Source organism: Methylorubrum extorquens (genome assembly GCF_024169925.1).
GTDB classification, from domain to species: Bacteria; Pseudomonadota; Alphaproteobacteria; order Rhizobiales; family Beijerinckiaceae; genus Methylobacterium; species Methylobacterium extorquens_A.
Genome location: NZ_JALJXF010000001.1, coordinates 27,501 through 137,960, shown reverse-complemented (window position 1 = coordinate 137,960; position 110,460 = coordinate 27,501). Strand labels below are relative to the sequence as shown.

112 protein-coding genes, 1 tRNA gene and 2 pseudogenes (2 of these 115 running past the window's edge) are annotated in these 110,460 nt (G+C 67.8%); 47 read left to right on the top strand and 68 right to left on the bottom strand.

Annotation, left to right across the window (positions count from 1 at the left end; genetic code table 11):
• Positions 1-265 carry the 3' end of a 23S rRNA (adenine(2030)-N(6))-methyltransferase RlmJ gene (locus J2W78_RS00705; RefSeq protein ID WP_253367137.1) on the top strand. The gene continues 542 nt to the left of window position 1, outside the view, so the window shows 265 of its 807 coding nt (coding positions 543-807); its start codon lies off the left edge, out of view; its stop codon occupies positions 263-265.
• A 16-nt stretch (positions 266-281) separates the two neighbouring features.
• On the opposite strand, the gene J2W78_RS00700 is transcribed toward J2W78_RS00705, so the two are convergent.
• From J2W78_RS00700 to J2W78_RS00690, 3 genes are all read right to left on the bottom strand, one after another.
• Positions 282-551: a DUF6894 family protein gene (locus J2W78_RS00700; RefSeq protein WP_253367136.1), complete on the bottom strand. Its 270-nt coding sequence runs from the start codon at positions 549-551 to the stop codon at positions 282-284.
• A gap of 14 nt (positions 552-565) precedes the next feature.
• Positions 566-796 carry a hypothetical protein gene (locus tag J2W78_RS00695; RefSeq protein WP_253367134.1) on the bottom strand — a complete coding sequence of 77 codons (231 nt, stop codon included), beginning with the start codon at positions 794-796 and terminating at the stop codon, positions 566-568.
• A gap of 105 nt (positions 797-901) precedes the next feature.
• Positions 902-2,335 carry an FAD-linked oxidase C-terminal domain-containing protein gene (locus J2W78_RS00690; RefSeq protein WP_253367132.1) on the bottom strand — a complete coding sequence of 478 codons (1,434 nt, stop codon included), beginning with the start codon at positions 2,333-2,335 and terminating at the stop codon, positions 902-904.
• 313 nt (positions 2,336-2,648) lie between these two features.
• Here J2W78_RS00690 and J2W78_RS00685 point away from each other — a divergent pair, with 313 nt between their 5' ends.
• Positions 2,649-3,011, top strand: a complete 363-nt coding sequence (locus J2W78_RS00685; protein ID WP_253367130.1) for a c-type cytochrome — start codon at positions 2,649-2,651, stop codon at positions 3,009-3,011.
• A gap of 98 nt (positions 3,012-3,109) precedes the next feature.
• Here the strand turns inward: J2W78_RS00685 and J2W78_RS00680 are convergent, their stop codons facing one another.
• The 4 genes from J2W78_RS00680 to J2W78_RS00665 form a co-directional block, all read right to left on the bottom strand.
• Complete coding sequence (locus J2W78_RS00680) at positions 3,110-3,595, bottom strand: MarR family winged helix-turn-helix transcriptional regulator (protein WP_253367128.1); 486 nt, start codon at positions 3,593-3,595, stop codon at positions 3,110-3,112.
• 457 nt (positions 3,596-4,052) lie between these two features.
• A complete protein-coding gene (locus J2W78_RS00675; RefSeq protein WP_253367126.1) occupies positions 4,053-4,658 on the bottom strand; it encodes a DUF1254 domain-containing protein in 606 nt (201 codons plus the stop codon).
• Positions 4,655-5,374, bottom strand: a complete 720-nt coding sequence (locus J2W78_RS00670; RefSeq protein ID WP_253367124.1) for a DUF1214 domain-containing protein — start codon at positions 5,372-5,374, stop codon at positions 4,655-4,657. Before J2W78_RS00670 ends, J2W78_RS00675 begins: the two co-directional genes overlap by 4 nt.
• A gap of 10 nt (positions 5,375-5,384) precedes the next feature.
• Positions 5,385-7,682, bottom strand: coding sequence for a transglycosylase domain-containing protein (locus tag J2W78_RS00665; protein ID WP_253367122.1), 2,298 nt, complete (start codon positions 7,680-7,682; stop codon positions 5,385-5,387).
• Between the two features lie 312 nt (positions 7,683-7,994).
• Between J2W78_RS00665 and J2W78_RS00660 the strand changes: the two genes are divergently transcribed.
• Positions 7,995-8,459 carry a YcgN family cysteine cluster protein gene (locus J2W78_RS00660; RefSeq protein WP_253367119.1) on the top strand — a complete coding sequence of 155 codons (465 nt, stop codon included), beginning with the start codon at positions 7,995-7,997 and terminating at the stop codon, positions 8,457-8,459.
• Between the two features lie 9 nt (positions 8,460-8,468).
• Here the strand turns inward: J2W78_RS00660 and J2W78_RS00655 are convergent, their stop codons facing one another.
• On the bottom strand, positions 8,469-9,098 hold the full coding sequence (locus tag J2W78_RS00655; RefSeq protein ID WP_253367117.1) for a GNAT family N-acetyltransferase: 630 nt from the start codon (positions 9,096-9,098) through the stop codon (positions 8,469-8,471).
• 275 nt (positions 9,099-9,373) lie between these two features.
• Between J2W78_RS00655 and J2W78_RS00650 the strand changes: the two genes are divergently transcribed.
• From J2W78_RS00650 to zapE, 4 genes are all read left to right on the top strand, one after another.
• Positions 9,374-9,925 carry a TadE/TadG family type IV pilus assembly protein gene (locus tag J2W78_RS00650; RefSeq protein ID WP_253367116.1) on the top strand — a complete coding sequence of 184 codons (552 nt, stop codon included), beginning with the start codon at positions 9,374-9,376 and terminating at the stop codon, positions 9,923-9,925.
• On the top strand, positions 9,925-10,758 hold the full coding sequence (locus tag J2W78_RS00645) for a TadE/TadG family type IV pilus assembly protein (protein WP_253367115.1): 834 nt from the start codon (positions 9,925-9,927) through the stop codon (positions 10,756-10,758). The genes J2W78_RS00650 and J2W78_RS00645 overlap by 1 nt, the downstream gene beginning before the upstream one ends.
• Positions 10,743-12,176, top strand: coding sequence for a pilus assembly protein TadG-related protein (locus J2W78_RS00640; RefSeq protein WP_253367114.1), 1,434 nt, complete (start codon positions 10,743-10,745; stop codon positions 12,174-12,176). The genes J2W78_RS00645 and J2W78_RS00640 overlap by 16 nt, the downstream gene beginning before the upstream one ends.
• Before the next feature lie 307 nt (positions 12,177-12,483).
• Positions 12,484-13,698 carry a cell division protein ZapE gene (gene zapE / locus J2W78_RS00635; protein WP_253367113.1) on the top strand — a complete coding sequence of 405 codons (1,215 nt, stop codon included), beginning with the start codon at positions 12,484-12,486 and terminating at the stop codon, positions 13,696-13,698.
• A gap of 5 nt (positions 13,699-13,703) precedes the next feature.
• Here the strand turns inward: zapE and J2W78_RS00630 are convergent, their stop codons facing one another.
• The 4 genes from J2W78_RS00630 to J2W78_RS00615 form a co-directional block, all read right to left on the bottom strand.
• Positions 13,704-14,282, bottom strand: coding sequence for a DNA-3-methyladenine glycosylase (locus tag J2W78_RS00630; RefSeq protein WP_253367112.1), 579 nt, complete (start codon positions 14,280-14,282; stop codon positions 13,704-13,706).
• Between the two features lie 19 nt (positions 14,283-14,301).
• Positions 14,302-15,018, bottom strand: coding sequence for a ribonuclease HI (gene rnhA / locus J2W78_RS00625; RefSeq protein ID WP_253367111.1), 717 nt, complete (start codon positions 15,016-15,018; stop codon positions 14,302-14,304).
• Between the two features lie 61 nt (positions 15,019-15,079).
• On the bottom strand, positions 15,080-15,865 hold the full coding sequence (locus tag J2W78_RS00620) for a hypothetical protein (RefSeq protein ID WP_253367109.1): 786 nt from the start codon (positions 15,863-15,865) through the stop codon (positions 15,080-15,082).
• Positions 15,862-16,113, bottom strand: a complete 252-nt coding sequence (locus J2W78_RS00615; RefSeq protein WP_253367107.1) for a hypothetical protein — start codon at positions 16,111-16,113, stop codon at positions 15,862-15,864. Before J2W78_RS00615 ends, J2W78_RS00620 begins: the two co-directional genes overlap by 4 nt.
• A gap of 463 nt (positions 16,114-16,576) precedes the next feature.
• Here J2W78_RS00615 and J2W78_RS00610 point away from each other — a divergent pair, with 463 nt between their 5' ends.
• On the top strand, positions 16,577-16,885 hold the full coding sequence (locus J2W78_RS00610; protein ID WP_253367106.1) for a hypothetical protein: 309 nt from the start codon (positions 16,577-16,579) through the stop codon (positions 16,883-16,885).
• A gap of 204 nt (positions 16,886-17,089) precedes the next feature.
• Positions 17,090-18,052 (top strand): glutathione synthase, encoded by a 963-nt coding sequence (gene gshB / locus J2W78_RS00605; protein ID WP_253367104.1) that lies wholly within the window; start codon positions 17,090-17,092, stop codon positions 18,050-18,052.
• Positions 18,053-18,110: 58 nt separating this feature from the next.
• Here the strand turns inward: gshB and J2W78_RS00600 are convergent, their stop codons facing one another.
• From J2W78_RS00600 to J2W78_RS00580, 5 genes are all read right to left on the bottom strand, one after another.
• The gene (locus J2W78_RS00600) at positions 18,111-18,266 is read right to left on the bottom strand and encodes a hypothetical protein (RefSeq protein WP_253367102.1); all 156 of its coding nucleotides are present in this window, start codon (positions 18,264-18,266) and stop codon (positions 18,111-18,113) included.
• 658 nt (positions 18,267-18,924) lie between these two features.
• Positions 18,925-20,502 (bottom strand): Na+/H+ antiporter, encoded by a 1,578-nt coding sequence (locus tag J2W78_RS00595; protein ID WP_253367100.1) that lies wholly within the window; start codon positions 20,500-20,502, stop codon positions 18,925-18,927.
• A gap of 91 nt (positions 20,503-20,593) precedes the next feature.
• Complete coding sequence (locus J2W78_RS00590; protein WP_253367098.1) at positions 20,594-21,352, bottom strand: N-acetylmuramoyl-L-alanine amidase; 759 nt, start codon at positions 21,350-21,352, stop codon at positions 20,594-20,596.
• On the bottom strand, positions 21,349-22,074 hold the full coding sequence (locus J2W78_RS00585; protein WP_253367096.1) for a TerB family tellurite resistance protein: 726 nt from the start codon (positions 22,072-22,074) through the stop codon (positions 21,349-21,351). The genes J2W78_RS00590 and J2W78_RS00585 overlap by 4 nt, the downstream gene beginning before the upstream one ends.
• Positions 22,075-22,275: 201 nt before the next feature.
• Entirely contained in the window at positions 22,276-22,545 is a 270-nt protein-coding gene (locus tag J2W78_RS00580) for a hypothetical protein (protein ID WP_253367094.1), read from the bottom strand.
• A 231-nt stretch (positions 22,546-22,776) separates the two neighbouring features.
• On the opposite strand from J2W78_RS00580, the gene J2W78_RS00575 reads away from it, so the two are divergent.
• The 4 genes from J2W78_RS00575 to dusA all read left to right on the top strand — a co-directional run bounded on the left by J2W78_RS00575 (position 22,777) and on the right by dusA (position 25,520).
• Positions 22,777-23,376, top strand: coding sequence for an urease accessory protein UreE (locus tag J2W78_RS00575; RefSeq protein ID WP_253367092.1), 600 nt, complete (start codon positions 22,777-22,779; stop codon positions 23,374-23,376).
• A 126-nt stretch (positions 23,377-23,502) separates the two neighbouring features.
• Positions 23,503-23,655 carry a hypothetical protein gene (locus tag J2W78_RS00570; protein ID WP_253367090.1) on the top strand — a complete coding sequence of 51 codons (153 nt, stop codon included), beginning with the start codon at positions 23,503-23,505 and terminating at the stop codon, positions 23,653-23,655.
• Between the two features lie 328 nt (positions 23,656-23,983).
• Positions 23,984-24,184 carry a hypothetical protein gene (locus J2W78_RS00565; protein ID WP_253367088.1) on the top strand — a complete coding sequence of 67 codons (201 nt, stop codon included), beginning with the start codon at positions 23,984-23,986 and terminating at the stop codon, positions 24,182-24,184.
• A 313-nt stretch (positions 24,185-24,497) separates the two neighbouring features.
• Entirely contained in the window at positions 24,498-25,520 is a 1,023-nt protein-coding gene (dusA, locus tag J2W78_RS00560) for a tRNA dihydrouridine(20/20a) synthase DusA (RefSeq protein ID WP_367399380.1), read from the top strand.
• Between the two features lie 39 nt (positions 25,521-25,559).
• Here the strand turns inward: dusA and J2W78_RS00555 are convergent, their stop codons facing one another.
• The 3 genes from J2W78_RS00555 to J2W78_RS00545 all read right to left on the bottom strand — a co-directional run bounded on the left by J2W78_RS00555 (position 25,560) and on the right by J2W78_RS00545 (position 28,911).
• The gene (locus tag J2W78_RS00555; protein ID WP_253367086.1) at positions 25,560-27,794 is read right to left on the bottom strand and encodes a putative bifunctional diguanylate cyclase/phosphodiesterase; all 2,235 of its coding nucleotides are present in this window, start codon (positions 27,792-27,794) and stop codon (positions 25,560-25,562) included.
• A 135-nt stretch (positions 27,795-27,929) separates the two neighbouring features.
• Positions 27,930-28,382: a response regulator gene (locus J2W78_RS00550; protein ID WP_253367085.1), complete on the bottom strand. Its 453-nt coding sequence runs from the start codon at positions 28,380-28,382 to the stop codon at positions 27,930-27,932.
• A 61-nt stretch (positions 28,383-28,443) separates the two neighbouring features.
• Positions 28,444-28,911 carry a BLUF domain-containing protein gene (locus tag J2W78_RS00545; RefSeq protein WP_253367084.1) on the bottom strand — a complete coding sequence of 156 codons (468 nt, stop codon included), beginning with the start codon at positions 28,909-28,911 and terminating at the stop codon, positions 28,444-28,446.
• 233 nt (positions 28,912-29,144) lie between these two features.
• Here J2W78_RS00545 and J2W78_RS00540 point away from each other — a divergent pair, with 233 nt between their 5' ends.
• From J2W78_RS00540 to J2W78_RS00530, 3 genes are all read left to right on the top strand, one after another.
• Positions 29,145-30,527, top strand: coding sequence for a flagellar hook protein FlgE (locus tag J2W78_RS00540; protein WP_253367083.1), 1,383 nt, complete (start codon positions 29,145-29,147; stop codon positions 30,525-30,527).
• A 26-nt stretch (positions 30,528-30,553) separates the two neighbouring features.
• Entirely contained in the window at positions 30,554-32,452 is a 1,899-nt protein-coding gene (flgK, locus tag J2W78_RS00535) for a flagellar hook-associated protein FlgK (protein WP_253367082.1), read from the top strand.
• A gap of 116 nt (positions 32,453-32,568) precedes the next feature.
• Positions 32,569-34,362, top strand: a complete 1,794-nt coding sequence (locus tag J2W78_RS00530) for a hypothetical protein (RefSeq protein ID WP_253367081.1) — start codon at positions 32,569-32,571, stop codon at positions 34,360-34,362.
• Positions 34,363-34,579: 217 nt separating this feature from the next.
• Here J2W78_RS00530 and J2W78_RS00525 read toward each other — a convergent pair whose 3' ends face one another.
• The 6 genes from J2W78_RS00525 to J2W78_RS00500 all read right to left on the bottom strand — a co-directional run bounded on the left by J2W78_RS00525 (position 34,580) and on the right by J2W78_RS00500 (position 42,829).
• Positions 34,580-35,860, bottom strand: coding sequence for a DUF4167 domain-containing protein (locus J2W78_RS00525; protein WP_253367080.1), 1,281 nt, complete (start codon positions 35,858-35,860; stop codon positions 34,580-34,582).
• Positions 35,861-36,408: 548 nt separating this feature from the next.
• Positions 36,409-37,293 (bottom strand): peptide chain release factor N(5)-glutamine methyltransferase, encoded by an 885-nt coding sequence (gene prmC, locus J2W78_RS00520; protein ID WP_253373934.1) that lies wholly within the window; start codon positions 37,291-37,293, stop codon positions 36,409-36,411.
• Between the two features lie 14 nt (positions 37,294-37,307).
• Positions 37,308-38,393 carry a peptide chain release factor 1 gene (prfA, locus tag J2W78_RS00515; protein WP_253367079.1) on the bottom strand — a complete coding sequence of 362 codons (1,086 nt, stop codon included), beginning with the start codon at positions 38,391-38,393 and terminating at the stop codon, positions 37,308-37,310.
• A 194-nt stretch (positions 38,394-38,587) separates the two neighbouring features.
• Complete coding sequence (locus J2W78_RS00510; RefSeq protein WP_253367077.1) at positions 38,588-39,247, bottom strand: DUF2268 domain-containing putative Zn-dependent protease; 660 nt, start codon at positions 39,245-39,247, stop codon at positions 38,588-38,590.
• Positions 39,248-39,260: 13 nt separating this feature from the next.
• Positions 39,261-41,522, bottom strand: a complete 2,262-nt coding sequence (gene ptsP, locus J2W78_RS00505) for a phosphoenolpyruvate--protein phosphotransferase (protein ID WP_253367075.1) — start codon at positions 41,520-41,522, stop codon at positions 39,261-39,263.
• A 71-nt stretch (positions 41,523-41,593) separates the two neighbouring features.
• A complete protein-coding gene (locus J2W78_RS00500; RefSeq protein ID WP_253367073.1) occupies positions 41,594-42,829 on the bottom strand; it encodes an aspartate kinase in 1,236 nt (411 codons plus the stop codon).
• 167 nt (positions 42,830-42,996) lie between these two features.
• Here J2W78_RS00500 and ubiG point away from each other — a divergent pair, with 167 nt between their 5' ends.
• The 5 genes from ubiG to J2W78_RS00475 all read left to right on the top strand — a co-directional run bounded on the left by ubiG (position 42,997) and on the right by J2W78_RS00475 (position 48,574).
• Entirely contained in the window at positions 42,997-43,743 is a 747-nt protein-coding gene (ubiG, locus tag J2W78_RS00495; RefSeq protein WP_253367071.1) for a bifunctional 2-polyprenyl-6-hydroxyphenol methylase/3-demethylubiquinol 3-O-methyltransferase UbiG, read from the top strand.
• Positions 43,744-43,800: 57 nt separating this feature from the next.
• Complete coding sequence (locus J2W78_RS00490; protein WP_253367069.1) at positions 43,801-44,373, top strand: YbhB/YbcL family Raf kinase inhibitor-like protein; 573 nt, start codon at positions 43,801-43,803, stop codon at positions 44,371-44,373.
• Positions 44,374-44,513: 140 nt separating this feature from the next.
• Positions 44,514-45,494 carry an NADPH:quinone oxidoreductase family protein gene (locus J2W78_RS00485; RefSeq protein ID WP_253367067.1) on the top strand — a complete coding sequence of 327 codons (981 nt, stop codon included), beginning with the start codon at positions 44,514-44,516 and terminating at the stop codon, positions 45,492-45,494.
• Positions 45,495-45,830: 336 nt separating this feature from the next.
• On the top strand, positions 45,831-46,844 hold the full coding sequence (locus J2W78_RS00480; RefSeq protein WP_437178526.1) for a cytochrome-c peroxidase: 1,014 nt from the start codon (positions 45,831-45,833) through the stop codon (positions 46,842-46,844).
• Positions 46,845-46,921: 77 nt separating this feature from the next.
• Complete coding sequence (locus tag J2W78_RS00475) at positions 46,922-48,574, top strand: methyl-accepting chemotaxis protein (RefSeq protein WP_253367065.1); 1,653 nt, start codon at positions 46,922-46,924, stop codon at positions 48,572-48,574.
• A 132-nt stretch (positions 48,575-48,706) separates the two neighbouring features.
• On the opposite strand, the gene ruvC is transcribed toward J2W78_RS00475, so the two are convergent.
• Together ruvC and J2W78_RS00465 are read right to left on the bottom strand one after the other, a co-directional pair.
• Complete coding sequence (gene ruvC / locus J2W78_RS00470; RefSeq protein ID WP_253367063.1) at positions 48,707-49,276, bottom strand: crossover junction endodeoxyribonuclease RuvC; 570 nt, start codon at positions 49,274-49,276, stop codon at positions 48,707-48,709.
• 91 nt (positions 49,277-49,367) lie between these two features.
• Positions 49,368-50,009 (bottom strand): YceI family protein, encoded by a 642-nt coding sequence (locus tag J2W78_RS00465; protein ID WP_253367061.1) that lies wholly within the window; start codon positions 50,007-50,009, stop codon positions 49,368-49,370.
• Positions 50,010-50,095: 86 nt separating this feature from the next.
• Between J2W78_RS00465 and ruvA the strand changes: the two genes are divergently transcribed.
• The gene (ruvA, locus tag J2W78_RS00460; RefSeq protein WP_060768689.1) at positions 50,096-50,722 is read left to right on the top strand and encodes a Holliday junction branch migration protein RuvA; all 627 of its coding nucleotides are present in this window, start codon (positions 50,096-50,098) and stop codon (positions 50,720-50,722) included.
• Positions 50,723-50,840: 118 nt separating this feature from the next.
• Here ruvA and J2W78_RS00455 read toward each other — a convergent pair whose 3' ends face one another.
• The gene (locus tag J2W78_RS00455; RefSeq protein WP_003599943.1) at positions 50,841-51,137 is read right to left on the bottom strand and encodes a DUF3572 domain-containing protein; all 297 of its coding nucleotides are present in this window, start codon (positions 51,135-51,137) and stop codon (positions 50,841-50,843) included.
• A gap of 77 nt (positions 51,138-51,214) precedes the next feature.
• Between J2W78_RS00455 and J2W78_RS00450 the strand changes: the two genes are divergently transcribed.
• Both J2W78_RS00450 and J2W78_RS00445 read left to right on the top strand, forming a co-directional pair.
• Positions 51,215-51,595 (top strand): response regulator, encoded by a 381-nt coding sequence (locus J2W78_RS00450; RefSeq protein WP_003599942.1) that lies wholly within the window; start codon positions 51,215-51,217, stop codon positions 51,593-51,595.
• A 55-nt stretch (positions 51,596-51,650) separates the two neighbouring features.
• Complete coding sequence (locus tag J2W78_RS00445) at positions 51,651-53,024, top strand: PleD family two-component system response regulator (RefSeq protein WP_253367059.1); 1,374 nt, start codon at positions 51,651-51,653, stop codon at positions 53,022-53,024.
• A gap of 13 nt (positions 53,025-53,037) precedes the next feature.
• On the opposite strand, the gene J2W78_RS00440 is transcribed toward J2W78_RS00445, so the two are convergent.
• Positions 53,038-53,511 carry an Rrf2 family transcriptional regulator gene (locus tag J2W78_RS00440; protein WP_253367055.1) on the bottom strand — a complete coding sequence of 158 codons (474 nt, stop codon included), beginning with the start codon at positions 53,509-53,511 and terminating at the stop codon, positions 53,038-53,040.
• A 94-nt stretch (positions 53,512-53,605) separates the two neighbouring features.
• Here J2W78_RS00440 and hmpA point away from each other — a divergent pair, with 94 nt between their 5' ends.
• Positions 53,606-54,850 carry an NO-inducible flavohemoprotein gene (gene hmpA / locus J2W78_RS00435; RefSeq protein ID WP_253367054.1) on the top strand — a complete coding sequence of 415 codons (1,245 nt, stop codon included), beginning with the start codon at positions 53,606-53,608 and terminating at the stop codon, positions 54,848-54,850.
• Positions 54,851-54,877: 27 nt separating this feature from the next.
• On the opposite strand, the gene J2W78_RS00430 is transcribed toward hmpA, so the two are convergent.
• The 6 genes from J2W78_RS00430 to J2W78_RS00405 form a co-directional block, all read right to left on the bottom strand.
• A complete protein-coding gene (locus J2W78_RS00430) occupies positions 54,878-55,042 on the bottom strand; it encodes a hypothetical protein (RefSeq protein ID WP_253367053.1) in 165 nt (54 codons plus the stop codon).
• A gap of 142 nt (positions 55,043-55,184) precedes the next feature.
• Positions 55,185-55,511 (bottom strand): hypothetical protein, encoded by a 327-nt coding sequence (locus J2W78_RS00425; protein WP_253367052.1) that lies wholly within the window; start codon positions 55,509-55,511, stop codon positions 55,185-55,187.
• Positions 55,501-55,893, bottom strand: a complete 393-nt coding sequence (locus J2W78_RS00420) for a hypothetical protein (protein WP_253367051.1) — start codon at positions 55,891-55,893, stop codon at positions 55,501-55,503. Before J2W78_RS00420 ends, J2W78_RS00425 begins: the two co-directional genes overlap by 11 nt.
• A gap of 91 nt (positions 55,894-55,984) precedes the next feature.
• Positions 55,985-56,965, bottom strand: coding sequence for a cysteine synthase A (gene cysK / locus J2W78_RS00415; RefSeq protein WP_253367050.1), 981 nt, complete (start codon positions 56,963-56,965; stop codon positions 55,985-55,987).
• Positions 56,966-57,321: 356 nt separating this feature from the next.
• A complete protein-coding gene (locus J2W78_RS00410) occupies positions 57,322-57,498 on the bottom strand; it encodes a hypothetical protein (RefSeq protein ID WP_253367048.1) in 177 nt (58 codons plus the stop codon).
• A 178-nt stretch (positions 57,499-57,676) separates the two neighbouring features.
• Positions 57,677-58,180 carry an META domain-containing protein gene (locus tag J2W78_RS00405; protein ID WP_253367047.1) on the bottom strand — a complete coding sequence of 168 codons (504 nt, stop codon included), beginning with the start codon at positions 58,178-58,180 and terminating at the stop codon, positions 57,677-57,679.
• A gap of 444 nt (positions 58,181-58,624) precedes the next feature.
• Here J2W78_RS00405 and J2W78_RS00400 point away from each other — a divergent pair, with 444 nt between their 5' ends.
• On the top strand, positions 58,625-58,903 hold the full coding sequence (locus tag J2W78_RS00400) for a helix-turn-helix domain-containing protein (protein ID WP_253373932.1): 279 nt from the start codon (positions 58,625-58,627) through the stop codon (positions 58,901-58,903).
• 9 nt (positions 58,904-58,912) lie between these two features.
• Here J2W78_RS00400 and J2W78_RS00395 read toward each other — a convergent pair whose 3' ends face one another.
• Positions 58,913-60,166 carry an NAD(P)/FAD-dependent oxidoreductase gene (locus J2W78_RS00395; protein WP_253367045.1) on the bottom strand — a complete coding sequence of 418 codons (1,254 nt, stop codon included), beginning with the start codon at positions 60,164-60,166 and terminating at the stop codon, positions 58,913-58,915.
• Positions 60,163-61,149 carry a LysR family transcriptional regulator gene (locus J2W78_RS00390; protein WP_253367043.1) on the bottom strand — a complete coding sequence of 329 codons (987 nt, stop codon included), beginning with the start codon at positions 61,147-61,149 and terminating at the stop codon, positions 60,163-60,165. The genes J2W78_RS00395 and J2W78_RS00390 overlap by 4 nt, the downstream gene beginning before the upstream one ends.
• A gap of 206 nt (positions 61,150-61,355) precedes the next feature.
• Here J2W78_RS00390 and J2W78_RS00385 point away from each other — a divergent pair, with 206 nt between their 5' ends.
• Entirely contained in the window at positions 61,356-62,402 is a 1,047-nt protein-coding gene (locus J2W78_RS00385; protein ID WP_253367041.1) for a class 1 fructose-bisphosphatase, read from the top strand.
• A gap of 31 nt (positions 62,403-62,433) precedes the next feature.
• Positions 62,434-63,294 (top strand): phosphoribulokinase, encoded by an 861-nt coding sequence (locus J2W78_RS00380; protein WP_253367039.1) that lies wholly within the window; start codon positions 62,434-62,436, stop codon positions 63,292-63,294.
• Positions 63,295-63,410: 116 nt separating this feature from the next.
• Here the strand turns inward: J2W78_RS00380 and J2W78_RS00375 are convergent, their stop codons facing one another.
• The 14 genes from J2W78_RS00375 to moaB all read right to left on the bottom strand — a co-directional run bounded on the left by J2W78_RS00375 (position 63,411) and on the right by moaB (position 78,597).
• Positions 63,411-64,316, bottom strand: coding sequence for a lipase/acyltransferase domain-containing protein (locus J2W78_RS00375; RefSeq protein WP_253367038.1), 906 nt, complete (start codon positions 64,314-64,316; stop codon positions 63,411-63,413).
• A gap of 177 nt (positions 64,317-64,493) precedes the next feature.
• Complete coding sequence (locus J2W78_RS00370) at positions 64,494-65,240, bottom strand: YebC/PmpR family DNA-binding transcriptional regulator (RefSeq protein WP_253367032.1); 747 nt, start codon at positions 65,238-65,240, stop codon at positions 64,494-64,496.
• A gap of 529 nt (positions 65,241-65,769) precedes the next feature.
• Positions 65,770-66,681, bottom strand: coding sequence for a phosphotransferase enzyme family protein (locus J2W78_RS00365; RefSeq protein ID WP_253367030.1), 912 nt, complete (start codon positions 66,679-66,681; stop codon positions 65,770-65,772).
• 48 nt (positions 66,682-66,729) lie between these two features.
• The gene (locus J2W78_RS00360) at positions 66,730-67,542 is read right to left on the bottom strand and encodes an MBL fold metallo-hydrolase (RefSeq protein WP_253367028.1); all 813 of its coding nucleotides are present in this window, start codon (positions 67,540-67,542) and stop codon (positions 66,730-66,732) included.
• 317 nt (positions 67,543-67,859) lie between these two features.
• Positions 67,860-69,014, bottom strand: a complete 1,155-nt coding sequence (locus tag J2W78_RS00355) for a GNAT family N-acetyltransferase (RefSeq protein ID WP_253367026.1) — start codon at positions 69,012-69,014, stop codon at positions 67,860-67,862.
• The gene (locus J2W78_RS00350) at positions 69,014-70,390 is read right to left on the bottom strand and encodes a lipopolysaccharide biosynthesis protein (protein WP_253367025.1); all 1,377 of its coding nucleotides are present in this window, start codon (positions 70,388-70,390) and stop codon (positions 69,014-69,016) included. The genes J2W78_RS00355 and J2W78_RS00350 overlap by 1 nt, the downstream gene beginning before the upstream one ends.
• Positions 70,391-70,506: 116 nt before the next feature.
• Positions 70,507-71,496 carry an SGNH/GDSL hydrolase family protein gene (locus J2W78_RS00345; RefSeq protein WP_253367015.1) on the bottom strand — a complete coding sequence of 330 codons (990 nt, stop codon included), beginning with the start codon at positions 71,494-71,496 and terminating at the stop codon, positions 70,507-70,509.
• Positions 71,415-72,554: an OpgC family protein gene (locus J2W78_RS00340; RefSeq protein WP_253367013.1), complete on the bottom strand. Its 1,140-nt coding sequence runs from the start codon at positions 72,552-72,554 to the stop codon at positions 71,415-71,417. The genes J2W78_RS00345 and J2W78_RS00340 overlap by 82 nt, the downstream gene beginning before the upstream one ends.
• Before the next feature lie 189 nt (positions 72,555-72,743).
• Positions 72,744-73,505, bottom strand: coding sequence for an HAD-IA family hydrolase (locus tag J2W78_RS00335; RefSeq protein ID WP_253367011.1), 762 nt, complete (start codon positions 73,503-73,505; stop codon positions 72,744-72,746).
• Positions 73,499-74,182: a ribulose-phosphate 3-epimerase gene (gene rpe / locus J2W78_RS00330; protein ID WP_253367009.1), complete on the bottom strand. Its 684-nt coding sequence runs from the start codon at positions 74,180-74,182 to the stop codon at positions 73,499-73,501. The genes J2W78_RS00335 and rpe overlap by 7 nt, the downstream gene beginning before the upstream one ends.
• Before the next feature lie 191 nt (positions 74,183-74,373).
• Positions 74,374-74,988 (bottom strand): GNAT family N-acetyltransferase, encoded by a 615-nt coding sequence (locus tag J2W78_RS00325; protein WP_253367006.1) that lies wholly within the window; start codon positions 74,986-74,988, stop codon positions 74,374-74,376.
• Complete coding sequence (locus J2W78_RS00320) at positions 74,988-77,333, bottom strand: Orn/Lys/Arg decarboxylase N-terminal domain-containing protein (RefSeq protein WP_253367004.1); 2,346 nt, start codon at positions 77,331-77,333, stop codon at positions 74,988-74,990. The genes J2W78_RS00325 and J2W78_RS00320 overlap by 1 nt, the downstream gene beginning before the upstream one ends.
• Positions 77,334-77,417: 84 nt before the next feature.
• Complete coding sequence (locus J2W78_RS00315; protein ID WP_253367002.1) at positions 77,418-77,780, bottom strand: TonB family protein; 363 nt, start codon at positions 77,778-77,780, stop codon at positions 77,418-77,420.
• A 259-nt stretch (positions 77,781-78,039) separates the two neighbouring features.
• Complete coding sequence (gene moaB, locus J2W78_RS00310) at positions 78,040-78,597, bottom strand: molybdenum cofactor biosynthesis protein B (protein ID WP_253367001.1); 558 nt, start codon at positions 78,595-78,597, stop codon at positions 78,040-78,042.
• Positions 78,598-78,759: 162 nt separating this feature from the next.
• Here moaB and purB point away from each other — a divergent pair, with 162 nt between their 5' ends.
• The 5 genes from purB (at position 78,760) to J2W78_RS00285 (ending at position 84,366) form a co-directional block, all read left to right on the top strand.
• Positions 78,760-80,067: an adenylosuccinate lyase gene (gene purB / locus J2W78_RS00305; protein ID WP_253366998.1), complete on the top strand. Its 1,308-nt coding sequence runs from the start codon at positions 78,760-78,762 to the stop codon at positions 80,065-80,067.
• A 57-nt stretch (positions 80,068-80,124) separates the two neighbouring features.
• A complete protein-coding gene (locus tag J2W78_RS00300) occupies positions 80,125-80,982 on the top strand; it encodes a D-amino-acid transaminase (RefSeq protein WP_253366996.1) in 858 nt (285 codons plus the stop codon).
• Between the two features lie 71 nt (positions 80,983-81,053).
• The gene (locus tag J2W78_RS00295) at positions 81,054-81,371 is read left to right on the top strand and encodes a hypothetical protein (RefSeq protein ID WP_253366989.1); all 318 of its coding nucleotides are present in this window, start codon (positions 81,054-81,056) and stop codon (positions 81,369-81,371) included.
• Positions 81,372-81,556: 185 nt separating this feature from the next.
• Positions 81,557-82,849: an adenylosuccinate synthase gene (locus J2W78_RS00290; protein ID WP_253373931.1), complete on the top strand. Its 1,293-nt coding sequence runs from the start codon at positions 81,557-81,559 to the stop codon at positions 82,847-82,849.
• Between the two features lie 41 nt (positions 82,850-82,890).
• Positions 82,891-84,366, top strand: a complete 1,476-nt coding sequence (locus tag J2W78_RS00285) for a histidine kinase (RefSeq protein ID WP_253366988.1) — start codon at positions 82,891-82,893, stop codon at positions 84,364-84,366.
• Positions 84,367-84,531: 165 nt separating this feature from the next.
• On the opposite strand, the gene rpoH is transcribed toward J2W78_RS00285, so the two are convergent.
• From rpoH to J2W78_RS00265, 4 genes are all read right to left on the bottom strand, one after another.
• The gene (rpoH, locus tag J2W78_RS00280) at positions 84,532-85,425 is read right to left on the bottom strand and encodes an RNA polymerase sigma factor RpoH (protein WP_253366986.1); all 894 of its coding nucleotides are present in this window, start codon (positions 85,423-85,425) and stop codon (positions 84,532-84,534) included.
• A gap of 277 nt (positions 85,426-85,702) precedes the next feature.
• Positions 85,703-87,712, bottom strand: a complete 2,010-nt coding sequence (locus J2W78_RS00275; RefSeq protein ID WP_253366985.1) for a putative bifunctional diguanylate cyclase/phosphodiesterase — start codon at positions 87,710-87,712, stop codon at positions 85,703-85,705.
• Between the two features lie 736 nt (positions 87,713-88,448).
• A complete protein-coding gene (locus tag J2W78_RS00270) occupies positions 88,449-88,898 on the bottom strand; it encodes a GNAT family N-acetyltransferase (RefSeq protein ID WP_301288490.1) in 450 nt (149 codons plus the stop codon).
• Between the two features lie 203 nt (positions 88,899-89,101).
• Positions 89,102-90,133, bottom strand: a complete 1,032-nt coding sequence (locus J2W78_RS00265; protein WP_437178527.1) for an RluA family pseudouridine synthase — start codon at positions 90,131-90,133, stop codon at positions 89,102-89,104.
• Positions 90,134-90,198: 65 nt separating this feature from the next.
• Between J2W78_RS00265 and J2W78_RS00260 the strand changes: the two genes are divergently transcribed.
• The 5 genes from J2W78_RS00260 to J2W78_RS00240 all read left to right on the top strand — a co-directional run bounded on the left by J2W78_RS00260 (position 90,199) and on the right by J2W78_RS00240 (position 94,372).
• Positions 90,199-90,274, top strand: a tRNA-Glu gene (locus J2W78_RS00260).
• Positions 90,275-90,355: 81 nt separating this feature from the next.
• Positions 90,356-90,769 (top strand): hypothetical protein, encoded by a 414-nt coding sequence (locus J2W78_RS00255; RefSeq protein ID WP_253366982.1) that lies wholly within the window; start codon positions 90,356-90,358, stop codon positions 90,767-90,769.
• 146 nt (positions 90,770-90,915) lie between these two features.
• Positions 90,916-91,083 carry a helix-turn-helix domain-containing protein gene (locus tag J2W78_RS00250; protein ID WP_253366980.1) on the top strand — a complete coding sequence of 56 codons (168 nt, stop codon included), beginning with the start codon at positions 90,916-90,918 and terminating at the stop codon, positions 91,081-91,083.
• Positions 91,084-91,185: 102 nt separating this feature from the next.
• Positions 91,186-93,615 (top strand): AAA family ATPase, encoded by a 2,430-nt coding sequence (locus tag J2W78_RS00245; protein ID WP_253366978.1) that lies wholly within the window; start codon positions 91,186-91,188, stop codon positions 93,613-93,615.
• A 334-nt stretch (positions 93,616-93,949) separates the two neighbouring features.
• The gene (locus J2W78_RS00240) at positions 93,950-94,372 is read left to right on the top strand and encodes a hypothetical protein (protein WP_253366976.1); all 423 of its coding nucleotides are present in this window, start codon (positions 93,950-93,952) and stop codon (positions 94,370-94,372) included.
• An 11-nt stretch (positions 94,373-94,383) separates the two neighbouring features.
• On the opposite strand, the gene J2W78_RS00235 is transcribed toward J2W78_RS00240, so the two are convergent.
• The 3 genes from J2W78_RS00235 to J2W78_RS00225 all read right to left on the bottom strand — a co-directional run bounded on the left by J2W78_RS00235 (position 94,384) and on the right by J2W78_RS00225 (position 95,965).
• Complete coding sequence (locus tag J2W78_RS00235) at positions 94,384-95,076, bottom strand: recombinase family protein (RefSeq protein ID WP_253366974.1); 693 nt, start codon at positions 95,074-95,076, stop codon at positions 94,384-94,386.
• 62 nt (positions 95,077-95,138) lie between these two features.
• Entirely contained in the window at positions 95,139-95,456 is a 318-nt protein-coding gene (locus tag J2W78_RS00230; protein ID WP_253366972.1) for a helix-turn-helix domain-containing protein, read from the bottom strand.
• A 260-nt stretch (positions 95,457-95,716) separates the two neighbouring features.
• Positions 95,717-95,965 (bottom strand): hypothetical protein, encoded by a 249-nt coding sequence (locus J2W78_RS00225; protein ID WP_253366970.1) that lies wholly within the window; start codon positions 95,963-95,965, stop codon positions 95,717-95,719.
• Positions 95,966-96,542: 577 nt separating this feature from the next.
• Here J2W78_RS00225 and J2W78_RS00220 point away from each other — a divergent pair.
• From J2W78_RS00220 to J2W78_RS00205, 4 genes are all read left to right on the top strand, one after another.
• Positions 96,543-97,535, top strand: a complete 993-nt coding sequence (locus J2W78_RS00220) for a hypothetical protein (RefSeq protein WP_253366968.1) — start codon at positions 96,543-96,545, stop codon at positions 97,533-97,535.
• Positions 97,536-97,544: 9 nt separating this feature from the next.
• Positions 97,545-99,014 (top strand): hypothetical protein, encoded by a 1,470-nt coding sequence (locus J2W78_RS00215; RefSeq protein ID WP_253366967.1) that lies wholly within the window; start codon positions 97,545-97,547, stop codon positions 99,012-99,014.
• Positions 99,015-99,063: 49 nt separating this feature from the next.
• Positions 99,064-99,396, top strand: a complete 333-nt coding sequence (locus J2W78_RS00210; protein ID WP_253366965.1) for a hypothetical protein — start codon at positions 99,064-99,066, stop codon at positions 99,394-99,396.
• 204 nt (positions 99,397-99,600) lie between these two features.
• The gene (locus J2W78_RS00205; RefSeq protein WP_253366963.1) at positions 99,601-101,502 is read left to right on the top strand and encodes a hypothetical protein; all 1,902 of its coding nucleotides are present in this window, start codon (positions 99,601-99,603) and stop codon (positions 101,500-101,502) included.
• Between the two features lie 568 nt (positions 101,503-102,070).
• Here the strand turns inward: J2W78_RS00205 and J2W78_RS00200 are convergent.
• The 4 genes and pseudogenes from J2W78_RS00200 to J2W78_RS24885 form a co-directional block, all read right to left on the bottom strand.
• Positions 102,071-103,048 carry a hypothetical protein gene (locus tag J2W78_RS00200; protein ID WP_253366962.1) on the bottom strand — a complete coding sequence of 326 codons (978 nt, stop codon included), beginning with the start codon at positions 103,046-103,048 and terminating at the stop codon, positions 102,071-102,073.
• Positions 103,049-103,122: 74 nt separating this feature from the next.
• Positions 103,123-103,494, bottom strand: a pseudogene (locus tag J2W78_RS00195) (thermonuclease family protein); the annotation flags it as partial.
• A 27-nt stretch (positions 103,495-103,521) separates the two neighbouring features.
• The gene (locus J2W78_RS00190; protein ID WP_253366960.1) at positions 103,522-104,595 is read right to left on the bottom strand and encodes a hypothetical protein; all 1,074 of its coding nucleotides are present in this window, start codon (positions 104,593-104,595) and stop codon (positions 103,522-103,524) included.
• A 176-nt stretch (positions 104,596-104,771) separates the two neighbouring features.
• The gene (locus J2W78_RS24885; RefSeq protein WP_437178528.1) at positions 104,772-105,092 is read right to left on the bottom strand and encodes a DUF6894 family protein; all 321 of its coding nucleotides are present in this window, start codon (positions 105,090-105,092) and stop codon (positions 104,772-104,774) included.
• 122 nt (positions 105,093-105,214) lie between these two features.
• Here J2W78_RS24885 and J2W78_RS00185 point away from each other — a divergent pair, with 122 nt between their 5' ends.
• The 3 genes and pseudogenes from J2W78_RS00185 to J2W78_RS00175 all read left to right on the top strand — a co-directional run bounded on the left by J2W78_RS00185 (position 105,215) and on the right by J2W78_RS00175 (position 106,145).
• The gene (locus J2W78_RS00185) at positions 105,215-105,394 is read left to right on the top strand and encodes a hypothetical protein (RefSeq protein ID WP_253366958.1); all 180 of its coding nucleotides are present in this window, start codon (positions 105,215-105,217) and stop codon (positions 105,392-105,394) included.
• Positions 105,395-105,486: 92 nt separating this feature from the next.
• Positions 105,487-105,765: pseudogene (locus J2W78_RS00180) on the top strand (SOS response-associated peptidase); the annotation flags it as partial.
• A 62-nt stretch (positions 105,766-105,827) separates the two neighbouring features.
• Positions 105,828-106,145 (top strand): hypothetical protein, encoded by a 318-nt coding sequence (locus tag J2W78_RS00175; RefSeq protein WP_253366957.1) that lies wholly within the window; start codon positions 105,828-105,830, stop codon positions 106,143-106,145.
• A 151-nt stretch (positions 106,146-106,296) separates the two neighbouring features.
• Here J2W78_RS00175 and J2W78_RS00170 read toward each other — a convergent pair whose 3' ends face one another.
• The 3 genes from J2W78_RS00170 to J2W78_RS24810 all read right to left on the bottom strand — a co-directional run bounded on the left by J2W78_RS00170 (position 106,297) and on the right by J2W78_RS24810 (position 108,618).
• On the bottom strand, positions 106,297-106,809 hold the full coding sequence (locus J2W78_RS00170) for a hypothetical protein (RefSeq protein ID WP_253366956.1): 513 nt from the start codon (positions 106,807-106,809) through the stop codon (positions 106,297-106,299).
• On the bottom strand, positions 106,809-108,200 hold the full coding sequence (locus J2W78_RS00165; RefSeq protein WP_253366955.1) for an HD domain-containing protein: 1,392 nt from the start codon (positions 108,198-108,200) through the stop codon (positions 106,809-106,811). The genes J2W78_RS00170 and J2W78_RS00165 overlap by 1 nt, the downstream gene beginning before the upstream one ends.
• 259 nt (positions 108,201-108,459) lie before the next feature.
• Positions 108,460-108,618 carry a hypothetical protein gene (locus J2W78_RS24810; protein ID WP_367399906.1) on the bottom strand — a complete coding sequence of 53 codons (159 nt, stop codon included), beginning with the start codon at positions 108,616-108,618 and terminating at the stop codon, positions 108,460-108,462.
• Positions 108,619-108,822: 204 nt separating this feature from the next.
• Here J2W78_RS24810 and J2W78_RS00155 point away from each other — a divergent pair, with 204 nt between their 5' ends.
• Both J2W78_RS00155 and J2W78_RS00150 read left to right on the top strand, forming a co-directional pair.
• Complete coding sequence (locus tag J2W78_RS00155) at positions 108,823-109,125, top strand: hypothetical protein (protein WP_253366954.1); 303 nt, start codon at positions 108,823-108,825, stop codon at positions 109,123-109,125.
• 87 nt (positions 109,126-109,212) lie between these two features.
• Positions 109,213-109,737 (top strand): hypothetical protein, encoded by a 525-nt coding sequence (locus J2W78_RS00150; RefSeq protein ID WP_253366953.1) that lies wholly within the window; start codon positions 109,213-109,215, stop codon positions 109,735-109,737.
• Positions 109,738-109,740: 3 nt separating this feature from the next.
• On the opposite strand, the gene J2W78_RS00145 is transcribed toward J2W78_RS00150, so the two are convergent.
• Both J2W78_RS00145 and J2W78_RS00140 read right to left on the bottom strand, forming a co-directional pair.
• Positions 109,741-110,100, bottom strand: coding sequence for a hypothetical protein (locus J2W78_RS00145; RefSeq protein ID WP_253366951.1), 360 nt, complete (start codon positions 110,098-110,100; stop codon positions 109,741-109,743).
• 1 nt (position 110,101) lies between these two features.
• Positions 110,102-110,460 carry the final stretch of a tyrosine-type recombinase/integrase gene (locus J2W78_RS00140; protein WP_253366943.1) on the bottom strand. Its footprint extends 763 nt past the window's final position, so 359 of the gene's 1,122 nt are visible here — the last part of the coding sequence; its start codon lies off the right edge, out of view; its stop codon occupies positions 110,102-110,104.

Genomic DNA, 110,460 nt, shown 5'->3' with positions numbered 1-110,460 from the left:
CTGGTATCCGATCAAGGACGTTTCCGGCGTCGATCGCATGGCGGCGGCGCTAGATGCGGGGCTGGAACGGCCTGCATTGCGCCTCGACCTGATGATCGAGCGGCCCGACGATCCGACCCGCCTCACCGGCACCGGCCTCGTGGTCATCAACCCGCCCTGGACTCTGACGGCGGAAGCGGAACGGTTCATGCCGGCCCTGGCCGAGCGGCTGGCCCGCAGCGGCTACGGCGCCTTCCGCTGTGAGCGGCTCGGGCCGGAGGGGTAGAACATCCGCCCTGCCCTCAGTGCAGCGTCCCCTCCCCCGGCTCGGGCTCGGCGCCCGGTTCGGGGATCGCCTCGGCGAAGGGGAATTCCAGAACGACCTCCCCTGCCTCGTCGGTGACAACGAGAATCGCTGTAATCAGCCGCGGGTCGCTTCCCTCATCCTCCAGGCTGGCGCGGATCGTCGCCCGCGCCACACGCCAAGCCTGATCGGGATCACGCAGCTCGACGCCCTCGTCGTCGGTGAGGGCGTCGGCGCCGATGCGGGTGTGGAAGAAGTAGCGGGGCACCGGGGACGACGGCCTTACTTCGCTGAGCCCTGCTGCGGGCTCTGGCCGCCGGACTTGTCCTTCTTGTTGGCCTCGTGGTGGCCGACGGCGCAACCGGCAGCGGCACCGGCCTTACCGTGACCGGCCATGCTGCCCGCCACGCCGCCGACGACGGCGCCCTTGAGGCAGCCCTTGGCCTCGACCGGGCCGGCGAGCGCGGCAACGCCGAGAGCGAGGACGGCAGCGGTCAGAATCGGATGCTTCATCACGTGAGCCTCTGGTTGCCGCGTCGTCCCAGCGCGATCGCTATGGGCCGATGCGAACGGGGTGAGACGCCAACCGGCCGCGACCGCATCCGTTCCGCCTGCCGCTCAGGCCGCGATCCGGCCCTCGAGCGGGAACACCTTGGCCGGGTTCATCAGCCAAGCCGGATCGAACACGTTGCGCACGCGCATCTGCTGTTCGAGATCCTCCTGCGTATACTGGAAGCGCATCAGTTCGCGTTTCTCGATGCCGACGCCGTGCTCGCCGGTGAGGCAGCCGCCGACCTCGACGCAGAGCTTGAGGATCGCATCGCCGGCAGCCTCCGCCTTCTGCAACTCGCCGGGCTTGTTGATGTCGAACAGGATCAGCGGGTGCAGGTTGCCGTCGCCGGCATGGAACACGTTGGCGACGCGAAGGCCTTGCTCGGCGCAGATCGCCTCGATCCGCTCCAGCACATGGCCGAGCTGGCCGGTCGGGATCGTGCCGTCCATGCAGATGTAGTCGGAGATGCGCCCGGTAGCGCCGAAGGCGGATTTGCGGCCCTTCCAGATCGCGGCGGATTCGGCCTCCGATTTCGAGACACGGATGCTGGTCGGGTTGAACCCTGCGGCGATCGCCTCGATGCGGGCCAGCATGTCCGAGCATTCCTCGTCCGAGCCCTCGACCTCGATGATGAGCATCGCGGCGGCGTCGCGCGGGTAGCCGGCCTTGGCGAAGTCGTCGGTGATGAGGATCGCCTCGCGGTCCATGTACTCGATCGCGACGGGGATGATGCCCGCCGCGATGATCGCCGCGGTGCAGGCGCCGGCATCCTCGACCGAGGAGAAGCCGACCAGCGCCGGGCGCGCGCCTTCCGCGGCCCGCAGGATGCGCACAGTCGCCTCGGTGACGATGCCGAGCTGGCCCTCCGAGCCGCAGATCAGGCCAAGCAGGTCATAGCCGCCGGAATCGAGGTGCTCGCCGCCGAGTTCAACCACGGTGCCGTCGTTGGTCACGAGCGTCACGCCCATGAGGTTGTTCGTGGTCACACCGTATTTCAGGCAGTGCGCACCGCCGGAATTCATGGCGATGTTGCCGGCGATGGTGCAGGCGAGCTGGCTCGAGGGATCGGGGGCGTAGAAGAAGCCCTCGTGCGCCACGGCTCCCGAGATCGCGAGGTTGGTGATACCGGCCTCGACCCGCGCGGTGCGGTTGGAAAAATCGAGATCGAGGATGCGCGTCATCTTGCCCACCCCGAGGATGATCGCATCCTCCTGAGCGATGGCGCCGCCGGCCAGCGACGTGCCGGCGCCGCGCGGCACCACCCGGACGCCGTTGGCGTGGCAGAACGCCATCACCGCCGAGACCTCCCGCGTCGTCGAGGGCAGCACCACGGCGAGCGGCATCTTGCGGTAGGCGGTGAGCCCGTCGGTCTCGAAGGCGCGGCGCTCGTCCTCCGTCGTCACCAATGCCTCCGGCGCCACCAGCGCGGAAAGCCCCTCGATGATCGTCTCGCGGCGGGCGACGACATCCGCGTCCGGCGCGGGGAAGGCGATCGACATGGCCGGCATCTCCTCCAGAGATTTGTTTGTTCGTCTTCGTTCCGGCGATCCACAGGGGCGTGCGGGCCTTCAGCCCTGCTTCAGCCGCCGCAGTTCAGGTTCGCCCGGACGATGTCGGACCCACATTCTAGCGGAAAGTCTCCCGAGACGCACGGCGGTTCCCGCCGACCCATGCAGCCACAGAAAGGATCGGAAGCGTCTTCGTGAAGCGGCCTCGGCTGGACGCGTGCCCGGCATAGTCTATATCTGTTCTAAGGCTAAAAGCTCTGCCATAAGCAGGCCGGCTTCGGCCGTTCCTAGGAGGAAAACAACGATGCGTCATCTCATCCTCGGCGCCGCCCTCGCGCTGCTGTTGCCTGTCGCCGCCCATGCCGAGGGCGATGCCGCCGCCGGCGAAAAGGCGTTCGCGCCGTGCAAGGCCTGCCACAATTTCGAGAAGAACGGCGTCGGCCCGACCCTGAAGGGCGTGGTCGGCATGAAGGCCGGTGAGGGTGCCGACGGCTACGCCTTCTCCGATGCGCTGAAGAAGTCCGGCATTACCTGGGACGAGGCCAACCTCAAGGAGTGGCTCGCCGACCCGAAGAAGAAGGTGCCCGGCACCAAGATGGTCTTCCCCGGCGTCAAGGATCCGAAGAAGGTCGACGACATCATCGCCTACCTCAAGACGAAGTCCTGAGGCCCTCGCGCCTCCGGGATCCGATCGGACCAAAAAGGAAAGCCGCCCCTCGGGGCGGCTTTTCTCGTTTCGGAGCTGCGATCGAACCCGAGGGCGCGTCAGCGAGACGCGTTCGCGGCCGGCAATTCAGTGCTGCCGGCGCGGGCATGAAGCTCGTCGCGCATCAGGGCGAGGTTGTCGAGGAGCGCGCGCCGCTCGTCGAGGGTCATCCCGGTCATGCCGCCCACCGCGTGCGGCAGGCAGTCCATCTTGCCCTTGAGCCCGCGCCCCTTCTCCGTGAGGAAGATGCTGACCTGGCGCTCGTCCGGCCGGTCGCGGGCGCGGCGGACATGGCCCGAGGCCTCCAGGCGCTTGAGGAGCGGCGTCAGCGTGCCGGAATCGAGGAAAAGACGGCTGCCGATCTCCTTGACCGAGAGCCCCTCCTCCTCCCACAGCACCAGCAGCACGAGATACTGCGGGTAGGTCAGCTCGTGATGGGCCAAGAGGCTGCGATAGGCGCGACCGAAGGCATGTGCCGCCGCGTAGACCGCAAAGCAGAGTTGGCTGTCCAGGGATTGCGGGTCATCGCGGCCCGTTTGACTCATGACACTCTTCCTCGGCGCGCTCACGGCGCACTGGCGTTTCGGACCCGCAACCGGGTTCGGCACCGACGGATATGGGGACGGCGAGCCGCCTCCGCGAATCAAGTGGCTGTCCGCGACCCGCTGCGGCCATCGGATGAGATCACTGCGTGAAAAAGCAGCAGCCCTGTGGGCTTCTACCCTCTCGCGCAACATGCGTCCCGGCCAACGGCAACCGCGTGGTGGAATCCCTGCGACAGACCTAAGACGCGGACCCTAAAGAAAAATCATCGTGGGTACAATCGAACCACGCGCATGGCTTTCACGGCCATCCGCATGAACGCCGCGCTCCTGAAAGCCGCGGCGGCGAAAATAATCCCCTCGTCTCTCGAAGAAAGGATTGCAGACGCGTCCGAGAGAAAGCGGGATCGGCTGAACGGGCGGCTGGGGCGGCGCTCGCAGCAGCGCGGCCTTGAGCCGCTCAACTCTTGCCCTTCCCCGGCTCCTCCCCCGTCGGCTCGGCGGGGCTGTCGATGGTGCAGGACACCGCCTGCACCGCCGCGTCGGCCACGGCGCGCTCGCTCGGCAGCGCGGCGATCACACGCACCACCGCGAAGCCGCGCCGGGCGGGGGCGACGATGCGCACGTCGCGCGTCACCTCGCCGGCCACGTCGTTGGCCAGTGCCTCGTCGTACTGGGCGCGGGTCATCACCACGAGGTCGAGCCCGCCGCGCACCGCCGCCTGATCGGTCACGGCGTAGAAGGCGCCCCGGCGGCCGTGCATCGAGACCGATAGCATCAGCGAGCCGGCCTGGGCCGAGACCCGCATCGGCCCGTCGTCGAGGTCGTAGGAGCACACGCCGACCGAGACCGCCGGATCGGGATTGGGCAGCCATTCGCCGTTCGCTGTGGGCACGCCCGCAAGGCCGTGGATGCGCAAGGGGTGGTCGAGGGTCTCGCTCGCCTGGGCGCGGGTGAAGGCGTCGCCCTCCGAGAAGCGCGGGATCGCCAGCACCGTGGCGATGTGGACGATACCGGCGATGACGAGGCCGCAGGCGGTGGCGAGCCAGAAGGCGCCGCGGCTCATGAACCGCACCCCGTGCGCTCGATCGCCGGCAGGGTGTCCCGGTCAAGCGAACCGACGCTCGCGGCGACCGGCGTGTCGTAAAGGCGCAACGCCAGCCGCACAGGCCCCCTCGGCCGCGGCATCGGCAGCCAGTTGCCGGGCTGGACCTCGGGGCTCAGCAGGATCGCGAAGCGGCCGTCGGTCTCACGCAAGATCTCGGTCGAGGTAAAACCCGTCCGCACTGGCTCCTGTCCCGGCGCCGGAGCGCCACGGCCGGAAACGGTGAGGGTCCAGGCGCGGGCCGGGGGCGTCACACCCGCGAGGCGATAGCTGCAGGCGGCGTCCAGTGTCCGCCCCGCATCGTCGCTGGCGGCGGTCAGCAGCATGCCCTCCCCGACCGCGAGAGGGATGTCGCCGCGCCGGGCGTTGACGGCGCGGGCATAGGGGTCGGAATCGAGCGAGCCCGCCCGCGGCCACGCCGTCCAACTCCCGATCGCCGTCCCGCCGAAGGGATAGCCGCCGCTGGTGGCGTAGTCGGCACTGGCGAGGCCCAGAAGCCCGCCGAGGGTGAGCGCGTAGACGAACAGCCCGACGCGCGAACTGCGCGAGGCGGCACCCCGCGCGAGGCGGCCCAGGCGCTTGGGGAGCCGCGTTGGCAGGCGCTTGGAGGAATCTTGGCGCGCGTCCTCACGCAGGGATGTTCCGGCCGCCGGGCCGACTCCACTCGACAGGGCCATGGGGTCGGCCTCAGGGCGTCCCGAAGCCGCCGGAGGCGCGGGCGCCCTCAGCGACATCGACGGGCACGAGGCCGGGCGCCCGCATCCGGTCGGGGGCGACGGCGCCGGAGCGCGCCGGATCGGTTTTGCCGATTTCGCCCTTGCCGACTTCGCTCTTGGCGGCGGAGCGGCTGGTCTCGACGTTGCGGAACAGTCCGTTGAGGCCCGACAGCACCTCGAAGGAGCGGCGCGAGAGCCGGCCGCCGGTGCTGGCGGCGGCTGCCGCGCCGTCGGCCTGCGCCTGGGCGGCCTGCGGCGCGCTCCTGCGATCGTTCAGGCCGGGCATCGGCTTCAATTCGATGCCCTGATGAGCAGGGGCCATGATCTCGTGCCAGGTCATCGCGGGGAGCGAACCGCCGGTCATCTTGTTGGTCGGGCTGTGGTCGTCGTTACCGTACCAGACGGCGCCGACATAGTTGCCGGTGTAGCCGACGAACCACGCGTCGCGGTAGCCGTTGGTGGTGCCGGTCTTGCCCGCGACCTTCACGCCCTCGATCTGGGCCTTTCGCGCGGTCCCCTCCTCGACGACCTTGTTGAGCATGTAGTTCATGTCCGCCGTCACCTGCGACGAGAGCACCTGCACCGGCTTCTCGTCGGCGTGGCGGTAGATCACCTCGCCGCTGGAATTGCGCACCTCGCTGGCGACGTAGGGCTTGGCGACCTTGCCGCCGTTGGCGAAGACCGCAAAGCCTGCCGCCTGATCCATCACCGTGACCTCGGTGGCGCCGATCGGCAGCGATGGCGTGTCGGTGAGCGGCGTCGTCACGCCCATCGCTTTCGCAAGCTGGATGATCTTCTCGCGGCCGGCCTTCGCCGCCTTCCAGTCGTGGGTGATGCCGAGCCCCTTGCCGATGGCCGTGGTGACCTTGATCGGGATCGTGTTGACCGATTTGGCCACCGCGAGCCACATCGGCTGACGCCCGGAATAGGAGCGGCCGTAGTTTTGCGGGCACCAGTTGCCGACGCAGACCGGCGAATCCACCACCGCCGTGTCCGGCTTGAACAGGCCCGAGGCCAGCGCCGCGGCGTAGACGTAGGGCTTGAACGAGGAGCCCGGCTGGCGCAGCGCGTCGGTGGCGCGGTTGAACTGGCTCTCGCCGTAATCGGCGCCGCCGACCATGGCACGCAAGGCGCCGTCGGGATCGAGGATCACCACGCCCGCCTCGTCCACGTCGTACTGGTCGCCCAGCCGCCGCAGCATGTTCTCGACCGCCTGATCGGCGGAGCGTTGGATCGAGAGGTCGAGCGGTGTCTTCACCGTCAGCACCCGGTCGTTGCGGAGCTTGCCCGCATCGGCCATCCGCTTCACCTCGTTGAAGGCCCAATCGAGGTAGTAGTCGGCAGTGATGTCCTTGGTGCGGGTCACAGGGGTCGCGGGGTTGCGCAAGGCCGTCTGGATCTGCCCCTCGGTAACGAAGCCCGCCTCGACCATGTTGTGCAGCACGTCCACCGCCCGGCCGCGGGCGGCGGGCAGGTTGACGTTGGGCGAGTATTTGGTCGGCGCCTTGAACAGGCCGGCGAGCATCGCAGCTTCCGCCAGGGTGATGTCCTGCAGGCGCTTGCCGAAATAATAGTCCGCCGCTGCCACCGCGCCGAAGGTGCCGCCGCCCATATAGGCGCGGTCGAGATAGAGCTTGAGGATCTGGTTCTTGGTCAGGTGCGCTTCGAGCCAGAAGGCGAGGAACGCCTCGTTGACCTTGCGCTCCAGCGAGCGCTCGTTGGTCAGGAACAGGTTCTTGGCGAGCTGCTGCGTCAGGGTGGAACCGCCCTGCACGTTGCCCTTGCCCGACGAGTTCGAGACGAGCGCGCGGGCGGTGCCGATCGGATCGATGCCCCAATGCTCGTAGAAGCGCCGGTCCTCGGTCGAGAGCAGCGCCTTGATCATCAGTTCGGGAAAGTCGTCGAACTTCAAGGAGTCGTCGTGCTTGATGCCGCGGCGCCCGACCTCGGTGCCGTAGCGGTCGAGGAAAGTGACGGCGAGGTCCTGGGCCTTGAGCCAATTATCGCTGGTGAGGTTGAAGGCAGGCTGGGCCAGGAACAGCAGCAGCATGGCGCCCGCGGTCCCGATGGTGACCCCCTCGCTGGTGAGGTCGAGGGCGTAGCGCTTCCAGCCGCGGACCGAGAAGACCTGCATCCGCGCCTGGAAGCGCTCGTAGGCTTCCGTCGTGGAATGACCGCCCTCGTACAGGCTCGCATTGACCCAGGCATCGAAGGCCAGGGCCGCGCGGCTGATCCGCGTCGTCAGCGATTTGAGGCTGGGCAGGCGCAAGGCGGCTTCCGGTTTCTTTCGACGGTGTCCGGGTCGGCGTAGAGCGAGGGCCTCGGCAACGGTATCCGATACGTTCTGTATCAGGACACGCGTCAGCCTGCGAGCTTTCGCTTCCGTTAAGGAACGCGAACGGCGGGCCACCGTCCCCCCGGCGGACCGCTGACCGCGCGTTAACCTTAAAAGCTCTCTGGCAGCCGAATCCGGCGGGCGGATGGCGGATCCTCCGGTCCTGCTTGCTCCCAGCGGCGGCATGCGGCAGGAGGGGCGCCTTGTCCCGAAACGATACGATCGAAAGCGAGCGAGGCGCCTGATATGGCCGAGCGCAGCGAAGGGCCGTTTTGGCGCGTGAAGACGCTTGAGGCGATGAGCCCGACGGAGTGGGAGAGCCTGTGCGACGGGTGCGGCCGCTGCTGCCTGCTCAAGCTCGAGGACGACGACACCGGCGAGATCCACCACACCGATGTCGGCTGCACGCTGCTCGACACCCATACCTGCCGCTGCCGCGACTACCGCCACCGCGCCAAGCGCGTGCCGGACTGCGTGCAGCTGACGCCGGAAGCGGTGCGCACGATCCCCTGGCTGCCGCCGACCTGCGCCTACCGCCTCGTGCGGGAGGGCCGCGACCTGCCCGCGTGGCACCCGTTGAAGACCGGCCGCCGGGCCAGCGTCCACGATGCCGGCATCTCGGTGCGCGGGCGCGTCGCCGGCAACGAGGAGGAATTTGCCGAGGACGAGCTGGTCGAGCGCATCGTCGCGTGGCCGGACGAAGCCGCCTGAACGGGAGATTCAGGCTGCACGCGGCAAAAGCGGCCGTAGGGGCAGAGCCGCCACCGCGAGATTGAAATCGAGAGCCGTCTCGATGCCCTCCCGCCAGAGCGAGAGCGGCGTTGCCCGCGCGAGAGGGATCGCCCCTTCGCTCTCGCCGTCATCGAGGCGCATCTCGGCACCAAGGCCCGTGACGAGCCGCCGCATCGCAACGTTGTGGGACAGGCAGCGCAGGCGCAGCTCGGCGATGCCGCGGTTGCGGCCGGCCTCGGCGAGACGCCGCAGCAGTTTCAACCCGAGTCCGGCCCGCCGAAACCCCCGCTCCACCGTCAGTGCGGCCTCTACCCGCCGGGCGTCCGCCTGCCTTGGGCCAAACGGGCGCAATTCTCCGATCGCCCGCAGGGTGCCATCCACGAAGACGCCGACGATCATGCCGGGCGCGACCATCGCCTGCACCGCATAGGCTGCGGCCGTCTGGTCACCGACCGCGGCCATGAAGCGACTCGCGCGGGTTTCCGAGTCGAGGCGCAGGAAGAAGGCGTGCACCGCCGGCCCATCGCTCAGCCAGAGGCGGCGCAGACTCGGTCGCCCCCGCGTCGCGCCGAGGGGGCGACCTGAGGGACGATCGTCGGAAAAGGTTGAGAGCGGCATCGGGGAGGTGAAGAACTCTTTCAGCGCACCAGATCAGCGATTCGCTCGCGCGACCTCTCTCCGGCACGGACAGAGCCGATTTGGCGCTGCGGTCGGCTTACCGCAATGCAGCAAAGTGCTGAACTTCCGCGTGGGCCCGCATGGCTGGTCTGTCCGCTCCGTCCAGGCCTACAACCGGAGGTGACGGAAGGATCACATCGATGTTCGCCGGCAAAGGCCCGGATTTCTGATATCCTGTTACCTTTTATTTAAATGCTGACGGATACCCTGAATCCATGCGGCAAGAATCGAATTACATCAGCAACGAGGAAGGATCGGTGGCCGTCGAGTTCGCCCTCGTCGGAGCGGCGTTTATCCTTACACTGCTTTTCGTGATGGCGTCCGCACTGGTCGGGTATATCAGCCAGACCCTCGACAACGCGACGATACGGGCCTCACGCCAGATCCTGACGGGGGGCCTTCAGTCTCAATCGAGTGCGGCAACGCTGGAGGGTTTCAAGCAAACCCTCTGCGGATACCTGCCCGCGACGCTTTCTTGCGACAACCTCATCGTCAATTTGTACGTCGTGCCTAAGGCAGGCCAACCCAGCGGGTACTATGCCTACGTCTCCTCCGACTTGAACGGCGTGACCGTCGCCAATCTGGCCACCGGGTCAGGGCAGTTTAATCTCGGAAGCCGGGGAGACTACCAGTATCTGCAGGTCATATACCCGATCACATTCCTACCTCCGCAGATTTCATACTGGTTGAGCGGCGGCGCTACCTACAAGGGCAAGCCGGCTTATCTTGCGGTCTCGGCCGCGGCCTTTCGCAACGAGCAGTACTGATGGCGGACGGCTCCCCCCGCACGCCCCTTCCCGCGGCGCGGCGCGGCGCGGCACCGGAGAGCCCCCCCGCCCTCCGGGCGCTGGCGGCGCTTCGTGGCGTCCGCGCCGGCCTCGGGGCGCAGGCGGAACGCTTCCGTGCAGCTGAGGGCGCGGTGGCGGCGATCGAGTTCGCCCTGATCCTGCCCACCCTGCTGCTGATCCTGTTCGCGGGCACCCAAGTGGTCGCCTACGTCAACGCGACCCGCAAGGTTGAACTCGTCGCGCATTCGATCAGCCAGATGATCTCGCAATCGGTGCCGCCGGACACCTCGACCATCGCCCGGGTCAACGCCACCGACCTGCATTTCAGCTACGACGCCACCCTCGTGCTGTTTCCCTACGTGATGAAGGACGCCAAGCGGCAGAGCCGTTCGTGGTGGCAGAACATCTCGATCAACTATGCCAGCATCCAGTTCAAGGCGAAGAACATCGCCTGCCAAAACAATTCCGACACCAGCACCGACCTGAGCCCCTGCTACAATGCCAATGTGGTCTGGACGACCACCGGCACCGCTCAGCCCGGCGGCGCCAACTACCGTCCTTGCGATACGCCGCAACTGCCGGCCGATGACGACGCAACGCCGAGCCGGGTCACCCTGCCGCGATCCACCTACGGGCCCGGATCGCTGGTGGTGATCGATGTCGCATTCGATTTCACGCCGACCTTCGGGTCGGGTTTTGTCCCCGCCGTACGGATCGCGCGATCGGCCTATGTGCAGCCGCGCTACGCTTCGCTGGTGAACTTCGACACAACCAACAACGACGGGATCGCGACCAAATGCACCGGCTATTGACCCGCGCAGGCCGGCTCAAGGGCCGGGCAACGGCACTGGCCTCGAACGCTGAGGGCAGCATCAACGTCCTCTTCGCGCTCGCCGTGCTTCCGACCATCGGCCTCGTCGGCCTCGGCGTCGATTACGGCATGGCGATTAGCAGCAAGACGCGGCTCGACAACGCAGCGGACGCCGCCGCGCTCGCGGGCGTCGTGACGGCCAAGGAGTTCATCGCCGCCAACGCGCAGCAGAGCGACGTGACGGCGTCCGGCATCAAGGCGGGCGAGTCTCAGGCCCTCAAGGCCTTCAAAGCCAATGCCAGCAAAGTCCCGTTCGCAACGGTCTCTCTTTCTCAACTCGAGATCGTACGAAGCGGACAAACCCTCGATGCGACGGTCAGCTATACGGCCACTGTTCAAAACACGTTTGGAAGGATCTTCGGGCTTCCGGCTACGACCCTAACCAACCGGGTCAACGCCTCGGTCGACCTCGCAAGCTACCTCGATTTCTACCTGATGGTGGACGTATCGGGCTCAATGGGTCTGCCGACGAAAGATTCCGACGCTGAAGCGCTCGCCATGCAAAGCAAGGAGAAGCAGGGAAACTGCCAATTCGCGTGCCACTTCCCAGACAGTGTCGGCTGGACTAAAGCGGCGGGAAAAATCCAGTTGCGGTCCGACGCGGTGAACAACGCGGTCTGCGAACTTCTGAAACGGGCCTCGACGCCAGTCGTACCGAACCAGTATCGAATCGGTATCTATCCGTTCATCAATCAATTGGCGACACTCGCACCCCTCACCGATACAACCACGTCTCTTGCCGCGCTGAGAACGGCAGCTCAGTGCGATAAGATTTGGCCGCTTGCTTTCACAAATCTGCTTGATACGGGCAGCACGCAACTTTTTACGAACAACGATCCGAAGACCGGCACCGGCAGCGGTGGGACTCATTTCGAGGCGGCCCTGCCGAAGATGAAGTCTACCATCAAACCCTACGGCAACGGCTCCGCCTCGACGAACTCAAGGCCGTTCGTGTTTCTGATCACCGACGGCATGCAGAACAGCCAGTCGTACTCAGCGTGGAAGGATACGAAGACATTTTCTGGAAGTCCCTCGAAATTTGCAGGCTATCCCAACGCGGACTGGAACGGCTCGCAACCCGCTCAGATCGATCCGTCGAAGTGCACGGATCTCAAAAACGCAGGTGCGACTATCTCAGTTCTGTACATACCCTACAATATTGTAAAAAATTACAACAATGACAGCTATATTGTTTGGGAGAATGGCCGTGTCAATCAATTCAGTCCGACCCTCGCAGATCCGCTTCGGAAATGCGCATCGCCGGGATTTTTCTACACGGCCAATACACAGGACGACATCACCGCTTCACTCGGCGCAATGTTCAAACAGGCACTGAGAGTTGCTCGCATCACTCAATAAGACACAGCTGTGCCGAACCGCATGATGGTGCGGAACGAAAGAATGGGAGAATGAGCGCCTGGAGCCGCTTCCCGCGGTAAAGTCATGGGGAGCGGCTCCAGGCGTGTTGAGGTCCGAGCGTGGTCGCGCACGATCGACCTTGGCAGGAAGACTCCGCTTCGGATCGCGGCGGATGTTTGCAGGGTTGCCCAGCGCCGACTTGATCGCTCTGCCGCGGCGCGGCAGAGCGATGGCGCGCCAACCGTCTCGTCTCCTCCGCGGGTTCACGCGCCGGAGGAGATTTCCCTCACGCGAACGACTGGCCGGGATGCCCGATAGCCACGCCCCCTCCGACCATGCCCGCGCCGGCGCGGTCCCGCCCGGGCCGGTCCGCGAGCGCTACGACGCCCTCGTGGCCTCGGGCGCGATCGAGCGCGACCCGGCGCAGATCCGCCTCGTCCAGGCTCTCGACCGGCTGGTGCAGAACCTGGAGCGGCGGCGGCGCGCGAAGAAGGGCAGCGCGCTGGGCTGGCTGTTCGGCCGCAAGGACGACGATGCCGGGCCGCCCAAAGGGCTCTACATCTGGGGCTCGGTCGGCCGCGGCAAGACCATGCTGATGGACCTGTTCCACGAGGCCGCGCCGGGCTCGAAGCGCCGGGTTCACTTCCACGGCTTCCTCTCCGACGCGCACGAGCGCATTCACGCCCACCGTCAGGCCCTGAAACGGGGCGAGGTAAAGGGCGACGACCCGATCCCGCCGGTGGCCGAGGCGCTGGCGGCGGAGGCGACGCTGCTCTGCTTCGACGAGTTCACGGTGACCGACATCGCCGACGCGATGATCCTGGGCCGCCTGTTCGGGGCCCTGTTCAAGCGCGGCGTCACGGTGGTGGCGACCTCGAACGTCGAGCCCGACCGGCTCTACGAGGGGGGCCTCAACCGCGCGCTGTTCCTGCCGTTCGTGGCGGAGCTGCAGCAGCGGGTCGAGGTGCTGCGCCTCGATTCCCGCACCGACTTCCGCTTGGAGAAACTCGGCGGCAGTTCGGTCTACCATGTGCCGGCCGACGCGACGGCCGATGCCGCGCTCGACGCCGCCTTCAAGGCGCTCTCGGGGCGTGCCAAGGGCCAGCCGAGCACGGTGAAGGTGAAGGGCCGCGCGGTGCCGGTTCCGGAAGAGGCCGGCGGCGTCGCCCGATTCGGCTTCGACGACCTGTGCCGGATGCCGCTCGGCGCCTCCGACTACATGGCGCTCGCCGACAGCTTCCACACCCTGATCGTCTCACGGATTCCGGTGATGGGCGAGGCGGAGCGCAACGAAGCCAAGCGCTTCATCACCCTGATCGACACCCTCTACGACGCGCATGTGAAGCTCGTCGCCTCGGCCGCGGCGGAACCGACCGAACTCTACACCGCGGGACAGGGCCGCGAGGCGTTCGAATTCGAGCGCACCGCCTCCCGCCTCATCGAGATGCGCTCGGAGGAATATCTCGGCACGCCGCATGGGCGGGCGCCCTCGGAGTCGAGCGCGGGCCTGGCCGAGACCTAATCCCCCTACCCTGCCGCCGGCCCGGTGCCGGGCTTCACCCGCGGCAGCGGCCGGCTGAGATAGGGCGAGCCGGGCACGAGAAAGCGCCAGGGCGCCTCGACCCCACGGCTGATGCCGATGCGGGTCGTCGCCGCGACCGTCACCGGCCCATGTGGCGGCTCAAAGGCGAAGGGCGCGCGATCGAGGGACAGGCCATCATGCGAGAGGTCGATACCGAGCGCCTGGGCGAGCCGGCCCGGCCCGGCGCAGAGGAGGCGCGGCGCGTCGAGCCCGCGGCGGGCGCGCATCGTCTCCAGACCTGCATTCGGTTCGAGCGCGCGCAGCAGCACGGCGCTGCCGGTCTCGCAGACGAGGTTGAGGCACCAGTGCAGGCCGTAGGAGCGGTAGACGTAGGCGCGGCCCGGCGGCCCGAACATGCTGGTGTTGCGCCGCGTCGGCCCACTGAAGCTGTGCGAGGCCGGATCGGTCCGATCGTAGGCCTCGGTCTCGACGACGAGACCGCCGACGCCGTCCACGAACAGGCGATAGCCGATCAACTCGGCGGCGACGGTCGCGGCGGGGCGGTCGAAGAAGGCCGGGCTCATTGCGACCGCGCCCGCCCGATCAGGACGCCTTCTGCAACTCGGCCCGAACCCGGGCGACGCCCGGCGGCTTGAGCTCCAGCGCCAGCCGCACCGCATCTTCGAGATAGGCTTGAGGGGTGATCCCGGCACGACCTGCCGCCCGCGACAGGGCGTTGGCCAGATCCGCGCTCAGCGCCACCTGAACCGTCTTGGCTTGCACAGGCGGGGCCGGTGCCGGCACCGTCTCGGCCGGCGGAAGTGTGGCTTCACCCGAAGCCTCCTCCCCCGAGGCCTTCCCACCCGAAGTCTTCCCACCCGAAATCTTGCCGCTCAGGGTTTCGCGCCGGCCGAGGGTGGCGAGATGGTCGGCGCGCTCGTTGCCGGCCTCGCCGGCATGGCCGCGCACCCAGGTCCAGCGCACGTCGCGGGCCGCAGCCAGCGCATCGAGGCGCTGCATCAGGTCGATGTTCTTCACCGGCCCCGTGGCGGTGCGCCAACCCCGCGCCTTCCAGCCGCGCATCCACTCGGTGACGGACTTGACCACGTACTGGCTGTCGCAGCGCATCTCGATCGCGGCGCCTTCGGGAAAATGCTCCAGGGCGCGGATCGCAGCGGTCAGTTCCATGCGGTTGTTGGTGGTGGCGCCCTCGCCACCATACAGCTCGATCGTCCCGGAGGGGGCCTGGATCACCGCCGCCCAGCCGCCGGGGCCGGGATTGGGGTCGCAGCCGCCATCCGCATAGACGATGGTTCGCATCGGTCCCATTCGCTTTCAGCCCCGTTCCTGCCATTTCCGAAGCGGGGCTCATACACCGAGGCTAATCTTTGGCCACGACCGGCGCGGCCGATAAGGCCTGCACCGGCGTCTCGCTGAGGCCGCACCGGGCAGCGGCGTCCGGCGGCAGCAGCGGATCGAGGAGCCCGCCCCGCCCTTCGAGGAAGGCGAGCGCCTGCTCGGCCGATGCCGCCTCGCGGCCGGGCATCTCGATCAGAAAATGCTCGAGCGCGTAGCGATAGCGGGCGATGCGCAGGGATGTTTCCAGGCGCACCCACGCCACGAGGCAGCGGTTCTCGGCGACCCGCATCGCGGCCTGCCGCACGTCCCAATCGTCGAGGCTCTTCGAGAACGGCAGGGCGCGCAGGCGCACCCCGTCCGCGTCGAAGACACGCCCGGCAACGGCCGCGAAGATCGGGATCAACCGGCCATCGGCGATTACATCGTCCGACAACCTGCGGTAGCGGGAATAGGGGGAGCGAAACGCCTCGGAGATCAAATCGTTGTGATAGGCGGGAATATCATCACGCCGCCAACGCGACGGCAGCACGCGGGCTCGGGTCAGGTTGGCGAGCACGTCCAGGAAGGCGGCATGGCCGTCGGCGGGCATCAGGAACCGCCATGCCCGGTCGCGCAGGATCGTTTCGTCGTCCGTGAGTGGAAAGGCCGAAGACGCCTCGCCGCGTTCATACGCGGCCACCGTCCCCGTGGTCTCGATCAGGCTGTTCCAGGCGCTCGGGGCCGGACGGCCGAAGTTGCCCTCCTGCGCGCAGGCGCCCAGCAGCAGGGTCAGAAGCAGACCGGCGGATCGAGAGCCGGAGCGCGTCACGAGCGGCGGCGGCGCGGAACCGGCAGAGCCTCCGCCTCCGGCATCCTCTCGTAGCGCACGCCCATGAACAGCAGGATCTGTCCGCGCGGCGCATCGTCCGCCTCGCGGCGGAAGCGGCGCGTCGTCGCGGGGGCGAAGGGTACGACGGAGCCGGTCGCGCCGCTCTCCCGGTGGCCCGGCTTCGCCGCAGGAGCGGTAGGGGACGGTGAGGAAGGCGTCTTGGAGGGGGCGATCGTTGAGGGCGTCATGGGCCTGTCCCGTCGATGTGTGTGGCGGCCGGCTCCCGCCCTGCGGCCTCCCGGAGCGGGCAGGCAGCATGGAGCGAGCGCTCGTCGTGAGCGGGACGGGCCCGCCCCGGCCGGGCGATCTCGAACGAACGTCAGCACGACGTGGTTAACGGAGTGTTTCAACGCACGCCGCATTCCGTATCCGCCCGCGGCGATGCGTGACCTCGGCGCGACCCGTTTCGAGGACGGCACGGTCCTTGCTCTGTCGTCTTTGCCCATGGCGGGCGTTTCCTCCCTTGACTTCGGCCCCGCGCGATCGCGCTGCGGGGCCGTTTCTTTGTCGGGCGGATTTTTTGGTGACGCCGGAGGTCCAAGCCACGCGTGCGAGGGCAGGTGCAACGGTGGCGTGCTGCGCTTGCTAACGAGGGGGGATGCCCGATATGCGGAGCCAACCCAACTTTGATCGAGCGAAGGACAAGGCAGGATGCGTCCGGACTTCACACGATTCGGCAGCCCGGCGCGCGGAGTGTCCGCGGCCCTGAGACTGGCGCCTCTCGCTCTGCTGGCTCTGCTGGCGGCGAGCCCGGCCCAGGCCCAGCGCGAGGACCAGGGGCTTCAACTCGGCTGCGCCAACGACTACTTCCGGCTCTGTGCCGGCGTCGATCCGAACAGCCAAGATGCCGACGCCTGCATGACCCGCAACCGCTCCCGCCTCTCGCCGGAGTGCAAGTCCGCCATCAGCGACTACGACCGGCGCAGCGGTGGCGCCTCGCAGTCCCGCGGCCAGCGCTAAAGCATCATCCCGAAAGCTGGCGGCCGGCTTTCGGAGAATGATGATGCAAAAACAAAAGCCTAGAGCATCGTCGTGGATCTGATATCCGGGACGATGCCCTAGGGCGCGGGCACACCTGAGCGGTCTGAACGAGGCGGGCTCGCCGAGAGCCCGCCGTTTCGCCCGCTGTTTCGGCGGACCGCGCGCAGCAATTCGGGGACGAGCATGGCGTTGACCGTCGCGGTCCAGATGGACCCGATCCAGTCGATCCGCATCGCGGGCGACACCACCTTCGGCCTGATGCTGGAGGCGCAGGCGCGGGGTCACAGCCTCTACACCTACACGCCGGATCGGCTCTCGATGCAGGGCCGGCTTGTGACGGCCTACGCCCAGCCCGTGACGGTGCAGGATGTCGAGGGCGCGCACGCGACCCTCGGCGCCCCCGAGCGCATCGACCTCGCCGAGGTCGATGTGGTGCTGATGCGCCAGGATCCGCCCTTCGACATGGCCTATGTCACGGCCACGCACATGCTGGAGAAGGTCGCCGGGCGCACCCTGGTGGTCAACGATCCGGCCGAGGTGCGGAACGCGCCGGAGAAGCTGTTCGTCCTCGACTTCCCCGAATTGATGCCGCCGACCCTGATCTCCCGCGACCGCGCCGAGATCGAGGCGTTCCGCAAGGAACACGGCACGGTCGCGATGAAGCCCCTGCACGGGCATGGCGGCGCGGCGGTGTTCCGGGTCTCGGAGGAGGATCCGAACTTCGGCTCGATGTTCGACCTGTTCTCCGCCACCTTCCGCGAGCAGTGGGTGGTGCAGCGCTTCCTTGAAAAAATCACCGAGGGCGACAAGCGCATCATTCTCGTGGACGGTGAGCCGATGGGCGCGATCAACCGCGTGCCGGCCAAGGGCGACATCCGCTCCAACATGGTCCGCGGCGGCGCGGCCGGCGCCTCCGAGCTGACCGAGCGCGAGCGCGAGATCTGCGCCACCATCGGCCCGGAGCTGAGACGCCGCGGCCTGATCCTCGTCGGCATCGACGTGATCGACGGGCATCTCACCGAGATCAACGTCACCTCGCCCACCGGCATCCGCACCATCAAGCGGCTCGGCGGCCCGGATCTCGCGGTGTCGGTCTGGGATGCGATCGAAGTCCGGCTCGCCGCCCGCCGCACCATCGGCGCTTGACGGCCATCCGAGACGGGCACGCCTCGGACAACCGGCCCTTCCCCGTCGCGATCAGCCCCTACCGAAACACCGGCAGCCCCAAGCCGATCAGGGCCAGACCGAGGATCAGCATGAAACCGGCCAGGGTTTCGGCCAGCGCCGCGCGCGCGCCGAAGCGGTGCGCCTGAGCCGCCAGCCCGACACCCGCGACAAGACAAGCGGTGCTCGCAACCATCAGCACGGGCGATCCAGCGAGCAGACGATATCCCAGCCTGCGACACAGCCGCTGCACGGCCTCAACCCAAGGGCATGGCCGCAAACGGGGAAACAATCCGCCGGGAGTTGCCCAGACGGCCGTGCAGTCGGGCATGAGGCTGACGGTTCGAACATCGATTTCGGCATCGGACCTGTTCCCGCCTCTCCCGCGGAAGCGGATGGCAGCGCGAAGACATGATGGATCGCGGGCGCGCCGCGTGGCGCAGGCCATTACGTGTCGTGGGGGCAAAAGGTTTGCCCGGCGCGCTTCTGACAGCCGTCCCCGTCATCGCCGCCTTTGACCCATGCGCTTTAACGCATGGGCACTTTATTCGTCCAGGATTTCTCGGCCATTCCAACGGCGATACACAGTTCCCTGCTGAGGATTGCTGGACATTTCGCACGCACCGACACTGTAAACACACCTCATAGGCCGATTCACTGATAGGCAGCGCCCGTCAATATTATATTTTCTCTGAGATGCAACGCCTGCGAAGGCGCTACAACGGGTTATTTTGGCAAATTGAAAACTCATTTAACTGATAATGCCAAATCATGATCGCAACAACATAATATTCAGACATTCTTTTGCAATTTAAAAGTGAGGCCATCCGAGCCCTTACCCGTCGATCCGCGCATCACGCCTCGCCTCGCGGCGTCGCATTGAGCTCGGCCCAATCGAGTTCCTCTTCCAGCACGAGATAGGCGTCGTCGCCGATCCGGCCGTTCCGGCGCAGGGTCAGGAGACGGTCGCGGGCGGCGTGGATCGCGCGGCGGCGGGGCTCGTCGGTCGGCAACCCTTCCGGGGCGAGGCCCTCCTCATGCGCCTCGGCCTGGGCCAGCGCGGCATGGAACTCGCGGCGCAGGGCATCCGCCGCTTCCGAGCGGTCGTCCTTCAGGGCCTCGACCGCAGCGCCGTAGGCCTCGGCCCGCGCCCGGCCGACCTCGCGGCCGACAGGATCGCTATCCTCCAGCCCGAGCCACCCCAGGATCGGGCGCAGGGTCAAGCCCTGGAGCACGAGCGTACCAATCACCACGCAGAAGGCCGTGAGCACGATCAGGTCGCGATAGGGAAACGCGCCGCCTTCGGGTCCGCCCTCGGGCAGGGCCAAGGCCGTGGCAATGGTGACGAGGCCGCGCATCCCCGACCACGAGACGGCAAAGCCGGCGCCGAGGCCGAGATCGCGGGCCGAGCCGTGATCGTCCGGCTGATCGGAGGCGACGCCGAAGCCGACATGGCGGATGGCGCTCGCCGGCAGCACCCAAGCGATGCGAACGAGGATCACGGTGACGACCACGGCTCCGGCAACCGAGGCGTAGGCGAATTCCTGCTCGGGCGTCATCCGCGCCAGGATCGGCCCGATCTGCTCGCCGATCAGCACGAAGGCGAGGACGTTGAGTACGAAGATCGCCGTTTCCCAGACCGCGTTCGAGATCACCCGCGGGCGCGGCGAGGTCTGGCCGGGGGCGCGGCGGGCCACGGTGATCGCGAAGCTCACCACGGTGAGCACCCCGGACAGTTCCATCGCCTCGGCGGCGATCCAGAGGCCGAAGGCGGCCGCGAACTGCAACACGATGACGCTGGCCGGCTCATCGACGCGGCGCAGGATCCGCAGGTAGACGAGCGCGGCGAGCGGCCCCGCCACGAGGCTGCCGACGACGCCGATCAGGAAGGCCGGCGCCACCTCGGCAACGGCGAAATGGCCGGTCATCGCCGCCGCCACGCCGAGCCGGTAGATCAGCAGCGAGGCGGCGTCGTTGAGGAGGCTTTCGCCGCGCAGGATCGTGGCGAGACGATGCGGCAGGGAGACGTGGTTGAGCACCGACAGCGCCGCCACGGCATCGGGCGGAGCCACGATCGCCCCGAGCACGATAGCGGCGGCGAGCGGCATGTCCGGCACGAGCCACAGCGCGACCGCCGCGACCGCCGCGGTCGTCGCCGCCACCGCGCCGATGGCGAGCCCGGCGATGGGGCGGGCGTTGCGCACGAGGTCGCGCAGGGACGTGCTGTAGCCGGCATCCATCAGCACCGGCGCCAGGAACAGGGCGAGCGCCAGTTCCGGATCGAGCGTGAGGCCCGGCACGCCGGGCACGAAGGCGAGGCCGACGCCGCCCAGGGCCAGGAAGGCCGGATAGGGCGCGCGCAGGCGCCGCGCCAGGGCAGCCAGCAGAACAGCGCCGACCAGGACGCCGACGATCCAATGGAACACGAACATGGAAAAGGGTGGATCCGACGCGCAGCCGTGACGATGACGGTGACGACGGAACGCCGGGCGATCGGTATTCTTTCCGAAACCCTCGGCCGGGCTATATTGACGCCGGCCGGGTGGCGATCAGATCACGCAAGGTCGTGATCGTGGAGGAATCCGCGACGCCATCGATGCGGGTCGGCCGGAAGTGGCGCTGGAAGGCGGTGACGACCGCACGCATCGCCGCATCGAACTCGCCGGTGACCGGCTGCTCGTAGCCGTAGAGGGCCAGCATCGCCTGCAGGGCCTCGACCGGCTGGCCGGTGTCGCCCATGGCGAAGAAGCGGCCATCCCGCACCGGCGCCGGCGGCACCCAGTGCCCGACGCCCTCGCGCGCCAGCCGCTCCCAGGGAAAGTCTTCGCCCGGATCCTCCTTGCGCGCGGGCGCCACGTCGGAATGGGCAAGAATGCGGGACCCGGGAATTGCGCGTCGGACGACGATGTCGCGGGCAAGCCGCGTCACCGCAGCGATCTGCGCCTCCGGATAGGGCGGGAGCCCGCCGGCATGGCCGGGATGAGCGATCTCGATGCCGATGGAACGGGAGTTGATGTCGCGTGCGCCCGCCCAGGCTCCGGCGCCCGCGTGCCAGGCGCGGTCGGCCTCCGGTACCATCTGGGCGATGCGTCCGTCCTCGAACACGAAGTAATGGGCCGAGACCTCGGCGGAGGGGTCGCACAGGCGGTCCAGCGCACCCTGCGCCGTCGGCATGCCGGTGTAGTGCAGGATCAGCATGTCGAGCGCCGCGCCGACCCGCGCGCCGCGATTGGGCGAGGCGATGACGGCCTGCGCCAGCGGGGTGTCGGGAGAGAAGCTCACGTCAGCCCCCGCTCGGCCGCGATCCGGTCCCAGGCGGCGTTGATGGCGGCGAGCCGGTGCGTCGCAATCGCCACCGCCTCCGGCGGCAATCCGCGGGCCAGCGCCCGGTCGGGATGGTTCTCGGCCACCAGCCGCCGGTACTGCGCCTTAAGGGCAGCGGGGTCGGCGGAGCGTTCGAGGCCGAGCACGAGGTAGGGGTCGTCGGCTAGCCGCACGTGCCGGGCGGCGATCCGGCGGAAGGCGGCCTCGTCGAGGCCGAAGATCCCGGCGACGGCGCGCAGGTAGCGCTCCTCGCCCTCGTGGATCGCCCCGTCGGCGGTGGCGATGTGGAACAGGCCGTCGAGCACGTCCTCCAGCAGGGCCGGCTCCTCACCGAAGGTCGCAGCGAGCTGTCCGGCATAGGCCTCGAAGCCGTCGGTCGTCGCCTTGGCGAGATCGAACAGGCGCTGGACGCCCGCGCGCGCCTCGGGCTCGACCTGCACCACCCGCCCGAAGGCCTGAACCTCGGACTCGGTCACGACACCGTCGGACTTCGCCATCTTGGCCGCGAGCGCCACGAGGCCCGTCGTGAACAGGACGTCGCGGGGCGTCGGGCCAAAGGGCGCGCCCTCGCGATCGACGAGAAAGTGGCCGGCGACCGATCCGACCAGCGCTCCGATCGGCCCACCGACCAGCACGCCGATCCCGGCCCCGCCGATCTTGCCCCATAGGCCAGTGCTCATCGGGCGCCGCCCGCACGAGGAGAACGGGAGAGTCGGGGCGTCAGTGCGGGCAAGAGCGGTTCCGAGGTCATTCGGCGGGAGCGTTCGTTGGAGCTAAACGCCGCAAAGCGTACCGCAGCACAAGCCCGGCGCGTTATCCGATCGCAAAAGAAAAGGGCCGGGGCTCGCCGCCCCGGCCCTTCCCCATGAACCGCGTCGCGATCAGCGGCAGTAGACGTTGCCGTACTCGTCGCGGAACGTGCCGTAGGGGCAGCGCGGCGCCGTCGCGGCACCGGCGATGGCACCACCCGCGCCGCCGATCGCGGCACCGGCCAGCGCGCCGCCCGCACGTCCGGTCGCAAGGCCGCCAACCGCCGCGCCAAGGCCCGCACCGAGGGCGCCGCCGCCCAGAGCCCGATCCTGAGGCGTGTTGCAGGCACCGAGCGAGAGCGCGAGGCTGCCCGCGAGGGCGGCGGCAATGAGTCTCTTCATGGTGGTCCGAACTCCCTTGTGCATCGGCGATCGGGCCATTTGCCGGTGCGGGGCACCGTTTTGGCCTTGGTTTGTCACCGGCTGCCATCGACGGCACATGAAACGGCCAAGATTGGGGCAGGTTGCATCGGCGCATGACTTTTCGCCCTGCGCCTGCCATCTGAAGGCGCGCCTGTTGCAAAATCGCCCGGTTTCGGCCCGCTGCCGACGGGCCTCTGTCCGAGGATCACCATGCCCAAAGCCAGCCTGATCGTCCGCAAGGCCGCCGTCCGGCCCGATCTCGTCGTCGACACGGTGACCCTCGACCACGCGGCCCGGGGGCAGGCCCACGCGCATCTGACCACGGCGGGAGGCTTGTCCGTCGATCTCCACCTGGATCGTGCCGCGGGCCTTGAGGACGGCGACGCGCTGAAGCTCGAAGACGGGCGCCTCGTGGCCGTGCGTGCCGCCGAGGAAGCGCTTCTGGAAGTCCGCGCCGGCAACCCGGCGCGCCTGCTGCGCCTCGCCTGGCAGCTCGGCGGCGAGCATGTCCCCGCGGAGGTCGGCGCGGAGGTTCTCTACGTGCCGGCCAGCGCCGCCGAACTGATCCGTGGGGCCGGCTGCTCGGCCCATCCCGTGAACCGCCCCTTCAAACCGGAGAAGGCTGCGCACGATCACAGCCAGTGCGGCCACGACCATCATCACCACGGCCACGAGGCCCATACGCATGATGATCATGCTCATGAAGCCCATGCTGATCATGACCACGATCACGGTCACAGCCACGCCCACGGAGGCTGCGGGCATGACCACAGCCATGACCATGGCCATAACCACCGCCACGAACACTGAGCGGCTCCGAACGCCATCGAGACGCTTTGGGATTCGCGTGAGCGGCGGGGCATGCCCCGCCGCCACGGCCCGGAACACGTTGCAGAGCGTGATGGTTAACCGGAAAGTCAAATTCCGGGGGAAGCCATGACGGAAATCAGCGTCTTCCAGAACGGCGACGGACTCTGGGCGGTGACCGTTCAAGGTCTCGTCGTCACCGATTTGACCAAGGAGAGCGCGGAAGCCTTCGCAGCAAGTATTCTCAGACTTGGCGATCAGCAGCCCGCGCAAGAATCATAGCCGACGGGCGGCGATCCAGTCTGTCACCAGACCCTGGTTCGACCGTGCCCGGCCTGTGCGCATGGCCCGCAAAAGGGGTGCTTCAAACTTCCCCAACCAGCCTGCAACTTGTGCAGATCTCCGACCCCGACAAGGACACGGGACGTCCGTTCCGGTATTGAAGAGCCGGCAAACGCGCAAAGCGCTTCGACTTGGTGTCTCTCCTGAAACGCCCCTTCGCCATCGCGGTGAGAGGAAACGATCGGTGATGAAACGTCTGTGAGGCACTCTCATCGGCGTTGCACAGGCGGAATCCGGTTCAAATCGGTGCCGCATCAGGAGGGATGACGTGCAGCAGGCTCAAGCAAGCCGCGAAGATCGGATCAGGGCCGTGGCCGCCGTGATCGCGCAGCATGACGTTACCAGCAGACAACTGCCCAGCAGCGGCCGACTGCCCCATGACCTCGCCCGCGCACTCGCCGAACGTGCGGTCGATGCCGTGATGGCAGCCGACAGCACCATGCGTCAGCAATCCTCGAACGGTGTATGAAACCCGGGAGTTGATCCGACCCGATGGAATGAGGTCGGCGCCTCTCGCTGTTTGTTTCGACGCGCGTGATGCCGACGCGGCTTCGACCGTTGCGCCCGCCTCCTGGCAAACGCTCCGGTCCCGCAATGGCGGTGCTCATCCCTTTTGAGGCTGGCCGATGCGTGGTATCCGGCCGCGCATTGCGTACATCGTCCTCACGGACGGCTTGCTTCCTGCGGAAGCAAGCAAATCCAACGCTTGCCGCATCGGCTTATCCCCGGCCGCTCAGGACGAGGCTCGAAGCGAACCGGCATCGAAACGGAACAGGGCGCACGTGTCGACCCCGGCTGAAAAACTGAACGCACTCAGCGGATGGCGCTTCAGCGTCGCACCGATGATGGATTGGACCGACCGGCAGTGCCGCGCGTTCCACCGAACCCTGTCGCGCCGGGCGCGGCTCTATACCGAGATGGTCACGACCGGGGCCGTGCTGCACGGGGACCGGGAGCGGCTGCTCGGCTTCGACGCCGGCGAGCAGCCGGTGGCGGTGCAGCTCGGCGGCTCGAATCCGGACGACCTTGCGGCGGCGGCGCGGATCGCCGCCGATTTCGGTTACGCCGAGATCAACCTCAACGTCGGCTGCCCCTCCGACCGGGTGCAGGAGGGACGCTTCGGCGCTTGCCTGATGCGCGAGCCAAGCCTCGTGGGTGCCTGCGTGGCGGCCATGAAGGCGGCCGTCCCGGTGCCGGTGACCGTGAAGTGCCGCCTGGGTGTCGATGATCAGGAGATCGAGGAAGCCCTCGATGCCGTGGCCGACGCCGTGATCGCGGCGGGGGTCGACGGCCTCGTCGTGCATGCTCGCAAGGCTTGGCTCAAAGGTCTCTCGCCGCGTGAGAACCGAGACGTGCCGCCGCTCGATTACGGCCGTGTCGCCCGGCTGAAGCGGGCGCATCCGGATCTGCCGATCGCGGTCAATGGCGGGATCGCCGACATCGCCGCCGCCAAGGCCCGGCTCGACGACGTCGACGGCGTGATGATCGGCCGGGCCGCCTACACCGAGCCGGCGCTGCTGCTCGATGTCGATACCGAACTGTTCGGCGAACCGGGCCCCGTGGCCGACGCCTTCGCCGCGATCGAGGCCTTCGAGCCGATCGTCGCGGCAGGGCTCGAACGGGGCCTGCGGCTTCATGCCTATACCCGGCACATGCTCGGCCTGTTCAACGGGCGGCCCGGCGCGCGGGCCTATCGCCGGCATCTCGCCACCGCCGGCATGGGCCCGGAGGCGGGCCTTGCCACCCTGCGCGAGGCGGTGGCCAAGGTGTCCCGGGAACGTCCGCCGGCCTCCGAAGCGGCGTGATTCCGCGCGATCGACGGCAAGCGCGGTCGGATCACGGCGTCACGCGGCGCGGCGTTTCCGGCCGTTCCAGATCTCAAGCAGGGTCGGGAGTTCGCTCGCCGGAACCGGCGGGCTGAACAGGTAGCCCTGCGCCTCGTCGCAGCCCTCCTCGCGCAGCCAAGCGAGTTGCTCCGGTGTCTCGACACCTTCCGCGGTCGTCGTCATCCCGAGGCTGGAGGCGAGGCTGACCACCGCCCGCACGATGAAACCGGAGCCCTGCTCCACCGTCAGGTCGCGGGTGAAGGACTGATCGACCTTCATCTTGTCGAAGGGGAAGCTGCGCAGGTAGCTCAGGCTGGAATAGCCGGTGCCGAAATCGTCCATGGCGATCCGGGCTCCGAGGTCGCGCAGCCCGTGCAGGATCGCCACCGTGGCGCTGCCGTTCACCAGCAGCACGCTCTCGGTGATCTCCAGTTCGAGGCGGCGGGCGGAGAGGCCGCTCGCGGCGAGCGCCGCCTGTACCGTCTCGATCAGCGCGATCGAGGTGAACTGCGCCGCCGAGACGTTGACCGCGACCTTGAGGCCCTCCGGCCAGCTTGCGGCTTCACGGCAGGCGCGACGAAGCACCCACTCGCCCAGGGGCACGATGAGGCCGATCTCCTCGGCGAGCGGTACGAACTCGGCCGGCGAGACCCGGCCGCGGGTCGGGTGGGTCCAGCGCAGCAGCGCCTCGAAGCCGCAGATGCGCTCCTCGGCGAGGTCGTAGATCGGCTGATAGTGCAGGTCGAACGCCTCCGCCTCGAAGGCGGCGCGCAGATCGAGTTCGAGGGCGCGCCGGGCCTGGAGGCGGGCATCCATCTGCGCCTCGAAGAACCGGAACACGCCGCGCCCGTCATCCTTGGCGCGGTAGAGGGCGACGTCGGCACATTGCATCAGCCGCTCGGGTTCCAGCCCGTCTCCGGGCGCGAGCGCGATGCCGATGCTGACGCCTACGATGACGGAGTGATGGGTCAGCGCATAGGGCGCGCTGACCACGTCGAGGATGCGACGGGCCAGGGTGGCGGCATCGGCCGGCGTCTCGACGCCCGCCTGGATGATCGCGAACTCGTCGCCGCCGAGACGGGCCACGGTGTCGACCTCGCGCAGGCAAGCCCTGAGGCGGTGCGCCACCGCCCGCAGCAACTCGTCGCCCACCGCGTGACCGAGGGTGTCGTTGACCTGCTTGAAGTTGTCGAGGTCGAGGCAGAGCACGGCAAAGCCGGTCTCGCGCCGGGCCTGGGTGATCGCCCCCTCGATCCGCTCGCGCAGCAGCACGCGGTTGGGCAGATCGGTGACGGCATCGTGCCGGGCCATGTGGGCGATGCGGGTCTCGGCGTTCCAGCGCTCGGTCGCCTCCTCGTAGATCGCCACGAAGCCACCACCGGCAATCGGCTGGATCTCGACGGCGACGACACGTCCGTCGGCGAGATGCTGGACTTGGGCCGGCACGGCATCGGCCCCCATCATCACGCCGATCTCGGCAATGCACTCGGCCTCGCTCCGGTCCGGCTGATCGCCGGCCCTGACATTGCTACGCAGCACTTCCAGCGCCGACATGCCGGGGGTCACGGCCCCCGGAGGCAACCTGTAGATCTCGTGGTAGCGGCGGTTGACTACCAGCAGCCGGTGATCGCGATCGTAGAGAAGGAAGCCGAGGGAGAGGGTATCGAGCGCCGCGTTCAGCCGGGCGATGCGATCGCCCAATGCGTCCTCGCGGTGCTTCAGGGCCGTGATGTCGGTGAGGATGGTCAGATCGGCTGCGTCACCGAGCCGATGGCGGTCGGCGAGCAGATGGCGCCCGTCGGCAAGTGCGACCTCGCCGGAGGCGGCTTCCGGGCGCAGACGCGCGGCCTTCTCCCGCTCGGCGAGGATGTCACGATCCGTGCGCAGTGCGAGGGTCGTGACGAGGATGGCGTCGAGTTCGGCAAGACCTGTTCGTGCGGCAGGCGGCGTCGGATCGGCGGCGATACCTCGAACGAGGCTTTCGGCGGCTTGCATCGCGCGGGTGAGGCTGCGGGCGAGCCGGCACAGAATCAGGCAGACGAGAACGAGGGTAAGGATGGCCGCGCCCCCGACGACCGTGAGCCTCAGGCCCGGCTCGGCGGAGAGCGAAGCCATCAGCGCAGCCGCGGCAAATCCGACGACGGTCAGGCACAGTTCAAAGCCTGCGCGCAGCAGATGCCCGCCAACCGTCTCGCGGCGGCCCTGACCGTTGCCCCGATCTGCGGCTCCCTGACCTTCGGCCTGCGCCTGCATCGGTCGTCCACACCCTTCTTTCGTTCCCGGCAAAATGACCGGATCCGGTTAAGAGTGCCTCACGGAAGGCCAACCGAAGGTCGGTTTCTTCGGGAGGGCAATCGGACGGAGCGTTCTGCGCGAGGACGGCGCTGGTCAGAACTTGCCGAGCAGCGGAAATTCCTGGCTCAGCGTCGATTCGGAAGGCAGCGGCGCCTCGCGGCGGCGCGGCTTGCGGTTGAGCACCTGTTTCAGCTTCGTCTTCAGGAGGTTGATGTCGAACGGCTTGAGGATGAAGGCGTCGGCGCCCGCGACGTGGGCGTGGTTGATGTCCTCGAAGTCGAACGAGGACTCGGTGAGGATGAAGGGCGTGTTCATCAGGCTGTCGTCGGCCCGGATCTCGCGCAGGAGCTGAAGCCCGTCCATCGGCTCCATGGTGAGATCGGAAATGACGAGGGCGTAGCGGCGCTCCCGCATACGGACGAGGGCCTCGGCTGCGTCCGATACGCCCTCGACGTCCGGGAAACCGAGGCGGGTCATCAGCTCGATGATCAGCCGCAGGAGCTTGGGCTGGTCATCGACGATGAGGATGGGAAGCGTGTCGCTCATGGCGTCCGGGGTCGCATCTCAACGGGGTCTCTGAAGGGCGGGCTGGCGGCAGCCCGCCCGCTCAAACGAACAGATGATCGATGCCCTGCTTGGCCATCGATTCGGCTTGGAGCGTGACGGCCAGGCCGTGGATCGCGCTGCCCTTGGGCGTGCCCCGCTGCAGCATCGGCAGAAGGCCGGATTTGGCGAAATGCGGCTCGTTGGCGGTCGTGCGGCTCACCGTGGTGAAGGAGCTGACGAATTCCCGTTTGGCGATCTCGCGCCACTCGACGATCTGCACGTCGCGGTGGCGCGAATCGGCGGCAATCCGCTGGAAGGTCTCGTTGACCGACTGGCGTTCGCCCTCGACGACCTGGATCGCGAAATTCTGGTCGATGATCAGAAAGCTCGTGATCACGGCGAACTCGTTCTTCTTCTGAGCCTGACGGGTGATGTCACCGATCTGCTTGGCGCGCAGAGCCGGCTCGTTCGAGATGGTCAGGCGTGAGAAGTAGATCAGGTGGACGAGGCTCGTCCTCTTGTTCTTCATGAATCCCGTCCGACACGACAACTCCCGGCGACACTAACGGGGATGGCGATAACGGGCCGTAAACACGGCCGGACCCGGCAGAATCTGCCGCTCGCCCCATGCCTGCCCGTCCGAAACTGCCGAGCCCCGGCAAATCCACTCCAAAGATACCAATGACTTAGCTCTGGCACGCGCGTTGCGCTCTCGATTTCAGATCCACCGCTTCATGCGGTCTTTTGGAGCGAGCGAACGCCATGGACGTCTTTTCCGCGCTTCAGACCGCGGTTTCGGGCCTGAAGGCGCAGTCCTTCTCGCTGAGCAACATCTCGGGCAACATCGCGAACTCGCAGACGACCGGCTACAAGCGCATCGATACAAGCTTCGTCGACATGCTCGTCGACGGCGACGCGAAGAGCCAGACCGCGGGCTCGGTCGGTGCCTTCTCGGAGCTCACCAACTCGATCCAGGGCAACAAGGTCTCGACCGGCGTCTCCACCAACATGGCGCTCGACGGCCAGGGCTTCTTCGCGGTTCGCAAGAAGACCACCGATACCGGCGGCGGCGAGGCCTTCTCCACCGCCAACCTCTATACTCGCCGCGGCGATTTCGCCCCGGACAAGGACGGTTACCTCGTCAACAGCGCGGGCGCCTACCTCGTCGGCGCGAGCCTCGACCCGGTCACCGGCCAGACCAACGGCACCGGTCCGATCAAGATTTCGAACGCGATCATCCCGGCCAAGCCGACGACGACGCTCACCTACTCGGCCAACCTGCCCAAATCCCCCGCCACGACCAACGCCGCTTCGACGCAGGGCCTGCTCTCCGCCTTCACCGACGGGACCGACGCGCGGGTGACGCCGACCAACGGCCGGACCGGCGGCACCGTCTCCCAAACCAATGCGCAGAGCTTCATCGACAACAGCATCGCCGGACCGGCCCTGACCGTCTACACCGCCTCCGGTGCCCCCGTGAGCGTTCAGAGCCGGTGGGCGAAGGTGGCCGCCGCCGACACCGCGACCGGCACGAGCGACACCTGGAACCTGTTCACCGCCGACAAGACCAGCGTCACCGGCAACCAGTCGAGCTGGACCAATATCGGCCAGGCCTTCACCTTCAGCCCCAGCGGGCAGATGACCGCCCCGACCGGGAAGACGGTTCCGATCAGCAATCTGACCGTCGACGGCGTCAATGTCGGCGAGGTCACCCTCGATCTCAGCGGAGGCCTCACGCAATACGCCGCAGCCTCCGGCACCGTGACGACCAACGACCTCAAGCAGAACGGCTACGCCTCTGGCACGCTGAACTCCGTCGAAGTCGGCGAGAACGGCATCATCAGCGGCAAGTACTCCAACGGCTCGGTGATCGGGCTGGCCCGGGTCGAGGTGGCGCAGTTCGTCAATCCCGACGGGCTGAAACCGGATTCGATGGGCAACTACCAGCAGACCGTCGCCTCGGGCGAGGCCATCAGCGGGCTCAAGGATTCGACCGTGGTCGGGGCAAACGTCGAGCAGTCGAATACGGACATTGCCGCGGAATTTTCGAAGATGATCGTTACCCAACAGGCCTACTCTGCCAACACCCGGGTGATGTCGACGGCGCAGACGATGATCTCCGATCTCTTGAACGTCATCCGCTGACGAACCCCTGAGGGAGGAGAAGCGCCTTGGCCCTCGACGCGTTCAGCACGGCCACCGCCGGCCTGCGGGTCACGCAGGCTCAGATCGGGGTCGTCTCGCAGAACATCGCCAATGTCGGCACCGCCGGCTATGTCCGGCGCACGCTCTCTCCGATCACGTCGGGCTCGGGGAATGCGGGCGTCGCCACCGGCACGGTCGCGCGGGCGCTCGACGCGGCCGCGCTCAAGCAGCTCCGCGCCGAAAGCTCGGGGGCGGCCTACACCTCGCTGATGTCGAAGACCCGCACGCAGCTCGACACGCTCTACGGGCGGCCCGGAGACGCCTCGGCGCTCGACGGGGTGTTCAACAACTTCACGCTCTCGCTTCAGACCCTGGCCGCCAACCCGACATCGACGGCCGCACGGGCGACGGTGCTCAGCGCGGCCAACGACGTCGCCACGCGCATCGGCAGCGCCGCCAACGGGGTGCAGGCCCTGCGCTCGGGGCTGGAATCGCAACTCGCCAGCGACACCGAGAAGGCCAGCGGCCTGCTCGCGCAGCTGGCCAAGCTCAACACCCGCATCGTCGCGACTGCGACCGGCGACGCGAGCCGCCCCGAACTGGAGGATCAGCGCGACCAAGCGCTCACCAGCCTGTCGGGCCTCATCGACATCAACGCCGTCCCCCAGAGCGATGGCAGCGTGAGCGTGCTGACCAGCTCGGGCGTCACCCTGCTCGATCGCTCCAACGCCGCCTCGCTCCGCTTCGATGCCCGCGGCACGCTCTCGGCCAACGCGCTCTATGCCACCGACCCGTCGCAGAGCGGCGTCGGCACCATCGTCGCGTCGACGCCCGGTGGCGGCAAGATCGACCTGCTCGGCTCCGGGGCGATCCGCTCCGGCTCGATCGCCGCTGCAATCGAGCTGCGCGATACGGTGTTGCCGCAGGCCCAGCGCCAGCTCGACGACCTCGCGGCGGGGCTGTCGCGCGCAATGTCCGACCGTCTGGCCACCGGCACGGCCCCCACCGACGGCACCAAGGGGGGCTTCGACATCGACCTGACCGGTCTTTCGGCCGGCAACGCCATCACCCTGACGGTACAGGACGGGAGCGGCAAGCAGCGCAATCTCATCCTGATGCCCTCCTATCAGAATCCGGCCCCCGCAATTCCCGCCGGCGCCACAGACGACGCGAACGCCACGGTAATCCCGTTCACGATCCGGCGGCCCGATGCGACCCCCGCCCGCACCGCGGACGAGATCCGCGGCGCGATCACCGCGGCGTTGGGCGGGGGATACACGGTGTCGAGCGTGCCGGGCGGCGAGGCCGGCGCGATGCGCATCCTCTCGAGCGGGGGGGCCACCCTGATCGCGGCGAGCGCCAGCGTGACGCAAGTCACCTCGGCGAGCGACATCAAGGGCTCCACCACGCAGCTTCCGCTCTTCGTCGACGGCGCCTCCGCCACGCTCTACACCGGCTCCTTCGACGGCGGCTCGCAGCTCACGGGCTTCGCACAGCGCATCGCCGTGAATCCCGCGGTGGTCGGCAGCGCCGGAAGCCTCGTCGGCATCACCGGGACGGGCGTGTCGAGCGGAATCGGCGACGGGACCCGGCCGCAGGCGCTGTTCACCGCGCTGACGGGGGCCCAGCGTCTCTTCTCCTCGTCGAGCGGCATCAGCGGCATCGACGCCCCGACGCGGTCGAGCGTCGCCGACTTCGTCCAGGGCGTCATCTCGGTGCAGGGCGCGGCGGCGGCGGCGGCGCAGGATCTCGACGAGGGACAAAGCATCGCCCTCTCGACGGCGCAGGGGCGCTTCGCTTCCGCCTCGGGCGTCAACATCGACGAGGAGATGTCGAACCTGATCGCGCTCCAGCAGGCCTACGCGGCCAACGCCCGCGTGCTCACCGCCGCCCGCGACATGATCGACACCCTACTCAGGATCTAGAGCATCGTCCTGGATACCGGATCCAGGACGATGCTCTCGCCTTTCGTTTTTGCATCATCTTCTTCCGAAAGCCGGCAACCCGCTTTCGGGACGATGCTCTAGGTACGGAGCCGCCGATGACCATCACCGCTTTCGCCGCCGGCACCTACCGCTTCGACCGTCAGTCGGCGAGCCTCGTCGCCATGAAGAACCAGCTCGATGGGCTAGCGCAGCAGCTCTCGACCGGGCGCACCGCCGAAACCTATGGCGGCCTGGGCGTGGCGCGCACGACGAGCTTGAGCGCGCACGCGGCGATCAGCGCCCAGGACGGCTACCTCGCAGCGATCGGCTCGGCCGAGACCCGGGTGAAACTGACGAGCGCCAGCCTCACGCAGCTCAAGTCGCTCTCCGACAGCACCCGCTCGAACCTCACCGGAATCGTCTCTTCCCGTAATGAGAAGCTGCCGGCGACCACCGTGCAGCTTGCTGCCAACAACCTCTCGGCGGCCGTCGATGCCCTGAACCAGCAGGCGGGCGGGGTCTACGTCTTCTCGGGGCGGGCGACCGACACGGCGCCGGTCGTTTCCGAGCAAGCCATTATGAACGGTGTTCCGGCGGAGGGCCTCGACGGCCTCAAAGCCATGATCGCCGAGCAGAAGAAGGCCGATCTCGGCCCCTCGGGCAACGGCCGCCTGACCCAGAGCGTCGGCCCCCGGACGATCGGTCTGTCCGAGGATTCCAGCGCCGAAGCGAGGGCGAATTTCGGCTTCACCCTCATGGCCGCGTCGAGTTCGAACAGCACCACGCTCGGCGCGAACGTCGTCGCCGGATCGAAGCCGGACGTCGGCTTGAGCTTTGCCGAGCAGCCTGCCGAGGGCGCTCAGGTGCGGGTGGTGGTTCAGCTCGCCGACGGCAGTCAGAAGACTCTCGACCTCACGGCCCGTGCGGGCGAGGCCGGCAACGCGGCTGGAGCTTTCTCCATCGGAGCCACCAAGGAAGACACCGCCGCGAACCTGAAGCGGGCGCTCGGCGGGGCCGACATCGCCAGCGTGCAGAGCGCGAGCCCGCCCGGCGTGGCGGCGGCCTTCACCAACGGCCGAGCCGCCACGGCGACCCTTACGGTCGGCAGCAATCCCTCGGCCGGCGACACGATCACGCTAAAGCTCGGCATGCATGACGGCACGACCAAGTCGATCACCCTGACCGCCGCCGCGACCGCCGATTCCGGCTCCGCGACGACGTTCGCCATCGGTGCGACGCCGGAGGAGACCACCGCGAACCTCTCCCGCTCGCTCCAGAACGCCCTGACGACGGCGGCCAACACCGAACTCTCGGCGAGTTCGACCGGCCGGGCCTCGCTCAACTTCTTCGAGGGCTCGCCCGCCGCCGGCCTGAGCCCGCGGCGCGTCGCGGCGGACGGCAACGGCTACGCCGAGACGGCCAGCGCCAAGACCGTGATCTGGTACAAGGGCGACACCTCCGCCGACCCTCGGGCGACGGCGACCGTGCAGGCCGGCACCAGCCGGACGGTCGAGATCGGCGCGCAGGCCAACGAGGAGGGGATCCGCCGGACGCTTGCCGGGATCGCCGCAATGGCAGCGGAGAACTTCACCACCGGGACCGGCACGGTCGACACGGCGCGTTTCGAGGCGGTCTCCACCCGGGCGGCGAACCTCCTCACCGCGGGCGACGGCCAGCAGAGCCTGGAGCAGCTCGGCACCGATTTCGGCCTGGCGGCCAGCAGCATGGCCAACGCGAAATCGGTGGCCAACACCACCAAGGCGACCCTGCAGGACTCCCTCGACGGGGTCGATACGGTCTCGACGGAAGAGGTCGCGGCCAAGCTCCTGAGCCTGCAGACGCAGTTGCAGGCGAGCTACAAGGTCACCTCGATCCTCTCCGAGATGAGCCTCGTCAACTATCTCCGCTGATCCGGTTTCCGCTTGCTACAAGCGAGAAGCCTCCAGCATCGTCCTGGATACCGGATCCAGGACGATGCTGGAGGCTTTTGTTTTTGCATCATTTTTCCGAAAGCCGGAAGCCGCCTTTCGGGATGATGCTCTATCGCTCACCCTGCGCGCTGCGCTCACGGAGCCAAAAACGAAAGCGGCCCGAGGATGCCTCGGGCCGCTCGTTCGTCTGGTTCTTTTACTCGGCCGCGTCCGGCGTATCGGTCTTCTCGGGAGCAGCCTCGTCCTCGGGGCCCTTGTAGCGGGTCCGGCGGCGACGGGGCTTCGGCGCGGGCGCGTCCTCGTCCGACGACGGCACTTCGGCGGCAGGGGCCGCCTCGCGCGGCTCCGGCGCGGATCGCGCGGCCGGGGCCTCGGGGGCCGGCGTAGGATTGCGGGTCGCCGTCATCAGGAAGGCGGGCAGCGCCGACGGATCGGCGGCCTCGGCCGCAGCGGCGCGGCTGGCCTCGCTCGCACGACCGCGCCCACGCCGCGGCGCCGGGCTTTCGGAACGCGGGGGCGCCTCGGACCGTGCCGCAGGCTCGGCGCGGGTGTCCTGACGCGGCTCTTGCCTTGTTTCCTGCCGTGCTTCTTGCCGCGATTCCTGGCGGGGCTCCTGACGCGGTGCCTCGGGGAACTCGCCGCGACCGTTCTCGAAGCGGGCAGCGTCGCGACGGTTCTCGCGACCCTGCGGCTCGCGACCTTGGTTGTCGCGGCTTTGAGATTCACGGCCTTGGTTGTCACGGCCTTGGTTGTCACGGCCTTCTTGGGGCTGTTGCCCGAAATCCTGCCGATAGTCCTGACGCCGGTCCTGGCGGTAATCCTGCCGCGGGCCGTCCTGACGGGGGTAGTCCTGACGATCCTGGCGCTCAGGCCGGTCCTGGCGCTCGGATCGATCTTGGCGCTCGGGCCGATCTTGGCGATCCTGACGGAAGTCCTGCCGCGGCTCGCCGCGGTTATAATCCTGCCGGTTGCCCTCGAAGCGCTGGCCCCGGTCGTTGCGATCGTTGCGCTCGCGCCCCTGGTCGCGGGGCTGGAAGCGCTGGTTGCGATCATTGCGATCATTGCGCTGGGGCCTGCCGTCGAAGTCGTGGCGCTCGAACGGCTGCGGCTGCTGCGTCGGGTCGCCGTACTCGTCGGTGCCGTAGCCGAGACCCTGGCGACCGCCCTCGGCGCCCTGGCCCTGACCGGTCTCGTCGTCGCCTTCCTCGTCCTCGTCGAAGCCGTTGCGGGCATAGCCCTGCGTGACCTGCGGACGGCCGGGCTCCTGAGCGCCGGTGATGATCCGGAAATAGTGCTCGCCGTGCTGGAAGTAGTTCTCGGCGGCGACCGGATCGCCGCTCGCGAGAGCGTCGCGCGCAAGCTGCGCGTACTTGTCGGCGATATGCTGTGCGGTGCCGCGAATTTTGACGTCGGGACCGTTCGACTCGTAGGAGCGCGTCAGCGGATTCGGACCCTTGGGCCGATTGCGACCCCGCATCCGTCGATTCTGGTTTGGTCTCATCGGCCTCGATTGACCCTCGTTACCTGTCGCTCAGCGTGACTGACAGTGCAGGAGCTTGGCTCGCGGACAGGGCGAGCCGGGCGCAGAGCGCCCGACCGCGCTTCATTCCGCGATATTTGCCGTTCGTCTGGTGGCTGCGCTCGGTTTTGGCGCGCCGCGAGACATCCCTCGACTGTCAGGTTCGATATCACCGAGCCTAGCCGCGACTGCCGGAGCGCGTCCGCTCGATGGTGGGAAGACCGTCCGAAGCCGGAGGACACGGTCAAAACCGATCCTACCGATACCGTTTGAAAGAGTGCCTCACAAAACTCCCGGTTCTCGGGAGCTCCCTTTGGCCGGTGGGGCGCAGCGGGAGTTTTGTGAGAGACGCTCAACGGACCATTGGCGGCCTGCATCCCTAAGCTAGTGACTGACGCCCTCGACAACAAGCATTTTTTCGTGTCCGAGGCGGCTTATGCCGGAATTGTGCGGGTCTATCGGTCATTCGCGCCACAGACCGGCGCGAAATCCGCTCCCTCGATCCGTCACCTGCCCGCCAAGGATGGCCGAAGCGTGACGACCCGGTCGTGGCCGGCGAGGTCCCGGCCGACGCCGATGACCTCGAATCCCGCCTCCTGCGCGAGACGGGTCAGGGCGTTTCCCTGATCGTAGCCGATCTCCAGCACGAGCGCGCCGTGCGCCGAGAGCAGACCCGGCCGCCGCGCGACATCCGCGAGGATTGACCGATAGGCGTCGAGGCCGTCGGCCCCGCCATCGAGGGCGGCGCGCGGATCGTGCCCGCGAACCTCCGGTTCGAGCGTTTCGATGACGGGGGTGGCGATGTAGGGCGGGTTTGAGACGATGAGGTCGAACGGCCCCTTCAGCGCATCGAGCCAGGAACCGCACAGGAAGGCGGCCCGATCGGCGACACCGTTCGCCGCCGCGTTCCGCCAGGCGACCGCCAGCGCCGCCGCCGACCGGTCGAGGCCGATGCCGAGCGCCCCCGGCCGCTCGTGCAGCAGAGCCACGAGGATGCAGCCGGATCCGGTGCCGAGATCGATCAGGCGCAGCGGCCGCTCGGGCAGCAGACGGAGGGCCGTCTCCACCACGCTCTCGGTGTCGGGCCGCGGCACCAGCGTCTCCGGGCCGAGGGCGAAGGGCAGCCCCCAGAACTCCCAGGCGCCGAGGATCCGCGCCACTGGCTCACCCGCAAGCCGCCGCTCTGCCGCATGCCGGAGTGCCTCCGCACCGGCCGCACCAAGCGGCTCGCGTCCACGGAGCGTCAGATCGAGGGGAGTGAGCGAAAGGGCGTGCAGGGCGAGGAAGCGAGCGTCCGAGCGCGCATTCGGCAACCCGGCCTCCTCGAAGGTCCGGACAAGGTGCCGCAGCGCGGCCTCTAGGGGAAGCGTCGCAGCAAAGCGGGGGCTCATACCGGCCCCTGCCGTCACGCCATTCCCTCGGCGGCCAGCAACTCGGCCTGATGCTCGGTCACCAGGGCGTCGATCACCTCGTCGAGCGCCTGGCCGGCCATGACCTCCTCCAGCTTGTAGAGGGTCAGGTTGATGCGGTGGTCGGTGACGCGGCCTTGCGGGAAATTGTAGGTGCGGATGCGCTCCGAACGGTCGCCGGAGCCAACCTGCGCCTTGCGGTCGGCGGCCCGCGCCGAATCCTTGGCGGTGCGCTCGGCATCGAACAGCTTCGAACGCAGGAGGGACATCGCCCGGGCGCGGTTCTTGTGCTGCGAGCGCTCCTCCTGGACGAACACCACCACGCCGGTCGGCATATGGGTGATGCGGATCGCCGACTCCGTCTTGTTGACGTGCTGGCCGCCGGCGCCCTGCGCCCGCATGGTGTCGATCTTCAGGTCGGCCTCGTTGACGACGATGTCGACCTCTTCCGCCTCCGGCAGCACGGCGACCGTGGCGGCGGAAGTGTGGATGCGCCCCTGCGTCTCGGTGTCGGGCACGCGCTGGACGCGGTGGGCCCCGCTCTCGAACTTGAGGCGCGAGAACACCGAGCGGCCCTTCACTTCGGCCACGACCTCGCGATAGCCGCCGGCCGTGCCCTCGCTCTCCGAGATCACCTCGACGCGCCAGCCCTTCGACTCGGCGTATTTCGCGTACATGCGAAACAGGTCGCCCGCGAACAAGGCCGCCTCGTCACCGCCGGTGCCGGCGCGGATTTCGAGGATCGCGCTCTTCTCATCGGCCGCATCCTTGGGCAGCAGGATCAGTTGCAGCGCACGGTGGGCCTGTTCGAGCGCACCTTCCGCCTCCGGCTTCTCCTCGGCGGCGAGCGCGCGCATCTCCGGATCGCCGCCCGGCTCGTCGATCATCGCCCGGATGCCGGCCAGGTTGGCCTCCGCCAGCCGGTAATGATGGATCGCGGCCACGACGCCGTCGAGTTCGGACAATTCGCGGGAGAGCTGCACGATGCTCCCGGCATCGGCCGAACCGTCGGCGAGCTGCGCCGTGACGATGTCGTGCCGCGCCAGGATGGCGTCGAGGCGATCGGAAGGAATGGGGGTCATCGCCTGTCAGGATACTCGTCGATGGTGCGCGTCAAATCGGAACGGGACGGGGCGGATCGCACGGCCGCTTCGGCTGGCTCGCCGGAACGGCAAGGTTCATGGCGGTCCGACCGGCACCCGTTACCCGTGCGGCGACCGGGAGGGAAGATGCGCCGGGTCCGGTCCGCCGCGCATCGGGGTCGTTCACGGGCCGCTCAAGCCGCAGCGGACCACGCCGACGCGGCGAGGACGACCTCCGCTGGCACGTTCACCCAGGTCTCGCCGTCGGGCGCGAGGTTGGCGGCGAGCCAGTCGCCGACGATCCGGTAACCGAGAGTGTATCCGAGCCAGCGCGGATGGCGCCCGCCGGCTCCGAAGAACCAGCCGGCGTGATCGTGATCGGGCGCCCGGAGTTCCGCCGCACTCGGGAGATGGGCCCGCAGAGCCGCGTCGTCCAGGGCGCATTCCCAGGGCTCGGGAGGGCCTGCGAAGAGCGTCCCGGCGAACTGTCCGGCCAGTCCCTCGCTGACGAGTGCCTCGCCCAGCGTGCGCCCGTATCCGGGGCCGGCGTAGCGCCGGCAATGGTGCACCTCGTGAGCGATCGTCCGCCGGATGTCGCCGGTGTCGAGGCTCGCCGCGAAGTTCGGATTGAGCGGATCGACGGTGAGCGCGCACAGACCCGGACGATAGGCGCGGCCGGCCGTGCCGACCTCCGGGATGACCGCCCCGGCCACGCGTTCCACGAGGATGTCCATCCGGAACGGCGGCAGGACGCCGGCCACGGCGTGCCGGGCCGTCTCGATCTCGGCCGCGATCCGCTCGCGCCAGGGCGCGAGGTCGCCTTCGGCCTCCAGCCAGTGCAGGTGCCAGTCCAAAGAATCCTCCGACCTAAATCGGCACGCCGTTCGCCTTGGCATAGGCGGCGAGCGCAGGCCGGACCGAGGCGCCGTCGGTCACCCGGGTCAGCTCGGCCTGGATCAACGCCGCGACCTCGCCGGCATCGGCGGAGAGCACCATCGCCTTGACCGGGCCGATCGAGGCCGGCGACATCGAGAAATCACGAAATCCGAGGCCGATCAGCGCCAGCGCCTCGAGCGGGCGCCCGCCGATCTCGCCGCAGACGGTGGCCGGGCAACCTTGCGCCGCGGCGCGCTCGGCGATGAGGCGGAAGGCGCGCATCGCCGCCCCGCACAGGGGATCGAAGCGGTTGGCCACGCGCCGGTTCTCGCGATCGACCGCGAACAGGAACTGCATCAGGTCGTTCGAACCGACCGAGAGGAAATCCGCCTCGCGGGCGATCTCGTCGATCTGGAACAGCAGCGAGGGCACCTCGACCATCGCGCCGAGGCGGCAATCGCTCGGCAGGGCGTAGCCGTGGCGGCGCAAGTGCGCCTTCTCGCGCTCGACGATGTCGCGGGCGCGGGTGAATTCCTCGACGGTGGCGACCATCGGGAACATGATCTTGATCGGGCGCCCGGCCGCAGCCTTCAGCAGCGCGCGCAATTGCACCCGCAGCAAAGCCGGCCGGTCGAGGCCGATGCGGATCGCCCGCCAGCCGAGCGCTGGGTTTTCCTCCTCGAGCGCCGGCATGTAGGGGAGGATCTTGTCGCCGCCGATGTCGAGGGTGCGGATCGTGACCGGAAGGTCGCCGGTCGCCGAATAGACCGCCTCATAGAGCGTCTGCTGCTCGGCCGCCGAGGGCATCCGCTCGGCGATCATGAATTGCAGCTCGGTGCGGAACAGGCCGACGCCCTCCGCCCCGGTCTCGTGCAGATGGGTCAGATCGACGAGGAGGCCCGCGTTGAGATGCAGGCCGATCTTCACGCCGTCGCGGGTGACGGCGGGCACGTCGCGCAGGGCCCGGTACTGCTCCTGCCGCCGGGCGCGCAGGCGCACCATCTCGGCGTAGGACGCCTCGACCTCGGGTGTCGGCCGGATCTGCACCTCGCCCGACAGGCCATCGACGATGATCGCGTCGCCAGCATCGCACAGGCTCGTGGCGTTGGCGATCTCGCCGACCGCCGGGATGCCGAGCGCGCGGGCGACGATGGCGATGTGGCTCGTCGGCCCGCCCTCCTCCAGCACCACGCCGCGTAAACGAGCCCGGTCGTAGTCGAGGAGTGCGGCCGGGCCCATGGAGCGGGCGACCAGGATCGCGTTCTCCGGCAGGCCGTCGCCGTTCCGCCCCTCCTGGCCGACGAGGCGGCGCAGCAGACGGTTTGCGAGGTCGTCGAGATCGTGCAGGCGGTCACGCAGATAGGGGTCGCTCTGGCGCAGCATCCGCGCGCGGTTGTCCGACTGCACCCGCTCGACCGCGGCCTCAGCGGTCAGGCCCGACTGGACCGCCTCGCGCATCCGCCGCAGCCAACCCTTGTCGTGGGCGAACATCCGCACGGTCTCGAGGATCTCGCGGGATTCGCCCGAACTGAGGCCGTCGCCGCGCTCGACCAGCTCGTCGATCGCCGAGCGCACGTCCTCGATCGCCTCTTCGAGCCGCTCCATCTCGCGCTCGACGTTTTCGGCGATCAGCAGCTTCACGACGATGCGCGGCTCGTGCAGCACGACGTGGCCGAGGCCGATCCCGTCGGCGAGCGCGACGCCGCGCTGGCTCACCGGGCGCCGCGCCGCGGTGCCGGCGCCGGGCGACAGCGCCTGGAGTTCGCCCGAGGCGATCAGCTCCGCCAGCACCATGGCGGTGGTCTGGAGCGCCTCGATCTCCTCCTCGGAATAGACGCGGTAGGTCTTGTTCTGGACCACCAGCACGCCGAGCGTATTCCCGGCCCGCAGCAGCGGCACGCCGAGGAAGGCGTGGTAGATCTCCTCGCCCGTTTCCGGCCGATACGAGAACGAGGGGTGCGACTGCGCGTCCGAGAGCGCCAGCGGTTCGGCGGTCTTGGCGATGAGGCCGACGAGGCCCTCGTCGGCGCGCATGCGGGTGATGTGGACCGCGTCGCGGTTCAGACCCTCGGTTGCAAACAGTTCGAGGGTGTTGTCATCCCGCACCACGTAGACCGAGCACACCTCGGCGATCACGTTCGCCGCGATGAGGACGACGATCCGATCAAGACGCTGCTGCGGACTGACCGGCTCCGCCATGGCTTCGCGGAGCCGGCGCAGCAGCAGGCGCGGGCCTCCGGGCGCAGCGGGCATCGTGTCGTCAATCCGGGTCGGCCGGCGCAACCCTGGCTGGTGAGCCGTGGGGCCGACGCCGACGGGAACGGTCAGGCCTGGTCGAGGCCGTATAGCGAGTGGAGCGTGCGCACGGCAAGCTCCGTGTAGGCAGCGTCGATCAGGACCGAGAACTTGATCTCGGAGGTGGTGATCGCGCGAATGTTGATACCCTTCTGAGCCAGCGCCCGGAAGGCCTTGGCTGCAACGCCTGCATGCGAACGCATGCCGACGCCGATCGCCGAAACCTTCACGACATCGGTGGCGCCCTCGATCTGGCCGAACTGGATCGTGTCCCGCTGGGCGTCGAGGATGGCGCGGGAACGCTCGTAATCGGCCGCCGGCACGGTGAAGGTCATGTCGGTGGTCGATTGGTCGCCCGACACGGTCTGGATGATCATGTCGACGTTGATGTTGGCATCCGCCAGCGGGCCGAAGATCGCCGCGGCGATGCCGGGGCTGTCTTTCACGGCGCGCAGGGTGATCTGCGCCTCGTCCTTCGAGAAGGCGATGCCGGTGATGATCTGCTGTTCCACGATTTGATCCTCGTCGCAGATGAGGGTGCCCGGCCGCGCGGCATCGGGGGGATCGAAGGAGGAGCGCACCGTGGTCGGCACCCGGTGCACCATGGCGAGCTCGACGGAGCGCACCTGGAGCACCTTGGCACCCAGGGATGCCATCTCCAGCATCTCCTCGAAGGTCACGCGCTCCATGCGCTGGGCCTTGGGCACCACGCGGGGATCGGTTGTGTAGACCCCGTCCACGTCGGTGTAGATGTCGCAGCGCTCGGCGCCGATGGCGGCGGCGATCGCCACGGCCGAGGTGTCCGAACCGCCGCGTCCCAGCGTCGCGATCCGGCCGGTCTGCGCATTCACGCCCTGGAAGCCGGCAATGACGGCGACCTCGCCGCGCTTGAAGCTCTCGTCGAGATTCGTCGGGTCGATGCCCTCGATCCGGGCCGAGCCATGCGCGTCGGAGGTGTGGATCGGGATCTGCCAGCCCTGCCAGGAGCGGGCCTTGATCCCGTCCTTGTTGAGCGCGATGGCCAGCAACCCCGAGGTGACCTGCTCGCCCGAGGCCACGACCGTGTCATACTCCGCCGCGCCGTAGAGCGGGTCGGCATCCTTGACCCAGCCGACCAGTTCGTTGGTCTTGCCCGACATCGCCGAGACCACGACCGCGACCTCGTAGCCGGCCGCGACCTCGCGGGCGACGTGGCGCGCCACGTTGCGGATGCGATCGACGGTGGCGACGGAGGTGCCGCCGAATTTCATCACCAAACGGGGCATGTCGCGTCCGGTCTGCTCATCTTGTCCTTCCGGTGCCGGCCGCGAGGCCGACGCGCCGCGCCACACGGAAAACAACACGGCGCGGCTGTACCGGGGATGCGACCGGCGGGTACAAGGGGCCCCCGGCCGTGTCAATCGGACGGACGGCAGGTTCAAACGATACGAAAGTGAGCCGGATGACGGGCGCCTCGATCGACCGGGACGAAGTGGCGCGCTTCGACGCCCTGGCCGCGCGCTGGTGGGACGAGCGCGGGCCGATGGCGGTTCTGCACAAGTTCAATCCGGTCCGGGTCGGCTACATCCGCGACGAGGCCTGCCGGGTCTTCGACCGCGACCCGGCCGCGCCCTTCCCCCTCGAGGGCCTGACGGTCATCGACATCGGCTGCGGCGGCGGCGTGCTGTCGGAGCCGCTGGCCCGGCTCGGCGCCACGGTCACGGGCCTCGATCCGGCGACCGGCAACATCGCGGCGGCCCGCGCCCATGCGGAAGCGGAAGGCCTCACCATCGACTACCGCGACGAGACCATCGAGGCGGTGGCCGCGCGCGGAGAGCGCTTCGACATCGTGCTCGCCATGGAAGTGGTCGAGCATGTCTCCGACCGCGCCGGCTTCCTGCGCGCCTGCTGCACGACGGTGAAGCCCGGCGGCCTGCTGTTTGCCGCCACCCTCAACCGGACCATGCGCTCCTTCGCGCTCGCCATCGTCGGCGCCGAGTACGTGCTGCGCTGGCTGCCGCGGGGCACCCACGATTGGGAGAAGTTCGTGACGCCGCGGGAACTCTCCGCCGACATCACGGCAGGCGGCCTCACCGTCACCGACACGACCGGCGTGGTCTACAATCCGCTGGGCGATTCCTGGCGCGCGAGCCGCGACACAGGGGTGAACTACATGGTGGCGGCGCACAGACCCGCCTGAACGAAGCGGACGGGCATTCGTTGACGGTTCTCCCAGGCAGAACGGAGACCCTCGGACATGCTCGAAAAGCTTCCGCACGCCGTCGGCGAGGCCCTGTCCGGCCTGAGGGCCGGCGCGGAGAAAGCCGCCTTCCATACGGTTGCAGTCGAGGCCCCCGCCACGCTCCGCGTGACGAGCGAGGCCTTCGCCGATACCGCACCGATCCCCGCCCGCTACACCGCGGACGGCGACGGGCTGTCGCCGCCGCTCGCCATCGCCGGGGTGCCGGACGGGGCCGCGGCACTCGTCCTGTTCGTGGAGGACCCGGACGCGCCCTCCCCTCACCCCTTCGTGCACCTCATCGCTTGGAATCTGAGGCCTGAGGCCCAAAACCTTCCCGAGGGGGCGTTCGCGAGCCCGGCGGGTGCGGGCGTCCGGTACGATCTCGGCCGCAACTCCTTCCAGAAGGACGGCTGGCTGCCGCCGGACCCGCCGACCGGCCACGGGCCGCACCATTACTTGTTCCAGGTCTTCGCCCTGGCCCGCCCCGCCGATCTGCCCGCCTCGCCGGGCCGCGGCGCCCTGCTCGACGCGCTCCGGGACAACGTGATCGCCAAGGGCCTGCTGACGGGGACCTATGAGCGGACCTGATGTCTTGAGGCGTGCGTATCTTGCGTTCACCGCGCGCGAGCGGGCATGACCGTGGTTGAACGCGGCACCCCGGCTGCGCCCGCCCGCACGCCGGGCGCGACGATGCGGGACGACCGGCGATGTGAGGGAGACGGCGCGGAATGAAGGCCCTGGTGTGCAGCCGGCTCGGCGGGCCGGAGGATCTTGGCATCGAGGACCTGCCCGATCCGGTGCCGGGCCCCGGCGAGGCGCTGGTGCGGGTGCGGGTCGCGGCGCTGAACTTCTTCGACACGCTCATCATCGCCGGGCGCTATCAGGTGAAGCCCGAACTGCCATTCTCCCCCGGCGGCGAGGCCTGCGGCGTGATCGAGGCCCTGGCCCCCGACGCGGAGGGCTTCTCCGTCGGCGACCGGGTGATGGTCCATCTCAGCCACGGCACCGCCCGCGAGCGGATCGCGGTCTCGGTGAAGCGCCTCGCGCGGGTGCCGGAGGCCGTCTCCGACGCCGTCGCCGCCGGGCTCTCGATCACCTATGGCACGACGCTCCATGCGCTCCGGGACCGCGCCGGCATCCGTCCGGGCGAAACCCTCGTCGTGCTCGGCGCCTCGGGCGGCGTCGGGCTCGCCGCGGTCGAACTCGGCAAGCTGCTCGGCGCGCGCGTCATCGCCTGCGCCTCCTCGCCCGAAAAGCTCGAAACCGCCCGCGCCCATGGCGCCGACGACCTCGTCGATTACCGGGCCAACAACCTGCGCGAGGCCTTGCGGCGCCTCGCAGGCGAGCGCGGTGTGGACGTGGTCTACGACGCGGTCGGCGGAGATCTGGCCGAGCCGGCCATGCGGTCACTTGGCTGGAAGGGCCGTTTCCTCGTGATCGGCTTCGCCGCGGGCGAGATCCCGAAATTCCCCCTCAACGTCATCATGCTCAAGGGCATCGACGTGCAGGGCGTCCATTGGGGCGCCTTCGTCGAGCGCGAGCCGGAGGCGCATGCGGAAAACCAAGCCCAACTGCTCGCCTGGGCGGCCGAGGGCAAACTCACCGTGAAGGTACACGGCGTCTATCCGCTTGACGCCTATGCGGAGGCGCTCGGCGTCCTCGTCCGCCGCGAGGCGGTCGGGAAGGTGTTGCTCGACCTCAGGGGATAGAGCATCGTCCCGAAAGCCGGCAACCAGCTTTCGGGATGATGCTCCAGGTGCAGGCTTGGCCGGAGAGGATCGGAGCAGGCCTGCAAGGCTCCGCGCCGCGATGGCGGACCGACATCTTGCGTCCGAGAAGAGCGCCCGGAGGTCTCGCCCCGTGCATTTCGAACCCAGTGGTTGGCGAGGCCCGGTATCGAGGCATCCGCCGCCGGCCTTTCAGGCTCTCCGAGGAAATCCACCTTCAACGGGGAAGCTTCGACGCAGGGACAACTATAAGATTTTTAACACTTGTAATTGATAAATCGAAGAGGCGGCGCAGCCCGCTTTTTTCAGGTCACTCACATGCGTTTGAAGTTCGGCTTCATCGTTGCGATGCAGCTCGTCGTCGGTTGTCTTACATCCGCTGCGGCCGAATCCCAGAGCCTCGACGCCCTCAAGGCCGCCTACAAGCGCCCGACGCACATCCCGTTTCCCGAGGAGGCGCCCTACTCGCCGCAGCTGGCGACGATGGGCAAGATGCTGTTCTTCGATCCCCGCCTCAGCGGCAAGCAGAACCTGAGCTGCGCGAGCTGCCACAACCCGTCCTTCGGGTTCGAGGTGCCGGTTCCCGGCGCGATCGGCGCCACCAACAAGCCGCTCGCCCGCAAGGCCCCCTCGGTGCTGAACGCGGCCTGGATCCCGACCCTGTTCTGGGACGGGCGCGCGCCCGACCTCGAAACCCAGGCGATGGGCCCGATCACCGCCGACGCCGAGATGGACGGCAAGTTTCCCGAGATCATCGCCCGCCTCAAGCGCATCCCCGAATACAAGGCGTCGTTCGACGCCCTGTTTCCCGGTAAGGGCGTGACGCAGGACACGATCCTGACGGCCATCGCCACCTATGAGCGGACCGTGGTCTCCGGCTGGGCGCCGTTCGACCGCTGGATCGACGGCGACGAGGCGGCGATATCGGGCGAGGCCAAGCGCGGCTTTGCCCTGTTCACCGGCAAGGCTGCCTGCGCCGGCTGCCATACCGGCTGGAACTTCACCGACAACAAGTTCCACGATCTCGGGATCGACACCAAGGATATCGGTCGCGCTGCCTTCGATCCCGACGACCGCTACGCCAAGCACGCCTTCAAGACGCCGGGCCTGCGCAACCTGAGCTACCGGGCGCCGTTCGGGCATGCGGGGCAGTTCGCGGATCTCGAAGCGATCATCGCGCACTACGAGAATGGCGGCCTGCCGCGTCCCTCGCGGTCGCCGCTGATGAAGCCGATCAGCCTCAACGACGGCGAGCGCGCGGACCTGATCGCGTTCCTGCGCTCGCTCACGGCGGACCAGACCGAGACGGCCCTGCCGAACCTGCCGAACTGATCGGCACGCTCCAGCCCGACGCTTACGCGCTCGACGCCCACACGCCCCATTCCGAAGAACGACGAGACGAATCCGCAATGTCGATTCGCCACAAGATCCTGTTGCCCCTCCTCGGCTTCATGCTGCTCGGCGGGCTCCTGTCCGCGGTGACGGGCCTCACGGGCCTCTCCGCTTTCGGGGAACTCTCGGATCTCGCCGGGCGCACGGTCGAGGCAAGCGAGGCCAGCCGCACCGCCCGCGATCGTTTCCGCCGGGCCGAAGCTCTTGTGGCGCGGGTCACCGCCATGACCGACCTTCTCGACGTGAAGCGGATCGGCGGCGAGTTCACCCAGAATGCCGACGCCCTCGATGCGGGGCTCGGCCGCCTGAAGGCCTCGGCCCTCTCCGAGCGGATGCTCGCCCTGTCCAACACCGCCGAGGCCGAGGCCCGGCAATGGCGCGCGAGCGCGGAGATCCTGCTGGGTCTGCGCAAGGCGCGGGAGATCCCGACCCTGGCGGTGATGGCGCGTCACAGCACCGCGATCGGCCGCGACCTCGATGAGGCCGTGGCCCTGGCCGGCCAGGAGGCGCAGGCGCAGATCGAGGCCACGGGCGCGGCGATGGCATGGAAGATCTGGCTGATGCTCGGCCTTTCCGCCGTGACCATCGCGGCGGGTTCCGGCGCGGCGTGGTGGCTGGCCGGCACCCTGTCGAAGCCGCTCGTCAGACTGGCGGGCGACACGACCCGGCTCGCGGGCGGCGACCTCGACGTCGCCCTGCCGGCCACGGACCGCCAGGACGAGATCGGTGCGATGATCGCCGCCGTTCAGGTGTTCAAGGACAACCTCATCCGCAGCCGTACCCTCGAAGCCGAGACGGCCCAGGCCGGCGCCGCGGCCGAGCGCCGGGCGATGGTGCGCAGCCTCGCCGACGGCTTCGAGGCCTCGGTCGGCCGCATCGTCGGCACGGTCGGCACCTCCGCCGCCCAGCTCAAAGAGACCGCCCGGACGATGAGCGCCACCGCCGGGCAGACCGCCGAGCGGTCCGCCCGGATGAGTGCCGCCGCCGGCGAGGCCGCGACCAACGTCGATGCCGTGGCGGCGGCGACCGAGCAGCTCGGTGCCTCGGTCTCCGAGATCGGCCGTCAGATGCAGGAATCGGCCAACCTCGCCCGCGGGGCGGTGACGGAGGCCGACCGGACGGCGGGCGTGGTGCGCGAACTCAGCGCCGCCACCGGGCAGATCGGCGAGATGGTCGCCCTGATCTCGAACATCGCCAGCCAGACCAACCTTCTGGCACTGAACGCGACGATCGAGGCGGCCCGCGCCGGTTCGGCTGGGCGGGGCTTCGCGGTGGTGGCCTCCGAGGTGAAGGCGCTGGCCACGCAGACGACGCGGGTGACCGACGAGATCACCGGGCAGATCGCGCGCATCCAGGGGGTGACCGGTCAGGCGGTGGCGGCGATCGGCGGCATCACTGCGCGGATCGGCGAGATCGACACGGTCGCCGCCTCGATCACCGGCGCCGTCGGTGAGCAGGGCGCGGCCACGGGGGAGATCGTCCATAGGGTCGGCCGGACCGCGCAGGGCACCCGCGCCGTCACCGGCCATGTCGCGGAGGTCGCCGAGGCCGCGGAGCAGACGGGCTTCGCCGCCGACCACGTCCTGCAGGCCGCCTCCGACATGTCGGACCAAGCCGAGCAGCTGCGCCAGGAGGTCGCCCGCTTCCTCGTCAATGTCCGCGCCGCGTAGGCGGTTCGGCGGTTCCGTTCCTGGAATGCACGGAAGCCGGCCAATGGCCGGCTTTTTTGCGTTTGGGGAGGCCAATTCGCTCTGACAAGCCGGCCAGTCGGCGATGAAGGACGGGATCGGTGCCGGTCGGCCTCAGCGGTCGAGCCGCGCCAGCGCCGCGGCGATCCGGGCCGCGCCCGGTCCCCCGCCCGCGGCCACGGCGTGGCGGCGGTCGAGGGCGATGGCGCCGCGGTGGCTGGCATGGGTGATGGCGATGGCGAGCGCGTCGGCCGCGTCGGCGACCTTGAACTCGGCCTTCGGCAGCAGGAACTTCACCATCGCCTGGATCTGAACCTTCTCCGCATGGCCGTTCCCGGCCACGGTTTTCTTCACGAGGTTGGCGGCATATTCCGCCACCGGCAGGCCGGCGAGCGCGGGCACCAGCAGCGCCACGGCGCGGGCATGGCCGAGCTTGAGCGTGGCCTGCGCGTCCTTGTTGACGAAGGTCTCCTCCACCGAGACCTCGTCGGGCGCGTGGGTCGTGACGATGCGGGTCAGGCCCTCGTGCAGCTCGCGCAGGCGCAGGGCCAGCGGCAGGTCACCGTCGGACGTGACGACGCCGCAGGCGAGGTAGGACAGCTTGCTGCCCCGCGCCGTGATCAGGCCCCAGCCGGTGCGGCGCAGGCCGGGATCGATGCCGAGGATGCGGACGTCCGTGGTCATGGCCTCGGCCTCCTTCAGAGCATCGATCCGGTACGGCACATATCGTGAACGAAGCGTTGCCGCAAACGCGGCTGGCCCGCCGCGCCCCGGCTTACTGGAGCTTGAACTCGCCCTCCAGCCGGAGGGACACCTCATCGCCGAGCAGCGGCAGGAAGGCGTTCACGCCGAACTCGGAGCGCTTGATCACCGCCCAGCCGTCGAAGCCGACCGAGTAGAGCTTATCGACCGGGTTGACGCCCGCCTGGTTGAAGGTGGCATCGAACGAGACCGGCTTCGAGACGCCGCGCAGGGTCAGGGTGCCGTTGACGCGCGCCGTGGTCGGGCTCGTCGGCTCGACCGACGTGCTGACGAAGGTCGCCTCGGGAAACTTCTCGACGTCAAGGAAATCCGGCGTCTTCAGGTGCGCGTTGAGCCGGTCGTTGAGCCCGTTGCCGCTGCCGGTGCCGATCTTGACGGAAAGGCTGCTCTTGGCCGGCGCTGCGGGATCGAGGACGAGGTCGCCGGACACCTCCGTGAACTGGCCGTAATAGGTTGAGAAGCCGAGGTGGCTGATCGACCACGTGATCTTGCCGTGCGCCGGATCGAGCCGGTAGCGCCCGGCCTTCACCTGCCCCGGATCCTTGGTCAGGGCGGGTGCCGTTCCCTGGGCGGCCTCCTGTGCGTGCGAAAAGCCGGGCGCGGCGAGAGCGAAACCCGCCAGCAGGAGGGCGGCGAGGGCGAGCGTGCGCTTCATGCGGTCACCTTGTCGGTTGTGCCGCCACGACGGATATGGCCTTAGGCCAAGCGCGGCAACGGACCCTTCGAGGATCGACGGTTCACATGATCGGCAAGCTCAAGGGAATCGTCGATTCCTACGGAGAGGATTTCGTCATCCTCGACGTGAACGGCGTCGGCTACGTCGTCCACTGCTCCGCCCGGACCCTGCAGCGCCTGCCCAAGCCCGGCGAGGCGACGGATCTGGCCATCGAGACGCATGTGCGTGAGGACATGATCCGCCTCTACGGTTTCCGCGTCGATGCCGAGCGGGAATGGTTCCGCCTGCTCCAGACGGTGCAGGGGGTCGGCACCCGCGTGGCGCTCGGCGTGCTCTCGGTGCTGGAGCCGGCCCAGCTCGCCACCGCCATCGCCACCGGCGACAAGGGCGCCGTGGCCCGCGCCCCCGGCGTCGGCCCGCGGCTTGCGGCTCGTCTCGTCGCCGAGCTGAAGGACAAGGCGCCCGCCTTCAGTCCCATCGATCCGGCGCTCATCGCCCTGACCGGCGCCGTCGAGGACAGGACCGCGCCGCAACCGGTCGCGGACGCGATCTCGGCCCTGGTCAATCTCGGCTACGCCCAGATCCAGGCCTCGGCCGCCATCGCCGCCGCCCTGAAGGGCCTCGGCGAGGAGGCCGGAACGGTGGAGGCCAAGACCCTGATCCGGCTCGGGCTGCGGGAGCTGGCTCGATAGAGCGTCGTCCTGGATATCGGATCCAGGACGACGCTCTAACATTTTGTTTTTACATCATTTTTTTCCGAAAGCCGGAAGCCACCTTTCGGGATGATGCTCTAGCCTGGACGAAAACGCCTCAACCGCCCTCGTCGAAAGGCGGCGGCTGAAGGCGCTGCCACGCGGAGGCGATCCGCTCCGGCTTCACCTCCAGCGCCTCGGCGCAGGCGAGAAGCGACGGTTCGTCGCTCATGACGTGGTCGAGTACGGCGCCGAGAAAGCCGGGGTCATGCATGCTTTCGCGCAGCGTTCCGGGCTCCAGGCCGCTGGCGGCGATGAACCGGAACAACCGGTCCTCGTCGGCGGCGAGCCATCCGAGCACCTCGACCGCGAGACGCTCGCTCGGGCCATCACTATGATCAAGTTTGCGTTTCATCAACGAGTAGCAGTTTAAGAGAGTAAGAGGGCCGGGCCACGGGTTGGAACGCCATCGCGACCGCGCCGGAGCAGGTCATGAAGAAAACCGTTCTCATCGTTGAAGACAACGAGCTGAACATGAAGCTCTTCAACGATCTGCTGGAGGCGCATGGCTACGCGACCCTCAAAACCGCCAACGGTATCGAGGCGATTGAACTCGCGCGCGCGCACCACCCAGACTTGATCCTCATGGACATCCAGCTTCCCGAAGTCTCGGGCCTGGAGGTGACAAAGTGGCTCAAGGACGACGACGACCTTCGTAACATTCCCGTGATCGCCATCACCGCTTTTGCAATGAAAGGCGACGAGGAACGCATTCGTGAAGGCGGATGCGAGGCATATTTGTCCAAACCGATCTCGGTTGCGAAGTTTTTGGCAACGGTCCGTCGGTACATTGGCGATGACGGCGCTCCCTGAGACCTCTTCGGACTGAACGCCGTCGCGGTCGTGAAGGCCGCGCCTCGGAGGAAAGATGTCCGCTCGCGTCCTGATCGTGGATGATCTCTACCCCAACGTCCGGCTGCTCGAGACGAAGCTGTCTCTCGAGTATTTCGACGTGGTCGTGGCGATGAATGGGCCAGACGCCCTGGCCATTTGCGAGAAGGGCGAATGCGATGTCGTTCTCCTCGACGTGATGATGCCGGGCATGGATGGCTTCGAGGTCTGCCGCCGGCTCAAGTCCAACCCCGCCACCGCCCACCTGCCGGTGGTGATCGTCACCGCCCTCGATCAGCCCGCCGACCGGCTGCGGGGTCTGGATGCGGGCGCCGACGATTTCCTGACCAAGCCCATCGACGACACCGCGCTGATGACGCGGGTGCGCAGCCTCGTGCGGCTGAAGGCGGTGACGGACGAGCTGCGCTCGCGCGCCCTGGAGACGCGCGAGATCGGCGGCCCCGATCCCCTGGTTCTCGCTGCGGCCGATACCGGCGAGGGTGCGCGCATTCTCCTCGTCGAGGACCGGGCGAGCGCCATCGACCGCATCGGCACGGCGCTCGCTCAGCATCATCAGGTCACCGTGGAGACCGACCCGCACCGCGCCCTGGTGCGGGCGCCGGAAGGCGGCTTCGACCTCGCCCTGGTGAGCCTCGATCTCGAAGGCTTCGATGGCTTGCGCCTGTGCAGCCAGCTCCGCTCGCTGGAGCGGACCCGCAGCATGGCGCTCATCATGCTCGGCGAGATGCACGAAAAGGCGCGGATCACCCGCGGCCTCGAATTCGGCGTCAACGACTACCTGCTGCGTCCGGTCGACCGGAACGAGCTGATCGCGCGCGTGCGCACGCAGGTGCGGCGCCGCCGTTTTTCCGAGACGCTGCGCGGCGCCCTCCACGCCTCGATGGAACTGGCGATCACCGACGACCTGACCGGCCTGCACAACCGGCGCTACCTCGACCGCCATCTCGGGCCGGTCTTCGGCGAGGCGGCCCTGCAGCAGAAGGGCCTTGCCTGCCTGCTCCTCGACATCGACCGCTTCAAGCTGATCAACGACACCTATGGCCACGAGGCCGGCGACGAGGTGCTGCGCGCCTTTGCCGAGCGCATCCGCCAGTATGTGCGGCCGATGGATATCCTCGCCCGCTACGGCGGTGAGGAGATCGTGATGGTGGTGCCCGGCGCCGAACTGCCCGATGCCCGCGCCATCGCCGAGCGCATCCGCCACCGGATCGAGGCGACGCCCTTCACCATCGACGGCGGGACGCGCGACATCGGCGTGACCGTCTCGGTCGGCGTCTCCGTGCGGCGGGCGACCGATACGGGTCCGGCCGACCTGCTCAAGCGTGCCGACACCGCGCTCTACCGCGCCAAGTCCTTCGGCCGGAACCGGGTCGAGGCGGCGGCGGCGTAGCGCCGGCGCAACCTCACTCGGGAGCCGGCGCCTCCACCGGGCCGGCGGCGGATGGGGACAAGCCGAGCAGCCGCGCGATCTCGTCACCCTCCGCGCCGCCCAGAAGGTCGGCGAGGGTGTAGCGGTCGAGAACCGCCAGGAAGGCGGCCAGCGCCTCACCCAGCGCCCGCCGCAGGCGACAGGGCGCGGTGATGGCGCAAGACCCTGCGGAAAAGCACTCGACCAGCGCGAGATCGTCCTCCGTCGCGCGGACGACGGCGCCGACGACGATCTCCCTCGGTGGCTTGGCGAGGCGCAAGCCGCCGCCCCGCCCCCGGATCGTCTGGATCAGCCCGAGCCGCCCGAGCTGATGCACCACCTTGGTAAGGTGGCTCTCCGAGATCCCATAGGCGCGCGCGATCTCCGCGATCGAACTCTGCTTTGGCTCGCGCAGGCCGACATAGATCAGGGTGCGCAGGGCGTAGTCGGTGTAGCGGGTCAGGCGCATGGCGGGTCCGAGCGACCTATAAGGTACATTTCACTTGCATCTTTCCGAGAGCCGCGACAAAAGATTCATGTCGAATGAATCTTTGGATCCGACGATGCCCGCACCGCTCTCGCCCCAAACCGTCGCCACCGTCAAAGCCACCGTCCCGGCTCTCGAAACGCACGGGCTCGCCATCACCCGGCGCATGTATGAGCGCCTGTTCGAGAACTCAGAGATCCGCGATCTCTTCAACCAGTCGCACCACGGCGAGACCGGCTCGCAGCCCAAGGCGCTCGCCCTCGCTGTTCTGGCCTATGCCCGCAACATCGACAACCTCGGCGTGTTGACGGGCGCGGTGGAGCGCATCGCCCAGAAGCATGTCGCGCTCAACATCCTGCCGGAGCACTATCCCCACGTCGCCGACGCCCTGCTCGCAGCGATCCGCGATGTGCTCGGCGAGGCGGCCACACCTGAGATCATCACGGCTTGGGGCGAGGCGTACTGGTTCCTGGCGGAACTGCTGATCGGCCGGGAGGCGACGATCTACCGGGATCAGGCGACCAGGGCCGGTGGATGGAACGGCTGGCGCGACTTCGTGGTCGAGAGCGTCACCCCGGAAAGCGAGACGATCCGCTCGTTCGTGCTGGTTCCCGCCGACGGTGGCCCGGTGCTGCGCCACGAGCCGGGACAGTATCTCGGCTTCCTCCTCGACCTGCCGGGTCGGGGTGTATTGAAGCGGAACTACTCGATCTCCTGCGCACCGAACGCACGCGCCTACCGCATCACCGTCAAGCGCGAGGCCGCGACGGCGCATCCGGCCGGCCTCGTCTCGAACTGGCTGCACGCGCAAGCTCAGGTCGGAACCGTGCTGAAGGTCGCCGCCCCCGCGGGCGACTTCTTCCTCGACCGGGCGAGCGCCGAGCCGGTAGTTCTAGTCAGCGGCGGCGTCGGCCTGACCCCGATGGTCAGCATGCTGGAGAGCATCGCAGCAGAGGTGCCCGAGCGCCCGGCCTGGTTCGTCCACGGTGCCCTGAACGGACGGGTTCATGCCATGGGCGCCCATGTGCGCAGTCTCGTCGCGAACCGAGCGGCCCTGTCGGCCCATGCTTTCTACGCGGAGCCGGAGCCGCAAGACCGGCCCGGCGAGGATTTCGACAGCGAGGGGTTGATCACGGCCGATTGGCTCGTCGCGAACACGCCCTCGGAGCGGGCGACCTACTATCTGTGCGGGCCCAAGTCCTTCCTGGCGGCGCTGGCGAACGGGCTGGCCCGTGCCGGCGTCCCGGCGGAGCGGGTCCGGTTCGAGTTCTTCGGCCCCGCCGACGAACTGTTGGACGAGGCACCCCGGCAGGCCGCCTGAGGTGGGACGGCCGCGCCCTACGCGCGGTCAACCCGCTCCCGGATCGGTCTCGTCGCCCTGTGCCGGCGCACCGGGCTTGCCGTCAGTCTTCTCGTTGGGATCCTTGACCGCGTCGGGGGCGCTGTTGGCGGGCTTGTGCCCGTCCCGGTGCTCCCGATCCGTCTCGCGGTCGTCGCCGTTCTGCTTGTCCATCGTCGAGTTCCTTGAGGAGTAAGACTCTAGAGCATCGTCCCGAAAGGTGGCCACCGGCTTTCGGAAAAGACGATGTCAAGACAAGAACCTAGAGCATCGTCCCGGATCCGATATCCGGGACGATGCTCTAGGCCGAAGCGGCTCAGGAATGCTTGGCCCGGTCGGGCTCACCCGCGACAGGCTCACCCTCGCGTGGACCGGCCGATGCCTTACGGTCGGAATGGCCGCCGGACGAACCGCCGATCGCGGGCGGCGTGTGCCCGGCCCCTCCACTGTCTTGGCCCTCGCTCCATTCACCGCGCCGCTCGGCATCGGAGCGCCCACCGGAGCCCTGCCCGGTGATCGCCGCCTGCTCTGCGGTCTGGTGGCCGCCGCCCGCTGGATGGGGGCCGCGTGAGCCGACCGCCTCGTTGGGCTTGCGGGTGCCGGTATTGCTCAGATCTTCGTCGGGCCGGTTCTCATTTCCCATCACGGCCTCCCCCATCACGCTCGCCATGATGCTCTCCATGGCGTGGCGGCTCTTCCTGGCCGACGGCGGCTGTGGCGCGCTCGATCGCTTCCTGGGCCGTCGCGTCGGGCTCGGAGCGGGAGGACGGATCGGAGATCCGGCGCAGATTTTCCGCGGGCGTCTCGGCCTCGGTCTGGTCCACAGCGTCCTGGCTGTGGTGGTCCGTGCCGGAGGCGATGCGCGCCGTCTCGGCTGTCCCGTCGGGGTTGCTCTTCAGGTCGCCTTGAGTCCGCGGGGGCACGCCTCTGTCGAGGGGCGAGTCGGTACCGAAATCCTGGCCGTTGCGATCGGCATAGGCGTCGAACGCCTTCAGCGACGGCCGGTCGGGGGAAGTCTCCGTCATTTTTCGTCCTCCTGATCTGACCGGGACAACCATCCGGGACCGGAGGAGTTGCGGTGCGGGTCCGTCGCAGACCCGCACCGCACGACGCGTGTCAGCCGATGCCCTCGAACAGCACCGAGGAGATGTAGCGCTCGGCGAACGAGCAGGCGATGGTGACGATGCGCTTGCCCTGGAACTCGGGGCGGCCCGCCAGCTCCAGCGCCGCCGCGACGTTGCCGCCGGTCGAGATGCCGCCGGGGATGCCTTCGAACTTGGCGAGGTCGCGGGCGGTGTCGATCGCCTGCTGGTTCGTCACCTTGAGCACGCCGTCGAGGATGTCGGTATGCAGGTTGTCGGGGATGAAGCCGGCGCCGATGCCCTGGATCTTGTGGGGGCCGGGCTGGCCGCCGGAGATCACGGGGCTGTCAACCGGCTCCACCGCGAACACCTTGAGGCCCGGCAGACGCGGCTTGAGCACTTCGCCGACGCCGGTCACCGTCCCGCCGGTGCCGACACCCGCCACGAACGCGTCGAGCTGGCCGTGGGTGTCGTTCCAGATCTCTTCCGCCGTGGTCTTGCGGTGGATCTCCGGGTTGGCCGGATTCGAGAATTGCTGCGGCATCACCGCACCGTCGATCTCGCGCAGCAGCTCTTCGGCGCGGCCGATCGCACCCTTCATGCCCTGCGCGCCCGGCGTGAGTTCGAGCTGCGCACCGAGGAAGGCGAGCATCTTGCGCCGCTCCACCGACATCGTCTCCGGCATGACGAGGATCAGGCGGTAGCCGCGGGCGGCGGCGACGAAGGCCAGCGCGATGCCGGTGTTGCCCGAGGTCGGCTCGACCAGCGTGCCGCCGGGCTTGAGCCGGCCGGAGGCTTCCAGCGCGTCGATCATGTTGACGCCGATGCGGTCCTTCACGCTCGAGATCGGGTTGAAGAACTCGAGCTTGAGCAGGATCTCGGCATCGACGCCGCGCTCCTTGGTGAGCCGGTTGAGGCGCACGAGCGGGGTGTTGCCGATGGTCTCGGTGATCGAGCCGTAGACGCGGCCGTGTCCGGGCTTGCGCACGGTGTCCGGGGTCGAGGTGTCTGTCATCGTCTGTCCGCTCCCTGAGCGCTCCCGCGCCGCAACGGCCACCGGCCCGGTGCAGGAGCGCGCGCCAACATGAAAGGCTTTCACATCGGTCTGAGAGAAGACGACCGCCAGGGGGACAAAGCCGATGCGAAACCAGAAACTTAGCGCTCCCGCCGAAGCGAGGGCCACTGCCGCGACGCGTAACCGATTTCGCAAGCTCCGTCGAGCTTCCCGCCGGGCAGATACCAGTCTTTACACGGACTGCGCACGGCTGAGCTTTAGCAGAGAATTTTATTTTCCTCTTTGCCCGCCAGACGACAGTATTGTCATCTCAGTCACTCCAAATCGACGGGCCGGTTACGGTCCGAGATCGCGATTCAGGCGACGAGGAAGCGGGTGGCGAGGATCAGGATGCCGATTCCCGAACTGGTGGCGAGGGCCGCCAGGGTCGCCGCACCCTCGTGGTGGGCGTGGACGAAGTCGTAACGCGCCGCGTGGAGGGCCGCGGGCCGCACCTTCGGGACGACGCGCTGGTGAACCCGGCCGATCCGCATTCCGTCTCTCCGCCTGAGCGGCCGCGCGGAGCGCGACCGGGGAGCGCGAGGAAACGGCCCGGGAGACTGACGGAGGATGAATCCAGACGCCCGTCCGCGAATCGTCGTCAACGGGGACTTAAAACGATCGCGCGCCGGCTCGACCGAGGAACCGGCGCGGTGTTCGAGAAGGGGGCGCCTACAGGGCCCGATCGAACCGAAGCTCGCCGTTCTGGCTGCGGATCACGAGTTGCGAACCGTCGAGGTCCCACTTGCCCGCCGTACGCAAGGCGACGAGGAAGGCCTGCTCGGAGGCCGCCAGCGCCTTGTCGCAGGTCTTCTTGGTGAGGGCCAAGGGGCCGACAGCGAGGTGCTGCTCGCGCAGGGGGAAGGCGGTGGCGGTGAAGGTGTTGCAGCCGCCATAGCCGCGCGCCCGGTACTGCGCGTCGATGATGAAGCTCGGGCGGTCGGCACCGGTGAACGGCTTGCCGTTCATGCTGACGGCGGTCCACATCGAGCCGAGGGGAAACATCTTCTCCGTCGGCTTCGCGCCGGGGACGTATTGCGGCTTCTTCTCGGGCTGCTTGCCCGCACCGAAACCGGACGAATTGCCGCCCATGCCCATTTGCGCCGTAGCCGGCACGGCCACGAGCGCGCCCGCGGCAACCGCGCAGGCCAGCGCGGCGGTCAGCATCCTGTTCATCGTTCAGCCCCCTGTCTGCTCGACTGCTTCACCCCGGAGCCCCCTCGGCCAGCGGCTCGGCTCTTCGCCCGACGCGTGGGCCGAGCCGGCGCGTGCTCCGTATCCTTCGGGCCGCGCTCCCTCTCGGCAGCCGGTCCTGGGCGCTAGGGGGAATCGGCACAGATTCAAGCACAATTATGGTCGAGACCGGCCTGAGCCCCGGTTCAGCGGCGATCCCGTCCGTTTCAATGCGCCGCGAACCTTGTGCGGCAAGAATCCTCGCCCGACGAGTCTTCGGATGCGCGCGAAACGCCGTTTCTCACAAGCTTCGCCGAAACGAACCGGCCGCTCGCGCGGTTGAACGATCCCGTGCCCCGTGGCGCGGGGCAGCATCTGCCAAGGATCGAGGAGAGCGGTTTGACGGGATCGGATGAAGGCGCGTCGAGCGGGGCCTCGCCCACCACGATGAACGCGGCCCAGTGCCGGGGTGCCCGCGGCCTGCTGGGATGGTCCGAGACGGACCTCGCCCGCCGTTCGGGACTGGACGAAGGTTTCATCAAGGGGTTCGAGGCCGGCACGGGCGATCCCGCCTCCGGCCAGGTCGAGGCTCTGCGCAGCGCCCTGATGCAGGGCGGCGTCGTCTTCACCAACGGCGCGACGCCGGGCGTGCGGCTCTCCGAGCAGCAGCGGGGCGGCGACGAGGGCACGCGGCTCGATCAGCTCACCACCGAGAACGATCGCTGAGGCGAATGCTCAGGCGGTGGCCAGGGCCTTGAGGTCGAAGCCCGGATCGGCGGCCTGCTCCGGCGTCAGCGTCTTGCCCGAGGCCAGCAGGCGGCGGGCCGCCATGTGGTCGGCGGGGCGATCCACCGATTCGACGGCGCTGAGCCCGTGCTCGCGGAAGCGGAATACCGAGAAGCCGGCGCCGGTGCGGCGCAGGACGCTCGCATCCCCCGGCGTGGCGAGCCCGGCGATCTGGAGCTTGCGCGGCCCCTGGTCGCTCCAGAACCACGGCACCGCGTCGTAGGCGGCGGGCCGGCCGGTGAGCCGCGCGGCGAGGCAGCGACCCTGATCGACGGCGTTCTGCACCGACTCGATCCGCACCCGGTCGCCGCCGGGCATTCCGGCCGCGAAGCGGCTTGGGAAGCGCACGCAATCGCCGATCGCCGACACCGCCGGATCGTGCGTCGCCAGGAAGGCGTCGATCTCGATGCCGTCGCGCACGGTGAGGCCGGCTTCCGCCGCAAGTTCCTGGTTCGGCACCACGCCGATGCCGACGAGCACGAGGTCGGCGGGCAGGCTCTGCCCGTCGGCGGTACGGACGGCCGCGACCCGTCCCCCCTTTCCCTCCTCCTCGCCCTCGATGGCTGTGACGCCCGTCCCGAACAGGAACGTGACGCCGGCCTCCTCGTGGAAGGCGCGGAACGCCGCCGAGGTCTCGGGCGAGACCGCCCGCGCCATCACCCGCTCGGCCGCCTCGATCACCGTGACGGAGAGGCCGCGCGCCGCGCAGACCGCCGCGAATTCGAGGCCGATGAAGCCAGCCCCCACCACGACGATCCGGTGGATGCCCTCGATCGCGTTCCGCAGAGCGTCGGCATCGCCGAGGGAGCGGAGTTGGCGTACCCCCGCGAGATCGGCACCCGGCACTGGCAGCGCCCGGTTGCGGGTGCCCGTCGCCAGGATGAGGTGGTCGTAAGACAGTTCCTCGCCGTCCGAGAGCCGGACACTGCGCCCAGTGCGGTCGATCGCCGTCACCCGCGTTCCGGGAAGGTGATCGATGCGGTGCTCGGCGAAAAAGCTCTCCTGCCGCAGCAGCAAACCGCGGGCATCGGTCTTGCCGGCGAGATAGGCCTTCGAGAGCGGCGGGCGCTGATAGGGGAGCGCGGCCTCCTCGCCGACCAGGGTCAGGCGCCCGGAAAACCCCGCCTCCCGCAGCGAGGCGGCGGCTTGGAAGCCGGCCTGCCCCGCCCCGACGATGACGATCGTCTCCATCGGCCCGCTCATTCGCCCGCCTCGGCCGGGCTACGAACCGCCTTGAGCGGGGCCGCAGCTGGTTCGTCCGGAAAGAAATCGCCGGGAATGCTCGGCAGGAAGCGGCGCCCCTCCTGCGCGAGATAGTCCCAGAACGCGTCGGAGGCCGGACCGAGCACCTTGTCGGCGCGACGCACGACGTACCAGTCGCGGCGGATCGGCAGACCCTCCACATCGAGCAGGACGAGGCGCCCGCTCGCCACCTCCGCCGCCACCGAGTGGCCGGACAGGAGCGCGATGCCGAGCCCGGCCATCACCGCCTGCTTCAGCGTCTCGTTCGAGCCGGAATCGATCCCGAGCTTGGCCCGACGGATCATCACGCCGCTCATGAACTCCTCGAACACCGAGCGTGTGCCCGAGCCCTCTTCGCGCACGAGGAAGGACTCTTCCGCCAGATCCGCCCTGGTCAGGCCGCGCCGCCCGGCCATCGGGTGGTCGGGGGCGGCGATCAGCACCAGGGGATGAGGGCCGAAGGTCTCCGCCTCGATGGCGAAGTCCCGCGGCGGGCGGCCCATGATCGCGAAATCGATCTCGTAGTTGCGCAAGGCCTCGATCGTGTCCTGCCGGTTGCCGACGGTGAGCGAGATCTCGACCTTCGGGTGGCTTTCCATGAAGCCGGCGATGACGAGCGGCGCGAAATACTTCGCGGTGGAAACGACCCCGAGGCCGACCCGGCCGCCGCCGCCGCCCTTCAGGGTGCGCAAGCGGTCGGTGCAGGTTTCCAGAACGGTGTTGATGCTGTTGATCGCCCACAGCATCTCGCGGCCGGCATCGGTCGGCTTGAGGCCGGTCGGCGTGCGGTCGAACAGGAGGAGGCCCGCCTCCTCCTCGAGTTGGCGGATGCGGGCGTAGAGCGCGGCGGAGGTGACGTTCAGCTCCTGCGCGGCCCGCGTCATGGTGCCGAGCCGTGCGACCGCGGCGACCGCCTGAAGCTGCTTGAGCGAGAGATTGCGCATGCCACGTTTTTAGTTTTTTTGCGGGGCACCACAAGTTTTTTTAGAAATCTTTCGACAGCCGTCTCGTGCCGTCTGGCGCTGCCGCCTCGCCACAGCGTATCATAGCGGCAGATGGACTTGCACGCCTCCGCGCGCGCATGGCCGATAAGGACGCCGCGCAGGACCTTATGTTAAGCGCGGCTTCGACGGGAGCGAGCCTCAGAACGATGACGAAGCCCTACGGGTCATCCCTCGACGATCATCTCAACGCCGAAGTCGCGCGGGACCCTTCGCTGGCCGACACCGCCGCCACGATCCGGGCGCTGGCCGCCGCCGCGATCGACGTGAGCGAGACCGTGGGCCGCGGCTCGCTCGCCGGCGACCTCGCCGCCCAGGGCGAGCACAACAGCGACGGCGACGTGCAGAAGGCGCTCGACGTGATCGCCCACAAGCGCTTCATGCAGGCGCTCGAAGAAGCCCCCGTGGCGCAGGTCGCCTCGGAGGAAGCCGAGGACGTGGTGACGCTGAAGGCCGATGCGCCGCTGGCCGTCGCGATCGATCCGCTCGACGGCTCGTCCAACATCGGCGTCGGCATGGTGGTCGGCACCATCTTCGGCATCCGCCCGGTGACGCCGGGTGCGGACGTGAACGCCTCGTTCCTCACGCCCGGCACCACCCAGACAGCCGCCGGCTTCGTCGTCTACGGCCCGGCCACGACCTTCGTGGTCACGCTCGGCAACGGCACCCGCATCTTCACCCTCGACCGGACGGACAAGGTCTTCCGCCTCACGCACGACGCGATGAAGATCGTGCCCAGCGCGAACGAGTACGCGATCAACGCCTCGAACGTCCGCCATTGGGACGGGCCGGTGAAGTCCTTCATCGAGGATTGCCTGCGCGGCACGGAAGGCCCGCGCGACCGCGACTTCAACATGCGCTGGACCGCCGCCCTGGTGGCGGACGCGCAGCGGGTTCTGATTCGCGGCGGCGTGTTCCTGTATCCGGGTGACAACCGGAAGGGCTACGCGCAAGGGCGCTTGCGCCTCCTCTACGAGACCGCCCCCATCGCCTTCCTCATCGAGCAGGCGGGCGGCGCCGCCACCGACGGCCAGGGCCGCATCCTCGAGCGGGTCGCCGCCAAGATCCACGAGCGCTCGCCGCTCGTGTTCGGCTCCACCGAGGAGGTCGAGTGCGTGGCCAAGTACTATGACGGCCGCCAGCCCAGCGCCGGCCGCTCACCCCTGTTCGGCCAGCGCGGCCTGATGCGCAGCTGACCTCTCGGCGCCTCCAACATCATCAAAGCCCATGTCGGCGCGTCATCCCATCATCTCGGTCACCGGCTCCTCAGGGGCCGGGACCACCTCCGTCCGCAACACGTTCGAGCAGATCTTCCGCCGGGAGGATGTCAGCGCCGTCTACATCGAGGGCGACGGCTTCCACGCGCATGACCGCGACACCATGCGGGCGATGATGGCGCGCGAGCCGACGCTGAGCCACTTCGCGCCCCGCGCCAACCTCCTGCCCGAGCTGGAGGAGGTGTTCCGGAGCTACAGCGAATCCGGCACGGGCCGCACCCGGCACTACGCCCACGACGATGCGGATGCCGCGCGCTACGGCGTGCCCGTCGGCGCCTTCACGCCCTGGGAGCCGTTCCAGCCCGGCTCGGACCTGCTGTTCTACGAAGGCCTGCACGGCTGCGTGGTCGATCAGAACGTCGATCTCGCCCGCTATCCCGATCTCAAGATCGGGGTGGTGCCAGTGATCAACCTCGAATGGATTCAGAAGCTGCACCGGGACCGCTCGACGCGGGGCTACTCGACGGATGCCGTCACCGACGTGATCCTGCGGCGGATGCCGGATTACGTGCAGACCATCTGCCCGCAATTCTCGTGGACGGACATCAACTTCCAGCGGGTGCCGACGGTGGACACCTCGAACCCCTTCATCGCCCGCTGGATTCCGACCGCCGACGAATCGCTGGTCGTGATCCGCTTCAAGGATCCGAAGGGGATCGATTTCTCCTACCTCGTCTCGATGATCCACGACAGTTTCATGAGCCGGGCCAATTCCATCGTCATCCCCGGCGGCAAGCTCGATCTGGCGATGCAGCTCATCCTCACACCGATCATCATGCAACTCGTGGAGCGGCGGCGGCGGCTGGCGTAAGGTCGGCCGTCTTCGCGAGACTTTGAATGGTTTCCGGGTGATCCGCTCGGCTGGCCGGCGACCTGCCTCTCCCCACCGGGCAGGGAGCGGGGGACACCCAGCCCTGATCAAAGTGATCAGCCGGAAACGGTATCGGTTGGAGCTCTGACATCTTCACGCTCGACCGCCGCCTCCCTATCGAGAAACGCCGCCACAGCCTCCGAGAATTCCGGCGTACGCAGGTAGCCGTAGGACTTGTGGTGGTTCACGCCGCCGCGCGGGCGGCGATAGGTGTTGCGCACGGGTCGATCGATCACGCCCACGCCCGATACGTTCGGGGCATAGGCCTCGGCCAACGTCGTGCCGACGGTCGCCACGTCCTCGCGGTCACCGAGATTGCTCCACCGGGCCACGGCGTAGGGCACGCGCAGGCCCCCGTGCTCGTCGGCGAGGCGATGCTTGATCTCGGTGAGCCCGAGGGGCGCGCCCATGGTGACGAAGTGGTCGATCCGCGGACAGCGCCCGTCGCGTTCGAGCTGCCGCAGCACGTCGTAGGCGATCAGCGACCCCATGGAATGGGCAGCGAGCAGCAGGGGCCGGCCGGCATGGTGCTCCAGCGCCAACCGCAAGCGTTCGCGCGCCGCCTCGCGGAACGCGGCATCCTCGTAGTAGCCCCATAGATCGTCGAGCCGGTGCTCGATGATGAAATCGTCGAGGACGAGGCGTCCGGTCTTCTCCTGCGCCCACTCGACGATGCGGTAGAGCCGGTCGGTCAGGGTCGGGGCGCAGGCGCCGTCGACGCTCGGGAACGGCCCCCGCCCCCTGGCCCGGTAATAGGGCTCCCGGTTGCTGTCCTCGGAGAGCGGCGCGTCGTAGCGCAGGTCGGCCCAGTAGACGAACTCAAAGGAGAGGTCCCGCCGGTCCTCACCGAGGTTGCGCCGGAGCCCCTCACGGATCGCCTCGGCCCACCATGCCTGCTTCTCTTCCTTCGGCGGCTTGTTGGCGAGGCCGTGGATGCCGAGGATAAGCGGGCGGTCGTGCATCGGTCGAAGAGGGAGGCCATGCGAGTGTTGATTGCCGGCGCAGCGCCGGCATCGCAGGGCATATAGCGCGCGGCCCACAGCGGTTCCGCGCGACAAATCGGCAGCATGGTTCCGTGCTCGGATATCTCCCCGCCGTCAACGGAGAGGCGCGAGCCTCAGGAAAGCGTAGGGGTCGGCTTACGCGCCCATCTTCTCCACCAGCGCTTCGGACAGCGCGAAGTTGACGTAGACGTTCTGCACGTCGTCCTGATCCTCGATCACCTCGACGAGGCGGATCAGCTTCTCACCGGTCTCGTCATCGACGTCGATGGTGTTCTGCGCCTTCCAGATCAGGCCGGTCCGGCGCGGCTCGCCGAAGCGGCCTTCCAGCGCCTTCGACACGTCGCCGTAGGCGTCCTGAGCGCAGATGACTTCGTGGCCCTCGCCATCCGAACGCACATCGTCGGCGCCGGCCTCGATCGCAGCCTCCAGCATCGTGTCGGCGTCGGCCACGTCCGGCGCAAAGGCGATGACGCCGACACGGTCGAACATGAAGGCGACGGCGCCGGTCTCGGCGAGACTGCCGCCGGACTTGGTGAAGGCCGAGCGCACGTCGGAGGCGGTGCGGTTGCGGTTGTCGGTCTGCGCCTCGACAATCAGCGCGGCGCCGCCGGGGCCGTAGCCCTCGTAGCGGATCTCCTCGTAGTTCTCGCCGTCCCCGCCCACGGCCTTCTTGACGGCGCGCTCGATGTTGTCCTTGGGCATGTTTTCCGCCCGGGCCGCGAGGATGGCCGCCCGCAGGCGCGGATTCATCGAGGGGTCCGGCGTGCCGAGCTTGGCCGCCACCGTGATTTCGCGGGCGAGCTTGCTGAACACCTTCGAGCGGACCGCATCGACGCGGCCCTTGCGGTGCATGATGTTCTTGAACTGGGAATGCCCGGCCATGGCGGGATCGTCTTCTCGTTCGTGCGGGCGGAGGGCTCCTTCACGAACGAAGAATCCTCGACGCCGCGCGGGATGTATCGGGGGCTCCGCTTATAGGCCGCGCGAGCACTCCGAGGCAACGCGGGGCGGTGACGGCTCGGGTTCGATCGTCCTCGTGGCCGGACGCCCGATCCAAAACGCGCCCCCCTCCCCCACCGCGACCGCGAGGATACAGCCGATCGACCGGGCACCGAGATGCCGCCCGAGCGTTTCCGTGAAGGCGAATTCCTCCGGAGGCGTCCGTGGCCGGGCTCGCGGCGGGGATGATCACGTCGGGGGCAAAGACGCCCCCTCCTCAAGGTCTTGCGTAGGACGATCCGATGCCGACGACCGAAACGGGGACGGCCGGCACACAGGGCAAGCGGTGGCGCCTAGGCCTCGCCGCCCTCATCGGCGCGCTGGCTGGGGCAATGCTGTTTCCGCGTCCGGCTAAGGGTCAAAAGGAGCGGAAGCTCTAAGAACGCATTGAAGCGCGCCCATCGTCGCTCGATCAGAACGGCCGTTCGCGCGCAAAAAGCGCCTGAGCCGTGGCGAATGTGTGCTGCCATTGCTGTTCATCCAGCAGGTTGAACGCGGCCAGGAACAGCATCGAACGGACCTCGGCCAGCTTCACGAAGTCGAACAATCGTCGCCGCTCGTCTTCTTCGAGGGTCCGAACCTCCTCGTATCCGCTGATGAGCGCGGCCAATTGGACCTCGGCCGCAGGGCCGTCTTGGGCGATGAGATGCCAAGCCGCCGTCCCGAGATCGATAACGTAGGGACCATGCCCGCAATCGTCGAAATCAAGGAAGCCGACATCGCTTCCCTGCACGACGGCGTTGCCGGCCCAGGCGTCACCGTGGCAATTCCCGGACGGCAAATGATGTCGAGTGGCATCGCCGAATGCCGGCCCGCACCACGCTTCGATGGCGCGCCGGGTTGGCGCAGTGTTGGCAATGCTTTTCAATGCCTCGATCGCCCTCCGACAGAGCGTCAGCGGATCGAGCGGTCGTGTCTCGCTGCCGAGGATACCGGACAGGGCGCCGTGAAGCTTGGCGATGGATGAGCCGAACCGCTTCATGTCGTCCGACGCATGCGTGAGCGGACGACCTTCGAGGGCCGTGAACAGGCATCCGTATCGCGGCTGGCTTCCGAAGCTCAAGGATATGAGGTCGGCCCCGTCGGACGTCGCGATCGGGCGTGCCACATCGATTCCGGGAGTGGGACGGCATTGGCGCAGAAGCCGCAACTCGAACGCGATCTCGGCGCGGGATCGCCCGGTGGGACGATACATGCGCAGATAGTGGTGCTGTGCGCCGCTACTGAGCCTGTAGGTCCGATTGACACCGGCGACGACGCGTTCCGCTCTGTCGAAGCTGCAACCGTATCGTAGCGAGAGACATTCGAGATCAAGATCGTCCATCCGCCCAAGATGAGCGTACAACTTAAAAATGTAAATTGGGCACCGGCCTCAAGGCTGATCCTGCTCCAGCAAAGCCCGGTAGCGCGCCGCCGAACGGCTGACGATGGCGCGCGCCTCCTCCGTGATATGCAGGCCGAAGGCGCCGTAAAGGCGTGCGAACGCCTTCATCTCCAACCGGGCCGAGATGCGGGCGACGGTGCCGCCGGAGAGCGGCAGCCAGTTCGGGTAGCTCCATAGGAAGGAGATGGTCTTCCGGTCCGCGCCGACCTGCACGATGTCGCCCGCGAGCAGCGCGCCGCGCCCGTCCGCGCCATCCTGCCAGTGCAGCACGGAACCGCCGGGGAAGTGGCCGCCGAGGCGCAGCAGGGTCAGGCCGGGGGCGAGGTCGCGCTCGTCCTCTTCCCAGAACACCACGCGGTCGTCGGGGCGCATCACCCAGTCGCGGTCGCGGGCGTGGAGGTAGACCGGCGTATCGAAGGCCGCCGCCCAGTCGGGCATGGTGGTGTAGTAATGCGGATGCGAGATCGCGATGCCGGCAAGGCCGCCGAGCGCCTGCACCAGCGCGACCGTGGCCGGATCGAGCAGGGCGATGCAGTCCCACAGAACATTGCCCTGTGGTGTTTGCAGCAGGAAGGCGCGCTGGCCGATGCCGAAACGGGGATGGGTCTCGATCTCGAACAGCCCCGGCTCGACCTGACGCCACGCGTTGGCGTGAGCGGATGCGAGTGCGCCGGGCGTCGTCCAGCGCTGGCCCGATGCGGGCACGTATTGCCGCTCCTCGTCGCAGATCGGGCATCGCTCGGGCGGGCTCGGCGCATCGGGGAAGCTGGTTCCGCAAGTGACGCAGATGTGGATCGTCACAGGCCTTCCTCCCGCCTCCGCATAGGGGTGGATCAACCGCCGTGGGGGTCCTGGCCACCATCGGAGCGCGGCTCTTCGCGCGGTGATGTCTCCTCGCCCCACTCGGAGCCGATGTCGCCGGGCTCGGTCGGCCCGGGAGAACGATGCTCCGGAACCGGTTTTGAGACCGGACGCTGCTCGTAGCTCCGGGCGCTCGGAGTTTCCACGGGATCGTCAGGTCTGGTGGCGTCGGTCGAGGGCAAAGGGGCCTCCGGGGGTCGTTTCCGGTGAAGGGTCTCACGCGGAGAACGGTTCCCGCAGGCCAAACGGCCCCTGCGTCAGCCCCGCCGCAGCAGGCGCTTGGCCTCGGCTCGGGCGCGATGCTCGAACCGGGCGAGGCGCAGGCGCCGCTCCAGGGAGATCAGGCCGGCACCCGGCGGCTGGGCGATGATCTCGGCGATGGTCTCGCGCTCGGGGTAGAGACTTTCCAGCGCCGAGCCCGGCATCGTCGCCGAGTCGAGCCGCGCGGCGAAACCCTCCGCGTGGAGCGCACGCACGATGGCGTCTTCCAGCACGAGGCCGGGGGCCAGGGCACGCAGGTCCTCGGCATAGGCGGTCTTGAGCAGATGCGCGGTGCCGCCGGAAACCAGAGCGAGGCTCGCCGCGACCGTGCGCCCGTCGAGGCGCAGCAGATCGGCTCGGACGGCGACGGGGCCGACTTCCCTCCCCCCTTGCGACCGAAACAGGGCGCGGGCGAAGGCCTCCGTCCGCGGGCGGCTGCGCAGGGCCGTCCCGGCCTCGCCCTTCCAGCCGGCGGCCTCGAGGCCCAGGAAATCCTCCAGCGCCTGCTCCAGCGCCGCCCCCTCCGTGGCGCGCTCGACGGTGAGCGTCCCGGCCTCCTCGAGACGGCGGCGGCGGCGGCGCAGGTCCTTGAGGCGGCTCTTGTGCGGGTGGCCGGCGAGGAAGGCGTCGTAATCGGCCCGCCGGTCGAGGACCGGACGCTCGAAGGCTGCCACGGTGCCGGTCTTCCAGCCGGCCCGCTCCATGGCGGCGAGCAGCCCGAGTCCGAGGCGGGTCTCTGTCGCGAGCAGCGGCCAGCGCCAGGGACGGCCGCCGGAGGCGAGGGCTAAGCCTTCGACCAGGGCGTCGAGCCGCTCCGCCAGGCCGGAACTGTCGGCGACGAGGGGGGCGCTCGCCGTCACGTAGGGCGAGAGGAAGGGCTGCGCGATTGCCGCGCCGAGCCCGGCAATGTCCGGGCGCAGGGTGAAGGGCAGCAGGGCGGTGATGCCCCTTCCGTCACGGACGACCACCGCCGAGAGGCGGGGATGAGCCAGGCCATGATCGCAATGGGCCGCAACGACCGCCCGGGCGTAGAACGGATGCGAGGGGACGGCATGGATCGCCAGAGCATCCCAGGCCGACGCCTCGGCAGCGAGCGCGGCCATGGGCTCGACGGCCGCCCGCGACGATCCAGAGAGAGAAAGGGTGCGCATCACCAGGCGGCACTCCGCTGGGGAAATCCGACGACCGGCGTCGAGAGGCCGTGAAGGGACCGGGCGCCGAGCGCCAGAATGAGCCCGCGCAGTATCTGGGCCAGCCCCACCGCCAGGGCCGCGCCGACGACCCCGAGCCAGGGCACAAGGGCAAGGCAGAGGCCCGCGGCGAGGACCAGCATCGCCAGGGTGACTCCGGCGCAGAGACGCTCGCCGCCGAGCATGGTCAGCACGTCCTCGGCCGGGCCGAACAGGCTCGCCGCGACGCTGCCGGCGACGAGGATCGCCAGAACCGGAAGGCTGGCGCGAAATCCGTCGCCGAACAGGCCCAGCAGCAGGGGCGACACCGCGACGATGCCGAGACCGACGCCCGCCGTTGCCAGGAAGGTCCAGCGCGCCTGCATGCGCACGAGATGCGCGAGGCCGGCCTCGTCGCCGCGCGCGCGGGCGGCGGCGAGGCGCTGGGCGGTCGTGGCCGAGGCCGCGTAATGCACGAAGGCCACGAATTGCTGGATGCGGGTGGCGGCAAAGTAGAGGCCGACGGCCTCCGGGGCTGCGAGGAAGCCGAGGATCACGACATCGACGAAGCCGAAGGCGCTCGCGGCGAGGTCGCCGGCCGCGATCGGCAGGCAGGCGGTGAGCCAGAGCCGCCAGCGGTAACGGCGCGGGCCAGCCGGCAGGTGGCGGCGCAGGCGTGCGAGCAGCAGCCCGGCTTGAACCGCCGCCGCGAGGCCGGTCGCGGCGAGCGTGCAAGCGATGGCGACCCAGGCCTCGGCCGGCGCGCCCGCGAGGACGGCGCCGATCATCGCGACCATGATGAGAGCTTGGCGCAGCAGGTAGGGCGGCGCGATGGCAAGCAGCGGCCAGCCCTGGCTGCGGGCCACGCCTTCGAGATAATCCTGGAAGGCGAAGAGCGGCACGACGACGGCCGCGACGAGGATCGGCGTGCCGTAGGGGCCGGCGAGCAGGCCACCCTGCAGGAGGGCCACGGCGAGGCCGCCGAGCGACAGAGCAACCCCACCGCCGAGGCTCGCCAGGGCGCCGCCGAGCAGGAAGCCGCGCACACTGTCGAGCCGGCCCGTCGCCTGATCGGCGGGCAAGAAACGGCAGGCGCCCTGGGACAGGCCGAAGGTCGCGGTGTGGCCGAGGATGGCGATCCAGACCCAGATCGTGGCGAAGATCCCGTACTCCGCGCCGCCCATCATGCGCGCCATCAGGACCTGCGCCCCGTAGGCGAACCCGGCCGCGCCGATGCGGACCGCGAACACACCGAGCGCCGAAACGGCGGCTGTCGCGCGCACGGTCCGAGCCCGGACGAGAAGGGTTTCAAGAATGGATGCCGGGAGGCCGCCCGTGATCACCTTGTCCGCTGCCATGGGCGCGCCATCCGAAAGGGCGCCGGGCGCGGATGTGGCCGGCACGCTCGGCGATCAGCCTAGGAAGCGCGGCATTTCGAGCGGGTTAAGAGTGCCTCACAAAACGTCCGCCGGCCCTACGGCTGCTTCGGCGCCGGGATCGGTCCGGAGCCCGGTGTTCCGGTCTGAGCCGGGTCGGGCTTCGTGGTTTCGGACGTGGCGTGGTCCGCCTTCACCGCATCGGTCTTATTCGGATCGATCTTGCTCGGATCGATCTTGCCTGCATCCTTGGCCGCATCCGGCTGGAGCAGCGACAGGGTGATCGCCCGTGTGGCGTGCTCGGCCATGCAGCGCAGGCCGAGATCGTTGAGACGGAAATGGCGGCCCAGCATGTGCGCCTCGGTGGTGCGCTGGGTCGAAAGGAAGCGCATCGCCGCGTAGCGGTGGACCAGGGGCACCGCCTCACGGCGGGCGACGTCCTGCACGGTGCGAACCATCTGCGTGTAGTAGGCGTCGTCGGCCAGGCTCTCGGTGAAGACGGGGTCGATGAGCACGATGTCGATGCCGTGCGATTTCACCCACTGCACCGACTCGTCGAGCGCCTCGCCGAAGGCCTCGATATCGACGCGGGCCAGCGCGTCGTTGGTGCCGACCTGCCAGACGACGAGGTCCGGCTCCATTTCGGCGACCATGGAGCGCAGCCGCTCGCCCGCCCCGCTCGCGACCTCGCCGGGCAGGCCGCGGGCTTCGACCTCGACCTGAACGTCGGGCAGCGCCTGCTCCAGGGCGTTTTCCAGCTTCACCGGATAGCTCGTGGAGGCGCCGAGCCCCGCCGAGGACGAGCCGATCGACAGGACGTGGATCGGCCGCTTCTCCTTGAGCGCCGCCTTGACCGCCTTGAGCCGCGCCAGGGTGTAGAGCTTCGAGCCCGGCACCCGGCATTCGGGCGACAGGCTCAGGTCGAGCGCCTCGACTGTCGCAGTCGCGGGCGCGGCCGGCGCGGTCGAGGGGCCCGACGTCTCGCCGAGGGCGGGAGAGGCCAGACTCAGGCCGAGGAGGACGGCGAGTCGGCGGGCGAGGCGGTGTCGGGAGCCTTGCGCGTCGGCCGCGGTCTGCGGGAACGCCATTCGACGAACCATGCGGTGAAACCCAGTGCGATCAGGCCGAAGCCTACGACCGAAATGTCAACGAAGATACCGCCACCGGTTTGGAAGCGCACGAACTGTCCGGCAAGGCTCAACAGCGATCCCATCGAGAACACCGCGAGCGAGTTGCGCCCCAAACCCGACAGAAAGCGGGCAAGTCGCCCGGCATGCGGGGCGATGAGGGCGTAGACACCCTGGAAGGCCAGCACCATCCCGCAGAAATGGATCAGCCGGGCGGGCGAGAGGTAGGTCTTGTCGAAGGTGAAGACGAGGCGCGGCTCCGGCGCCAGCATCGGATCGGGCCGCAATTCGAGCACCGCGAGCACGACGCCGACCGCGACGATGACGACGCCGAGCGGCATCAGGCGCGGCCAGAGGCGCCGCAGCCGCTCCGATCCCCGCGTCGCCTCGTTGGCGAGGAAGCCGAGCACCAGCAGCAATTGCCAGCAGAGCGGATCGAAGAACCAGTCGCCCTCGCCCGGCCAGGAGGGGAAGTTCCACTCGAAGACGAGGCTCGCCCCGTAGAGCGACAGCGAGAGCGCCAGCAGCAGGAGCCGGCTCACCCGGCCGATCAGCACCACGGCCGGGGCGATGGCGATGAGCACCACGTAGAGCGGCAGGATGTTGAAGAAGCCGAGTTGATGCGTGAGCACCACGACGCCGACCATGGTCTGGATCGGGTCGGCGAAGAAGCCGCCGGCATTGTGCCATTCGAGGATGAGCGGGTTGTCGAGGTAGAGCGCGCATCCGGCGATCATCGCGAGCGCCAGCGCCATGATGGTGAGCTGCGCGCGATAGACCTCGATCGTGCGCGACAGGAGCCGCAGCACGGTGATGAGACGCGGCTCCGGCTGGCCGTCGCGCCCACGGGTGGCGAGCCCGATCGACCAGCCGGCGAGGAACACGAACAGCTCGGCGGCATCCGAGATGCCGTATTGCGAGAAGGTGTAGCGCTCGAAGACGTTGCCGGGGATGTGGTTGATGAAAATCGTGATCAGCGCGAAGCCGCGCCAGAAATCGATCGCGTTCGGCTCGCGCATCAGGCTCCACGGTCCGGCGGTGTGACGTCGCAGCGGCAGGGTCCCGGCCTCCCGCGCGGCACGCGAGAGCGGCCGGTACGGCGCCGTTCCGGGACCCGCGACCCGGAGCGGAAGGCGGCCGTCCTGATAGACCGCGCCGTGGTGGATTGGGAAGCGGTGGTTCGGTGACGAGGGCGCGATAACGACCGATCAGGCCGCGCCGTGCAGGTGCCCCGCATGCCACCGGCGCAGGGCGTCGAGGGTGACGACGCCGTCCGGCCAGGCGTGACCCTGAAGATGCTGGTGCGGCGCATCCGGCTCGCCGAGATCGGAGACGGCGGAGAAGGCGCCGTCGAGCCGGTGGCTCTGCGTGTAGCGGCTGCGGGTGGCGAGCACCGGCAGGCCGGCGCCGAGCGCCGAGCGGATGCCGGCCGCCGAATCCTCGAAAGCGATCGCCTCGGACGGATCGATGCCAAGGCGGTGGACGGCCAGCGCGAAGATGTCCGGGGCGGGCTTCTTCTGCGCGGCCTCGTCGCCGGCGGCGATCACGTCGAAGGGTTGCGCGTCGCCCGGGAAATTGAGCCGGAGCAGGAGGTCGATGTTCGGCCGGCTGGTGGTAGTGGCCACCGCCAGCCGCACGTTGTCCGCGCGCGCCTCTTCCACGAGTCGCCGCACGCCGGGGCGGAGCGAGAGACCGCCGCGCTCCGCCAACTCCCCGTAATGGCGCGTCTTGAGATCGTGGATCTCCGGCATCCGGCGCTTGAGCGCGTGCGCCTCCTCGGGGTGGTATCGCTCGATGTAGTGGACGAGCCGCTCCTTGCCGCCCATCACCTTGAGCAGTTCGGCGTAGAAATCCGGCGACCATTGCCAGGGCAGGCCGAGCGCCTCGAAGGCGCGGTTGAAGCCCTGGCGGTGGAGGTCTTCGGTCTCGGCGAGCGTCCCGTCGACGTCGAAGATCAGCGCCTTCAGCATCGCACGCCGTCCCGCCCGGTGGCGGCCTCGGCCGCCTCGCGGATCGCCGCGACGTTCTTCTCGTAGTGGGTCGGTCCGCCCTTGAAGGCGGCGGAGCCGGCGACGAGGATGTTGGCACCGGCCTGCGCGGCGGGGCCGGCGGTCTCCGGGGTGATGCCGCCATCGACCGAGATGTCGATGGAGCGGCCCGCCGTCATCGCCTTGACGCGCGCGACGGTCTCCAGGGACGAGTGGATGAAGCTCTGGCCGCCGAAGCCGGGATTGACCGTCATCACCAGCACGAGATCGACGATGTCGAGCAGCGGCTCGATGGCGGAGGCCGGCGTGCCGGGGTTGAGCGCCACGCCCGCGCGCTTGCCCAAGGATCGGATCGTCTGAAGCGAGCGGTGGATGTGCGGACCCGCCTCGACATGGACCGTGATCGCGTCGGCTCCCGCCTCGGCGAAGGCGGCGAGGTAGGGGTCGGCCGGGGCGATCATCAGGTGGACGTCGAAGACCTTGTCGGTCCAGGGCCGCAGCGCCTTCACCACCGCCGGGCCGAAGCTGATGTTGGGCACGAAGTGCCCGTCCATCACGTCGAGATGGATCCAGTCGGCACCGGCTTGCGCGATCGCCCGCGTCTCCTCACCGAGCTTGGAGAAGTCGGCGGCGAGGATCGAGGGTGCGAGAAGGGTCATGGAACGGCTCGAAGCGAACACGGCGCCGCCCTGCGAAAACCGCGGGCGGTCCTGGGAGGGAGAAGCGTCCTGCACCCGATCTAGTGCATCGGACGGAAAGTTGCGCGTTGGCTTCACGCAAAAAGAGCCGGCGCTGATAGGGGCAGGCCGGCATTCGTCACCGATTTCACCGAGCCGGCTCAGCCAGAACGTCAGGACGTCGACGACAACCGAAAGGCGCGCGGCCGCTCCGAACGGTGCCAGGCGGAGGGTTGGTCTTCCGCACCGGTGCCGAGCGGACACTGCACGATGACGCTGTCGCTCCAGCGCCCGTACTTGTAACCGATCGCCGGAAGGTATCCGACGCGGGCGAAGCCGCAGGCCTCGTGCAGGCGCAGGGAGGCCTCGTTGCTCGCGTCGATGTAGCCGATCATCTGCCGGTAGCCGCCCGCGGCGCAGGCCTCGATCAGCGCCGGCAGCAGGCGGCGCCCGATGCCGGCATGCAGGTGGTCGGGGTGCACGTAGATCGAGTGCTTCAGGGCGTAGCGATAGGCCGGGCGCTTGCGGAACGGCACGGCGTAGGCGTAGCCGGCGATCTGCCCGCCCCGCTCGGCGACGAGATGGGGCAGACGCTTGCTGCGCATGTTCTTCCGCCGCCGCCGCAGTTCGTCGGGCAGCAGGCGTTCCTCCTCGAAGTCGCCGGTATCGCCGACGCCTTTCCGGATGTGGCGCTCGTAGATGGCGATCATCGCCGACACGTCGGCATCCGACGAGGGACGGATCACCACCTCCGCGTGAGAGGGAATCGCCGCCGCGCCCTCTGCCATCAGGCGCCCTCGCGCAGGACGTAGGTGTGGAAGCGGATGCGCCCGTCCGGATCGGTCTCGCGGTAGACGCCCTGGATCTCGGCTTCGAAACCGGGAAACAGGTTGGCGGCCGCCTCGAACATCTTGAAATAGTCGAGCATGGGTTTCGCCCGCTCGTCGAGCCGCTCGCCCGGCAGCACCGTGCCGATGCCGGGCGGATAGACCAGCATCAGGGTCGTGGCGATGCGCCCCTCCGCTTCCGCGATCGGCACGTAATCGACCCGGTTGCGCGTCAGCATCTGCGCGGCGGCCTTGGGCGCCATCACCATCTCCGGCAGGTGCTCGGGCATGAATTGCTTGCGCTGGAGCGCCGAGGTGCCCGATTCACGGTGGAAGTTGTGATAGTCGGCGCAAAGATCGCGCAGGCCGACGCCGCGATAACGCTTGGGCCGCCGGGCCACGAATTCCGGCATCGCCTCTTCGAGCGGCACGTTGTCGTCGTGCAGCCGCTTGAAGGCGACGAGGCCGGAGATCAGCGTGCCGGCCTTGGACGACTCGACGCCCGGCGTCAGCAGGAAGAGCAGCGAGTTGAGGTCGTTCTTCTCCGGCACGATCCGGTTCTCGCGCAGGTATTGCGCGACGATCGGCGCCGGCACGCCGTGTTCGGCATAGGCACCGGTCTTCCGGTCGAAGCCGGGGGTGAGCACCGTGAGCTTGTTGGGGTCGGTGATGGCGAAGCCCGGCGCGACATGGGTGAAGCCGTGCCACGCCGCGCCCGGCGTCAGTTCCCAGTAGCGGGCGTCGGCGGCGAGCGCGTCGGTCGGCACGGATTCCCACGGGATTTCCGTGCCTTCGGGCCCCTTCACCACATCGGGCACGAAGGGGTCGAAGAACCAGCGACGCTTCGGGTCGGCCTCGCGCTCCTCGAACTCCTTGCGGATGGCGCGGGCTTTCTTACGCCACTCGATGCCCAGCCGGATCGTGTCGTCCCACAGCACGACGCCGGAGCGGCCCTTCATCATCTGCGCGCCGACATCGAGCGAGGCGAAGATCGGGTAGAACGGCGAGGTCGAAGCGTGGACGAGGAAGCTCTCGTTCAGGCGCTTGTGTTCCACGCGCCGGGTCTGGCCGCGGATATGCCCGTCGCGGGTGTGGATCTGCGAGGCCTGGGAGAAGCTGGCGAGCTGCTTGTGGGTCGATTGCGTGGCGATGATGCCCGGCGAGGTCTCGTCGAGCCCGGTCAGGCCCATGGCGAAGCGGCGCTGGTAGAGCGGGTGGAACTTCATGAAGCCCGCCCAGGCCTCGTCGAACAGGATGTAGTCGCACAGGTGGCCGATGCGCTCGACGATGGCCTGCGCATCGTAGATCGTGCCGTCATAGGTGCATTGCTCGATCACGGCGCAGCGGAACGGGCGCTCCTTGCGCCACGCCTCCTTGTCCTTCACGAGCGGGTTGTCGCGGATCTTCTCGCGGATGCGGCCCTCGTCGAGCGCCTCGTGGTAGATCGGGCCGATGAGGCCGTAGGCGTTGCGGTCGGTCTCGAGGAAGATCGGGATGCCGCCGGCCAGCAGCAGCGCGCCGTGATGCGCGGCCTTGTGGTTGTTGCGGTCGAACAGGACGAGGTCGTCCTCGGCGACCAGCGAGCCCAGCACCACCTTGTTCGAGGCCGAGGTGCCGTTGAGGACGAAGTAGGTCTTCTCCGCCCCGAAGATCTTCGCGGCTTCCTTCTGCGCCTTCAGGGCCGGGCCCTCGTGGGTCAGTAGGTCGCCGAGATCGAGCACCGAGTTGTCGAGGTCGTCGCGAAAGATCGCCTCGCCGAGATGCTCGACGAAGATGCGACCGATCGGCGAGCGGTTGTAGAAGATGCCGCCGTTATGGCCGGGGCAGGTCCAGAGCTGATTGCCCTCCTCGGCGTAATCGACCAGCGCGCCGAAGAACGGCGTCTTCAGCGTGTCGGCATACTGCGTCACGCGGGAAACGAGGCCGCGGGCGATGAACTCGGGCGTCTCCTCGGCGAGGAAGATGTAGCCGTCGATGAAATCGAGCAGCTCGACCGGGATGTCCTCCAGCCGCTTGCGGCGGACCATGATGACGATCGGCATCTCGAGGCCGCGCTTGCGCATCATGTCGATGAGCGCGGCCGCCTTGCCCTCGAGTCCGCGCTTGCCCCAATCCACCACGAGGCAACCGACGGCCGAATCGGTCTGCACCGCGATCGAGGCATCCTCGACGCGCCGCGCCCGCACCACCTCGAAGCCGCGCTTCTCCACCGCCGCGACGATCTGATCGACGCGCGCGCCCTCCAGATCATCCGGATCGAAGGCGGGGGTGCACATCAGCACGGTGAAGCGGCGGTGAAAATCCATGGAACGCGGCTCTTCTCACGAACGGAAACCCAGCCTTTCCGGCTCATCCGCGACGATTCGATGACATGATGGCGATGGGCGCCGTCACCGCAGCGTGAGGGGAAAGCTGAGTTCGGTGAAACCTTCGAGGGTCAGCAGCCCGGCGGGCGGCGGCGGAAAGGGGGCGGCTGCCTCCACGGCGCGGGCCGCGCGCTCGCCCAGCACCGCCGGCCCCTCCTCAAGCACGATCCCGCCGAGCGCGCCATCGGCCTCGATCCGCACCCGAACCGTGACCTGCCCGCCCCGCCCCGGCGCCGCGGCGCGATCCGCCGTCCCGATGCGGTTGACGATTCCGGCCACCCAGGCCTTGGCCCGCGCGTCGACCCGCGGTGCGGCGGAAGCCGGCACGAGCGGCGCGCTCAGCATCAGCGCCGCGAGGAGAAGGGGCCGAACGGAAAGCGGGGGCAAGGACAGCGACTCCGTGAACAAAAAGGGCGCGGCGTCGTCTTCGGGGGATACCCGCCCTGGCGCGATGCAGTGGCTCGAAGCCCGGCCGTCCCGGATCGTAACGCCACCCGTGACGCGAAGTGCCGCCAGATGACGGTGCCGCCGCGTCTTTTTGGATCACGCTGGCGTGGGGCCGCGCGGCCGATCTGGCTGACGCGCAGCACCTGCGCGGCGAGCCGTGCGCGCCCGCGTCACGTCGCGGAGGGCGGCGCCGGGCGGCTCAGATCGTCGCCGCCGCGCCCCGGCGCAGGTGCTCGTCGAGGCGCGGCATGATCTCGACGAAGTTGCAGGGGCGGTGGCGGTAGTCGAGCTGGCTGGCGAGGATGCCGTCCCAGGCGTCCTTGCAGGCGCCGGGCGAGCCCGGCAGCACGAAGATGTAGGTCGCCCCCGCGACGCCGGCGGTCGCCCGCGATTGCAGGGTCGAGGTGCCGATCTTGTCGTAGGAGATCCGGTGGAACACCGCAGAGAAGCCGTCCATCCGCTTCTCGAACAGCGGCTCGATCGCCTCCGGGGTCACATCGCGCCCGGTAAAGCCGGTGCCGCCGGTGGTCAGGATGACGTCGATGCGGGGATCGTGGATCCAGCCCTCGACTTTCTCCCGAATCGACACGGCCTCGTCCGGCACGATGTCCCGCTCGGCAAGGCGATGCCCGGCCCCCGTGATCCGGGCGACCAGGGTGTCGCCGGACCGGTCGTCGGCGAGCACACGGGTGTCGGACACCGTCAGCACGGCAATGGCAAGGGGGATGAAGGCGCGGGGCGTCGGCTCGCTGGTCATGCTGCCGATGTTGTCCCACGGCTGGCACGGGTCAACCGTTGCCTGACGTCGCGGGGGAGCCATGCACATCCCGGTCGGGCGATGCGTTGAGGCGCCGGGCCGCGCCGTGCTACGCGCGGAGCGATTTCGCGAAATCGCGACACGTCCGAGGCGCTGACAACGATGATCCCCCGCTACTCCCGTCCCGAGATGACCGCGATCTGGTCGCCGGAGAGCCGGTTCCGGATCTGGTTCGAGATCGAGGCCCACGCCACCACGGCGCTCGCCAATATCGGCGTCGTGCCGAAGGAGGCCGCCGAGAAGGTGTGGGAGAAGGGCCGCGACGCGGTCTTCGACGTCGCCCGCATCGACGCGATCGAGGCGGTGACGAAGCACGACGTCATCGCCTTCCTCACGCATCTGGCCGAGATCGTCGGGCCGGAGGCGCGCTTCGTCCACCAGGGCATGACCTCTTCGGACGTGCTCGACACCTGCCTCAACGTGCAGCTCACCAAGGCTGCCGACATCCTGATCAAGGATCTTGACGCGCTGCTCGCCGCGCTGAAGCGGCGTGCCTTCGAGCACAAGTTGACGCCGACCATCGGCCGCTCGCACGGCATCCACGCCGAGCCCGTCACTTTCGGCCTCAAGCTCGCCCAGGCCTATGCCGAGTTCGCCAGGGCCAAGGACCGGCTCATCGCCGCACGCAAAGAAGTCGCGACCTGCGCGATCTCGGGCGCGGTCGGCACCTTCGCCAACATCGACCCGCGGGTGGAGGAATACGTCGCCGAACAGATGGGCCTCGCACCGGAGCCGGTCTCGACCCAGGTGATCCCGCGCGACCGCCACGCGATGTTCTTCGCCGTGCTCGGCGTGATCGCCAGCTCGATGGAGCGTCTGGCGACGGAAGTACGCCACTTGCAGCGCACGGAAGTGCTGGAGGCGGAGGAGTTCTTCTCCGAGGGGCAGAAGGGTTCGTCGGCCATGCCGCATAAGCGCAACCCGGTGCTCACCGAGAACATCACCGGGCTCGCGCGCATGGTGCGCGGCTACGTGACCCCGGCGCTGGAGAACGTCGCGCTCTGGCACGAGCGGGACATCTCGCATTCCTCGGTCGAGCGGATGATCGGCCCGGATGCCACCGTCACCCTCGACTTCGCGCTCGCCCGGCTCACCGGCGTGATCGACAAGCTGCTGATCTACCCCGAGCAGATGCAGAAGAACCTCGACCGGCTCGGTGGCCTCGTCCACTCGCAGCGGGTGCTGCTGGCGCTGACGCAGGGCGGCCTCTCGCGCGAGGATTCGTATCGGCTGGTCCAGCGCAACGCGATGCCGGTCTGGCGCGGCGAGGGCGATTTCCTCACCCTGCTCAAGGCCGACCCGGAGGTGACCGCCGTGCTGAAGCCGGAACAGATCGAAGAGTGCTTCGACCTCGGCTACCACCTCAAGCACGTCGACACGATTTTTTCGCGCGTGTTCGGGGAAGCCTGATCGGTCCTGCACGGAACCTGCTTCGCGCTCGCTGACGTCGAACGATCGAGGACTGCCATGAGCCGCACCGCCTATCTCAACGGCCAGTTCCTGCCCCTGGACGAAGCCCGCGTGCCGGTGATGGACCGCGGCTTCCTGTTCGCCGACGGGATCTACGAGGTCGCCGCCGTGCTGCACGGCCGCCTCGTGGACAATGCCGGGCATCTCGCCCGGCTCGACCGCTCGCTCGCCGAGATCGGCATCCGCAATCCTCATACGGCCGAGGAATGGGAGCGGCTGGAGACGGACCTCGTCGCCAAGAACGAGGTGCGCGAGGGTCTCGTCTATATCCAGGTGACGCGGGGTGTGGCCGAGCGCGACTTCTCGTACCCCAAGGGGGACGTGGCCCCGACCGTGGTGATGTTCACGCAGGAGAAATCCATCGTGAACAACCCGATGGCCGAGACCGGGGTAAAGGCGATCACCGTGCCGGACCTGCGCTGGAAGCGGCGGGACATCAAGTCGGTGGCGCTTCTGGCCCAGGTTCTCGCCAAGCAGCAGGCCGCGGAGGCGGGTGTCGCCGAAGCCTTCATGGTCGAGGACGGCAGCGTGACGGAGGGCTCGTCCTCCACCGTCTTCATCGTCACCAAGGGCGGCGCCCTGGTGACGCGCCCGCTCTCCCATGCGGTGCTGCCCGGCATCACCCGCAAGGCGGTGCTGGCGCTGGCGAAGGAGACCGGCCTCAGCTTCGAGGAGCGGCTCATCAAGGTCGGCGAGTTGTCCGAGGCGGCGGAAGCCTTCTACACCTCGGCCTCGGCCTTCGTGATGCCGGTGGTGGAGATCGACGGCACGCCGCTCGGCGACGGGCGGCCCGGCCCGGTGGCGCGGCGCCTGCGCGAGTTGTACTTCGCCTTCGCCGAAGGCTCCGAGTCTTAAGTCTGGCTTGGCCTGACAGGAACGCGAAGGTGCGCGCACCCGTTGGTTCTCGAAGGACCACCGAGGACGCAATGACTCTATCCAAGAATGCGGTACGCGCTGCCGCCCTGCTCGCCGGCCTGATGAGCAGCGCAGCCTTCGCCCAGGACCCGTCGGTGCCGCAGCGCGGGCAGGACAGCGACCCGAAGCTGCCCGCCCCGCAGGAGCAGGTGCCGGAAAAGGTCAGACCCGAAAGCGGCAATTCCGGCGCCACGCTGAGCGAGAAGCTCGAGAAATCCGACGGCGTGATCAAGCCGCCCGCCGGTGTCGATCCCGAGATCAAGACGATCGCACCCGAGCCGACACCGAACTCGACCCCCGTGATCAAGCCGCCGGGCAACGCCAGATAACGCTCGACCACACATCAGCCATGCGAAGCGGTCCCCAAAGGTCGAGCCCGCTTCGCTTGACCTGCCTGCCCAGATCGCCGAATACGCGCCCGTATGCCCGATCCCCGACCTGATGGCCGGGGTTTTCGCGCGTGGCGCAACCGCTTGGCGCCCGCGCCCGCGAGTTCGAGACAGGTCAGACGCGCATGGCGAACGTCGTCGTCGTAGGCGCCCAGTGGGGCGACGAGGGCAAGGGCAAGATCGTCGATTGGCTCTCGGAGCAGGCCGACGTCGTCGTCCGCTTCCAGGGCGGTCACAATGCCGGCCACACGCTCGTGGTGGGCGAGGCCGTCTACAAGCTCTCCCTGCTGCCCTCCGGCGTGGTCCGCCCGAATACGCTCGGCGTGATCGGCAACGGCGTGGTGCTCGACCCCTACGCGCTCGCCTCCGAGATCGACCGGCTCGCCGGCCAGGGCGTCACCGTCACCCGCGAAAACCTTCGCGTGGCCGACAACGCCACCCTGATCCTCTCGCTCCACCGCGAACTCGACGCCTTGCGCGAGGACGGGGCGCCGGGCACCAAGATCGGTACGACCAAGCGCGGCATCGGCCCGGCCTACGAGGACAAGGTCGGCCGCCGGGCGATCCGCCTGATGGATCTGGCCGAGCCCGAGACCCTGCCGCCGAAGATCGAGCGGCTGCTCGCCCACCACAACGCTCTGCGCCGCGGCTTCGCGCTCGAGGAAATCTCCGAGCAGGCGATCCTCGATGAGCTGACGGGGATCGCCGCGCGGGTGCTGCCCTATCAGGACACCGTGTGGCGCTTGCTTGACGAGGCGCGCCGGGGCGGCAAGCGGATCCTGTTCGAGGGCGCGCAGGGCGCGCTGCTCGACGTCGATCACGGCACCTACCCGTTCGTCACCTCCTCCAACACGGTGGCGGGACAGGCGGCGACCGGTTCGGGCCTCGGCCCGCGCGCCATCGGCTACGTGCTCGGCATCGCCAAGGCCTACACCACCCGCGTCGGCGAGGGCCCGTTCCCGACCGAGCTGCACGATGAAATCGGCCAGCGCATCGGCGAGCGCGGCCATGAATTCGGCACTGTCACCGGCCGCAAGCGCCGTTGCGGCTGGTTCGACGCCTGCCTCGTGCGCCAGACCGTGAAGACCTCAGGCATCGACGGCATCGCGCTGACCAAGCTCGACGTGCTCGACGGCTTCGACGAGATCCGGGTCTGCACCGCCTACGACATCGACGGGCAGCGCTTCGATCATCTTCCCGCGAGCCAGGCGGCGCAGCAGCGCGCCGTTCCGGTCTACGAGACGATCCCCGGCTGGAGCGGCACCACCGCGGGCGCCCGCTCCTGGGCCGAGCTTCCGGCGCAGGCGATCAAGTATGTGCGCCGGATCGAGGAGCTGATCGGCGCGCCGGTGGCGCTGCTCTCCACCTCGCCGGAGCGCGACGACACGATCCTCATGCACAACCCCTTCGAGGATTGAAGTCCCGGAACGACGGGGAGAGACAGGCAGATCCGGGCACGATGGCCGACTATTATCCGTTGCTGGCACGCGCGCTCGACGCCCTGCCCGACCGTTCCCCGGCCCTGCGCCGGGCGGTCTACGACCGTGCACGCAGTGCGCTGATCGCGCAGCTCCGCTCGCTCGATCCGCCGGTGCCGGAAGCCGACATCGACCTCGAACGCAAAGCGCTCGATACGGCAATCGGCCGCCTGGAGGCGGAGTACGAGACGCCGCCCGCCGCGGCGCCGATACCGGCCGAGGCGCCTGCAGCGGCTCCACCGGAGGCACCCCCTCCCCCGCCGGCCGAGCCGACCCGGCCCGAGCCGCTCTCGCCCGGCCCCCTGCCGCCGACGCTGCCGGAGGCGGAGCCGCCGCAGCATTCCGATGAGCCGCTGGTTCTGCCCCCGGCCTCGGTGCCGGCCGGGATCGGATCGGACATCGGACCTGCCGAACCGAAGCCGCCGGCGGAGACGGTGCCCTTCATGCCGCCGCCCCGCCGGGCGAGGATCGACGAGGCCGCCAAGCCTGCGCCGGAGACAGCGGACGGCTTTATCCCGCCGGTTGCCGAGCCTGAACTGGCCTCCGTCGCGCCAGAGGCCGATGCGAGTGCCGATCCGTCGCCCGAGACCAACGGTGCCAGCGAGGCGGGCAACGGCCGCCAGCGCCCGCGCATCGACGTGGTGACGCCGCCCACAGGCCGCTCACGCCTGCTGCGTAACCTGTTCGTGGGCAGCGTGCTCGCGGCGGTGATCGCGCTGATCGCGGTGGCGGCCTTCTTCCTGCGTGACCAACCCTCCGATCTCCAACAGAGCGCGGCCGAGCGGGAGACGCCGGCCGAGCAGCCGGATGCGAAGTTCTCGGATCGGGTCGGAGCCGAGCGCAGCGAGGCCGAAGTCCGGCCGAAGCCCGTCGCTCCCGGTGCCACCCCGGCCCAGCCGGAGGTGACCGTCTCACAGCGGGCGATTCTCTACGAAGAGAACCAGAGCGACACGCGCGCCCAGCCGATCGCGACCAACGGCCATACGGTCTGGCGGCTGGAAGCGGTGAACGGCGAACAGGGCGAGCCCCTGCAGACGGTGCTCCGCGTCAACGTAGAGTTCCCGGAGGCGGGGCTGACGCTGGCGATGACCATGCGCAAGAATTCGGATGCGACGCTGCCCGCGTCTCACACCGTCGAACTCGCCTTCACCAACAACGCGGAGGCCGGCGCCAAGCGCGCGGTGCAGAATATCGGCCTGCTCCAGCTCAAGGACGAGGAAGCCTCCCGCGGCTCACCGGTCTCGGGCCTGCCGGTGCGGGTGCGCGAGAACCTGTTCCTGATCGGCCTATCGTCGCTGAAGAGCGATGTGGACCGCAACACCGAGCTGTTGCTTCACAAGAACTGGTTCGATCTGGCCCTGACCTATGCGAACGGCCAGAGGGCGGTCATCAGCCTCGAAAAGGGCGCGGCCGGCACCCAGGCGCTGCAGAGCGCCTTCGCGCAGTGGCGCGACTGAGGCTCTGATGTTCTGACCTTGCAGGAGCCCGAGAGGTGGTACCCGCCTCTCGGGCTGATGCGTTGGAGCGTTGACGGTCGCTCACATGAAAAAGCCCGGCCCATGATGGGCCGGGTTTTTCCATTCTAGGATCGGGAGCAGGCGTCCGAACGACGCCGTGCCGCCTTACGAGATCCGCGCCTCGGTCCGGGGCAGCTCGCGGGTTGCGAGGTTGCGCTTGACCGCCTCCTGCACCTTCTCGAAAGCCCGCACCTCGATCTGACGGACACGCTCGCGCGAGACGCCGAACTCGCCCGACAGATCCTCCAGGGTGATCGGATCGTCGGCCAGCCGCCGCGCCTCGAAGATGCGTCGCTCGCGCGGGTTCAGCACGCCGAGCGCGTCGCGCAGGGCCGAGAGGCGGTTGCGCCCCTCCTCCTCGCGGGCGAGCACGGTCTCCTGGCTCGGGCTGTTGTCCACCAGCCAATCCTGCCACTCGCCCTCGCCCTCCTCGCGCAGGGGCGCGTTGAGCGAGGTGTCGCCGGACAGGCGGCGGTTCATGTCGATCACGTCCTGCGTCGGCACGCCGAGCGAGGTCGCGATCTGCTGGACCTGATCGGGGCGCAGGTCGCCCTCGTCGAGCGCCGAGATGCGGCCCTTGGCCTTGCGCAGGTTGAAGAACAGCTTCTTCTGGTTGGCGGTGGTGCCCATCTTCACGAGCGACCACGAGCGCAGGATGTATTCCTGGATCGCCGCCTTGATCCACCACATCGCGTAGGTGGCCAGCCGAAAGCCCTTGTCCGGATCGAAGCGCTTGACGGCCTGCATCAGGCCGACATTGCCCTCGGACACCACTTCGCTGATCGGCAGGCCGTAGCCGCGATAGCCCATGGCGATCTTGGCCACGAGACGCAGGTGCGAGGTCACGAGGCGGTGGGCGGCTTCGCGATCGCCGCCGTCACGCCAACTCTTGGCCAGGGTAAACTCTTCCGCCGGCTCCAGCATCGGGAACTTGCGGATCTCATCGAGGTAGCGCGAAAGGCCTCCCTCATTGGCGAGCACGGGCAAAGCGCCGGCCATGTGCACCTCCTTCAACAGCCCCCCTGTCGGGCGGGCTCCAAGCGTATGGCCGCTCCCTTGAGCCGACCACGCCGCTCCCCATCTTAATGGAAATCCGTCATGCCCGGTAGCGACCAACGCTGTTCACGCAGGGTCCAACGCGCGAACCGGAGTCCGGGTTTAACGTGTCACGGGCGCACAGGGGTCGCAGTGCCGAAACGCACCTTTCTTAGCCCCCTTTCGATGCTCCACCGCACCCCGCGCGTACCGCCTCGATAGGGCGTCTCGATAGGGGATCTCATGCCCCGCGGAGGCGGACCGGCTCCTGAGCGGTCGCGCGCAGGCGCGCATCGAGGAGGCGCAGGATGTCGTCTCGCGGCTGCGGACGGCCGAGATGGTAGCCCTGCATGAAGGGGCAGCCCATGGCCTGGAGCGTGGCGAGGTCGTCGGCGGTCTCGATCCCCTCGGCCACGACTTCGAGACCGAGCGCCCGGCCGAGACCAAGCACCGCCTGGACGAGGCCGCGCTTGTCCTCAGCCTCGGTCAGACCGGTCACGAGGCTGCGGTCGATCTTGACCCGGTCGGCCCGCAACTGGCGCACCGAGGCCAGCGACGAATAACCGGTCCCGAAATCATCGAGCGCCATCCGGATGCCGGCCCGCGACAGCGCCAGCAGCTTGCCCTGCACCGCCTCGATATCGAGCGCCGTCTCCTCGGTGATCTCGATCTCCAGGGCTGTTGCCGGCAGGCCGAGCAGCCGGAGGCGCTCGAGCACGATCTCATCGACCGCGATCTGCGCCATCTCCCGCGGCGAGACGTTCATCGCCACCGAGAGGTCGTGAAGTCCCCGAGCCCGCAGCGTGCACAGCATCGTGCAGGCCTGCTCCAGGATGAAGCGCAGCAGCGATTCGGTCAGGCCCGCCATGGCGGCGGCGGAGATCAGGTCGGCGGGCGGCACCCAGCCATGCACCGGGTGGTGCCAGCGCACCAGGGCCTCCAGGTTGGTCACGCTCCGACCGTCCCCGCCGAAGATCGGCTGGAACCACACGTCCAGCTCGCCCTCGGCCAGGGCCTGCGAGAGATCCCGCTCGCAATCGCGTCGCATCTCCAGGCGCGTGCTGAGCCCGTCGTCGAACAGGCGGACGTGATTGCGGCCGGAATGCTTGGCGGCATAGAGCGCCTCGTCGGCGCAACTCAGCAAATGCGTCAGGCTGTCCGCCGGACGGTGGCAGATGCCGACGCTCACGCCCAGCCGGCCGGTGTCGAAGCTCTCAAACGGTTCCGACACGGTCCGGATGAGGCGCTCCGCGAGGGCGGCCGGGCTCTCGATCACCCGGCCCGTGTCGTAGACGAGGGCGAACTCGTCGCCCCCGAGGCGGGCGGCGTCGCACTCCACCGGCAGGGCGGCCCGGATCCGGCGGGCGACCTCGGCGAGAACGCGGTCCCCGGTGGAGTGGCCGTAAACGTCGTTGACCGACTTGAAGCCGTCGAGGTCGAGCAGCATCAGGCAGACCGATGCCCCCGCCGCCAGCCGCTCCTCCGCCCGCTGGACGAAGCCGGCGCGGTTCAGGAGGCCGGTCAGGCCGTCATGCGTCGCGCGCGCGCGCATCTCCTCCGCCAGGGCGCTCGCGCTGGCATGGGCGGCCTTGCGCGCCTCGGCGAGCGCGGTCGCCTCGTTCTTCAGGCGGCTGGTCTCCCGGAATCCCCGCTCGGTCGCGATCGCGCTGCGGATCAGGGCGGCCAGGTACAGCAGCACGGTGGCCGCGAGGCAGGTCCGGTCGAAACCGCCGACGGCGAGCAGACACCCCGCGACCGACAGGAGCGGCGGCGTGATGAAGCAGATCGGGATGCGCGCGTAGGCGATGCCGTGGGTCACCGCGCCGGCGGTGATTCCGCAGGTGACGGTGAGATAGAACAGTGTCTGCGCCGAGGTGTAGCCATCGCACAGGATCGGCAGGAAGGCCCACACGGAGCCGGAGAGGAGCGCGGCGAGGCAGGCCAGCCAAAGGTGCCGGTCGATCGCCCGGGAGGCGGCCTCTTCGGAGATCGGAGCCCGGCCGGGAGACATCGCCAGCCCCGCACAGGGCGCGCGGCACAGCCCGAAGCGCAACGCGTTGACGGCGGCGGAGGTAGAGAACCAGAGGCCGCCGACGGCACCGTGCCCGGAATGCAGGGCCACCAGGAATCCCGCCAGACCGAGAAGCACGTTGACGGGCAGCGCCTGCTGCACGCTGGCGCGCACCGCCTCGAGCTGATCGCGGCGGATCAGCCTATCGAGATGCGGCTCGGTGCTCGGACGTGAGCGCATGAGGACGAGTCCGGGTCGGACGCTTCGGAGATGAAGCACACTGCCTTTACGCGCAAAGACGTAACAGATGGTTGAGAAGAGATTCGCCGCCCGACCGCACAACGCGATGACGAGCCCGTGACGTCACGACAGACCTTACCTTACGTTCCTCTGGAATGATCTTTCGGCAAGAAGCGCAGAAAGATCGAGATAATCGAGGCCGCTTCGTTCTAATGCCTGCCGTCCCCGCCGCGCCGGAAGCTGCGGTGATCGATCGGCATTCCGGCCGAACCGGCTACGATGAAGTGTCTCTCGCAAAAGGCCCGCTGCGCCGCCGTGCTCGGAGGCAAGACGATCGGTGATCAGGGTTTCGGCAGGCACCTCAAACCCTCGGAAGTTCCGGTTCCACGATGCCGCCTTCGGTCGCGTCCCAACGGCAGGCCGGAGTTCTACTTATCCGGGCATCCGGCGCCCCGAGCGCCGCGCCGATCCCCTCTCACAAAGGTCGTCATGCGCATTCTTCACTCGATCGGTCGGGCCTGCGGCAAAGGCCTTCGCTCCGGCGTCGAAGGTCTGATCGCCGGGCTCGACGGCCTGACACGCGTCGTCCGGCATGCCTCGGACCGCTTCGACACACACTGGGCGCAGCGGACGGCAAGGCTCCGTTCGCGCCGCCGCCCCGCCGGTCCGCAGCCACTCGATCTGCCCTTCCTCCACCTGTAGGCCGCGTCCCGGCGCGTTTCCCCCAGGCTGCCCGTCACCCCTTCTTGCGCAAGGGACGCACGAAACAGCCCGCGCTCGGCACGAAGCCGGTGGCGCCGCAGAACTCCGGCAAACCGGTCTCCTCCGCGGCGGCAAGAAGCTGGATCGTGCTGCATCCCGCCATCCGCGCGGCTTGCGAGGCGGCCTTCAGCAACTGGCGGCCGACGCCGCGGCGGCGCCCGTCCGGAGCGACCAGCAGCATCGTGATCTGCGCTATCGGCGAAGCGCACTCGAGCACCGGATACCAGTGCAGCACCACGATCCCGCTCGGGGGCCCCCATTCGAGGGCGAGCAGCGCCGTGCCGTGGCCGTACCGAAGCATCTCGAGCTGTTGGGCCAGGACGTGCGAGGGCACGGGATGGCCCGAGGCACTCAACAGCTCCGCAAGCCCCGCCGCATCGGCCGGCAGTGCCGAGCGGATCTCCAACCCGTATCGGCTTCCCAACAGCACCTCCGCTCGATGTCGCTCTCAACCTGCGCACGGCGCCCGAGCGCGATCTGCGCTCCTCCACGGGACCGACGGCGCGGGTGTTTCACGGCGGCGGGCCCGGACGCAAGGCGACGCGATTTCCGGGTCCGCGTCGTTGCCGCGGTGTGGTTCGTGGCGCCGTCACCCGGCCGGGCCCCGGCGCCGCGCAGCGGATCGTCTCAGCCGAGGGCGGCCAGCAGCCGCGAAAAATCCTCCGGCAGCGGGCTCTCGAAGCGCAGGCGCTCGCCGGAGCGCGGGTGAAGAAATCCGAGTTCGACCGCGTGCAGAGCCTGCCGCCCGAGGGCATCCAGGGCGGCGCGAGCGGGCTCGCCGAGCCGGGCCGCCTTGGTCTTGAAGGCGCCGCCATAGACCGCGTCTCCCAGCAGCGGATGGCCGCGATGACTGAGATGCACCCGGATCTGATGGGTGCGCCCGGTTTCCAAGTGGCAGCGCAGCAGGGCGGTGACGCCGCTGTCGCCGTGCACTTTTTCGATTCGGTAGTGCGTGATCGCCTCCCGCCCCTCGCCCTCGCGGACCACGGCGATCTTTTCGCGATTATGGCGCGAGCGCGCGAGGTTCGCGCGGATCGTGCCAGCCCGCGGCTCCGGCACGTTCCAGACCAGCGCCAGATAGGCCCGCTCCAGGGCGCCACTGCGGCCATGGTCGGCGAATTGGGCCGAGAGGCCCTGATGGGCGAGATCGTTCTTGGCAACGACGAGCAGGCCGCTCGTATCCTTGTCGAGACGGTGGACGATACCGGGCCGACGCACGCCACCGATGCCGGACAGGCTCGCCCCGCAATGCGCGATCAGCCGATTGACGAGGGTGCCGTCCTCGTGCCCCACCGCTGGGTGCACGACGAGCCCCGCCGGCTTGTCGATGACGATAAGATCCTCGTCCTCATGTAAGACGGCGAGCGGCAAAGCCTCACCGAGGGGCTCGGCGGGACGGGGCACCGGAACGCTGAGATCGATCCGGCTGCCGGCCCCGACCTTGCGCGCGGGATCGCGCACCACGACCCCGTCGCAGCGCACGAGCCCCTCGCGCACCAAGCCCTGGAGCCGGGCACGGGAGAGATCGTCGAAGACGCGGGCAAGGACGCGGTCGAGCCGCTCGGGGACGGTTCCCTCATCGAGAACGAGGCTGCGCGCCTCATCCGCGTCGGGGATCATGGAAAGCACCGTGGAGGACACCGTGAGGATTCTCGTCATTTCGCCCCGGAAAGCGCTTGCGGGGTCCGGGATGCCTCGCTATACGAACCCCCGTCGGCCAGGAAGCTCCCATCGTCTAGCGGTCTAGGACGTCGCCCTCTCACGGCGAAAACAGGGGTTCGATTCCCCTTGGGAGCGCCATCCGGCTCAATGACTTAGGTCTGGTTCAGCCCTCCGCGGCTGTTGTCGTTGCAGAAATCGTTGCAACGCGGAGCGCTGATTATGCCTCCTGATCCCAAACACCAGCCGCAAGTCCACCTCGCCGATCTTCGGTCCTGGGACGAGCTCGAGCAGTGGGTTTCCGCGGCGGCCGAGCGTGCAGGATGCAGCTGTGCCGAGGCTCTGAAGGATCTGCGCCGCAAGGGCGCTTTCGTGAGCCTGCTGTGCGCCGAGCTTGGGATCTCACCCCCGCCGCGATCGAAACCCGGACCGAAGCCCCGGCCGGTCCGGGATACGCTGATCGAACAGCTCAGAGCCCACGCAGAGACGAAGCTCGGGCTGCGCGGCGCCGCGCTCTGGGCGTGGGTACACAGCCATCTCGATAACCCCGATGCGCTGTTCGGCGACAGGCTCAGCGTCACCGGCGCGGCTATGAAGCGACGCTACTATCGGTCCCGCAAAGTCCGAGCGGAGTGACAAGTTCCGACGGCATAATTCGTCACCAGACAGCGGGCCAATCAGCGCCGATCATGCAGCCTCTAGCCGTCGCATAGCCGATTGGGAGGTTGCCCGTGCCGAAGTCGCCCCTGCGAGTGAATGCTGTCGCTGAAGAGCGTGCAGCAATGTCTGTCGACGAACTCGCGATCTACCTGCGCATCTCGCCCGCATCCGCGTGGCGGCTGCTGAAGACCGGCAAGCTGGCGCGGGTGAAGATCGGCCACCGGACCGTCGTTCGCCGCGTCGACGCTGACGACTTCCTCGCACGCTGTGCTCAGGCGAGCGCGGCCTAGCCCCTGAACGCGAAAACGGCGGCTCGCTCCCACTAGAGCGACCGCCGTTTCCGTCTCGACCCATTGCCACGCGCCCTGGCAGGGGCGCCGGAAGGCTTTCCGATGCAGAATGACAACTTAGGGCGTGGCGGCCCTGCTCCGCAAGCTTTCAATGGACTGTCGCTGAGCGAACTTCTCCAACTGCGATTATCTGAGCAACAGCCAATAGAGCTTCCCGCTCCGGCAGTCCCCAATACCTTCGCAGCCTTCCGCCGGCTCGGCTACCGCCGGCTCGTTCCGATCGTCCCGCCCGGCGCCGAGCTCTCTCCCGCCTCTTCCCTGGCGCGGCGCCCCGGCAGCCGCGGCAAGGCCGTAGGCAGGCCCGGGCCGAACGGATGGCGTGGCTTCAACTGGCACGCCGTCGAGCTATCGGCGGCCGAGTTCGACGAATGTCAAGCGGCCGGCGCTGGCGTCGGCATCCGCACCGGCGAGGGCCACATCGCCATCGACATCGACAGCCTGTCCGAGAAGTGGGCGCGACGGGTGATGGTGCAGGCTCACGAGACGCTCGGACCGGCATCCTGGCGGATTGGGCGGCCCCCGAAGCTGCTCTTGCCCTACCGGGTGCGCGTCGAGGACATTGACGCCGTGGGGTACCGCGTCGTCCTGTTCGACGACGGCACGGCGTTCGAACCGGCCAAGCGCCCGCGCGTGGAGCTGCTCGCGGCAGGGCGGCAGTACGTGGCGGCCGGCGACTATCCGAGCCTCAACAAGCGGTATGAGTGGCCGGAGGGCGTGCCGGCCTACGACGAGCTGACGGAGGTCTCGGCCGAGCAGATCGAGGGGTTCTTCGCCGAGATCACCGCCAAATTGCCAGAGGCGAACGCCCCGCGGTCTGGCGCGGCCGCTGTCGACCGTAGGACCGTTGTCCAGGCATCCCTGATGGGCGCGGTGGAAGAGGTCCGGCAGCTTGTCGCCCGAATCCCGAACGACGTGCCGGACTATGACGGCTACTGTGCAATGGCTGCAGCCATCCGGGGCGCCCTGCAGGACGATCCGGACGCGGGCTTGGAGATGTTCCGCGAGTGGTGCGACCGCTGGGAAGATGGCGAGATCGATCCCGGTTTCGACGAACGCACCTACTGGAGCATCAAAAGCCCCTTCGGCCTTGGCATCGACTTCCTGCGCTCGCGCGCATCGCGCGCCGCCGGTAAGGTGCTGACGCCTCCGGAGCTGTTTTTCGAGCCGATCACGGACGAGCCGGACACGAGCGCATTCGGCGCGCCAGTGGTGGCGCAGGCAGCGGAGCGGCCAACCACGCTTGGGGGCATCGACCCTCGCGATTGGCAGGATCGGCCGGCGCCGATACGGGAGTGGGAGGCGCCAAGCCTCATCCCTAAGAATGAAGTGACCCTGCTCTACGGCGATGGTGGCGTCGGCAAAACGCTGCTGATCCACCAGTATGCCACAGCGGCGGCGACCGCCCGGCGGTGGCTTGGCCAGGAAGTGCGAGCCGCACGCACTATCCTATTTCTCTGCGAGGATGACGCCGACGAGCTCCATCGGCGGCAAGACGACATCAACCGGGCCCTCGGCGTCGACTGCCGGGATCTAGGCGCCCTGCGGATGATCCCGCGCGCCGGCGAAGATAATTTCCTGGCCGAGTTCGATCGGCAAACCGGAAGGATGAAGCTGACCGACGTCTGGCGTGCGTTGCGCGCCGAGGCGCTCGCCTTTGGGGCCACCGTCATCGTGCTCGACACGTTGGCCGACATCTTCTCCGGAATCGACTTCGACCGCGCCCAGGTCAGCGCGTTCGTGAAGGGCTGCCTGCGCCGGCTGGCCCGTGAAGTCGGCTGCACGGTGATCGCGCTCGGCCACCCGTCCCAGGCTGGCAAGTCGTCCGGTGACGGTAGCTCCGGCTCGACAGCTTGGAACAACGCCTGCCGGTCCCGGCTCTATCTCCGGCGACCGGAGCCGCGGAAGGGCGCGCCGGCCTCTATGTCGACGGATACGCGCATCCTCGAAAGCAAGAAATCGAACTATGGCCCGGCGGGGTCGAGCATCACCATGCGGTGGGCGCGAGGCGCCTTCGAGGTTGTCATGGCCTCCGGCGTGCCGGGCGCTTCGGTCTTCGCAAACGGCGCGGTGCCGCAACTCGCCGACAGGGCCGAGGCAGCCATCGTCCAAGGGATCGAGGCGCTTCCCGGCGAGCGGCTGAAGGTTGGCCGCACATCGCCCTATTCAGCCGTGAGGCGTCTCTGCGAGTTGGAACCCGAGCAGTTCGGCGACTTCCCGGCGGACGAACTGCAGGCGGCGCTGGATCGACTGGTGTCCCGTGGCGCCGTCGTCGAACATTCGATCGGACAGGACAAAAGCCGCCGTCAAACTTTTGGCCTGCGCGTCGTGCCGGACAAACTGTCCGCATCGGGCGAAATCGCAGCGAGTTCTTCGGTCGATCGGGCTCAAATCTCTGCAGCAGGGTCTGCCGCAAGCTTGCAGCAAGCTTCCCCTGTTTTGCAGCAAGCTTCCGACCAAAACCCTGCTAAGTGATTGATTTTACTTGCCGCAAGCTTCTGCAGCAAGCTTGCGCAAGCTGCCGCAAGCCTCGGATAGCGCTATGCCAGGATGGCTCCAAGCGGTTGCTAGAATTGGGAAAACGGAGTTGGCCCTATACCGCCCATTTTGCGCAAGCTGCCGCAAACTAAGCTTGCTGCATTGCGCCCCTATAGGGGGAGGGCCGGCTATGCGGCCCGCCCTCCCCGCGGGGGGCATGGGGCCGGCGCCTGCGGCGCGTGGCGGAGCGGTTCACAGCACCTTTGACAACGTGGGAGAGCAGCCAATGCCATTGAAGTCGGGCCAACTCACAATCCAGGAACGGCATTTCGTGAAGGGCATGGTGCGCCTCAACGATCCGGCGGAGGCCGCGCGACAGGCCGGCTACTCGCAACCGTCGTCACAGGGCGGCGCGCTGATGCGCCGGCCGAACGTGGTCGCACAGATCCAGGCAGAGGTGACTGCGCGCCTCCGAACCGAGGGCGCTCGGATCGGGGTTGGTACGCTAATCGACATCGCCAGCGGGAAGGAGTTTCCGGCCGGCGCGCGCGTCCTGGCTGCGCGTGAGCTCGTGAAGCTATCCGGCGTCGGCGCCGACACGCCTGATGACGAGAAGTCGCCGGACCAGATGAGCCGGGCCGAGCTCGAAGCAGCGGCGCGCTCGATCCGGGACAAGATCGCCGACCTCGATGGTGTGATCGACCTAGAGCCGGTCGAGGCCACGACCGCGCCCATGCCGAGCGTCTTCGACTGACTTGCGCCCGGTCAGGCGCTCGCCATGCGGGCGCGCAGCCGCGCCACCGCCGCGGCCGTCCAGGCGCCGCGACCGCTCGGCGTCGGGATGTGCTCGGCCGACAGCGCGGCTGCGACCATCCGGAGCGACGCGGTGCCGGCCGGATCAATTCTCAGCAGGATCGGCTCCAGCGCTGCGGCGTGCTCATCGGCCTGCCGTGTCCGCGCAGCCCGGGCCCTGGCGGTATCGTCCGCGGTCCCGGCACGGCCGCGGAAGCCGCCCAGGCGCTGCCCTCGGGCCTTGGCCGCCGCCAGCGCCGCCTTGGTCCGGGCCGAGATCAGGCCGGCTTCCAGCTCGGCGACGGACATCATCTGCTGCAGCAGGAATCGGCCGGTCGGCCCCTCAATCTGCGGCAGGTCGCAGAAGCGGACATCCACGCCAGCGGCCAGCAGGTTCGAGAGGAAGGCCTGCGATCTGGCGAGGCGATCGACCTTCGCCACCACCAGCGCCGCCCGGTGCGCGCGGCACAGGGCCAGCGCGCGGGCGAGTTCCGGCCGGTCGGCGTTGCGTCCGCTCTCGACCTCGACGAACTCGGCGATCAGCGACCAGCTTCCGCCGTTCAGGTAGGCGGCCACCGTGGCGCGCTGCGCGTCCAGGCCGAGACCGGAACGGCCCTGCCGGTCAGTCGACACGCGGAGGTAGGAGACGAAGCGCCCGGTGGCCATTTTGGAGGTGTCTCAGACTGTGCAACGGACGTTGCAAACAACGATACGGGCAGATGCGGCTGTCAGCGCTTGGTTTGCCGCTCGCAGAGCATCTGCATTCTGACTGCGAGCCACCAGCCGCGGAATTCGGGTGACAGGCCGCCCTTGGGTGGTGGGTCTTCCGGCGGCAGGAACTTCCTGGCGCGCTTGCGGCGCTTGCCGGTCAGCGTCTTGAGGTGCTGTCGCTCGCTCTCCACGAAGGCGTTGAAATCGCGCTCGGTGACCAGGACCGGGCGTCCGGGCAGGAAGGCCAGCCGGCCCGCCGCGCGAAGCTTGCGGATTCGAGCGACGGAGCAGTTTAGGCGCTCGGCGACCTCGGCCTCGGTGAACAGCGTCTCCACGGTTGTCACCTCGCCCGCCTGCGGACTGCATCGCCGGCGCCGTCACCGTCGGAATAGCGACTAAGGATCCAGTGAGCGAAGGCGATCAGCGCGGTCCGCTGTTCGTCCGTCTTGGTCGATTCACGCATGCTCCGGCGACCGACCGTCCAATGGATGTAATACTTTCCGTTCCTGTGCCGCTCGAGACGTGGGAAAGACATCGCTGCGCCTCATGGTTCAAGGGCGCCCCGATCGGAGCGCCCTGCGTAATAAGGTCGACTTCAGTTGCCTTGGATAATGCTCTGCCAGCACGATAATAACTGCTCGGCTTGTCCGAACGTCATGCCGCACGTCGAAAACGAGAAGCACGGTGTCCCGATATCGTCGCTTAGCGCCTCAATCACAGCGGAACTCGGCGCATCACCCGCGGCGCGGTTCGGGCTTGCTGTGGCGATGCTGAAGTGGGTCTGTCGCGGGCGGTCGTGATGGGCGCGCTGAGCGCGGGCGGCGATCGGAACGATTGCGTTCATGGTGGGTGCTCCTGACGGCCCGCGTTTCAAGCGGGTTGGCGAAGTCCAGGGCTGAAAGCGCCGCGTCAGTCGGCTCCCCGCGCCTTTAGGCATTGCCTTGGACATGCGCGCGGAGACCCTGGACATCTGCCAGAAGCTATAGTCTCACCGGATACTATAGGAACGGCTGACGGGGTGGCTTTCAAACCAGCACTTGAGAAAATGGGCGCTGTTTCCCACGTTGTCAATGTATTTATCCAAACAAAATCTTGTCTGATATACCAGACATTCTGTCTCTTTGCTTGAGACAGGGCGTACAGAGGAGACACTTACTGCTGGGGTACGCCCCCAGGCCCCCGGTACGCCCCAAATTCGGCGCGGAAACCGGCGCCGGGCGCTCGCACAAAAATTCGGCCTGAAAATCGAAGCGGACAGTTTGTCCAACAGCAAGCTTGGACAAACTGTCCAAAAGCAAACTCGGACATTTTGTCTGACAACCTAGGAATAGCTCGAGGTTTGCGCCCCAAATCCATTCGATCTATACAGTTGATGACCCACTACTTGCGCTCTATAATATCGACAGCATGAGGCGCAGTGCATGACCGAGCCGAACGACCCGCCCAACTTCGCCTACGCGATCCCCTCGTTTCTGGGCTTCCTGGAGCGAGCGGCCGGCGCCACAGATCCTCGACAGTTCAGCTTCGACCTGATCGGCGCGTTCGATGAGCTGATGCTCCTGTTCAAGCCGGGACGCTCATTCCAGTTCGGCGAAGGCCAGCGCCACGCCATCCGCCATTTCGCGCACCGCGCTTTTGAGGCCGGGCGTCCCCTGGAGCTGGCAGGCTGTGGCGTCGACGTGCTGGAGCGGGGCCTTAGCGGCGTGATCGGCCTCGGTGACGTCCTGACGCTGCCGGAAGAGGAGCGAGACGGTCCTAGCAAGCGCCAGCGCGAGCGGACATTCATGCGGGCGGTCAAGCGGCTTCGACACGCCCTCTACGCAGCGCAGATCGCCATCGACGAAGAACGCGCCGACGCCGATGTGGAGCTGCCGCCGCTCGGAGACCTGAAGCTGCTTGCCGGCCCGACGGCGACCGTTTTGCCGTTCCGGCTCGAAACCCGAGAGGCCGTCAAGCGCCGAGAGGCTCGCCAAGCTGATGCCGCCGCGGCTCTGTGGAAGCGGGCCGCGGCTTACTTCTGGGCCGCCCACAATCTCGACGACCCAGCCACGCCCTACGCCGCAGGCATGCGGCTGCTCTCTGAAGGCCTCGCCGCGGGTTTCCGGCTGTCGGCACCTGATCGGATCACCATCGCTATAGCTATGCTGAGCGCGCAATGGGCGGTCCACCGCGTCTTCGTCCCAACGTACCTGTCCGAGCCGACGTTCTCCGTCGTCCGCGCCCGGACCCATCACATCCTCGACGCTCTCGAGGCCGACGACGCAGAGCGGTCCATTTGGCAGCCTGAATGGGTTGCCGGCCTCTGCGCGGATGTGTGCCGTCAAGCCAACACCATCGCCGACGCCGCGCACGATCGCACCTACAAGCGCGCTGAGCTGTCGGTGCACCGCTACCTCGCCCAGCAGGCTGGATAGGGATCAACGATGCCGCGCATTCGGCCCCGGGGTCCGCTGATCGACCCGACGCAGCTCCGCGAGGGCTTCAGCAGCCTCGCGCAGGCCTTCGCACCGCCGACGGCGCAGGAGATGCTCGCTGGCGCCAAGATCCGCGAGACCAACCAGAAGGTCTCCCAGATCGCCGACCTCTACTCCATGGCCGGCGGCAGCGACGTGGATCAGGCTCGGCTCGACCGGCTGGCCGGGATCGCGGGCGCCTATAACCCGAGCCAGAGCCTGACCGCCGTCGGCATGAGCAACGCCACGACGCTGCGGGCGAACTCCGCCGACAACGAGCGCGCCCTGACGCAGACCCGCCTACAGCAGCGGGGCGAGCTCGACCGCGCCATGCTGGCGCCGGTGGGGGCCGGGGGCACACGCTTCGTGCCGGGCTCGATCGCCTCCGCCTACGGCGTGCCGGAGACGCAGACGGGCGTCGTCTCGCTCAATCCCGGCGACCGCGCCGTTCTGCCCGACGGCCGCACGCTCGACGGCGCCCCGAAACCCCTGACGGACGACCAGCTCCGGGCGCAGATCCTTGGCGGCTTGCCGGAGAACGAGCGCCGCGCGGCGGCTCTCGCCAACGTACCGGTGGAGACCGTGCAGTCGCTGGGCGGCCCCCGCATCGCCTTCCGCGCCGATGCCGTGGGGCAGGCGCCAGCGCCCGCGCAGGCTGCGCCGACCAACCTCGCCCGCCTGCAGGCCGAGCGCGCCGCGCTGCCGCCGGGCGATCTGCGCGCCGCCGAGTTCGACGCGGCAATCGCCGCCGAGGGGCGCGGCGTCACCGCCGACCCGTACCGCAACACGACAGAGCAGGAGCTCGCCAAGCGCCACGCCGAGATCGTGAAAGTCGGCAGTGGCGCTACTGCGATGGCGGGGAATCTCGACCATCTCGAAACCCTGCTTGCCGCCGTGCCGACCGGCGCGTTGGCCGAGCGCAAGGCGCAGGTGGCGGGATACGCCAGCGACCTTGGCCTGACCGACGTCGCCGCGTCGCTGACGGGCGGCAAGCTCGACCAGATCCAGGCCGTCCGGGCGATCATCGAACGTCTCGCGCCGGGCCTGCGCACGCCGGGATCCGGCGCGCAGTCGGACCGCGAGCTGCAAAACTTCCTGCGCAGCTTGCCCTCGCTCGGCAACACGCCCGGCGGCAACCGGATCATTCTTGAGACGCTGCGTGGGGCCGCACAGCACCAGGCCCAGGCTGCGGACCTCGCGCGGCAGGCCCAGGCCGGCACGCTCGACAAGTTCGAGGCCGAGCGGCGCATCGCGGCACTGCAGTCCCCCTTCGCCCGGTTCGGCTCCGGCGAGGGACCGGCCGCTCAGCCCGACGCCGCGGCCGGTGGCGCACCGCGTCAGCAGGAGCCGATTGCGGTCTCGACGCCGGAGGAGGCGCGGCGCCTGCCGTCGGGCACGCCGATCCGCCTGCCCGACGGCTCGGTCGGACAGGTGCCGTAGGCAGCGCCCTCCAGAAGATGCAGCTGCCGCCAAAAAAGAGGAACGAGCAATGAGCACCCCGATTCCGATGCCGGACCTTGGCAACGACAACTATCTTAGATTTACATCAGGAGATGTTATAACACTTCAGAATACGGTGCACGGCCAAAACAACTATCAAATCAGCGAACAGTCGACGTTCCTGGAAAAAGCGAAGTCTCTTTTAGACAAAAATGATCCGAGATTCATCGGTCTTGCTTTGCTACACGGCCTGAAACGCTCCGACGGAACTTACGTCAGAAACTCTACAACCAATACGGTCAACCTAGACGACATTCCAGTGCCGCTAAGTGCTGTCACAGCACGGATATACCAAGGGCTTCAGCAAACCATTACCGGCTAAAGGCTAGTGCGGCGAGCGCCATGAGGTTAGATGAGGACCGCAGCTATGGCCGATGATCCTTGGGCGAATTTCCGAGTTTCTCCGGCTGGCTCCCCGCCCACGCCGCAGGCCGACGAGTGGGCCGCCTTCCGCACGCCCGCAGCCATATCGCCCCCGCCGGCGCCCGCGGCGCAGCCAAGTGTGGCCGTCGATGTCGCAAAGGCCTTGCCGACCGGCGCCGTGAAGGGCGCAATCGGCCTCGCAGGCTTGCCGGGCGACGTGCAGGAGATGAGCAGCGGTCTGTTGGATCGCGCGATGCTCGGCGTCGGGCACACGATCATGGATTGGACCGGCTACGGCCCCCAGGTCGGCACGCCGGAGCGGGAGGAGTTCGACCGCCTATTCCGCGGCATCGGATCCGGCGGTGGCTTACCGGGCTCTAGCGCGATCCGTAGCGGCGTCGAGAAGGCGACAGGCCCACTCTACGAGCCGAAGACCGTGCCGGGCCAGTATGCGCAGACCGTCGGCGAGTTCGCCCCCGGCGCGCTGGTTGGACCTGGCGGCGTGGCGCGGCGCGTCGTCGAGACCGTCATTCCGGCTGCGCTGTCCGAGACGGCGGGCCAAGCCGCGAAGGGCACCACGGCCGAGCCGTTCGCGCGCCTCGCCGGCGGCGTGGCCGGCAATCTCGGCGTGGCAACGGCCGCGGCCCGGGCCGACGCGCCAGCGCGCGCCATCGTCGCCGCGACGCGCGGCACGACCGAGGCGGACCTTGCCGCGGCGCGGACGCTCGGCGAGACCGCGCAGCGCGTCGGCGTTCCTTTAACCGGTGCCGAGGCGATCCAGGGCGCCACGGGCAACGCGACGAAGCTCGGCGACCTGCAGCGGGCGGTGGAAGGCTCACTCGACGGTGGCGCCGTGCTCGCGCGGGTCTACGCCGACCGCCCTGCGCAGATGCGCAACGCCGTCGACGAGGCGCTCGCGGCGCTCGGTCCACAGAGCACGGCGCCGTCGACGATCGGCCCGCGCGCGGCCCAGGCCGCCGAGGCGGCCATCGACGAGACGCGCCAGGGCATCAATCGGGCGACACGGGCCGACTACGCGGCGGCCGGCACCCACGTGCTCGACCCGGCCGACTTCGAGCCGCTCGCCCGCGACCCGGCGTTCCGGGAAACGCTGCGCCAACTCCGCGCCGACCCGGTGCTCGGCCCGACGTACCGCGATCTCCCGGACAATTCCGTCGCCGTCATCGACGCGGTGACCAAGGGAATGCGCGATCGCGGCGTCGCGCTCGGCAACCGGGCGAATCCGGGTTTCAACTCCGAGACAGCCGGCCTCTACACCGGGGGCGCAGCCGAGGCCCGCGCCATCGCCCGCGACCCGGCCCGCGGCGGCTCCCAGGCCTACGACGACGCGCTGACAGCCCAGGCGCAGGCCCGGCGCCAGAACCTCGAGCCGCTGGAGCACGGACCGCTCGGCCAGCTCGCACAGGCCGGCGACACAGCGGCGGCGACGCAGGCCGTCCTACCGGCGCGCCCGCTCGTAGGTGGTGAAGCTGAGCTCGCCGACGCGGTGACGCGCCTGCGCGCTCGCGATCCGGATCTCACGAACGAGCTCATCCGCCAACGGCTCGCCGATCAGTTCGACGCCAGCGCGACGCGCCTCGTGGGCGGAGAGGCCCAGGGCGGCGGGGCGCGCTTTGCCAAGGACATCGCCGGCACGGAGCAGCAGGCGCGCAGCCTCGACGCCGTCTTGGAGGCCACCGGCGGCCCGTCCGTTCGGCAGCCCATCGCCGACGTGCTCGACGTCCTCCGCGCCACGGGCACGCGCAAGCCGCAGGGCAGCCCGACCGACTTCAACCAGCAGATCCGCGAGGCCGTTGGCGAGATGCCGCTGACCGCCCAGGCCATGACGGCCCTGCGCACGGGTGGCGCTTCGCTGCTGACGCAGGCCGGTGACGGGGCCAAGCGCGTGTGGCTCGGCCGGAACAACCGGACGCTGGCGGAGATCCTGTCCGCGCCGGACAGCGTCGGCCGGATCGGCACCATCCTCCAGCGGGGCACCGCCACACCGTTCGCCGACGCGGTGCTCCGGCAGGCGCTTCAGTCGCGCAGCATCGGAGAACGCTGATCGTGGCCGACCAAGTCGTCGTCATAGATTGGTTCCAGATGAGGCGGTCACCGACCCCCAGGCTACCGCTCGCCGGGGGAGGGCCCTCGCACGCTGCGTGACGGTGAAATCTTTGTCAACAAGTCAGACGAGGTGATATGCATCGGCGATGGCACCGGGGCATTCATCGAATTTTCCATGAAGAACGGCGAGGCGAACACCGTTCAGCATTCAAGATGACTAGCTCGCGATCTGGGAAGTCGCCGACCAGCGGTGCGAGATGCGCCGGATGGCGGCGGACATCGCACCGCTGAAAGCTGCCCGCTCGACCTAGTTGCCCGGGCGGTCTACGCCCACGCGGCCGAAGCCTCCCATCCGCACTGCGTCGCCAATGCGTCGGCAAACACTGCATCAAGGCGCAGGCGCTCGGCCTCAACGTGCGGACCGTCGACAGCGACCGGGCGGCAACGGTTGGTTGATCAGTCCAGCGCCAGGTGCCTTATCGGAGGTGAGGTCCAACGCGGTGGTGCGTTGGGGCTCGCCTGTGCTCGCAGATGCTAGCGAGGCCGCTCGATCGGATGGTTCGCTTTTATGCCGGCTTGCAGGAGGCATCTTTAATTTTCATGTAGTTCAAAGTATTTTTCATATTTTCGATGAGCTTATCGTTAATATGTCCTGAGGTTATGAACATAACATCCAATCCTTGCGTTGATGATGTTGGGTCTGGTGTCTCCAATTCTAAATTGACAGAATTGTTTATCTTGCCTATTCGTAAATTGACATCAAACTCATACGCGTTGCTTATAAATGTTTCTTGCATTTTCCATGCAATCGATGCTCCTTCAGAAGTGTTTCCGAACGCATCCGTGCCACCATAAGAACCTTGGCTGCCTAGATACGTAGAGGAAGATGTCACTCTTGCTCCGCCTTGCTCTATAAACCGCGATCTGAAAGCCTCCGCCAACGCATATGGTGTTTTAGAGCTTTGGAAATTACATACCACACGTATCTTCTTTTCTGACCTTACTAAAATTGTAGGTCGTCCATCGGATATATTTAGCCTTTGGCTTGATGCCGGCAGACTTGGAACATCATCAGCTTTTGCTGCTTCTAGAAACTCAACGAGAGAAACTTTCAGCTTCGGGGTGACGACAAGCCCAGATGATACAAGAAACTTGAGATTTGTTTTTGCCTTTGCCGGATCCTGTGTTTTTATCATCTCCAAGATTCTTGCGGCCTCGCTCCTGTATTCTTCTATCTCGCGATTTCCACTGTATTTATCGATCTCCAAACGTCTTTGATTTTTGGCATTGCGAGCTTGAATGATGCTATTGCCAAGCAGGCCGAATATGGCCGCAACTAACGCTACCGTCCAAGGATTATAAAACCGAGCAAATTTCAATTCCCTTGACCGTATTTCAAGCTCTCGCTCTTTGAGTTCCAGCTCTCTGGCCTTAGTATCCGCTTCGGCTTGCTTTACTGCGGTCTCTTGAAGAAGCCTATCTTCTGCTCGCTCTTTGAGCGAAAGCTCACGCTCTTGTAATTTTCTGTCGAAAAATTCGGCCACTTAGGGTGCTCACTCAAATTGTATCAGCGTTTTCATACATCCTCACCGATAACAGTATAAAAATGATGACGAGGTTACGGCATGGCGTGAGGCTGCTCCTCTGCGGTCGACCGCACCTTTGACGATGAGATCGGTCCGTTCGGCCCGCCGGGCGCGGCCATTCCCTGGCCTTGCACCCGCTCACCCTTCCGCCAAACCCATGGCGCGGAAAACCGGCCCGCCCAGATTCCGCGCTTGGCCAGCTTCGCTGCATCCTCCTGCGCGACGTAGGCGGTCGAGTAGCGACGGTAGGCCATGCCGAGGCCTTCCTCGACCAACCAGCCGTTCAGGTCGAGCGCACCGAGGCGGCAGACTGCGACCGTGCGCCCGTACCGGTCCTTTTCGATCGCCTCGCAGGCGACGTTGCCCTGGCCGATCTTGTCGGAGAGGGCGCAGGCCGCCTTCCGGTTGAAAGAGCGTCGGGAGCGATGCGCTCAGTTCGCGGCTCCAACCACTTCGCGAGCCTCGTGCAACGCTTCCTGCAGCGTCTTATCCCTCGCCTGCTCCAAAGACGCCTTGTCGTCCTTAAGGAAGGCAGATCGGGCAGCCCCTTCGATCTCCGGCCGGCAGAGATCGAGCATGGCCTTCACGAGATCCTCGCGGTTCACGAACTTGCCCTCACGCGCCTTAGCCATTGTGCGGAGGCATTCTCGGACAGGGCTTGCTGCGGGTGCAGGGCCGGCGTTTACGGGTGCGGTAGCGACTTGCGGCGGTGTTGCGACTACCGGCGTCACCGGCGCAGGGGCGGGCTCGCTTGCGACCTGCTGCCTCGGAGTGTTCAGCGCCGCCTTTGCCTGAACCGCGGTCGTTACAACGTTCTTTCTGATAGCTGTCTCAATCTCCGCTCTCAGCGAAACAGCATCTGCATCGGGATACTCCATGCGGATTTTGGCAGTACCCGCCTTAGCCGCGTTCGCAACTTCATCACTGCAGATGGTCAAGGCTGCTGTGGCGAGCACCTCTGCACCTTCCGACGACGTCACGAGCTTGACGATCTGGTTCGTCGTGCATTCGTACATCTTGTCTCGGTAGAGTGACGCAACGCGATCCGCTTCCTCGATCCGAGCTTGCTTCGCCGCTTCTTGCCTTGCAACCTCCTGCTGCCTCGCCGCGATTTCACGGGCTTCGGCAGCGGCGAGCCGCTCGAACTCGCCTTTCAGTCGATTGCCGAGCGCCCGCGGTAGGTCGCTAATGTAAGGGCCAGCGAAGAACGTTTGCCCGGTCCCGGCTCCATAGAGCTGGTCATGCGTGCCGATGAGAGTGCTGAGCTCGGCACCGCACTGCCCCTTCGGCAAGGCCCGCAGTGCGTCCGCCCACTGCCCCTGCTTGGCCAGACGAACCGCATCGGGGGCCATCAGCAAGGCTTGGGAGATGCAGTTCGTTGCAGCTCGGACGTACGGCAGGTGAATCTTGCGCTTCTGAGCCTCGGTTAGGGCACTCACGTCTGTTTGGGCGTTAGCTTCGACCGTTGCGAACAGCGCGCAGACTGCAACGGCGAATCGAGCCAAGTCACGCATCGTGTCCCCACAGCCCCCACAAGCGCTGAGCCCAGCAACGCTGCACAACCTCACGGAATGATTGCCACGTCGAGAGTTGCCAGCGCAATTGTCCGGCAGCCCAAGCAACAGCGAAAACTCACGACGGCGTCAACGATGCCACACGAAGGCTGCTTCGCCCGCGGAGCTCACTTCGCCGGACGCGCCTCGGTGAACGCGCGAACTAGCACCCGCCGACCCCGGGCATCGTGGACGTCAACGAGCCAATCGGACCAATCGGTATCCGGAGCCTCGGCCATGATCGCTTGCGCAACCCGATCGGCCTGCAGCCCAAGCGCACGCAGCCGCGGCACCCACCGCCCGGACAGATCGAAGACAGCGTCTCCGCCCCCGCCCACGCAGTGGAAGTGGTAACGCTGCACCGTCACTGACGTTTTCGCTCTGCGTCCACAGCGCTCCCCATGCCATTTCGGCGCCTCGCCGATCCGCGTTGAACCCAAATCAGCCATCTGGTTTGTTCACTGTACGTTCTAACGAAATCGGGGGTGACATGCACGCTGCGGTCGGGCGTCGGACAGGGCTGCGCGACGATCTGCCGGCTACGGTGGACGCGCGATAGGTAGAGGCGGAAATGATCGCCAAGGCCTATCAGAGCGCGCACCGGGGCGATGACCGGGCCGCCCTCGTGGCGGCGATTGTCGATGCCCTGGCCGATCTCGCAGCCGCCGAAGAGCGGACAGAGGCGGTGCGGCGTCAGTTGTCCCGCGGCTACGTGCGCGCCGGAGCGCCAGCGGCTGACAGGCGCGCCTGATGTCCGACCCGATCCCGTGCCTTGCGCTGTATCCCTATGTCGTTGTGCGCGTGGAGTGCGGAATCTGCCCGGCGCGTCGAGGCGCGTATCGGCTGGCCCGGCTTGCCGGCATCAAGACGGAAGGCTGGACGTCGGTGCGCAAGGTGAAGGAGGGCGAGACGACGGACGATATCTACGCCTTCCTGACCACGGACCCGAATGCCGAGGTCGGCGCGATCCATCCGAAGGCGATGCCGGTGATCCTGACCATGGAGGAAGAACGGGACGTGTGGCTGCGGGCGCCTTGGTCCGAGGCGAAGGCGCTGCAGCGCCCGTTGCCGGATGGATCGCTGATGGTGGTGGGGCGCGGCTCGAAGCACGATGAGGGCTGATCGACCGGCTCGGCCCCGGCCAAGCGGTCACGGCCCTAGAGAGGCGGCCCGGATGGGTTCGGGTGCGGCACAGCCTGACGCAACGCGAAGGCTGGATCCAGGCTAAGCGCCTGCGCGATGCCCCGTCGGTTGAGGAAGCCGAGACGTCGCCAGCGCCGAAGGTCGCCCCGGCGCTCAGCGTCGCGGCGTTCGCAAAGCTCCTGATAGCGGAAACGATCGCGAGCTATCCCAGCAGCTGCGCCTGCCTTTACCAGAGCGACCGCGGCGGCCGTTCGTGCGGGCGCCGGAGCGCCCATTCGCGGCCGGGTGGCTACTCGCCGCTCTGCTACCCAGCCGACGTCACGCCGGAGATGGTCGCGAGCTACAGTGCCAGCCGTTGATTGCGCGATCTGCGCTTCAGCTGGCGCTAAATTGAGGTCAGCTCTATTGCTGGAAATACTATTCGGGTGCCACTGATTCCCAAATCAACGACATGAGGCGGCGTCAATTAGATTCGCGCCGCCATGAACTTCCAAGGCGTTCGAGGATGACCTACAGAATAGGAAGTCGCCTTGGTGTTTCGATCGAACTAAGCTCTTTATAAAGCTCTTTTGCTCGAGCGAGGCGTCCCGCCTCGGATTTTTCGGGCTTCCTCCTTGCAGTTTCTTCCCACGGATCCGGGCATTTCTCAATTGACAGATACAAAGCTGTGGCAGCGAGCTCAAGTTCGACAGAATTGGCCTTTGATCCTATCTGTGCGATTTCAAGACGTGCTTTGTTGTCCGCAATTTTTTCGCGGTTATCAACTTCATAGGTGGAGTAAAAGCCACCCCATGCTGCCGGCTGCTCCTTCTCAGTTACGACTCCAGCGAGAACGGCATCCCGGGTGGCGTGCGCTAAGCCCTCGCTGAAGGGGCCATAATGATAGTATTCAAACTTGAATCCAGCCCCAAGGCCGGCAGCCTCCAGAATGAAAGCAATTTTCTGGAGCTTGGTTCTTCCAACAACACGGCCGCCCGCGTCACCAATGATGGAAGCGACCTTTTCGAAGTTATCTTGGGTCATTAGGCCATCTCCCCACTAATGATACCGTCTAGCCGTTCTCTCGCCTCGCGATCGTCCGAATCTACGTAAACGCGAAACAGCTTGAAAGGTTTTATTGCATCCACGACGGCTGATCGACTTTTTAGGTCGGCCAACTCGCCGCTTTCGGTACGTATGTTGATACGCTCGAGCGGACCCTTAGAAGCATCAACAGGCTTGTATGGCGACCTTTTCGCCGTATCGACCAAGAGTCGGCTTTCATTCCCTGCTTCTGCTGACCATTCGACTATCCTTCTCTCTACACCAGCGCAGATTTTATCTATCCTAGACTCTATCTCTGGGTTATGAGGCATCTTCTGGGACAGCATAACTCGAACGTCGATACACTTTAGTAGTTTTCTGTCGCGTAACCGGGTTGAAATACGAGCAATTTTTCCATCCTTGGCGTCCGCCATCAAAGATAACGCGCCCCAAATGACAGTATCATCGAGATTTAGAACAAGATTAAGTTCTTCAGGGTGCTTGGCGAATTTCACGACAGGGTGATTCTCAGGAAGGCCCGTCTGCTCCAAACTCCCGTCTCGAATCATCGAAATGGTTCGAATGAGAAGTTCAGTGTACAACTTCTCTGCGCCGCGCGTTGTTTTGTGGTAATAAATCGTAGGATAGAGTTGAAATAAGCCCAGTACAAATGCTTCTGCTGCGTGGATAGCCTTGGTGCCTAGTACGAAGGTTTCCACCTCTCCGACAGACGTTTCGTCTACTCCAAAAGGCACCTTCCCGATTTCGAGGTTGGCGCTAAGCCACTCGAAGTCGATTGCAGCATGATGACTTCCAGTCATCATTCTATCTCGCTGCATATAGTCTAATCTATCTGCATCAAACTGACTGGAAACAACTGCGCTGTATATCGTTTGCTTGCCGATCCCCTTGATAACATCTGCAGCATCATCTGCAAAACCGCTTCCAAGCTCTTTTAAGACCGCGGTGACTTCGCTGTTGCGGATGATTTCGTCGCTAACGGTCTCGTGATGAGCCATCTTGAGATTGAGGCGTCTTCCAACCTCTTCAAAGGCGTGACTGAAAGGCCCGTGCCCCAGATCATGAATCAGGGCCGCTGCCAGTGCCTGGTTGGCCTTAGATTCCTCGAAGCGGGGCAGCGACCGCTTGATGATACCCATAAGCCGACGAGCGGTATGAAACACACCAAGGCTGTGGGCCAACCTCGAATGCGTGGCGCCTGGGTATACGATGTCCGAAAACCCAAGCTGCTTGATGCGGCGTAGGCGCTGAAAAGGCCGCGTCTGGACAGCACGCCACAGCGTGTGCTCAAATTCCGTAGATGTATCGAATTCGATGAGGTTGTGTAGCGGATCACGGATACGTTGCCGCACGCCTTCCCTGTCCGCCACTGATGCCTCTCCTCAAGCGATCGAATGCGCCTCAAGCCTTTAACGTTGAGGGGCCTGGTTGATCCGGAGCGTTTCCGGCTTATCCCCACCCTAAACACAGCTGGGGCCTAGTTGCGGTCGATTTTGCGACATGCGCCTCGGCCCGATCTGCCCAGCGGGCGAACATTATAGAACAAAACAAGAACTGATCCGAAGCGCTCCAGCTCTCTTCGAACCGGTTTGAGCGAGTTATCCACAGGGTGGATTGGTGTCGATTTCGTTAAGCCTCGGCGGCTGAGATGCCGGTTGCCGGCGGGCTGTCGGATCTCGACTCGCGCAGGCGCACGCCCGGCCCGCCCCCGTTCTCGGGGATGAACTCAAGGCCAACGGCTTCAAGTGCCCGTCGGATGGCCTCGGCGTTGGCCTCGGTGACACTCAAAGGGCCATCCTGCAATTCGGCTCGACGGATCGTTGCGACGCCGAGACGAGCAGCGTCGGCGACGTCCTGGGCCGTCCAGCGTAGGAAGGCGCGAGCCGCCCGGAGCTGTCCGCTTGTGATCTTCAAAATATCACCTGATCGCTAATTGACAGACCGATATCACGTGATATTTCTAATATCACACGGTCTGAAACGGATCAAACGATGTCCGCCCGCCGCTCCCTCTCATGGTCGACTGCCCTGTCCGACATGCGGAACGACCGCGTGCAGGTTCCGGCGGGCTTCCTCGGCGCCCGCGGCCGGGTCGAGGGCATGGTACGGTTCGGCAAGGTTGCCCTCGTGAAGGCTGACGGCTCCTTCAACCGCGCCGGCATCATGACCGCCGCCGCTTCTGCCGCGAAAGCGCATCAGCTCACCTACGGCTCGACCTGGGCCGTCGCCATGTCCGTGGCGCTCAAGGCCGCGTGGCAGGCCGCGCGCACCACCCGCGCTCGCGCCGCTCACTGATCCCGCCGCCGACCGGATCGGCGCCGAAACGGGACCCACCCCCTCCAATCCGACGAACCCCAACGAGCCCTCACAGGAGCCCGAACGATGACGCACGCCCTGATGCTGCCCGCCCTCGCCGCCGACGGTGACCGCGTGCCCTTCCATGCCGACCCCATGCTTGCGGCGGTCGAGCGCCACAGCGAGGCGTGGGCCGTCTTCCAGGTTGCGCAGCCGGGCGCCGACAGCGAGCGGGCCGACGATGACATGCAGGCCGCGCTGATGGCTCTCCTCGGCACCGCCTGCGCCACGCGGGGCGGCGCGTTCTGCCTGATCCAGCACCTTCGCTGGTGGCTCGCCGAGGAAGCGCCGAACGCTGGCGCCTATGGCGATGCGTGGGCGATCGCGCGGGCCCGGGAAGCGGACCTGTCGAAGTTTCTCGGCGTCGAGCGGATCGAGCGGCGCCCGCTCGTCCTTCCGTCGGGCCGTATGCTTGCCCCCTTGGCCGAGCGGCACCCGGTGCCGGCGTCGGCCCGAAACGGCAACCTCCTGGCCGCGGCCGGTGAGGCGCTGTCGGCCCTCATCATCGTAGCAGGCGGCGCATGCCTGACGGGCTTCGCCTCGCAGCTTTGAGCGTTAGCGCGGCGCCGTCCACGCGCGCAACGGCAGGCCGGCATGAAGGCGCTCCGCCCCCTGGATCAGGAACGCCGTCGGATGCTGCGTGCAGAAGGCGCGCAGGGATCCCACCACCAGATCGGCGTTCAGGCCGGACAGGTCACGGAACTGCCGATCGCGCACGACCAGCACGTTGTTGATTCCCGTGGCAAAGCCAAGCGTCCAGGTCATGAACGCCGACCGGAAGGCTGGCTGATCGAACAGCGGCGCGGCGTCGGTGCAGGACGTTAGGCCGAAGCCGGCAGCGTTCGCGCCATCGGCTCTGCAGGGTGCCGCGGCGAAACAGCCGGACAGCGCCAGCGCAGCGAGACAGCGGCGCATCTCAGGCCCCCGCCCGCGCAGCCGCCAGCCGGGCGAGCGGCACGACAGTCGAGGCCACCACCTCCAGGTCGGGTGCCGTCCGGCGGATCGTGTCGGCAACGAAGCTCGGCGCGAGGTGCGCATAGTGCTTTTCGGCCATGCGGGTGCCGGAATGGCCGAGCGCCTCGGCGACGACGATTAGCGGCGCGCCGTTCCGGACCATCGCGCTGGCGTAGGAGTGCCGGAGCTCATGCAGGCTGATGCTCTCTAGCTTGGCCCGTTCCAGGGCTGCCTTGAACGGGCGTTGGTACTGCGCCGGCTTCCACGGGTCGCCGTCGTCACGCCGCATCAGCGGGTCCCGCGGCGCGCGCCCGGCGGCCA

Bases quoted from the DNA above. Each gene is read 5' to 3' on its own strand.
- J2W78_RS00695 (WP_253367134.1), bottom strand. From the start codon at position 796: ATGAAGCATCCGATTCTGACCGCTGCCGTCCTCGCTCTCGGCGTTGCC.
- J2W78_RS00690 (WP_253367132.1), bottom strand. From the start codon at position 2,335: ATGTCGATCGCCTTCCCCGCGCCGGACGCGGATGTCGTCGCCCGCCGC.
- J2W78_RS00685 (WP_253367130.1), top strand. From the start codon at position 2,649: ATGCGTCATCTCATCCTCGGCGCCGCCCTCGCGCTGCTGTTGCCTGTC.
- J2W78_RS00680 (WP_253367128.1), bottom strand. From the start codon at position 3,595: ATGAGTCAAACGGGCCGCGATGACCCGCAATCCCTGGACAGCCAACTC.
- J2W78_RS00675 (WP_253367126.1), bottom strand. From the start codon at position 4,658: ATGAGCCGCGGCGCCTTCTGGCTCGCCACCGCCTGCGGCCTCGTCATC.
- J2W78_RS00670 (WP_253367124.1), bottom strand. From the start codon at position 5,374: ATGGCCCTGTCGAGTGGAGTCGGCCCGGCGGCCGGAACATCCCTGCGT.
- J2W78_RS00660 (WP_253367119.1), top strand. From the start codon at position 7,995: ATGGCCGAGCGCAGCGAAGGGCCGTTTTGGCGCGTGAAGACGCTTGAG.
- J2W78_RS00655 (WP_253367117.1), bottom strand. From the start codon at position 9,098: ATGCCGCTCTCAACCTTTTCCGACGATCGTCCCTCAGGTCGCCCCCTC.
- J2W78_RS00650 (WP_253367116.1), top strand. From the start codon at position 9,374: ATGCGGCAAGAATCGAATTACATCAGCAACGAGGAAGGATCGGTGGCC.
- J2W78_RS00645 (WP_253367115.1), top strand. From the start codon at position 9,925: ATGGCGGACGGCTCCCCCCGCACGCCCCTTCCCGCGGCGCGGCGCGGC.
- J2W78_RS00640 (WP_253367114.1), top strand. From the start codon at position 10,743: ATGCACCGGCTATTGACCCGCGCAGGCCGGCTCAAGGGCCGGGCAACG.
- zapE (WP_253367113.1), top strand. From the start codon at position 12,484: ATGCCCGATAGCCACGCCCCCTCCGACCATGCCCGCGCCGGCGCGGTC.
- J2W78_RS00630 (WP_253367112.1), bottom strand. From the start codon at position 14,282: ATGAGCCCGGCCTTCTTCGACCGCCCCGCCGCGACCGTCGCCGCCGAG.
- rnhA (WP_253367111.1), bottom strand. From the start codon at position 15,018: ATGCGAACCATCGTCTATGCGGATGGCGGCTGCGACCCCAATCCCGGC.
- J2W78_RS00615 (WP_253367107.1), bottom strand. From the start codon at position 16,113: ATGACGCCCTCAACGATCGCCCCCTCCAAGACGCCTTCCTCACCGTCC.
- J2W78_RS00610 (WP_253367106.1), top strand. From the start codon at position 16,577: ATGCGTCCGGACTTCACACGATTCGGCAGCCCGGCGCGCGGAGTGTCC.
- gshB (WP_253367104.1), top strand. From the start codon at position 17,090: ATGGCGTTGACCGTCGCGGTCCAGATGGACCCGATCCAGTCGATCCGC.
- J2W78_RS00600 (WP_253367102.1), bottom strand. From the start codon at position 18,266: ATGGTTGCGAGCACCGCTTGTCTTGTCGCGGGTGTCGGGCTGGCGGCT.
- J2W78_RS00595 (WP_253367100.1), bottom strand. From the start codon at position 20,502: ATGTTCGTGTTCCATTGGATCGTCGGCGTCCTGGTCGGCGCTGTTCTG.
- J2W78_RS00585 (WP_253367096.1), bottom strand. From the start codon at position 22,074: ATGAGCACTGGCCTATGGGGCAAGATCGGCGGGGCCGGGATCGGCGTG.
- J2W78_RS00580 (WP_253367094.1), bottom strand. From the start codon at position 22,545: ATGAAGAGACTCATTGCCGCCGCCCTCGCGGGCAGCCTCGCGCTCTCG.
- J2W78_RS00575 (WP_253367092.1), top strand. From the start codon at position 22,777: ATGCCCAAAGCCAGCCTGATCGTCCGCAAGGCCGCCGTCCGGCCCGAT.
- J2W78_RS00570 (WP_253367090.1), top strand. From the start codon at position 23,503: ATGACGGAAATCAGCGTCTTCCAGAACGGCGACGGACTCTGGGCGGTG.
- J2W78_RS00555 (WP_253367086.1), bottom strand. From the start codon at position 27,794: ATGCAGGCGCAGGCCGAAGGTCAGGGAGCCGCAGATCGGGGCAACGGT.
- J2W78_RS00550 (WP_253367085.1), bottom strand. From the start codon at position 28,382: ATGAGCGACACGCTTCCCATCCTCATCGTCGATGACCAGCCCAAGCTC.
- J2W78_RS00545 (WP_253367084.1), bottom strand. From the start codon at position 28,911: ATGAAGAACAAGAGGACGAGCCTCGTCCACCTGATCTACTTCTCACGC.
- J2W78_RS00540 (WP_253367083.1), top strand. From the start codon at position 29,145: ATGGACGTCTTTTCCGCGCTTCAGACCGCGGTTTCGGGCCTGAAGGCG.
- J2W78_RS00530 (WP_253367081.1), top strand. From the start codon at position 32,569: ATGACCATCACCGCTTTCGCCGCCGGCACCTACCGCTTCGACCGTCAG.
- J2W78_RS00525 (WP_253367080.1), bottom strand. From the start codon at position 35,860: ATGCGGGGTCGCAATCGGCCCAAGGGTCCGAATCCGCTGACGCGCTCC.
- prmC (WP_253373934.1), bottom strand. From the start codon at position 37,293: ATGAGCCCCCGCTTTGCTGCGACGCTTCCCCTAGAGGCCGCGCTGCGG.
- prfA (WP_253367079.1), bottom strand. From the start codon at position 38,393: ATGACCCCCATTCCTTCCGATCGCCTCGACGCCATCCTGGCGCGGCAC.
- ptsP (WP_253367075.1), bottom strand. From the start codon at position 41,522: ATGCCCGCTGCGCCCGGAGGCCCGCGCCTGCTGCTGCGCCGGCTCCGC.
- J2W78_RS00500 (WP_253367073.1), bottom strand. From the start codon at position 42,829: ATGCCCCGTTTGGTGATGAAATTCGGCGGCACCTCCGTCGCCACCGTC.
- J2W78_RS00490 (WP_253367069.1), top strand. From the start codon at position 43,801: ATGCTCGAAAAGCTTCCGCACGCCGTCGGCGAGGCCCTGTCCGGCCTG.
- J2W78_RS00485 (WP_253367067.1), top strand. From the start codon at position 44,514: ATGAAGGCCCTGGTGTGCAGCCGGCTCGGCGGGCCGGAGGATCTTGGC.
- J2W78_RS00480 (WP_437178526.1), top strand. From the start codon at position 45,831: ATGCGTTTGAAGTTCGGCTTCATCGTTGCGATGCAGCTCGTCGTCGGT.
- J2W78_RS00475 (WP_253367065.1), top strand. From the start codon at position 46,922: ATGTCGATTCGCCACAAGATCCTGTTGCCCCTCCTCGGCTTCATGCTG.
- ruvC (WP_253367063.1), bottom strand. From the start codon at position 49,276: ATGACCACGGACGTCCGCATCCTCGGCATCGATCCCGGCCTGCGCCGC.
- J2W78_RS00465 (WP_253367061.1), bottom strand. From the start codon at position 50,009: ATGAAGCGCACGCTCGCCCTCGCCGCCCTCCTGCTGGCGGGTTTCGCT.
- ruvA (WP_060768689.1), top strand. From the start codon at position 50,096: ATGATCGGCAAGCTCAAGGGAATCGTCGATTCCTACGGAGAGGATTTC.
- J2W78_RS00455 (WP_003599943.1), bottom strand. From the start codon at position 51,137: ATGAAACGCAAACTTGATCATAGTGATGGCCCGAGCGAGCGTCTCGCG.
- J2W78_RS00450 (WP_003599942.1), top strand. From the start codon at position 51,215: ATGAAGAAAACCGTTCTCATCGTTGAAGACAACGAGCTGAACATGAAG.
- J2W78_RS00445 (WP_253367059.1), top strand. From the start codon at position 51,651: ATGTCCGCTCGCGTCCTGATCGTGGATGATCTCTACCCCAACGTCCGG.
- J2W78_RS00440 (WP_253367055.1), bottom strand. From the start codon at position 53,511: ATGCGCCTGACCCGCTACACCGACTACGCCCTGCGCACCCTGATCTAT.
- hmpA (WP_253367054.1), top strand. From the start codon at position 53,606: ATGCCCGCACCGCTCTCGCCCCAAACCGTCGCCACCGTCAAAGCCACC.
- J2W78_RS00430 (WP_253367053.1), bottom strand. From the start codon at position 55,042: ATGGACAAGCAGAACGGCGACGACCGCGAGACGGATCGGGAGCACCGG.
- J2W78_RS00425 (WP_253367052.1), bottom strand. From the start codon at position 55,511: ATGGGAAATGAGAACCGGCCCGACGAAGATCTGAGCAATACCGGCACC.
- J2W78_RS00420 (WP_253367051.1), bottom strand. From the start codon at position 55,893: ATGACGGAGACTTCCCCCGACCGGCCGTCGCTGAAGGCGTTCGACGCC.
- cysK (WP_253367050.1), bottom strand. From the start codon at position 56,965: ATGACAGACACCTCGACCCCGGACACCGTGCGCAAGCCCGGACACGGC.
- J2W78_RS00410 (WP_253367048.1), bottom strand. From the start codon at position 57,498: ATGCGGATCGGCCGGGTTCACCAGCGCGTCGTCCCGAAGGTGCGGCCC.
- J2W78_RS00405 (WP_253367047.1), bottom strand. From the start codon at position 58,180: ATGAACAGGATGCTGACCGCCGCGCTGGCCTGCGCGGTTGCCGCGGGC.
- J2W78_RS00400 (WP_253373932.1), top strand. From the start codon at position 58,625: ATGAACGCGGCCCAGTGCCGGGGTGCCCGCGGCCTGCTGGGATGGTCC.
- J2W78_RS00395 (WP_253367045.1), bottom strand. From the start codon at position 60,166: ATGAGCGGGCCGATGGAGACGATCGTCATCGTCGGGGCGGGGCAGGCC.
- J2W78_RS00390 (WP_253367043.1), bottom strand. From the start codon at position 61,149: ATGCGCAATCTCTCGCTCAAGCAGCTTCAGGCGGTCGCCGCGGTCGCA.
- J2W78_RS00385 (WP_253367041.1), top strand. From the start codon at position 61,356: ATGACGAAGCCCTACGGGTCATCCCTCGACGATCATCTCAACGCCGAA.
- J2W78_RS00380 (WP_253367039.1), top strand. From the start codon at position 62,434: ATGTCGGCGCGTCATCCCATCATCTCGGTCACCGGCTCCTCAGGGGCC.
- J2W78_RS00375 (WP_253367038.1), bottom strand. From the start codon at position 64,316: ATGCACGACCGCCCGCTTATCCTCGGCATCCACGGCCTCGCCAACAAG.
- J2W78_RS00370 (WP_253367032.1), bottom strand. From the start codon at position 65,240: ATGGCCGGGCATTCCCAGTTCAAGAACATCATGCACCGCAAGGGCCGC.
- J2W78_RS00365 (WP_253367030.1), bottom strand. From the start codon at position 66,681: ATGGACGATCTTGATCTCGAATGTCTCTCGCTACGATACGGTTGCAGC.
- J2W78_RS00355 (WP_253367026.1), bottom strand. From the start codon at position 69,014: ATGCGCACCCTTTCTCTCTCTGGATCGTCGCGGGCGGCCGTCGAGCCC.
- J2W78_RS00350 (WP_253367025.1), bottom strand. From the start codon at position 70,390: ATGGCAGCGGACAAGGTGATCACGGGCGGCCTCCCGGCATCCATTCTT.
- J2W78_RS00345 (WP_253367015.1), bottom strand. From the start codon at position 71,496: ATGGCGTTCCCGCAGACCGCGGCCGACGCGCAAGGCTCCCGACACCGC.
- J2W78_RS00340 (WP_253367013.1), bottom strand. From the start codon at position 72,554: ATGCGCGAGCCGAACGCGATCGATTTCTGGCGCGGCTTCGCGCTGATC.
- J2W78_RS00335 (WP_253367011.1), bottom strand. From the start codon at position 73,505: ATGCTGAAGGCGCTGATCTTCGACGTCGACGGGACGCTCGCCGAGACC.
- rpe (WP_253367009.1), bottom strand. From the start codon at position 74,182: ATGACCCTTCTCGCACCCTCGATCCTCGCCGCCGACTTCTCCAAGCTC.
- J2W78_RS00325 (WP_253367006.1), bottom strand. From the start codon at position 74,988: ATGGCAGAGGGCGCGGCGGCGATTCCCTCTCACGCGGAGGTGGTGATC.
- J2W78_RS00320 (WP_253367004.1), bottom strand. From the start codon at position 77,333: ATGGATTTTCACCGCCGCTTCACCGTGCTGATGTGCACCCCCGCCTTC.
- moaB (WP_253367001.1), bottom strand. From the start codon at position 78,597: ATGACCAGCGAGCCGACGCCCCGCGCCTTCATCCCCCTTGCCATTGCC.
- purB (WP_253366998.1), top strand. From the start codon at position 78,760: ATGATCCCCCGCTACTCCCGTCCCGAGATGACCGCGATCTGGTCGCCG.
- J2W78_RS00300 (WP_253366996.1), top strand. From the start codon at position 80,125: ATGAGCCGCACCGCCTATCTCAACGGCCAGTTCCTGCCCCTGGACGAA.
- J2W78_RS00295 (WP_253366989.1), top strand. From the start codon at position 81,054: ATGACTCTATCCAAGAATGCGGTACGCGCTGCCGCCCTGCTCGCCGGC.
- J2W78_RS00290 (WP_253373931.1), top strand. From the start codon at position 81,557: ATGGCGAACGTCGTCGTCGTAGGCGCCCAGTGGGGCGACGAGGGCAAG.
- J2W78_RS00285 (WP_253366988.1), top strand. From the start codon at position 82,891: ATGGCCGACTATTATCCGTTGCTGGCACGCGCGCTCGACGCCCTGCCC.
- rpoH (WP_253366986.1), bottom strand. From the start codon at position 85,425: ATGGCCGGCGCTTTGCCCGTGCTCGCCAATGAGGGAGGCCTTTCGCGC.
- J2W78_RS00275 (WP_253366985.1), bottom strand. From the start codon at position 87,712: ATGCGCTCACGTCCGAGCACCGAGCCGCATCTCGATAGGCTGATCCGC.
- J2W78_RS00265 (WP_437178527.1), bottom strand. From the start codon at position 90,133: ATGACGAGAATCCTCACGGTGTCCTCCACGGTGCTTTCCATGATCCCC.
- J2W78_RS00255 (WP_253366982.1), top strand. From the start codon at position 90,356: ATGCCTCCTGATCCCAAACACCAGCCGCAAGTCCACCTCGCCGATCTT.
- J2W78_RS00250 (WP_253366980.1), top strand. From the start codon at position 90,916: ATGTCTGTCGACGAACTCGCGATCTACCTGCGCATCTCGCCCGCATCC.
- J2W78_RS00245 (WP_253366978.1), top strand. From the start codon at position 91,186: ATGCAGAATGACAACTTAGGGCGTGGCGGCCCTGCTCCGCAAGCTTTC.
- J2W78_RS00235 (WP_253366974.1), bottom strand. From the start codon at position 95,076: ATGGCCACCGGGCGCTTCGTCTCCTACCTCCGCGTGTCGACTGACCGG.
- J2W78_RS00225 (WP_253366970.1), bottom strand. From the start codon at position 95,965: ATGAACGCAATCGTTCCGATCGCCGCCCGCGCTCAGCGCGCCCATCAC.
- J2W78_RS00220 (WP_253366968.1), top strand. From the start codon at position 96,543: ATGACCGAGCCGAACGACCCGCCCAACTTCGCCTACGCGATCCCCTCG.
- J2W78_RS00215 (WP_253366967.1), top strand. From the start codon at position 97,545: ATGCCGCGCATTCGGCCCCGGGGTCCGCTGATCGACCCGACGCAGCTC.
- J2W78_RS00210 (WP_253366965.1), top strand. From the start codon at position 99,064: ATGAGCACCCCGATTCCGATGCCGGACCTTGGCAACGACAACTATCTT.
- J2W78_RS24885 (WP_437178528.1), bottom strand. From the start codon at position 105,092: ATGGCTGATTTGGGTTCAACGCGGATCGGCGAGGCGCCGAAATGGCAT.
- J2W78_RS00185 (WP_253366958.1), top strand. From the start codon at position 105,215: ATGATCGCCAAGGCCTATCAGAGCGCGCACCGGGGCGATGACCGGGCC.
- J2W78_RS00170 (WP_253366956.1), bottom strand. From the start codon at position 106,809: ATGACCCAAGATAACTTCGAAAAGGTCGCTTCCATCATTGGTGACGCG.
- J2W78_RS00155 (WP_253366954.1), top strand. From the start codon at position 108,823: ATGTCCGCCCGCCGCTCCCTCTCATGGTCGACTGCCCTGTCCGACATG.
- J2W78_RS00150 (WP_253366953.1), top strand. From the start codon at position 109,213: ATGACGCACGCCCTGATGCTGCCCGCCCTCGCCGCCGACGGTGACCGC.
- J2W78_RS00145 (WP_253366951.1), bottom strand. From the start codon at position 110,100: ATGCGCCGCTGTCTCGCTGCGCTGGCGCTGTCCGGCTGTTTCGCCGCG.